129 protein-coding genes, 1 other RNA gene and 2 riboswitches (2 of these 132 only partly in view) are annotated in these 114,243 nt (G+C 43.2%); of the genes, 17 read left to right on the top strand and 113 right to left on the bottom strand.

The window, feature by feature from the left end:
* Nucleotides 1-117: the 3' portion of a cold-shock protein CspD gene (gene cspD, locus DIC78_RS20510; RefSeq protein ID WP_003153604.1), read on the top strand. Its footprint begins 84 nt before the window's first position; 117 of the gene's 201 nt are visible here — the last part of the coding sequence; its start codon lies off the left edge, out of view; the stop codon is at nt 115-117.
* Between the two features lie 43 nt (nt 118-160).
* Here the strand turns inward: cspD and degR are convergent, their stop codons facing one another.
* The gene (degR, locus tag DIC78_RS20505) at nt 161-343 is read right to left on the bottom strand and encodes a transcriptional regulator DegR (RefSeq protein ID WP_010334663.1); all 183 of its coding nucleotides are present in this window, start codon (nt 341-343) and stop codon (nt 161-163) included.
* A 156-nt stretch (nt 344-499) separates the two neighbouring features.
* On the opposite strand from degR, the gene DIC78_RS20500 reads away from it, so the two are divergent.
* Nucleotides 500-769 (top strand): DUF2564 family protein, encoded by a 270-nt coding sequence (locus DIC78_RS20500; RefSeq protein WP_024121801.1) that lies wholly within the window; start codon nt 500-502, stop codon nt 767-769.
* Nucleotides 770-796: 27 nt separating this feature from the next.
* On the opposite strand, the gene DIC78_RS20495 is transcribed toward DIC78_RS20500, so the two are convergent.
* A complete protein-coding gene (locus DIC78_RS20495; protein WP_024121802.1) occupies nt 797-979 on the bottom strand; it encodes a zinc-finger domain-containing protein in 183 nt (60 codons plus the stop codon).
* Nucleotides 972-1,652, bottom strand: a complete 681-nt coding sequence (locus DIC78_RS20490) for a ribonuclease H family protein (protein ID WP_106020330.1) — start codon at nt 1,650-1,652, stop codon at nt 972-974. Before DIC78_RS20490 ends, DIC78_RS20495 begins: the two co-directional genes overlap by 8 nt.
* Before the next feature lie 82 nt (nt 1,653-1,734).
* Between DIC78_RS20490 and DIC78_RS20485 the strand changes: the two genes are divergently transcribed.
* The 3 genes from DIC78_RS20485 to sspL are packed head-to-tail and all read left to right on the top strand — an operon-like array spanning nt 1,735 to nt 2,992.
* Nucleotides 1,735-2,424: a queuosine precursor transporter gene (locus DIC78_RS20485; RefSeq protein WP_024121804.1), complete on the top strand. Its 690-nt coding sequence runs from the start codon at nt 1,735-1,737 to the stop codon at nt 2,422-2,424.
* Nucleotides 2,424-2,822: a reverse transcriptase-like protein gene (locus DIC78_RS20480; RefSeq protein ID WP_024121805.1), complete on the top strand. Its 399-nt coding sequence runs from the start codon at nt 2,424-2,426 to the stop codon at nt 2,820-2,822. The genes DIC78_RS20485 and DIC78_RS20480 overlap by 1 nt, the downstream gene beginning before the upstream one ends.
* Before the next feature lie 41 nt (nt 2,823-2,863).
* Nucleotides 2,864-2,992 (top strand): small, acid-soluble spore protein L, encoded by a 129-nt coding sequence (gene sspL / locus DIC78_RS20475; protein WP_010334670.1) that lies wholly within the window; start codon nt 2,864-2,866, stop codon nt 2,990-2,992.
* Between the two features lie 8 nt (nt 2,993-3,000).
* Here the strand turns inward: sspL and DIC78_RS20470 are convergent, their stop codons facing one another.
* The 14 genes from DIC78_RS20470 to DIC78_RS20405 form a co-directional block, all read right to left on the bottom strand.
* Entirely contained in the window at nt 3,001-3,888 is an 888-nt protein-coding gene (locus tag DIC78_RS20470; RefSeq protein ID WP_095713142.1) for a 5'-3' exonuclease, read from the bottom strand.
* Between the two features lie 97 nt (nt 3,889-3,985).
* A complete protein-coding gene (locus DIC78_RS20465) occupies nt 3,986-4,132 on the bottom strand; it encodes a hypothetical protein (protein WP_003230761.1) in 147 nt (48 codons plus the stop codon).
* A 74-nt stretch (nt 4,133-4,206) separates the two neighbouring features.
* On the bottom strand, nt 4,207-4,464 hold the full coding sequence (locus DIC78_RS20460) for a YpbS family protein (RefSeq protein ID WP_024121807.1): 258 nt from the start codon (nt 4,462-4,464) through the stop codon (nt 4,207-4,209).
* A 64-nt stretch (nt 4,465-4,528) separates the two neighbouring features.
* Entirely contained in the window at nt 4,529-8,110 is a 3,582-nt protein-coding gene (dynA, locus tag DIC78_RS20455; RefSeq protein ID WP_127696836.1) for a dynamin GTPase, read from the bottom strand.
* Between the two features lie 178 nt (nt 8,111-8,288).
* A complete protein-coding gene (gene fbpC / locus DIC78_RS20450) occupies nt 8,289-8,378 on the bottom strand; it encodes a Fur-regulated basic protein FbpC (RefSeq protein WP_100069434.1) in 90 nt (29 codons plus the stop codon).
* Nucleotides 8,379-8,448: 70 nt separating this feature from the next.
* Nucleotides 8,449-8,955, bottom strand: coding sequence for an isoprenylcysteine carboxyl methyltransferase family protein (locus tag DIC78_RS20445; RefSeq protein ID WP_127696835.1), 507 nt, complete (start codon nt 8,953-8,955; stop codon nt 8,449-8,451).
* 3 nt (nt 8,956-8,958) lie between these two features.
* Nucleotides 8,959-10,056 carry a type III polyketide synthase gene (locus DIC78_RS20440; RefSeq protein WP_127696834.1) on the bottom strand — a complete coding sequence of 366 codons (1,098 nt, stop codon included), beginning with the start codon at nt 10,054-10,056 and terminating at the stop codon, nt 8,959-8,961.
* Nucleotides 10,057-10,128: 72 nt separating this feature from the next.
* Nucleotides 10,129-11,445 (bottom strand): xanthine permease PbuX, encoded by a 1,317-nt coding sequence (gene pbuX / locus DIC78_RS20435; RefSeq protein WP_106020004.1) that lies wholly within the window; start codon nt 11,443-11,445, stop codon nt 10,129-10,131.
* On the bottom strand, nt 11,442-12,026 hold the full coding sequence (gene xpt, locus DIC78_RS20430; protein WP_059336603.1) for a xanthine phosphoribosyltransferase: 585 nt from the start codon (nt 12,024-12,026) through the stop codon (nt 11,442-11,444). The genes pbuX and xpt overlap by 4 nt, the downstream gene beginning before the upstream one ends.
* Before the next feature lie 91 nt (nt 12,027-12,117).
* A riboswitch (purine riboswitch) is annotated at nt 12,118-12,217 on the bottom strand.
* A 144-nt stretch (nt 12,218-12,361) separates the two neighbouring features.
* A complete protein-coding gene (locus tag DIC78_RS20425; protein ID WP_101860390.1) occupies nt 12,362-13,867 on the bottom strand; it encodes a carboxypeptidase M32 in 1,506 nt (501 codons plus the stop codon).
* A gap of 112 nt (nt 13,868-13,979) precedes the next feature.
* Nucleotides 13,980-14,975 carry a 2-keto-3-deoxygluconate transporter gene (kdgT, locus tag DIC78_RS20420; RefSeq protein WP_024121814.1) on the bottom strand — a complete coding sequence of 332 codons (996 nt, stop codon included), beginning with the start codon at nt 14,973-14,975 and terminating at the stop codon, nt 13,980-13,982.
* A 49-nt stretch (nt 14,976-15,024) separates the two neighbouring features.
* Entirely contained in the window at nt 15,025-15,615 is a 591-nt protein-coding gene (gene eda / locus DIC78_RS20415; protein ID WP_127696833.1) for a bifunctional 4-hydroxy-2-oxoglutarate aldolase/2-dehydro-3-deoxy-phosphogluconate aldolase, read from the bottom strand.
* Nucleotide 15,616: 1 nt separating this feature from the next.
* Nucleotides 15,617-16,591, bottom strand: a complete 975-nt coding sequence (gene kdgK, locus DIC78_RS20410) for a 2-dehydro-3-deoxygluconokinase (protein WP_127696832.1) — start codon at nt 16,589-16,591, stop codon at nt 15,617-15,619.
* A 34-nt stretch (nt 16,592-16,625) separates the two neighbouring features.
* Nucleotides 16,626-17,645 (bottom strand): LacI family DNA-binding transcriptional regulator, encoded by a 1,020-nt coding sequence (locus DIC78_RS20405; RefSeq protein ID WP_127696831.1) that lies wholly within the window; start codon nt 17,643-17,645, stop codon nt 16,626-16,628.
* A 221-nt stretch (nt 17,646-17,866) separates the two neighbouring features.
* Between DIC78_RS20405 and kduI the strand changes: the two genes are divergently transcribed.
* Entirely contained in the window at nt 17,867-18,694 is an 828-nt protein-coding gene (kduI, locus tag DIC78_RS20400) for a 5-dehydro-4-deoxy-D-glucuronate isomerase (protein ID WP_024121818.1), read from the top strand.
* 1 nt (nt 18,695) lies between these two features.
* Complete coding sequence (gene kduD, locus DIC78_RS20395) at nt 18,696-19,460, top strand: 2-dehydro-3-deoxy-D-gluconate 5-dehydrogenase KduD (protein ID WP_095713151.1); 765 nt, start codon at nt 18,696-18,698, stop codon at nt 19,458-19,460.
* Nucleotides 19,461-19,505: 45 nt separating this feature from the next.
* Here kduD and DIC78_RS20390 read toward each other — a convergent pair whose 3' ends face one another.
* Both DIC78_RS20390 and DIC78_RS20385 read right to left on the bottom strand, forming a co-directional pair.
* Nucleotides 19,506-21,431, bottom strand: a complete 1,926-nt coding sequence (locus DIC78_RS20390; protein WP_127696830.1) for an ATP-dependent DNA helicase — start codon at nt 21,429-21,431, stop codon at nt 19,506-19,508.
* A 102-nt stretch (nt 21,432-21,533) separates the two neighbouring features.
* Nucleotides 21,534-21,728: a hypothetical protein gene (locus DIC78_RS20385; protein WP_103671822.1), complete on the bottom strand. Its 195-nt coding sequence runs from the start codon at nt 21,726-21,728 to the stop codon at nt 21,534-21,536.
* A 161-nt stretch (nt 21,729-21,889) separates the two neighbouring features.
* Between DIC78_RS20385 and DIC78_RS20380 the strand changes: the two genes are divergently transcribed.
* Entirely contained in the window at nt 21,890-22,042 is a 153-nt protein-coding gene (locus tag DIC78_RS20380) for a YpzG family protein (RefSeq protein WP_003153548.1), read from the top strand.
* A gap of 52 nt (nt 22,043-22,094) precedes the next feature.
* Here the strand turns inward: DIC78_RS20380 and DIC78_RS20375 are convergent, their stop codons facing one another.
* From DIC78_RS20375 to DIC78_RS20335, 9 genes are all read right to left on the bottom strand, one after another.
* On the bottom strand, nt 22,095-23,252 hold the full coding sequence (locus tag DIC78_RS20375; protein ID WP_127696829.1) for a THUMP domain-containing class I SAM-dependent RNA methyltransferase: 1,158 nt from the start codon (nt 23,250-23,252) through the stop codon (nt 22,095-22,097).
* A gap of 98 nt (nt 23,253-23,350) precedes the next feature.
* Nucleotides 23,351-23,732: RNase P RNA component class B (rnpB, locus tag DIC78_RS20370), an RNA gene on the bottom strand.
* A 66-nt stretch (nt 23,733-23,798) separates the two neighbouring features.
* Complete coding sequence (gpsB, locus tag DIC78_RS20365; protein WP_010334692.1) at nt 23,799-24,095, bottom strand: cell division regulator GpsB; 297 nt, start codon at nt 24,093-24,095, stop codon at nt 23,799-23,801.
* A 78-nt stretch (nt 24,096-24,173) separates the two neighbouring features.
* The gene (locus DIC78_RS20360) at nt 24,174-24,719 is read right to left on the bottom strand and encodes an SLOG family protein (protein ID WP_024121823.1); all 546 of its coding nucleotides are present in this window, start codon (nt 24,717-24,719) and stop codon (nt 24,174-24,176) included.
* A gap of 89 nt (nt 24,720-24,808) precedes the next feature.
* Nucleotides 24,809-25,036, bottom strand: coding sequence for a spore coat protein CotD (gene cotD, locus DIC78_RS20355; protein ID WP_081638329.1), 228 nt, complete (start codon nt 25,034-25,036; stop codon nt 24,809-24,811).
* Between the two features lie 84 nt (nt 25,037-25,120).
* Entirely contained in the window at nt 25,121-25,249 is a 129-nt protein-coding gene (locus DIC78_RS20350; RefSeq protein WP_003230707.1) for a hypothetical protein, read from the bottom strand.
* A gap of 100 nt (nt 25,250-25,349) precedes the next feature.
* Entirely contained in the window at nt 25,350-26,591 is a 1,242-nt protein-coding gene (locus DIC78_RS20345) for a ribonuclease H-like domain-containing protein (protein ID WP_106020008.1), read from the bottom strand.
* Nucleotides 26,592-26,607: 16 nt separating this feature from the next.
* Nucleotides 26,608-28,857, bottom strand: coding sequence for an ATP-dependent helicase MrfA (gene mrfA, locus DIC78_RS20340; protein ID WP_127696828.1), 2,250 nt, complete (start codon nt 28,855-28,857; stop codon nt 26,608-26,610).
* 104 nt (nt 28,858-28,961) lie between these two features.
* Nucleotides 28,962-29,468, bottom strand: coding sequence for a PTS sugar transporter subunit IIA (locus tag DIC78_RS20335; protein ID WP_106020332.1), 507 nt, complete (start codon nt 29,466-29,468; stop codon nt 28,962-28,964).
* A gap of 136 nt (nt 29,469-29,604) precedes the next feature.
* Here DIC78_RS20335 and DIC78_RS20330 point away from each other — a divergent pair, with 136 nt between their 5' ends.
* The gene (locus DIC78_RS20330; protein ID WP_106020010.1) at nt 29,605-30,024 is read left to right on the top strand and encodes an Hsp20/alpha crystallin family protein; all 420 of its coding nucleotides are present in this window, start codon (nt 29,605-29,607) and stop codon (nt 30,022-30,024) included.
* A gap of 21 nt (nt 30,025-30,045) precedes the next feature.
* Here the strand turns inward: DIC78_RS20330 and DIC78_RS20325 are convergent, their stop codons facing one another.
* Nucleotides 30,046-30,420 (bottom strand): YppG family protein, encoded by a 375-nt coding sequence (locus DIC78_RS20325; protein WP_024121828.1) that lies wholly within the window; start codon nt 30,418-30,420, stop codon nt 30,046-30,048.
* Nucleotides 30,421-30,607: 187 nt separating this feature from the next.
* Between DIC78_RS20325 and DIC78_RS20320 the strand changes: the two genes are divergently transcribed.
* The gene (locus DIC78_RS20320; RefSeq protein WP_106020011.1) at nt 30,608-30,796 is read left to right on the top strand and encodes a YppF family protein; all 189 of its coding nucleotides are present in this window, start codon (nt 30,608-30,610) and stop codon (nt 30,794-30,796) included.
* Nucleotides 30,797-30,830: 34 nt separating this feature from the next.
* Here DIC78_RS20320 and DIC78_RS20315 read toward each other — a convergent pair whose 3' ends face one another.
* Both DIC78_RS20315 and DIC78_RS20310 read right to left on the bottom strand, forming a co-directional pair.
* Nucleotides 30,831-31,202, bottom strand: coding sequence for a YppE family protein (locus tag DIC78_RS20315; protein WP_024121830.1), 372 nt, complete (start codon nt 31,200-31,202; stop codon nt 30,831-30,833).
* Between the two features lie 45 nt (nt 31,203-31,247).
* Nucleotides 31,248-31,493, bottom strand: a complete 246-nt coding sequence (locus DIC78_RS20310) for a DUF5446 family protein (RefSeq protein WP_095713163.1) — start codon at nt 31,491-31,493, stop codon at nt 31,248-31,250.
* 197 nt (nt 31,494-31,690) lie between these two features.
* Between DIC78_RS20310 and sspM the strand changes: the two genes are divergently transcribed.
* On the top strand, nt 31,691-31,795 hold the full coding sequence (gene sspM, locus DIC78_RS20305) for an acid-soluble spore protein SspM (RefSeq protein WP_010334703.1): 105 nt from the start codon (nt 31,691-31,693) through the stop codon (nt 31,793-31,795).
* A 25-nt stretch (nt 31,796-31,820) separates the two neighbouring features.
* Here sspM and DIC78_RS20300 read toward each other — a convergent pair whose 3' ends face one another.
* Nucleotides 31,821-32,783, bottom strand: coding sequence for a DUF2515 domain-containing protein (locus DIC78_RS20300; RefSeq protein ID WP_106020012.1), 963 nt, complete (start codon nt 32,781-32,783; stop codon nt 31,821-31,823).
* 40 nt (nt 32,784-32,823) lie between these two features.
* On the opposite strand from DIC78_RS20300, the gene recU reads away from it, so the two are divergent.
* Together recU and DIC78_RS20290 are read left to right on the top strand one after the other, a co-directional pair.
* The gene (gene recU / locus DIC78_RS20295; RefSeq protein ID WP_024121833.1) at nt 32,824-33,444 is read left to right on the top strand and encodes a Holliday junction resolvase RecU; all 621 of its coding nucleotides are present in this window, start codon (nt 32,824-32,826) and stop codon (nt 33,442-33,444) included.
* Between the two features lie 21 nt (nt 33,445-33,465).
* Nucleotides 33,466-36,213, top strand: coding sequence for a PBP1A family penicillin-binding protein (locus tag DIC78_RS20290; RefSeq protein WP_106020013.1), 2,748 nt, complete (start codon nt 33,466-33,468; stop codon nt 36,211-36,213).
* A 72-nt stretch (nt 36,214-36,285) separates the two neighbouring features.
* Here DIC78_RS20290 and DIC78_RS20285 read toward each other — a convergent pair whose 3' ends face one another.
* The 18 genes from DIC78_RS20285 to DIC78_RS20200 all read right to left on the bottom strand — a co-directional run bounded on the left by DIC78_RS20285 (nt 36,286) and on the right by DIC78_RS20200 (nt 52,512).
* A complete protein-coding gene (locus DIC78_RS20285; protein WP_103671772.1) occupies nt 36,286-36,780 on the bottom strand; it encodes a YpoC family protein in 495 nt (164 codons plus the stop codon).
* A complete protein-coding gene (nth, locus tag DIC78_RS20280) occupies nt 36,777-37,436 on the bottom strand; it encodes an endonuclease III (protein ID WP_010334708.1) in 660 nt (219 codons plus the stop codon). Before nth ends, DIC78_RS20285 begins: the two co-directional genes overlap by 4 nt.
* Nucleotides 37,437-37,454: 18 nt before the next feature.
* Nucleotides 37,455-38,153, bottom strand: coding sequence for a DNA replication protein DnaD (gene dnaD / locus DIC78_RS20275; RefSeq protein WP_044155229.1), 699 nt, complete (start codon nt 38,151-38,153; stop codon nt 37,455-37,457).
* Nucleotides 38,154-38,246: 93 nt separating this feature from the next.
* The gene (gene asnS, locus DIC78_RS20270) at nt 38,247-39,539 is read right to left on the bottom strand and encodes an asparagine--tRNA ligase (RefSeq protein ID WP_106020014.1); all 1,293 of its coding nucleotides are present in this window, start codon (nt 39,537-39,539) and stop codon (nt 38,247-38,249) included.
* Between the two features lie 140 nt (nt 39,540-39,679).
* Nucleotides 39,680-40,861 carry an aspartate transaminase AspB gene (aspB, locus tag DIC78_RS20265; protein WP_106020015.1) on the bottom strand — a complete coding sequence of 394 codons (1,182 nt, stop codon included), beginning with the start codon at nt 40,859-40,861 and terminating at the stop codon, nt 39,680-39,682.
* 22 nt (nt 40,862-40,883) lie between these two features.
* Nucleotides 40,884-41,369: a cell wall elongation/penicillin-binding protein regulator TseB gene (tseB, locus tag DIC78_RS20260; protein WP_024121839.1), complete on the bottom strand. Its 486-nt coding sequence runs from the start codon at nt 41,367-41,369 to the stop codon at nt 40,884-40,886.
* 8 nt (nt 41,370-41,377) lie between these two features.
* Nucleotides 41,378-41,548 (bottom strand): YpmA family protein, encoded by a 171-nt coding sequence (locus DIC78_RS20255; protein WP_003225588.1) that lies wholly within the window; start codon nt 41,546-41,548, stop codon nt 41,378-41,380.
* Nucleotides 41,549-41,690: 142 nt separating this feature from the next.
* Nucleotides 41,691-44,486 (bottom strand): ATP-dependent DNA helicase DinG, encoded by a 2,796-nt coding sequence (gene dinG / locus DIC78_RS20250; protein WP_106022137.1) that lies wholly within the window; start codon nt 44,484-44,486, stop codon nt 41,691-41,693.
* 125 nt (nt 44,487-44,611) lie between these two features.
* On the bottom strand, nt 44,612-44,995 hold the full coding sequence (gene panD, locus DIC78_RS20245) for an aspartate 1-decarboxylase (RefSeq protein ID WP_101864651.1): 384 nt from the start codon (nt 44,993-44,995) through the stop codon (nt 44,612-44,614).
* 2 nt (nt 44,996-44,997) lie between these two features.
* Nucleotides 44,998-45,858: a pantoate--beta-alanine ligase gene (gene panC, locus DIC78_RS20240; protein WP_106020017.1), complete on the bottom strand. Its 861-nt coding sequence runs from the start codon at nt 45,856-45,858 to the stop codon at nt 44,998-45,000.
* Between the two features lies 1 nt (nt 45,859).
* On the bottom strand, nt 45,860-46,693 hold the full coding sequence (panB, locus tag DIC78_RS20235; protein WP_106020018.1) for a 3-methyl-2-oxobutanoate hydroxymethyltransferase: 834 nt from the start codon (nt 46,691-46,693) through the stop codon (nt 45,860-45,862).
* Between the two features lie 240 nt (nt 46,694-46,933).
* Nucleotides 46,934-47,917, bottom strand: coding sequence for a biotin--[acetyl-CoA-carboxylase] ligase (locus tag DIC78_RS20230; protein WP_106020019.1), 984 nt, complete (start codon nt 47,915-47,917; stop codon nt 46,934-46,936).
* On the bottom strand, nt 47,902-49,095 hold the full coding sequence (locus DIC78_RS20225; RefSeq protein ID WP_106020020.1) for a CCA tRNA nucleotidyltransferase: 1,194 nt from the start codon (nt 49,093-49,095) through the stop codon (nt 47,902-47,904). The genes DIC78_RS20230 and DIC78_RS20225 overlap by 16 nt, the downstream gene beginning before the upstream one ends.
* Before the next feature lie 4 nt (nt 49,096-49,099).
* Nucleotides 49,100-50,233 (bottom strand): N-acetyl-alpha-D-glucosaminyl L-malate synthase BshA, encoded by a 1,134-nt coding sequence (bshA, locus tag DIC78_RS20220; RefSeq protein WP_024121846.1) that lies wholly within the window; start codon nt 50,231-50,233, stop codon nt 49,100-49,102.
* Nucleotides 50,230-50,940 carry a bacillithiol biosynthesis deacetylase BshB1 gene (gene bshB1 / locus DIC78_RS20215; protein WP_127696827.1) on the bottom strand — a complete coding sequence of 237 codons (711 nt, stop codon included), beginning with the start codon at nt 50,938-50,940 and terminating at the stop codon, nt 50,230-50,232. Before bshB1 ends, bshA begins: the two co-directional genes overlap by 4 nt.
* Entirely contained in the window at nt 50,933-51,346 is a 414-nt protein-coding gene (gene mgsA / locus DIC78_RS20210; RefSeq protein ID WP_044155160.1) for a methylglyoxal synthase, read from the bottom strand. The genes bshB1 and mgsA overlap by 8 nt, the downstream gene beginning before the upstream one ends.
* A 15-nt stretch (nt 51,347-51,361) precedes the next feature.
* Complete coding sequence (gene dapB, locus DIC78_RS20205) at nt 51,362-52,165, bottom strand: 4-hydroxy-tetrahydrodipicolinate reductase (RefSeq protein WP_095713173.1); 804 nt, start codon at nt 52,163-52,165, stop codon at nt 51,362-51,364.
* A gap of 11 nt (nt 52,166-52,176) precedes the next feature.
* Nucleotides 52,177-52,512 (bottom strand): nucleotide pyrophosphohydrolase, encoded by a 336-nt coding sequence (locus tag DIC78_RS20200; protein ID WP_106020022.1) that lies wholly within the window; start codon nt 52,510-52,512, stop codon nt 52,177-52,179.
* A 139-nt stretch (nt 52,513-52,651) separates the two neighbouring features.
* Here DIC78_RS20200 and DIC78_RS20195 point away from each other — a divergent pair, with 139 nt between their 5' ends.
* Nucleotides 52,652-53,524 carry a YitT family protein gene (locus DIC78_RS20195; protein WP_044155146.1) on the top strand — a complete coding sequence of 291 codons (873 nt, stop codon included), beginning with the start codon at nt 52,652-52,654 and terminating at the stop codon, nt 53,522-53,524.
* Nucleotides 53,525-53,567: 43 nt separating this feature from the next.
* On the opposite strand, the gene ypjB is transcribed toward DIC78_RS20195, so the two are convergent.
* From ypjB to DIC78_RS20015, 36 genes are all read right to left on the bottom strand, one after another.
* On the bottom strand, nt 53,568-54,362 hold the full coding sequence (gene ypjB / locus DIC78_RS20190; RefSeq protein WP_101860373.1) for a sporulation protein YpjB: 795 nt from the start codon (nt 54,360-54,362) through the stop codon (nt 53,568-53,570).
* A 68-nt stretch (nt 54,363-54,430) separates the two neighbouring features.
* The gene (gene lhaT, locus DIC78_RS20185; RefSeq protein ID WP_167492252.1) at nt 54,431-55,024 is read right to left on the bottom strand and encodes a lipoprotein heptaprenylglyceryl N-acetyltransferase LhaT; all 594 of its coding nucleotides are present in this window, start codon (nt 55,022-55,024) and stop codon (nt 54,431-54,433) included.
* A gap of 110 nt (nt 55,025-55,134) precedes the next feature.
* The gene (locus DIC78_RS20180; RefSeq protein WP_010334724.1) at nt 55,135-55,902 is read right to left on the bottom strand and encodes a menaquinol-cytochrome c reductase cytochrome b/c subunit; all 768 of its coding nucleotides are present in this window, start codon (nt 55,900-55,902) and stop codon (nt 55,135-55,137) included.
* A 32-nt stretch (nt 55,903-55,934) separates the two neighbouring features.
* Nucleotides 55,935-56,609, bottom strand: a complete 675-nt coding sequence (gene qcrB / locus DIC78_RS20175) for a menaquinol-cytochrome c reductase cytochrome b subunit (protein WP_127696826.1) — start codon at nt 56,607-56,609, stop codon at nt 55,935-55,937.
* A 1-nt stretch (nt 56,610) separates the two neighbouring features.
* Nucleotides 56,611-57,114 carry a Rieske (2Fe-2S) protein gene (locus DIC78_RS20170; protein WP_010334725.1) on the bottom strand — a complete coding sequence of 168 codons (504 nt, stop codon included), beginning with the start codon at nt 57,112-57,114 and terminating at the stop codon, nt 56,611-56,613.
* A gap of 142 nt (nt 57,115-57,256) precedes the next feature.
* Nucleotides 57,257-57,703: a YpiF family protein gene (locus tag DIC78_RS20165; protein ID WP_101860372.1), complete on the bottom strand. Its 447-nt coding sequence runs from the start codon at nt 57,701-57,703 to the stop codon at nt 57,257-57,259.
* Nucleotides 57,704-57,761: 58 nt separating this feature from the next.
* Complete coding sequence (locus DIC78_RS20160; RefSeq protein WP_003225551.1) at nt 57,762-58,301, bottom strand: ReoY family proteolytic degradation factor; 540 nt, start codon at nt 58,299-58,301, stop codon at nt 57,762-57,764.
* A gap of 69 nt (nt 58,302-58,370) precedes the next feature.
* Nucleotides 58,371-59,642, bottom strand: coding sequence for a tetratricopeptide repeat protein (locus DIC78_RS20155; RefSeq protein WP_059336621.1), 1,272 nt, complete (start codon nt 59,640-59,642; stop codon nt 58,371-58,373).
* A 348-nt stretch (nt 59,643-59,990) separates the two neighbouring features.
* Nucleotides 59,991-61,277 (bottom strand): 3-phosphoshikimate 1-carboxyvinyltransferase, encoded by a 1,287-nt coding sequence (aroA, locus tag DIC78_RS20150; protein ID WP_095713177.1) that lies wholly within the window; start codon nt 61,275-61,277, stop codon nt 59,991-59,993.
* A gap of 10 nt (nt 61,278-61,287) precedes the next feature.
* Nucleotides 61,288-62,403: a prephenate dehydrogenase gene (locus DIC78_RS20145; RefSeq protein WP_101864442.1), complete on the bottom strand. Its 1,116-nt coding sequence runs from the start codon at nt 62,401-62,403 to the stop codon at nt 61,288-61,290.
* 48 nt (nt 62,404-62,451) lie between these two features.
* Nucleotides 62,452-63,534 carry a histidinol-phosphate transaminase gene (hisC, locus tag DIC78_RS20140; protein WP_024121856.1) on the bottom strand — a complete coding sequence of 361 codons (1,083 nt, stop codon included), beginning with the start codon at nt 63,532-63,534 and terminating at the stop codon, nt 62,452-62,454.
* A gap of 11 nt (nt 63,535-63,545) precedes the next feature.
* Entirely contained in the window at nt 63,546-64,349 is an 804-nt protein-coding gene (gene trpA, locus DIC78_RS20135; protein WP_127696825.1) for a tryptophan synthase subunit alpha, read from the bottom strand.
* Nucleotides 64,342-65,544 carry a tryptophan synthase subunit beta gene (gene trpB / locus DIC78_RS20130; protein WP_127696824.1) on the bottom strand — a complete coding sequence of 401 codons (1,203 nt, stop codon included), beginning with the start codon at nt 65,542-65,544 and terminating at the stop codon, nt 64,342-64,344. Before trpB ends, trpA begins: the two co-directional genes overlap by 8 nt.
* Complete coding sequence (locus DIC78_RS20125; RefSeq protein ID WP_127696823.1) at nt 65,525-66,178, bottom strand: phosphoribosylanthranilate isomerase; 654 nt, start codon at nt 66,176-66,178, stop codon at nt 65,525-65,527. Before DIC78_RS20125 ends, trpB begins: the two co-directional genes overlap by 20 nt.
* A 4-nt stretch (nt 66,179-66,182) precedes the next feature.
* A complete protein-coding gene (trpC, locus tag DIC78_RS20120) occupies nt 66,183-66,935 on the bottom strand; it encodes an indole-3-glycerol phosphate synthase TrpC (protein ID WP_095713181.1) in 753 nt (250 codons plus the stop codon).
* On the bottom strand, nt 66,928-67,944 hold the full coding sequence (gene trpD, locus DIC78_RS20115) for an anthranilate phosphoribosyltransferase (RefSeq protein WP_127696822.1): 1,017 nt from the start codon (nt 67,942-67,944) through the stop codon (nt 66,928-66,930). Before trpD ends, trpC begins: the two co-directional genes overlap by 8 nt.
* Nucleotides 67,916-69,463, bottom strand: a complete 1,548-nt coding sequence (trpE, locus tag DIC78_RS20110; RefSeq protein ID WP_127696821.1) for an anthranilate synthase component I — start codon at nt 69,461-69,463, stop codon at nt 67,916-67,918. The genes trpD and trpE overlap by 29 nt, the downstream gene beginning before the upstream one ends.
* A gap of 217 nt (nt 69,464-69,680) precedes the next feature.
* Nucleotides 69,681-70,064, bottom strand: a complete 384-nt coding sequence (gene aroH, locus DIC78_RS20105) for a chorismate mutase (protein ID WP_127696820.1) — start codon at nt 70,062-70,064, stop codon at nt 69,681-69,683.
* Complete coding sequence (aroB, locus tag DIC78_RS20100) at nt 70,061-71,149, bottom strand: 3-dehydroquinate synthase (protein WP_024121864.1); 1,089 nt, start codon at nt 71,147-71,149, stop codon at nt 70,061-70,063. The genes aroH and aroB overlap by 4 nt, the downstream gene beginning before the upstream one ends.
* Nucleotides 71,149-72,321 (bottom strand): chorismate synthase, encoded by a 1,173-nt coding sequence (gene aroC, locus DIC78_RS20095; RefSeq protein WP_024121865.1) that lies wholly within the window; start codon nt 72,319-72,321, stop codon nt 71,149-71,151. Before aroC ends, aroB begins: the two co-directional genes overlap by 1 nt.
* Nucleotides 72,322-72,395: 74 nt before the next feature.
* Entirely contained in the window at nt 72,396-73,166 is a 771-nt protein-coding gene (gene cheR, locus DIC78_RS20090; RefSeq protein WP_024121866.1) for a protein-glutamate O-methyltransferase CheR, read from the bottom strand.
* 232 nt (nt 73,167-73,398) lie between these two features.
* Entirely contained in the window at nt 73,399-73,848 is a 450-nt protein-coding gene (gene ndk / locus DIC78_RS20085; RefSeq protein WP_081638330.1) for a nucleoside-diphosphate kinase, read from the bottom strand.
* A 115-nt stretch (nt 73,849-73,963) separates the two neighbouring features.
* A complete protein-coding gene (gene hepT / locus DIC78_RS20080; RefSeq protein WP_024121868.1) occupies nt 73,964-74,926 on the bottom strand; it encodes a heptaprenyl diphosphate synthase component II in 963 nt (320 codons plus the stop codon).
* Nucleotides 74,927-74,951: 25 nt separating this feature from the next.
* Nucleotides 74,952-75,653: a demethylmenaquinone methyltransferase gene (gene menG, locus DIC78_RS20075; protein ID WP_024121869.1), complete on the bottom strand. Its 702-nt coding sequence runs from the start codon at nt 75,651-75,653 to the stop codon at nt 74,952-74,954.
* Nucleotides 75,654-75,658: 5 nt separating this feature from the next.
* Nucleotides 75,659-76,414, bottom strand: coding sequence for a heptaprenyl diphosphate synthase component 1 (gene hepS, locus DIC78_RS20070; protein WP_024121870.1), 756 nt, complete (start codon nt 76,412-76,414; stop codon nt 75,659-75,661).
* Between the two features lie 165 nt (nt 76,415-76,579).
* Nucleotides 76,580-76,807, bottom strand: a complete 228-nt coding sequence (gene mtrB, locus DIC78_RS20065) for a trp RNA-binding attenuation protein MtrB (protein ID WP_024121871.1) — start codon at nt 76,805-76,807, stop codon at nt 76,580-76,582.
* Nucleotides 76,808-76,828: 21 nt separating this feature from the next.
* Nucleotides 76,829-77,401 (bottom strand): GTP cyclohydrolase I FolE, encoded by a 573-nt coding sequence (gene folE / locus DIC78_RS20060; protein ID WP_010334745.1) that lies wholly within the window; start codon nt 77,399-77,401, stop codon nt 76,829-76,831.
* Between the two features lie 175 nt (nt 77,402-77,576).
* Nucleotides 77,577-77,855, bottom strand: a complete 279-nt coding sequence (gene hbs, locus DIC78_RS20055; RefSeq protein ID WP_003153447.1) for a non-specific DNA-binding protein Hbs — start codon at nt 77,853-77,855, stop codon at nt 77,577-77,579.
* A 372-nt stretch (nt 77,856-78,227) separates the two neighbouring features.
* Entirely contained in the window at nt 78,228-79,706 is a 1,479-nt protein-coding gene (spoIVA, locus tag DIC78_RS20050; protein ID WP_010334746.1) for a stage IV sporulation protein A, read from the bottom strand.
* A 182-nt stretch (nt 79,707-79,888) separates the two neighbouring features.
* A complete protein-coding gene (locus tag DIC78_RS20045; RefSeq protein WP_024121872.1) occupies nt 79,889-80,623 on the bottom strand; it encodes a YphF family lipoprotein in 735 nt (244 codons plus the stop codon).
* Between the two features lie 21 nt (nt 80,624-80,644).
* Nucleotides 80,645-80,848, bottom strand: a complete 204-nt coding sequence (locus tag DIC78_RS20040) for a DUF2768 domain-containing protein (protein WP_024121873.1) — start codon at nt 80,846-80,848, stop codon at nt 80,645-80,647.
* Nucleotides 80,849-81,184: 336 nt separating this feature from the next.
* The gene (locus tag DIC78_RS20035; RefSeq protein ID WP_106020031.1) at nt 81,185-82,222 is read right to left on the bottom strand and encodes an NAD(P)H-dependent glycerol-3-phosphate dehydrogenase; all 1,038 of its coding nucleotides are present in this window, start codon (nt 82,220-82,222) and stop codon (nt 81,185-81,187) included.
* 17 nt (nt 82,223-82,239) lie between these two features.
* On the bottom strand, nt 82,240-83,550 hold the full coding sequence (gene der, locus DIC78_RS20030; RefSeq protein ID WP_010334750.1) for a ribosome biogenesis GTPase Der: 1,311 nt from the start codon (nt 83,548-83,550) through the stop codon (nt 82,240-82,242).
* Between the two features lie 153 nt (nt 83,551-83,703).
* A complete protein-coding gene (locus DIC78_RS20025) occupies nt 83,704-83,898 on the bottom strand; it encodes a capping complex subunit for YIEGIA (protein WP_024121875.1) in 195 nt (64 codons plus the stop codon).
* Nucleotides 83,895-84,788, bottom strand: a complete 894-nt coding sequence (locus DIC78_RS20020) for a YIEGIA family protein (RefSeq protein ID WP_044155014.1) — start codon at nt 84,786-84,788, stop codon at nt 83,895-83,897. Before DIC78_RS20020 ends, DIC78_RS20025 begins: the two co-directional genes overlap by 4 nt.
* On the bottom strand, nt 84,785-85,387 hold the full coding sequence (locus DIC78_RS20015; protein WP_127696819.1) for a YphA family membrane protein: 603 nt from the start codon (nt 85,385-85,387) through the stop codon (nt 84,785-84,787). The genes DIC78_RS20020 and DIC78_RS20015 overlap by 4 nt, the downstream gene beginning before the upstream one ends.
* Nucleotides 85,388-85,464: 77 nt before the next feature.
* Between DIC78_RS20015 and DIC78_RS20010 the strand changes: the two genes are divergently transcribed.
* Entirely contained in the window at nt 85,465-85,596 is a 132-nt protein-coding gene (locus DIC78_RS20010; protein WP_010334754.1) for a YpzI family protein, read from the top strand.
* Nucleotides 85,597-85,645: 49 nt separating this feature from the next.
* Here DIC78_RS20010 and fni read toward each other — a convergent pair whose 3' ends face one another.
* The 17 genes from fni to DIC78_RS19925 all read right to left on the bottom strand — a co-directional run bounded on the left by fni (nt 85,646) and on the right by DIC78_RS19925 (nt 101,525).
* Nucleotides 85,646-86,695 (bottom strand): type 2 isopentenyl-diphosphate Delta-isomerase, encoded by a 1,050-nt coding sequence (gene fni, locus DIC78_RS20005; protein ID WP_127696818.1) that lies wholly within the window; start codon nt 86,693-86,695, stop codon nt 85,646-85,648.
* Nucleotides 86,696-86,707: 12 nt separating this feature from the next.
* Nucleotides 86,708-87,856 (bottom strand): 30S ribosomal protein S1, encoded by a 1,149-nt coding sequence (gene rpsA / locus DIC78_RS20000; RefSeq protein WP_024121879.1) that lies wholly within the window; start codon nt 87,854-87,856, stop codon nt 86,708-86,710.
* 236 nt (nt 87,857-88,092) lie between these two features.
* Nucleotides 88,093-88,767, bottom strand: a complete 675-nt coding sequence (gene cmk, locus DIC78_RS19995) for a (d)CMP kinase (protein ID WP_044155003.1) — start codon at nt 88,765-88,767, stop codon at nt 88,093-88,095.
* A gap of 78 nt (nt 88,768-88,845) precedes the next feature.
* Entirely contained in the window at nt 88,846-89,022 is a 177-nt protein-coding gene (locus DIC78_RS19990) for a YpfB family protein (RefSeq protein WP_063623048.1), read from the bottom strand.
* A 44-nt stretch (nt 89,023-89,066) separates the two neighbouring features.
* Nucleotides 89,067-89,723: a cyclic di-GMP receptor DgrA gene (locus DIC78_RS19985; RefSeq protein WP_127696817.1), complete on the bottom strand. Its 657-nt coding sequence runs from the start codon at nt 89,721-89,723 to the stop codon at nt 89,067-89,069.
* Nucleotides 89,724-89,816: 93 nt separating this feature from the next.
* Nucleotides 89,817-91,169, bottom strand: a complete 1,353-nt coding sequence (gene ypeB, locus DIC78_RS19980) for a germination protein YpeB (RefSeq protein WP_127696816.1) — start codon at nt 91,167-91,169, stop codon at nt 89,817-89,819.
* Nucleotides 91,170-91,205: 36 nt separating this feature from the next.
* Nucleotides 91,206-92,120 (bottom strand): spore cortex-lytic enzyme, encoded by a 915-nt coding sequence (gene sleB, locus DIC78_RS19975; protein WP_024121884.1) that lies wholly within the window; start codon nt 92,118-92,120, stop codon nt 91,206-91,208.
* Between the two features lie 143 nt (nt 92,121-92,263).
* Nucleotides 92,264-92,920, bottom strand: a complete 657-nt coding sequence (prsW, locus tag DIC78_RS19970; RefSeq protein WP_024121885.1) for a glutamic-type intramembrane protease PrsW — start codon at nt 92,918-92,920, stop codon at nt 92,264-92,266.
* 120 nt (nt 92,921-93,040) lie between these two features.
* Complete coding sequence (locus DIC78_RS19965) at nt 93,041-94,015, bottom strand: YpdA family putative bacillithiol disulfide reductase (protein ID WP_024121886.1); 975 nt, start codon at nt 94,013-94,015, stop codon at nt 93,041-93,043.
* A gap of 108 nt (nt 94,016-94,123) precedes the next feature.
* The gene (gene gudB / locus DIC78_RS19960; RefSeq protein WP_044154979.1) at nt 94,124-95,398 is read right to left on the bottom strand and encodes an NAD-specific glutamate dehydrogenase; all 1,275 of its coding nucleotides are present in this window, start codon (nt 95,396-95,398) and stop codon (nt 94,124-94,126) included.
* A 156-nt stretch (nt 95,399-95,554) separates the two neighbouring features.
* Complete coding sequence (locus DIC78_RS19955; protein ID WP_010334765.1) at nt 95,555-96,139, bottom strand: genetic competence negative regulator; 585 nt, start codon at nt 96,137-96,139, stop codon at nt 95,555-95,557.
* Nucleotides 96,140-96,290: 151 nt separating this feature from the next.
* A complete protein-coding gene (locus tag DIC78_RS19950) occupies nt 96,291-97,070 on the bottom strand; it encodes a metallophosphoesterase (protein WP_106020035.1) in 780 nt (259 codons plus the stop codon).
* Nucleotides 97,071-97,155: 85 nt separating this feature from the next.
* Nucleotides 97,156-97,599, bottom strand: a complete 444-nt coding sequence (locus tag DIC78_RS19945; protein ID WP_127696815.1) for a YpbF family protein — start codon at nt 97,597-97,599, stop codon at nt 97,156-97,158.
* Nucleotides 97,600-97,663: 64 nt separating this feature from the next.
* Complete coding sequence (locus DIC78_RS19940; protein ID WP_127696814.1) at nt 97,664-98,404, bottom strand: LysM peptidoglycan-binding domain-containing protein; 741 nt, start codon at nt 98,402-98,404, stop codon at nt 97,664-97,666.
* Nucleotides 98,388-98,969: a CPBP family intramembrane glutamic endopeptidase gene (locus DIC78_RS19935; RefSeq protein ID WP_283912421.1), complete on the bottom strand. Its 582-nt coding sequence runs from the start codon at nt 98,967-98,969 to the stop codon at nt 98,388-98,390. Before DIC78_RS19935 ends, DIC78_RS19940 begins: the two co-directional genes overlap by 17 nt.
* 14 nt (nt 98,970-98,983) lie before the next feature.
* Nucleotides 98,984-100,474, bottom strand: a complete 1,491-nt coding sequence (locus DIC78_RS19930) for a RecQ family ATP-dependent DNA helicase (protein WP_106020037.1) — start codon at nt 100,472-100,474, stop codon at nt 98,984-98,986.
* Nucleotides 100,467-101,525 (bottom strand): YpbB family protein, encoded by a 1,059-nt coding sequence (locus DIC78_RS19925; protein WP_127696947.1) that lies wholly within the window; start codon nt 101,523-101,525, stop codon nt 100,467-100,469. The genes DIC78_RS19930 and DIC78_RS19925 overlap by 8 nt, the downstream gene beginning before the upstream one ends.
* 265 nt (nt 101,526-101,790) lie before the next feature.
* Between DIC78_RS19925 and DIC78_RS19920 the strand changes: the two genes are divergently transcribed.
* Entirely contained in the window at nt 101,791-102,039 is a 249-nt protein-coding gene (locus DIC78_RS19920) for a ferredoxin (protein WP_003225461.1), read from the top strand.
* Between the two features lie 39 nt (nt 102,040-102,078).
* Here DIC78_RS19920 and fmnP read toward each other — a convergent pair whose 3' ends face one another.
* Nucleotides 102,079-102,651: a riboflavin transporter FmnP gene (fmnP, locus tag DIC78_RS19915; RefSeq protein ID WP_024121894.1), complete on the bottom strand. Its 573-nt coding sequence runs from the start codon at nt 102,649-102,651 to the stop codon at nt 102,079-102,081.
* A 156-nt stretch (nt 102,652-102,807) separates the two neighbouring features.
* Nucleotides 102,808-102,942, bottom strand: a riboswitch (FMN riboswitch).
* A 206-nt stretch (nt 102,943-103,148) separates the two neighbouring features.
* On the opposite strand from fmnP, the gene serA reads away from it, so the two are divergent.
* On the top strand, nt 103,149-104,726 hold the full coding sequence (serA, locus tag DIC78_RS19910) for a phosphoglycerate dehydrogenase (protein WP_101860353.1): 1,578 nt from the start codon (nt 103,149-103,151) through the stop codon (nt 104,724-104,726).
* Nucleotides 104,727-104,784: 58 nt separating this feature from the next.
* Here serA and aroD read toward each other — a convergent pair whose 3' ends face one another.
* The 9 genes from aroD to rluB form a co-directional block, all read right to left on the bottom strand.
* Nucleotides 104,785-105,546, bottom strand: a complete 762-nt coding sequence (aroD, locus tag DIC78_RS19905) for a type I 3-dehydroquinate dehydratase (protein WP_127696813.1) — start codon at nt 105,544-105,546, stop codon at nt 104,785-104,787.
* 112 nt (nt 105,547-105,658) lie between these two features.
* The gene (locus DIC78_RS19900) at nt 105,659-106,768 is read right to left on the bottom strand and encodes a sigma-X negative effector (RefSeq protein WP_127696812.1); all 1,110 of its coding nucleotides are present in this window, start codon (nt 106,766-106,768) and stop codon (nt 105,659-105,661) included.
* Entirely contained in the window at nt 106,704-107,288 is a 585-nt protein-coding gene (sigX, locus tag DIC78_RS19895) for an RNA polymerase sigma factor SigX (RefSeq protein ID WP_024121898.1), read from the bottom strand. Before sigX ends, DIC78_RS19900 begins: the two co-directional genes overlap by 65 nt.
* Nucleotides 107,289-107,491: 203 nt before the next feature.
* Nucleotides 107,492-109,258, bottom strand: coding sequence for a sensor histidine kinase ResE (resE, locus tag DIC78_RS19890; protein ID WP_024121899.1), 1,767 nt, complete (start codon nt 109,256-109,258; stop codon nt 107,492-107,494).
* Nucleotides 109,255-109,977, bottom strand: a complete 723-nt coding sequence (gene resD, locus DIC78_RS19885) for a DNA-binding response regulator ResD (protein WP_095713202.1) — start codon at nt 109,975-109,977, stop codon at nt 109,255-109,257. The genes resE and resD overlap by 4 nt, the downstream gene beginning before the upstream one ends.
* 82 nt (nt 109,978-110,059) lie before the next feature.
* On the bottom strand, nt 110,060-111,235 hold the full coding sequence (gene ccsB, locus DIC78_RS19880) for a c-type cytochrome biogenesis protein CcsB (protein ID WP_024121900.1): 1,176 nt from the start codon (nt 111,233-111,235) through the stop codon (nt 110,060-110,062).
* A gap of 19 nt (nt 111,236-111,254) precedes the next feature.
* Nucleotides 111,255-112,883 carry a cytochrome c biogenesis protein ResB gene (gene resB, locus DIC78_RS19875; protein WP_127696811.1) on the bottom strand — a complete coding sequence of 543 codons (1,629 nt, stop codon included), beginning with the start codon at nt 112,881-112,883 and terminating at the stop codon, nt 111,255-111,257.
* Nucleotides 112,880-113,419: a thiol-disulfide oxidoreductase ResA gene (resA, locus tag DIC78_RS19870; RefSeq protein WP_044154915.1), complete on the bottom strand. Its 540-nt coding sequence runs from the start codon at nt 113,417-113,419 to the stop codon at nt 112,880-112,882. Before resA ends, resB begins: the two co-directional genes overlap by 4 nt.
* Nucleotides 113,420-113,512: 93 nt before the next feature.
* On the bottom strand, nt 113,513-114,243 hold the 3' portion of the coding sequence (rluB, locus tag DIC78_RS19865) for a 23S rRNA pseudouridine(2605) synthase RluB (RefSeq protein ID WP_024121903.1). 4 nt of this gene lie beyond the right edge of the window; only the last 731 of its 735 coding nucleotides appear in the window; its start codon lies off the right edge, out of view; the stop codon is at nt 113,513-113,515.

Below are 114,243 nucleotides of genomic sequence, written 5' to 3'. Positions count from 1 at the left end.
CACTTCACAGCTATCGAAGGAGAAGGATACAAATCATTAGAAGAAGGACAAGAAGTTTCTTTTGAAATTGTCGAAGGTAATCGTGGACCTCAAGCTTCTAATGTTGTAAAACTCTAAACTCAATATAAGTTGACAAATAGAGGAGAGGCAAATGCCTCTCCTATTTGATTTTCATCTGAATTTCGATCGCTAAAATGTTTTGTTTGCACCTCTGCTCAATCTCTTCAATATGCTTTTCCATTGACGGCTTTCCTTTTTTCGCAATATCCGCAAGTTCTTCTAAATCATTGTATATTTCTATAAATGTTTTGTGAAGGATCGATTTTAAGTCTTTATCATCCATAGCTGTGCTCCCCTTCTCTACCAAGATACCTTAAATAGTAAAACAGACCTACTCATTCAGGTTCAATGGTTATATCGGCTTATTTTTTATTTTATTTTCTATTTTGGCACATAAATTTAAAAAAACTCAGCAAAATAGTTGCGGAGGTGTTTTTTTGTGAACTCAGAATTTCATGAAGAGGATCAAACTGGATTTACCGATAAACGGCAGCTGGAGCTAGCGGTGGAAACAGCGCAGAAAACGACCGGCGCCGCCACAAGAGGCCGAAGCTCAACATTACTCAATTCCGCATACCAAGCCATCGAGGACGCCAGGGAGCTTTCACTGTCTCAAGAACTGGCAGCTCTTGATGATCCTGAATTTGTACAGCAGCAACAGCAGCTGTTAGATGCCTGCCAGCATCAGCTGGATGAATTTAAAAAATAAAACCGCAGAAGCTGCGGTTTTATTTTTTTAGTGCTTGGTTAAGACATCTCCATATGATTTAAGCTTTTCCCCCACGGTACATTTATTGATACAAAATGAATGTGCGTATGTTTTGCCAAACTCCTTGCGAAACTGCTTCTTAATAAAACAGTCTTTGCAATATTCATCTTGCAGTTCTGTCAGTTCCTTATATATAGCTTTCTTATCCAATATTGTCATCTCCGTTACAGTCTAATTTCATGTGGCTTTCTACGAATTGATGAGATAGGATTTTTTTTGCGAGGCCATCAGCTTCCTGATTTTCTTTTCGCTGTATCGTTTCGTATGTCGGACTCAGCTTTAGTGACTCAAGAAGCGCTTCTATTTTATCCAGCCATTCATTATGGGAGGGATCATAGCAAGGCCAGCTGCCGTCAAGCTGGTTCAGCACAACAAGAGAGTCCCCTCTGATCGTGATTGAATTTCTGCTAGCTCCGAGCTCTCTTACTTCTCTTATCGCTTCATAAAGAGCGGCATATTCAGCTTCGTTATTGGTTTTCAGACGGAAGCTTTTATTTTTTCTTAAGCGGTGGCGCGCCCCTCCCAATGAATAATAAATGACGATTCCGAGCCCGGCCAGCTGGCTTTCCTTATCGAAACTGCCGTCAAAATAAACGGTAATGTCATCAGGTTCATGCGCAAGCTCCTCAGTCAGCTTTTCTAATTCCTTCAGCGTCCAGACGCCGCCCTTCTCATCTTCGAATTCAAGTTCCTTCATATAAGGAAAACGGCCGAGTTCCCTCGCGAGCATACGTGCTTCCTGAACAGTCAGCCAGTTTTCGCCCAAAAACGAGACAGGCCCTGTCCCTTTTGCTTCTATTTTCATGTGCGGTCTGAGATTCAATATAATCACCTTACCATTCATTAGTTGCCGGGCTTGTGCTATAATCAAACCATTCTTAACCCGGAAAGGAAGCTTCTTCATTTTGTTTAATAACTCTTTTTGGATCTTTTTTGCGATCATTCATTTTATCATTGTTCTTTTATTTTATAAAGGATTTGGCAAAATGGGTTTATTTGTGTGGATCGGCTTTGCAACAGTCTGTGCCAACCTTCAAGTCGTCAAAACGGTTGAACTGTTTGGCTTAACAGCAACGCTCGGGAATGTGATGTACGGCACAATCTTTTTTGCTACAGATGTGCTGAATGAAAAATATGGGCCAGCTGAAGCGAGAAAAGCTGTATGGCTCGGGTTTTCGACTCTCCTGACACTGACTTTTGTTATGCAGGGCGTTCTGCTTTTCGAACCCGCTTCGAGCGATATTTCACAAACAGCGCTGGAAACAATTTTCGGTTTTCTCCCGAGAGTTGCTTTGGGAAGTCTGCTTGCCTTTATCTTCAGCCAAACACTGGATGTTTATGTATATTCGGCAATTAGAAGGATATTTCCTTCCGATCGGCTTCTATGGCTGAGAAACGGCGGCAGTACAGCAGTCAGCCAGCTGTTCGATACATTCATTTTTACCGGAGTCGCTTTTTTCGGTACATATCCGGCGGATGTTTGGCTACATATTTTTATTTCTACATATTTGATTAAGTTTGCGGTATCTCTGATTTCTCTGCCCTATGCTTATGCGGCGAAAAAAATGATTCCGAGTGACGAAAGGAGTACATGATGCCTACAGAAATTTATGTTGACGGAGCGAGCGCCGGTAATCCAGGGCCTTCCGGCATCGGCATTTTTATCAAACATGAAGGAAAAGCAGAATCTTTCTCGATTCCAATTGGAATGCATACCAATCAGGAAGCGGAATTTCTGGCGTTAATTGAAGGCATGAAACTGTGTGCAGCGCGCGGGTATCAATCGGTCTCCTTTCGAACTGACTCGGATATCGTAGAACGCGCAGCCGATCTTGAAATCGTGAAAAATAAAGCGTTTCAGTCATTTGTCGAAGAAATCATCCGATTAAAAATGGCCTTCCCTCTTTTTTTCATCAAATGGATTCCGGGAAAGCAAAACCAAAAAGCCGACCAGCTGGCAAAAGAAGCGATTCGGATGAATGATAAGAATTAAATCAAGCTGAATGGTTCATCCTATTGATGAGGTGAACAAACATGAAAAAGAAAGATAAGGGCCGGCTGACCGGCGGTGTTTCCCCGCAAGGCGATTTAGAAGGAAATACACATAATGACCCTAAAACAGAGCTTGAGGAAAGAGCTAAAAAAAGCAATACAAAACGCTAGAGAAGATCTTAAACGATCTCTCTAGCGTTCAGTTTTTCAAGCATACGCTCTATTCCTTTGATCTGATGGCGGCGAAGCATGACAGCCGCCTGCTCCATATTCAATGTAAAAACGGCTTCTGTCAGCGTACAGGCTAACGGCACAGAGCAGTTAATCTCAGCAAGCTTCCTCGAAATTTCCAAGTCGCTTAAACCTTGCTGAATTTTCCCCTGCTGTCCCTTTGGAAGAAGAGACAGATTCTCCAGCAAGCGGTCAATTGTTTCGTATTCACGAATCAGTTTATACGCGGTTTTTTCTCCAATGCCTTTTACTCCGGGATAATTATCACTGGAATCGCCCATCAGCGCTTTGATGTCAATTAAAGCCTTGGGCAGGACACCTGTTTCTTCGTAAAATACTTCTTTTGTATACATTTTATAATTGCCGATTCCTTTTTGAAGCAGCGCAACGCTTACTTCGTCCGTTAACAGCTGAAGTAAATCCCTGTCGCCTGTTACGATCGTAATATCCGTTTCTTCAGAAAACAAAGCTGCAAGTGTTCCAATACAATCATCCGCTTCGTACCCGGCAAGGCCAATATTCATGATGCCAAGTTCAGCGGCCGCTTCCTTTGCCAGATCAAATTGCGGTATCAGCTCAACCGGCGGCTGGCTTCGGTTCGCCTTATAATCCTGAAACAGATCATTCCGGTACGTTTTGCTGCCCATGTCCCAGCAGCATACAACATGTGTAGGCTGAAATGTTTCCACGGCTGTGATTAAATGTTTCAAAAAACCGTTAACGCCGTTTGTCGGAACCCCGCTGTCATTTATCATAAAGTTGCGATGCACGGCTGTGGCGAAAAATGCCCTGAATAATAGAGCCATGCCGTCAACAAGCAATAATTTATTTTTCATATGATAACTCCTTTTTCTATCAGTCGATCTATTTTACCATAAGTGCCGCGAAAATAAAAAACAGCATCTCTGTATAGAGATACTGTTTGCGGTTAAATTAATCGTTGTGTCTTTTATTGCTGGCAATCAGCTTTTCAGCTTCGCGTCCTGCGTAAGAGTCGAAATGGGTTTGAAACCCGTTTTTCTTTTTGGCATTGTTATTGGCCTGTGCATTTCTGTTACCCAGCTTTGTTCTGCCCAACATAAATCCCCCCTTACGTCGGATACATATAGTATGCGCGTAACGGAGGATCTACACTCGAGGCAGGATCATCCAGCTTATGTGCGGCTGACGTATTCGTTGACCATTTCTTTTGATACCAGACGTCTAGTCGGTACGATGCCTTTCTTGGCCAGCTGATTCATCTTTTCTGTAATTTCATTAATGGCATCTGTTGAAAATGGCTCATCGTTTTTGCATTTAGCAACAGCTTCTTCAATCGCCATTTCACGAAGGTGTTCAAGCTGCATAAATGTTTTAATATGCTCGTGCTGTTTTGCAGAATGTGCAGAAATTGCTTTATGTACCTCTGACATCAATCGTTCATCTCGCTTTTTCTATTTAGTCTATCATGACTTGAAATGCAAGCCAACTGAATTTTTACATTTTGATTGTATCGCCTTTTCTCTGCCAAGAAATACATGCTTGATATGCATCTTCTATCTCTTTCACATGTTCCCCCTCTGCGTATCCTTTTACATACGTATCTCTTTGGCCCTCTATTTGCGCCAATGCTTTTTCCGCCATTCCATACTGCTGGTGTCTGACATATTCAGCATAATGAGATATAAGGCTTTCTTCTTCATTTTTAATCCAGGCCTCCGTTATTTTCATAAGCTTCGTCCGCACTGCTTCAATGAAGCCTGCTTTTCCTTTCTGTTCAAAAAACTGCTTCGGAGATTTGATTTGTTTTTGCTCCTGTTCAAAGGCACGTTCATCGATTTCAGGTTCAACTTCTTTGAGCTGTATGCTGTTAGAGAGCTGATCATCCGCATAAATGGAGAAATATCCGTCTTCTTCCAATGTTTTTTGACAGCTTTCCAGCCACTCTTCAGTGATATGCCGTTCGATGAAACCGCTCATTCGAATGTCGAGCGTTTTGATCTCCTGAATATATTCAAATTGATAATCATGTAATGCGCTTTTTATCGCCGCACTGATATTCTTTTTCCAATCTCCATTTTGAAGACCCGGATGAAATGCAGATTTTAACAAATCATTCGCAAAAAAGGACAAACGCTGTGTAATGTGATAAAGCTGCTCCCTTGTATCCTTTTTTACTTTCTCAATAATGGTTTCTGAATTGCGGCGTTCCTTGATATCAGCAACTGCCCGCTCAAACGATAACAGAAGGCGCTTTTTTTGCGCTTCCTTTTCTTCTTTGGACTGATGCTGAGATTGATGAAGCTGTAAGACCGTCTCACATAGTTTGTCTGCTTCTGAGCTAAGCTGGGCCGCAGCCGCTTTCTTTACATCGACCTCAATAAACTGGTCTAAATGTGCTCTTGCTTTTGAGAACTGATTATGATACGTTTCCGGTTTTCCTAAAAGCTCTTCTTTACTTGACACGTAAAAGAGCTGCGGATCATGAATTCCTTCTTTTAAAAGCTCTGATCTGACATAATCCGTGACCGTTTCGAGCTCTGCTTTATCTTTCGCAAGATCAGCGGCATTAATGACAAAAAACATTTTATCCATGCTAAGCGATTCTTTCACGAGTCCCAGCTTCCGTAAAAATGAGCGGTCTCCTTTCGAGAAAGAATGCTGATAATAAGTCATGTAAAAAAACGCATCGGCATCCTTGATATATTGAAACGCAAGTTCTGTATGCCGTTTATTCAGACTGCTGGCTCCAGGTGTATCAACGATCGTAATCCCTTTTTCAGTCAGCGGGCTTTTATAATAAACGGTCACTTCCTTTACAGCACAAGCCGTTGTCTCCTCAGCTACATACGGTTTTAATTCGGAGAGCGGAATCGTTAATATCTTTTGGGCCTGAATATATTGCTGATATTTTTCATATGCAAGCAGGAAATGACTGATCATGTTGATTTGTTCTTCTTGCAGACGCTCTTTTTTGATTGCCTTTTTCCATTTTTCCGCAAATGACCGTCCTTGTGGTTCCTCTTGCATTCCTGTGAGCTGCATGATTTCAGCTGTTATGTCACCCTCCGTCTTAAACATGACATCCGCTGTTTTGTGAGATTTGCCGTTTACCGGTTTCGTTATTTTGTTAATCGTTGCTGTTGTCGGTGTCGGTGATGACGGCAGCACTCTTTCACCAACCAGCGCATTGGCAAATGAGGATTTTCCTGAACTGAATCCGCCAAATAGAGCAAGTGTAAATTTTCGGTCTTCCAGCCTTTTAATCCTTTCACGAAAAGCTGAGGTTTGTTTTGACAGCATACGATATCCGCCCAATAGATCAGACAGTGTGTAAAAGCGTTTTATCTGCTCTTGAAGCGGCAGCTCTTTCCCGCTTTTCACTTCTGTTTTTAGCGTCTGCTGCTTTGTATGCTGTGCTTGGCTTTGTTTCTGTTCTGGAGCCTCGACCTTTTTTTTCTTCGTTCTAAACCAGTCCGGATCTATGTTTATTGGGCTTGCAGACTTCTCTTCCCAGATCGCCCACATCCGGTCGGCTTTCTCACGGGCATGTTGTTCATGACTGGCCTGTTCTTGAAGATAAGCCAGCTTTTCCGATTCCTGCGCGAGCCGGCCATTGATCAATTCCTGTTCTATAGAAGTACTCTCTTTTACCGTGGAGGTAAGTGTTTTGATGATGTCTGACGCTTCAGCTTTCGCCTCTTTACGGATCAGCTCCGCCAAATCTTTTGTATATTGCAAGACATATTCAGAAGAAAATGCTGCACCTTGCTTGACTGCACGTTCAATGATATCAATATGAAGCGGCGTGCGATAAGCCTGGATCAGCTTTTCACTTTCAGCTGATTGAATACCAAATCCCTTGGCGAGTTTATGCAAAATATCTATGATATGCCAATCCGATTCAGCTTCCGTTCTTTTTTTCACATCAGAGAAAAACTCTTTTCTCCTTTTTTCTCTTTCCTGTGCAGTCTTTGCTTTAGAAAAGAAAAAACCGGTCTTAAAAGAGGGCTCACGTGATTCTAAGTAAGCTGCTGCCAGTTCACGCATTTCAAAAGGCGTCAAATTAGCGTTTCTTAAAATTCGATTGACTTCCTCCTGCATCGTGCTTTCTGCCTCAATCGGTTTATTTGCTGCTTCGGTTGATTGAAGCTGCAGGGAATCCACCAGCCGCACTTGTTTTTCAAGCTGTTCTCCAAAACTTGGACTGTCCGTATCCTCTTTCATGAGCATCTCTGTGTGCTCTCTCAGTAAATTCTGTACTTTTTGTTCAGTAATGGAATGCAAATTTCTTTTTGAATGCTGTTCAATTCTTTTTAACTCTTTTCGCAGGATACCGATTTGATTGAATGGGTGATTCGGTTCCGTCACCGACGTAAAAAAGAGTGCATCCTTCGGAATTCCTTCTTGACAAAGCATCTCCTCCACTTGCGCTTTGTAATCTTCAAAGCGTGTCTCAGTCTCATCATGTCTGTCAATTTGATTAACGATAAAATAGACATTCGGAATGCTGTCTTTGATTGACCTAAGAAACAGTACATTTTCCTCAGAGTGGACATGGTTATAGTGTACGACGTAAAACAGCGCATCTGCCTGGTGAAGAATAGATGCCGCCGATAAAAAATGAGCCTCATCTGTTGAGTCAATCCCGGGGGTATCAATATACGCAACTCCTGGTTCAATTTCAGTATACCGGTCAAAAATTTCTACGGTTTCAATCTGCTCCCCATCCTTGCAATATTGCTGCACCTTGTCTTTATGATAGGCACCCTCCAGCTCCGCACACGCTCCGTCTGTTGTATGAAGACGAACACGCTTTTCTCCGTTTCTGATCACAACAAGGTTAGCGCTGGTCGGAATTGGACTTGTCGGCAGAATATTCTCCATTAACAGGCAGTTCAGCAATGACGATTTCCCCGCTGAATAATGCCCTGTAAACGCGATATAAATTTCTTCATCTGCGGCTTTCTTAACAACTGAAGCCAGTTTAGCCGCCCTTTTTTCATCCTGGTTCTCAATCAATTGTTCATAAAGTGCCCCAGTTTTGTACAAAAGTTCTTGTCTGCTGCGTTCTGTCATAAGTCTGAACCCCTTTGTGCCGTTTCAATTATGAATCTTTTTTGAAAGATCTGAATAAATCCCACTTCCATTTTACACAAGAATGACCCAAATTTCTTTATGAGAATAGAAAAAAGCTGCCGAAGACGGCAGCTTTTATAAAAGAAAATCTGCAACTTTTTTACAAGTTCCAGATTCTTTAAACAGATTTATTAGAGATTCCTTTCAATACAAAACCAATTAATACACTATATGTACAAACTGCCCCAAGCAAAAACAGCATTGTCATTTGCTTCACCATCCTGATTGAGAATCTTTTTCAAGTTCATTCTAACATGGATGAGAATGATATTCAATCTCTATTTTGCTGTATATTCTCGTAATGCTTGCTCCTCTGCACGTATTCTGACAGACAGCATAACGGCATTTAAAAGTGAAAACAGACACATGGTAAAGTACGCTTGATACAAGAGCGGAATCAGGATGATTTCTAATACGACAACTGTATAGTTTGGGTGCTTCAGCCATTTGTAAGGCCCTTTTTTGACAAGTTCAGCACCCGGAACAACAAGAATTTTTGTATTCCAGTATGCTCCCAAGGAACAAAGCGCCCAATATCGAATCGTCTGTACTGCCAATATAGCCGCTGCTATGCCTGACCACCAGTTTGAAGGCTGTTTGTGCAGCAGCAGTACTTCGGCAATTAACGATAGAAAAAAAAGAATGTGCATGATGATAATATACGGATAGTGGCCCTCCCCGCATTCTATCGCCCCTTGTTTTTTCACCTTTTGTTCGTTTCGTCTCGCCACAGCCATTTCCGCTGCTCTTTGAGCAGTGAGCACAGTGATTAGCATCCAAAACATGAGTTATGCCCCCTTTTCCCAGCTGAACAGCAGCAATTCTGATGAAAATCCCGGCCCCAATGCACCGATCAGCCCCCGTTCTGCTTCGTTTTTGCTTCCGTTCTGCAGATGGTGGTCGATTACATACAGAATGGTGGCTGATGACATATTTCCGTATTTTTTAAGGATAGTTTGCGAAGACGCAAGCTGCTCAGGTGACAGTTCAAGACATTTAATGTATGCATCAATGACTTTTTTTCCGCCTGGATGAGCCAGAAAGACCGTAATATCGCTGAATGAAAGCTGATGTCCATTCAAAAAAGCCTGGACATTTGTCTTCAACCATTTTTCAACCAAAGTCGGAATATCCCTTGAAAAAATGACTTTGAAACCATGATCGGTAAAGTCCCAGCCCATAACATCTTCAGATTGTTTCATCAATACAGATTGCGAATCCGATATATTCGGCAAAAGCTGGAGCCTTGTCAGCCGGCGGTCCGCCTTCTCCCCGCATAATAATGCCGCTGCAACGCCATCCCCAAAAAGTGATGTGCCGATCAAATTGCTTTTCGTTTTATCTTCAGGCTGAAATGTCAGACTGCACAGCTCAGCAGCAATGACAAGAACAAAAGCCTCCGGATACGCTTTGCAGTACTCAGCAGCGCGCGCAAGCCCGCTCGCCCCTCCTGCACAGCCGAGTCCCCAAAGCGGAATTCGCTTCGTATAAGGAGAAAACGGGAGTTCATTCATCAGCCGCGCCTCAATGCTTGGTGTGGAAAGGCCCGTGCTGGAGACGAAAAAAACAGCATCCACTTTTTCATAAGGAATGGGTTCTTGAAGATAGGCTTCATTTGCGAGACACTTTTGAACAGCACTGACGCTATGCCTGAGTGTTTCCTCTATGTAAATTTGATTTTTTTCTTCGAAGCTGTGCCCTTCTTTATACCATTCAATCGGTCTCACAAATTGTCTCGATTCAATTTGCCCGTTTTTAAAGGAGGTTAACAGCCGTTCTATATCTTTAAAGGATTGCTGAAACATATATCTTGCAAACTCCGCCGCCTTTTCTTGATTCACATCATTCTCAGGAAGACTTGTCCCGATCGACAAAACAAACGCCATTTGATCACCTCTTAGCATACATTGTGCCGCAACTTTCTTTTTTATATGCAAAAAACCCCGCCGAAGCGGAGTTTACACTGCTGTTTTTTGCTGATTGACATCAGCTTTCTGTTCTGTTTTTTCAGTTTTCGAAAACATATTATATATCACATTCAAGACAACAGCTGTAAAGCTGCCGGCAACAATGCCGTTTGTTGTAAGAAGCGTTAAGGCACTTGGAAGCTGTTTAAATATGTCCGGCACAACTGTCACACCGAGCCCAAGCCCCACTGAGCAGGCAACGATCAGCAGATTTTCCTGCTTTGCAAAATCAATTCGGCTGAGCATTTTGATGCCATAAGCAATGACCATTCCAAACATGGCCACCATCGCTCCGCCTAACACGGCAGATGGAATGATTGTCGTAAAAGCAGCAATTTTGGGAAACAGGCCAAAAGCCATTAGAAGCACGCCTGTCGCCACAATCACTGTATTTTTCTTGATTCCTGTCAGCTGGACAAGACCGACGTTTTGAGAAAATGCAGTGTAAGGAAATGCGTTAAATATACCGCCCAGCAAAACAGCAAGTCCTTCTGCACGATATCCTCTGGATAAGTCCTTTTCTGACAGACGGCGGTTGGTCAAATCGCCTAAAGCAAAGTAAACGCCCGTTGACTCCACAAGGCTGACGATGGCAACGATGGACATTGTAATGATAGGGGCCGCATGAAAAGACGGTGTGCCGAAATAAAACGGCTGAATCATTTGCACAAAGGCAGCGTCTGAAACATTATCAAACTGAACTTTCCCCATAAAATACGCAATAAATGTCCCGATCAAAATACCGATCAAAATGGAGATGGACTTGATAAATCCTGTTGTAAAGCGGTATAGAAGCACGATGATGCTCAAAACGATAAAAGCGAGAGCGAGATTAGAAAGATCACCGAAGTCTGGACTGCCTTCCCCGCCGGCTATATTATTCATGGCCACCGGCATAAGCGTAATGCCAATGATGGTAACGACAGAACCTGTAACGACAGGCGGAAAAAACGAGACGAGTTTTCCAAAGAAAAAAGAAATGAGAATCACAAGAATACCTGAAGCGATAATACTTCCATAAACGGCAGAAACCCCATATTCGGAGCCTATCGTAATCATTGGTGACACAGCTGTAAATGTGCAGCCAAGCACAACTGGAAGCCCGATGCCGAAAAACCGATTGCTCCAAACTTGGAGAAGTGTAGCAACACCGCACATAAAAATATCAATCGACACCAAGTAGGTCAGCTGCTCCGCCGTCAGCCCCATCGCCTTCCCCACAATCAGGGGAACGACAATGGCGCCGGCGTACATGGCGAGTACATGCTGGATCCCTAGTGACAGCGTTTTGCCGAATCCGTTTTTCATGAACGAACCTCCTGTACAAAGGATACTTTTCCTTTTTCTAAAGATTCAATTCTTGCCAAAGATTCCACCCGATAGCCAAGCTTCACAAGTTCTTCTCTTCCCGGCTGAAACGATTTTTCAATGACAATGCCAAGTCCCGCGACAGAAGCTCCAGCTTGCTGTACGATCGATACCAGCCCAAGTGCGGCTTGTCCATTTGCCAAAAAGTCATCAATAATCAAAACGCGGTCCTGATCTGACAGATGATTTCCTGATACTGCGATTTGGCTTTCTGTTTGCTTCGTAAAGGAATAAACAGACGATGTCAGCAAATTGTCAGTGAGCGTTAAAGACTTATGTTTTCTCGCGAAGACGACTGGCACACCCATTTGTAAACCAGCCATTACGGCCGGAGCAATTCCGGATGATTCGATTGTAACAATTTTTGTTACTCCGTCTTTTTCAAATCTGGCGGCAAACTCGTCACCGATTTTCTTCATGAGCAGCGGATCAATTTGATGATTTAAAAAAGCATCCACTTTCAATACCTGATCTGATAAAACGACGCCCTCTTCCTCTATTTTTCGTTTCAGTGCTTCCATCCTGTCATACCTCCGTTTAGATAATAAAAAAAGCATTACCCGCTCAAAACAAAGAGCAAGCAATGCTAAAATAACAAAAAACCGTACACGTCCGGTCTCATTGCTCACTCATAGTCGGACATTTACGGTGCCCGGTAGAAACTTGCGTGCCATATCCACGCGATTATATGAGTGTTCCTATCATATTGTTACAAATTATATCAAGATTCTAACCTCTTGCATAGACAAAAATAAAAATTTCCGAACTTTAATTCTTTTTTTGAAAAAATCATTCGTTTTTTATGAATATTTCGATAATAAATTGAGCCTGACGTTTGAGACGCCAGGCTTTTTCATTAAGATAAATACAGATTTGAGTATTTATTTTGCAAATAATCAATCAGGTAGCGTACATTCAGCTCTTCACCTGTTGCTTCTTTAATAATGTCTAATGGCTTCTTCCGTTTTCCGTGAATATGCACTTTTTCCGTCAGCCATTGTTTAATCGGATGAAACTCCCCTCTTTCCAAGAGGGTATCAAATTCAGGCAGATCATCGAGCATTTTATGCTTCAGCTGTGCTGCATACATATAACCAAGTGCATACGATGGGAAGTAGCCAAAATCTCCACCCGCCCAGTGAACATCCTGCAAGATTCCCTCTGCATCCTCAGAAGGAGTAATACCTAAATAATCCTGATATTTTTGATTCCAAAGTGAAGGCAGTTCTTCCACTGATACTTCATTGCTGAAAATCGCTTTTTCAATTTCATAACGGATAATAATATGCAAAGGATACGTCAATTCATCCGCTTCAACTCTAATTAATGAAGGTTTTGATTCGTTGACAGCCCTAACAAAATCATCAAGCGATATGTTGCCGAACTGTTCAGGAGACGCTTCTTGTATTTTCTGATAGTATGGTGTCCAGAAATGCTTGTTCCGTCCAATAAAATTCTCGTAAAACAATGATTGAGATTCATGAATTCCCATTGAAGCACCGTCTGATAAATTCGTCCCGCTCAGCGCTTCGTCAATATTTTGCTCGTAGATCGCGTGACCGCATTCATGAATTGTGCCGAAAATAGCTGTCCGGAAATCTTTTTCATCATATCTCGTTGTCACCCGAACATCCCCGCGGTTCATTGTTGTCGCAAATGGATGAACGGTTTCATCAAGCCTTCCGCCGTCAAAATCGTAGCCGAGCTCTTGCAGGAAATAAAGGCTGAGTTCTTTTTGTTTTTCCTTAGGGAACACTTCACTGATAAAGCTTGTATCCGGTTTATTCTCTGAGGCTGACACTTGTTTGATAAGAGGAATGATCGCTTCTTTCAGCTCAGAAAACAGCTGATCAAGCACCTTGACCGTCACACCTGGTTCAAACAAATCAAGCAATGCATTATAAGGATGCTCTTCATAACCCCAATATTCAATAAATCGTTTATTGTATTCGACCAGCTCCTCCAAATAAGGGGCAAACAAGCTGAAATCAGATTTTCCTTTCGCTTCCTCCCATGCTGTTTCAGCCTTTGAACAAAGAATAACATATTCCCTGTATTCTGCTTCAGGAATTTTTTTGTTTTCTTCATACTCTTTTTTCGCCAGCTCTACAGCCTTTTTCGTATCTTCAGCCAGATCATCAAACCGTTCATAAAGCGCATCAATAAGTTCCTTCATCCGATCTGATGTCTGGATATTGAATATATCTGTCGAAAGCTGACCGATGCTTTCAGCACGGTCCTCTGAGCCGTTTTTCGGCGCGCCTGTTCTGGAGTCCCAATGCATTAATGCAACCGCTTCACTATAATGTGAGATTCTTTTTAAAAGATCAAAAAATTCCTTTTCATATGTATGTATCTCCATATCCATTCCCTCCCTATTCTAGCCGTTCCATTACAGGCTACTGGAAGGGTGTTTGAAAGTCAAATTGTTTGTATAAAAGGCTGCCGGTCTAGTTATCGGCAGCCTTCATCACTCAGTTTATCGTCATTTGATTGTTTGGCGGCGGCGGTGTTTTTCGTTTTTTCGCATTGATTTTTTTATCCGCCCACACTGTTGCCAAAGGTGTTAACAAAGAGGTGACAATAACGCTTGTCGCAATGATTGCAGTTGCCGATTCAGCAACGGGTGCAAACGCAGAATTCGCTTCCGCTAAGGCGTATGGCACGGCGACGGCCGCTCCCGCTGTTGATGAAGCTGCCACCCCCGCGACACCATCTCCCCGGGCAATGAAACGATCAAGCAAATACAAGGAGCCGCCGGATAAGATGACAACAGAGACACCGACCAAAATGCCTAATAACCCTGACTGAATCAGCATTCCAAAATTTAAAGTGTTCCCAAGTGAAAATGCAAAAAACGGAATGATTGCCGGCACTACCTTGCTGAATAAGTCTCTCAGATCATGATCAAGATTTCCAAGTATGCAGCCGAGCAAAAACGGGATGACTGTTGCCGCCAGCGTTTCCCACGGAAAAGCAGCCAGTCCGGTAACACCGAATGTAACCATGGTCATAAAAGGTCCAGATTCTGTACTGATAAACGCGAATGCGCCGGCATCTTCTTTTCTGCCCATATGATTCATGAGCGCCAAATAGAGGCCGCCGTTCGTTTCATTCATCACTGCAACAATGGCTAGAACAGAAAGACCTGCAAAGAATCCGGATTGTATGCCTTCATCGGGTATAAATTGAGCCGCAATCACACCGAGCAGTGCCGCAAACCCGATCTTTCCCAATAATAAGGTAATCCCTTTTCTCGCAATATAGCCTGAAGAACGGAAATCAATCGTCGCTCCAACGCAAAAGATAAAAACGCCTAGTATGGGAAGGGTTCCTGTAATAAGCGCACCCGTAAACCCTCCAAAAAACTCTGCTGTTCCAGGCGCAAACGTATTAAGCGCTGCTCCCAGAAACAGCGGAATAATCATCATTCCGCCAGGTACCCGTTCAATTGTCGCTTTGATTTTCATATATATTCTCCCATCCTCCGGTTATGGAAAAACAATACCCCTTATGTGGCTACACTTGGAAAACAGCCTGTAAATCCTCTTTTGAACAGCTTTCCAGCTGGCTTCCGACTCCGACGGCACCTGCCCCTGCCTTGAGCCATTCCGGAACCTCAGACGGATGGATCCCGCCAGTCGGTATAAAAGTAACCTGCGGAAAAGGGCCCGCTAAATTTTTCATAAAAGGGATGCCGAATACACCGCTTGGAAACAGCTTTAATGTAGTAAATCCGCATGTCAACGCTTTCAAAATTTCGCTCGGTGTCAGTACGCCAGGGATATAATGCCTCTTCATAAACGATAGGTGTTCAGCAAGATCTGTTGAAAAACCCGGACTGACAATAAATTGTGCTCCTGCTTCCGCAGCTTCTCCCGCCTGCTGCGCAGTGATGACCGTGCCCGCTCCGATTAAGACACCTTCCCGATTTCTGTAGGACTCAATAATAGCAGAAGCTCCAGGTGTCGTATAAGTGACTTCAATTGCCCGAATCCCTTTATCTATCAAACTCTCAATCTGCTGACAGGCCTGCTGTTTATCCTTTGAACGAATGACTGCAATCAGCTTGGCTTCTTTCAGACGGTTTTCTACTACATTGGACTCCATATTAACAATCCCCTTTCTTGTGGTGAACTGTTCTTTGAGCAGATAGAAATGCGGCTAATTTTTCCCTTGTCGGCAGACCGTCCATGTCCCCCGGTGCCTGAACTTGCAATGCGCCGATCGCATTACCCCTTTGCACTGCTTCCTTGTACGGCAAGCCATCAAGAATTCCGCTGATGACGCCGACAGCAAATCCGTCTCCGGCGCCGACTGTGTCAACAACCTGATCAACCCGGAAGCCTTCTGTATATCCTTCACTTTCCTTTGATTTAAAGTAAGCGCCTTCTTTTCCAAGTTTAATAGCGACAAAGCTGACACCTTTTTTCAGATAAAAATCTGCAATGCCTTCAGGCGTTTTTTTACCAGTCAATAGCTCTCCCTCTGCGATTCCAGGGAAGAACCAATCCGCAAGTCCCGCCAAATCATTAATCGTATGTGCCATTGTAGCTTGATCAGGCCAAAGTGCGGGTCTTAGGTTAGGATCTAATGAGATGGTTTTTCCAGCCTGTTTCATGTCTTTCATCACATAATAGGCGAATTCTTTCATATCGGCGGACAAAGCCGGGGGAATACCTGTAACATGCAGATGGTCTGCGCTTTGAAAATAGTCTCTTGGGTATTCAGCAGCTGTTAAAGTGCTTGCAGCCGAGTTCTTCCTGTAATAGGTTACCTCAGGATCGCCTTCTTTCACTTTGGACTTTAGCAGCAGCCCGGTTGGATTGCCATCCTGAGACCGGATCACGCGAGACACATCCACTCCCTCTTTTTTCAGCTCCTGAAGAATAAATGTTCCGAGCTGATCATTGCCGACTTTGCTCATCCAGCCCATTTGAAAGCCAAGTCTGGCCAGGCCGCAAGCCACATTGCTTTCTGCCCCGGCCAGTCCTTTTGAGAATGTGGAAGCTTCATGAAGGCCTCCGTACTCATTTGCGTAAAACATGGCCATCGATTCGCCGAAAGTAATCGCATCAAGCTTCATTTCCCAACCTCCCCTTAGTTGAGGGCACCTTGGATTAAAGTGACTTTCTCATGATGACTTTTGCCTCTAATTCGATGGTTTGAGGCGCTCCCTCGTCACCTTCAATCCTTTTTAATACGCGTTCCATCGCCGTCTTGCCCATATCATGTGACGGCTGGGCGATTGTTGTAATGCCCGGGCCGATGAGTTTATACCATTCCGTATCATCGAATCCGGCAATCCCCGTATCTTCGGGAATGCGCAGCCCTATTTCTTCCATACAGCTAATAATTTTCAGCATAATCAACCCATTTAAAGCAAGAATCGCTTTTTTTTGCTCAGGCATCTCATTCATAAAAGAGCACAGCGCCTTCTCAAGCTGCTCTTTGTCTTTGACGTCAATTTCATACATTCGCCTGAGTCCATTCACATTTCGCACCGCAGCAATCTCCTGATAAACAGCCGCTCTTTCCGCCCGGGGGCTGATGGATGCAATCGGTTCAGTAAACAGCGCGACATCTGTGTACCCTTTTTTGTAAATCTGCTGAAGGATCTCTTCAGTTATCCTTCTGTTGTCAGTCGTTACGGTATCCAGTTTCAGATCCGGCAATTTGCGGTCAATTAATACTGTCGGCACCTGCTGTTCGGCAAAGGAATATAAAATATCCTTGTTTTCCCCGGTTGCATTCAAAATCAGTCCTTCTACAGAGTGTGCTTCGAGCTTTAGCAGCATTTCCCGTTCTTTTTCAGGACTGTTATCAGTGTTGCACACCATTATGCTGTAGCCATATTGATCACAAACCTCTTCAACTCCCCTAAATGCTGCGACTGAAAAGGGATTTGTAATGTCGGCAACAACAAATCCGATTAATTTGCTTTTTTTTATTTTCAAACCTTGTGCCATTTTACTCGGCCGATAATTCAACTCAGTGATTGCCTTTTTTATGTTTTTTACCTTTTCAGGAGAAATCGCGTCAATTTTCCCGTTAATATAACGAGAAACAGTTGATTTTGATACTCCTGCAAATTCAGCTACGTCTTTGATGGTGATATGGCCTGTTGTTTTCTTTTTCATTCAAGTGCTCCTGTATCGTCTTATAATTTGAAACCGATTTCAAAACCGTTACAACACAAGAATACCATATTTTTTAAAATTGAAAAGTATTTTTTTAATAATGTGCTTATTCACAAAATTTCGGTTGACTCTTTTCTCTATTTATCCTAAAATTTTCTTTGAAACCGTTACCAAAATATTTTCATTCATGATGCTGAAATCCTAACCAAGGGGGAAATCCAATGGAAAATCGTTACTCTGTACACCCTGAACAAGTAAAACGCTTTACAACCGAGGAGCTTCGCAGTCATTTTTTAATGGATACGTTATTTACGGAAAATAAGCTGACCATGTATTACTCCCATGAAGACCGTGTTGTGATCGGCGGTGCAGCACCCGGACAGAGCGAACTGAAGCTTGATGCCGGAGACTTTCTTAAAACGGACTTTTTTCTGGAACGGCGTGAAATCGGTATTATTAACGTCGGCCAGCCTGGTGCGGTTAAAGTTGGCGATGATGAATATGTGCTTCAAACAAAGGATTTTCTATATATCGGGATGGGCAATCGGGATGTAGCATTTAAAAGCCTAAACGGAGAAACAGCAAAGTTTTACTTCGTCTCCTCGGGCGCGCATCAAAGCTATCCGACGCAAAAAGCCGCTCTTTCTGAACTGACACCGGACCGGCTCGGTGACGCAGCAGCATCAAATGTAAGAAGCTTGTACAAAGTCATTCATCAAGATGGCATTCAAAGCTGTCAGCTGATGATGGGGATCACGATGCTAGACGAAAACAATAACTGGAACACCATGCCGGCACACGTTCATGATCGCCGGATGGAGGCTTATCTCTACCTTGATCTTGAGAAGGATTCGAAGGTTTTTCACTTCATGGGTCAGCCGGATGAAACACGCCACCTTGTCGTCGGAAACGAGCAGGCTGTCCTTTCTCCTGCCTGGTCCATTCATTCTGGCGCAGGAACATCTAACTACAGTTTTGTGTGGGCGATGGCTGGTGAAAACTACACATTTACGGACATGGATCTTGTGCCGATGGATGGGCTGAAATAAGATGAGTTATCTGCAAGAGGCATTTTCATTAGAAGGAAAAACGGCACTGGTGACAGGGCCGGGTACGGGGATCGGCCAAGGAATCGCCAAAGCGCTGGCAGGCGCCGGTGCTGATATTATCGGCACATCACATAAAAGCAGCCTCTCTGAAACACAGCAGCTTGTGGAACAAGAAGGCCGCACATTCACTACCTTTACATTGGATATGAGTAAGCCTGATGCAATAAAGGATACAGCGGCTGAACTGTTTGAAACACAGCAAATCGATATCCTTGTCAATAACGCCGGGATTATTCACCGGGAAAAAGCGGACACTTTCGCTGAAGAGAACTGGCATAACGTGCTGAATGTGAACCTAAACAGCTTATTTATCCTGACCCAGCTAGCGGGCAGACACATGCTGAAAAGAGGTCATGGGAAGGTTATCAATATTGCCTCTCTCCTCTCTTTTCAAGGCGGCATTCTTGTTCCAGCCTATACAGCAAGCAAACATGCCGTTGCTGGTTTAACAAAATCGTTTGCAAATGAGTGGGCCGCATCCGGCGTACAAGTTAACGCGATAGCGCCTGGCTATATATCAACTGCCAATACACAGCCTATCCGGGATGATGAAAAGCGAAATGAAGACATTTTAAAAAGGATTCCTGCCGGCCGCTGGGGCAAAGCTGATGATATCGGCGGGACGGCTGTTTTTCTGGCATCTCGCGCTTCTGATTATGTCAATGGACATATTTTAGCAGTAGACGGCGGCTGGCTTGCCCGCTGACAAAATGAAAAAGCTGATGATCATGGATCATCAGCTTTTTCGTGATTACATCATATGCGGTTCAACAGGTAAGACCTTTTTCACTTCATCAATGATGCGTTCATTTTCTCCGCCCGCATAAATATGAATCGAGCCGCTGTCTTGATTTGAGCGAATCAGACGGCCAATCCCCTGCCGCACTCGCAACAGCATATACGGAAGGTCAACCTCTTCAAACGGGTCTTTTCTCGCACTGTTGCGTTTTGCCGTAAATACAGGGTCATGAGGCGGAAACGGCAATGACCAGATCGTGACATTCTTCAATGCGTCACCAGGAATATCAAGCCCTTCCCATAGGTGAACTGAACATAAAACCGTTTCCTCTTCCCCTTGGAATTTTTCTACTAAGCTGCTGATTTCCTCGTCGCCTTCAAAGTAAATTGGATACGGCAGCTCCCAAGCAGCTGCGAGCTCCTTAAACTCGTTTAATTCCTCAAAAGACGGGAAGAGCACCAGCGTTCTGCCTTTATAGTGCTTAATTGTCTCTATTGTTTGAGCTGTTTTTTGTTCTGCGCTCATTTCTGTTTTCCCATAAAGGGTAACGGTCATTTGTTCGTCATAATCATAAGGAGAATCAACCGTTAACGATAAGTAATCGTGAATCCCCAGACTGTCCGCAATATAGTCAAACGAACCGCCTTCTGACAGCGTTGCAGAAGAAAAGATATACGGAATTTTCTTTGAAAACACTTTCTCGCCAAGCACTTCTGCTACTGTTCTCGGCATCACGACAAAAGTGGATTCCGCTTCCTTTTGCTCCAGCCAGCTGATCGCATCCTTTTGATATAAAGATAGTGAATACGCCATTTGCTCAACATATTCCTCTACGACTGACAGCTCGTATTGATCAATGGTGTACATTTCTGACTCAAATACGAGTGCTTCACCAATTTTTTCAAGCAAACGGCACAGCTCGTCCGCCGCCTTTTTGACACGCTGATCATTCTTTATTTCCAAACGGTGCGACCCGGCAACTTCTCTTGATTCTTCAGAAAGAACATAGAAAAATTCGTCGTTTGCAGCAAGTGCGTCTTCTATCAATTCAGCAAATTCTTCTCTAATGTCATTTTGAAGCAAACGTTCTAAAAATAATTCAAGAGTTGATTGCTTGACTCTGTAGGTTAATGCTTTTTGCGCAGCAAACTCTAACAGATGCCCTTCATCAAATACAACCGCACTATGATCAGGCAAGAGCGGCAGCTGTCCCTCCCGTTTGCGCGATTCTTCCGTCCATACATGTTCCATATAGAAATCATGAGAACAAATGATCAAGTCTGTTGACTTGCGATAATAATCTCTTGATAGCGTCAAGCCGCATCTATGTCTCATATCACATGTCAGGCAATCTTGAAACGAGTCGTAGCTTACTTGCGACCATTCTTCATTCGAAAGGTTAGCGTACTGCTTTCGGTCACCATATGGATAAAACCGCTGCATGGCCTGTGACTCATGGACAAATGACGGTAAAGCTTCATAAAGATCAAGCCACTTTTCATCATCAGATCGCTGCATTGTTTTTTCAAGCTTTTTCAAGCATAGATACTGCTCATGTGATTTCGATAGCCTTGTGTCAATCTTAAGATCCAAATGTTCAGCCAGTTTCGAAATGTCTCCCTCTTTTTTCACAAGCTGTTCGATTAACGTTTCATCAGCACAAGCGATAATGGCGGGTTTTCCGACATATCTTGCATAGCTGATCGCAAAAAGAAGGTAAACAAGTGTTTTCCCCGTTCCTACTCCGGCTTCGGCAAACATGACTTTTTTCTCTTTAAACGCCCGTTCCAGCTGAAAAGCCATGAACACTTGCTCATCTCGAAGATCAAACCCTTTTTCGGGAAGAATATCGTAAAACACGTCACCAATCCAATTGTTCAATTCTTCATAAAAATTCTTTGTTTTTGTTAAAGAAAAAGGCAAACGTGATGTTGTCACCCAGTTCCAACCCCCAACTATTCGGCATTCAGACCATCAATACTATCATTTCCCGCCGCTGAATACAATAAAAAAACTTGGCAGTGCCAAGCTTTTTGTGACTTACTTTCGGTTGATCACATGCGAGGATAAAAAAGGATGGTCTGTTGATTGAATATGTTCCACCGCTTTTTCTAAATTATTTTGCGCATGTGAAATCACAGACGGAGACGCATCATCAGCTCTGAGCTCCTTCAGCTCGTTTGCGGTTGCGTCAAGCGCCCTTTGAATGAGATTAAAATGTTCGCTGTTCAGCATGAGATCACCTCTAATTGAAATAATCATCATTGTATGCGAACTTTTCATTTTATATACATGCTTTCCGCATGTTATCACTGAAATGTGCACAAACTACATCCGATACTCCGTCATGGACTATCCGTCTTATCAACAATATTCTATCAGGGAGTGATGTTGACATGAGTTATAAAGACCGATTAGATCAGCATTCTGAACTGTTTCATCACAATTGGACGCGGCCTAAACGTTCTAAGTCTCAAGTAAACGGTCACACCGAAATGTCCCAAACCAACATTATATTAAGAAGTAACGCGAAAGCGCACCGTTGGTAACGATAGAATATGGCTGAAAGATGAAAGAAGACGCATCCAGAGCGTCTTCTTTTTATGCGTGTTCCGTTTTATTACGCTGAGGTCTTACTTTAGACCAGTACTGATAGTAATCCGTTTTAATAAATCCATTAAAGAGCTTTCGTTTTTTCGTTGCTTTTCTTCCATATGCTTCCTCAAAATTTTCATTTGAAGTCAGCATATACACAGACCACGTATCAAGCGGTTCGAACGCCTGTCCCATTTCTTTGTACATCTGCTCAACGGCTTTTTTCTCGCCGAGACGTTCTCCGTACGGCGGGTTTCCGACAATCACGCCAAACTCATGTTTTGTAGTGAAGTCCTTTACCTGCATTTGTTTAAATTCGATTAATTCGCTCAGTCCCGCTTCCTCTGCATTTTCTTTTGCGATTTGCACCATGCGGTGATCTACGTCACTGGCGAAAATCGTAAGCGGCTGATCATAGTTTGCCTTTTCTTCGACCTCAAGCCGCGCTTTGTCCCACAGATCTTTACCGATCCACTCCCAATCCTCTGAGACAAAATCGCGGTTAAATCCCGGGGCGATATTTTGGCCGATTAATGCGGCTTCAATCGCGATCGTTCCGGAACCGCAAAAAGGATCGACAAATGGACGATCTGGAGTCCAATTTGTTAATTGCACTAAAGCGGCAGCAAGCGTTTCTTTAATGGGCGCGCCTCCCTGATCCACGCGGTATCCCCGTTTGTGGAGGCCTGTCCCTGACGTATCAAGTGTAATAACCGCCTGATCTTTCAATAAAGAAATTTCCACCTTATATTCGGCGCCTGTTTCTTCGATCCAGTCACTGGCTTTGCCGGACTGCAGCTTCAGCTTTTCAACAATCGCTTTTTTGACGATCCGCTGACAGTCGGGAACGCTTGCAAGTGTTGATTTAACGGATTTACCGATGACAGGGAATTTCCCGTTCTCCGGTATAAATGAACGCCAGTTAACCGCTTTCGTTTTTTCAAACAGCTCATCAAATGTTTTTGCTTTAAATGTAGCAACTTGAACTTTTACACGGTCCGCCGTTCTCAGCCAAAGATTCGCACGGCAAATCGCAAGCGCATCCCCTTCGAAGATAACTTTTCCGTTATCAACCTTGCATTCATACCCTAAGTCACGAACTTCTTTTGCAACTACAGCTTCAATGCCCATCGGCGCTGTTGCAATTAGTGTATACTTCTTCATCGTATCACCCTGTCTTTTAAAACTTTTCTCTCATCAAGATAAAAGCTCTCCTTATACGGGAGAGCTTGATTTCATCATTTAATTTAAGTGGTCTAACGTTCTGTAAGCCATGTTTTGTTCCATCGTACTGCAATCGGCTCATCACCTCGTACTCAGGCGGCAATCATCTATCTACAGAAAGCATTCTGTCCTTCTCTCCGTTGAATTCCGTCAAGAAGGTTCCCCTACCAAAATTTGGGTTTCTCGCTCGAGGGGTTTACCGCGTTCCACTCTCACCATTTCTAGTGAGACTTCGTCACTGTGGCACTTTCAAGGATACTCAGCCATATCCAAAGGACGTAGGCTTTTTTCCTGCCGTCAGCCTATCAAGGCTGCCCTAGCTTATGACTTCGCTAGGCACGAACACTACGGGCATCTCAGCACCGTGCGAGCATGGACTTTCCTCTACAGATTCAAGATCTGCAGCGATTACCCGAACGTTAAGAACATGAATTATTATATAACAACTGATTGTCATTTACAAGCGCCATTTTTTACAAGCGCAGATCAATCATAAAGCTTGCTGCCAAAAACATGCTTTTCTAAGTTAGACAGCCGTTTTAAGATATCAAAGTTCGTTGTGTTTGATTGCACTGGCTGTTTTTTGCTGGCTTCTTCAAGCTGTTTTTTCAGCTGCAAATTTTCCTGCTGCAGTTCTTCAATTTCTTGATGGAAGGTTTCATAATCCTTAATGATCATATCTAAAAATTTGTCAACGTCTTCTTGTTTGTAACCTCTAACGCCTGTTTTAAATTCTTTTTCCAAAATGTCTTTCGCAGAAAGCTTTACTTTATCAGCAAGCATCTTTTTCACCTCGTATCGTGAATCATCATCTTATATTTTTTCAGAAATCTGTACGATTGTCAAATTTCTCTTTCTTTGTTATGAGAAGCTGTCTTCCTCTACTGTCACTCTCAGATCATCCATTGTGATAAAGTAGATCGGATAGCCATCCTGTTCGCGTCTTTTTTCCGCTGTCTCAAGCATATACTTTGGGGAACCTGCCATTTCAGAGTCATATAAAAGCATAAGCGCGTCAGACTTATCAATGAAGAACTGATTTTTTTGTTTGAACTGAAGCGGGCTTTCATACGGACGATGAGTCAGGCTTTCCTCATAGTCCGCCTGGGCCAGAACAGCTTCATACAGTTCCTTATTCGGCTCTTTCCAGTTCTTTTCCTGCTCGTAAAATGGTGTGATGACAGCAACCTTTAAGTCAGGGTATTCTTCTTGCAAATCATATGCAACTTCGGCCGACCAGAGTTCCGTTCCAAGCTGCCCTGAAATTAAAATCCATTCTAATCCTTCATCCAAAAAAGCAATCAGCCGGTTCTTAATGGCTTTTTTTATGTAATACAGCGCCTTGTCATCCTGTTTAAATATCCCGAGTTCAAACGGTTTATATCCTGTTATTGCTAATACTTTCATCTTTTCACCTGCTTTAAAAAATGGGGCTCCCATTGGGCCCCATTTGATGTGCTGCGTTGGTTTACACCATCAAGCTGCACGTTTCCATACTAGTAATCGCAACAAGGTCTTCCTGCTTGAAAATGCTGATGCGTAGCCGGATCAACATTTGAGAAAGTGTGTGGAAAGTAGTGAACGTGCTGGAAATGCTGGTGATTTACGTTTGTTGTGTGCTGTGGGTGAATGTGCGGCACGATTGTTTTTGAAAACGTATGGTGTTCACAGCAATGAGTAGGATGGACAATCGGCGCCATCATGTGCGGTCTGCAGTGATGCATGATTTAAATCCCCTTTCCATAAACTTTATTACAATACTAAGCTATGAAAAATAGAGGGTACATGTTCTGATGCAAAGACCTATTTTAAAAGTGTGCAATTAAGCTGTCTTTAAAGTTTGAAAATACGAAAGCAATCAAAAACACAACGACGAAGAACAAATAAAAAACACCCTTATACATACCAACTCTCCCTTTAAAAATAACTAACGTCATTTTACAGGATTCGCCGGTATTCTACAACAAAATCGATGTGAATCCAGCAAAAAAATTTCATGGCGAAAGAAGTCGTCTTTTGCGCTTTCCCGGGGAATATTTAAGAGGAATATTTCCTCTTCAGACGGGCAATTCTCACGTGCAGATTTTCCGTTTCTTTTTCTGATAAGGATGCCTCATCGGCAAGTAATTGTTCAGCTGTATGTAAAGCTTTCCCGAATTCCTTTTTCTTATGCTCAAAATATTTCGCAAGCTCTATCGCTGAAGTGTACCTGCATTTCTGGTGCTGAGAATGAGATAGTTTCTCCCAAAGCGGGACTGCATCTTCTAGGCGGTTTTGTTTTTTGTACAGCATTGATAAATCTAAAAGGGCTCTGTCTTTATTTTCAAATGACTTTTCTTTAAGTCTTTCAAGCTGATTGACTGCTTGGCCTGTTTCCTTATGGGCCATAAACCATTTCGCCATTGCGTAAGCTTCATTATGCTCTTTTGGCATATCAGAAGCGGAAAGAATTTTCTTTGACATATGAATGTACAGTGAAATTAACGACAGCACATCCATCTCGTTATGGTGCAGCACACCCTTTAAAAGATCCGGTTCCTGTGCCTTAATAAAATGAAAGTACAGCATCGGTGCCAAATAGCCCGGGGTGTCTTCTTTTCTGCGTACGCCGAGCTCTTCTTTTTCAACTGAGCCAAGCGACACGCGTTCCATTTTGTGCTTCCACAAACGCCTTGCTCCATGCAAGAGGTCAAAATGCCCGAATTCCGGGAGCTTCGGAACTCTGTCACGAATCAGTGTATGCCTTGTTTTTACCTGCGGCCAATCAAAAGCTTTTCCGTTGTAGGTAACAAGTGATGTAATATCAACCTCGCTTAAAAAGCTCTGATACAAGGCGACTTCATTCCCCGGTTTGGGCAGAAGATGCTGTTTGATTACCACTCGATCTTTATATACCCTTGCATGGCCGAGCAAAAAAATCGTATTGCCGGCTCCACCGCCAAGACCTGTTGTTTCTGTATCAAAGAAAAAGAGGCTGTTGTTTTCATATCCTTTTGCAGATAGTGTATGCGACAGGCTGCTTTTATTCCATAACGCGATGACTTCATCAAGCTCGGAAAAACAGTAATGTCCGTGCCGATGGGAGAGCGGATATTCTACTTCCCTGATCAGACAGTATTCATCCTCAAAGAAGAAAGGCTTCACGCCATAAGCCTCCCACTCTTTAAGAAACGGTATATCAGAGCGAATGTCTGAGGTCCCATTCTCTTCTATCTTGTGTTCTGCTTCCTCCAGCACCATATGCTTTTTCATACGCTGGAGTTTTCCTTTTAACGACATGCCTAACCTCCTTTCCTTATGACATTTGGTCCAACAGCTGTAAAATTCGTTCCTTGGCTTTTATTCCTTCTATTTCAGTACCTATACAAGACGGACAGCCATCATGACAAGGGCATTGTTTTATCAGCCGCTTAGCCGCTTCATTAATGTCAGCAAACCGTGTAAAGACTTCCTCTGCCAAGCCGATTCCGCCCGGATAATGGTCGTACAAAAATACCGTTGGCAAACCGGTATGGGCAGCTTTGATTTGCGAAACGACATGGACATCATTTCGGTCACACATAATATACACAGGGACAATATGCTGCAAAACATTCGATATGCCGAGAAGCAGCTGTTCGAGTGTCTTTTCTCCAATGTCTTCATCAATTGTTTTGATTTCAAGCCAAGCCGCACTCGTGTGGAGTTCTTCTTCCGGTAAATGGATAGGGCCTGATCCGATATTTTCAAAAGTAGTCATCTTAATCTTTTTAAAAATAGTTGGCAATGCATTTACCGTAACATCGCCGTAATGTAGGGATGTACGGCTCCTCTCTTTTGTTTTGTCAATTTCCAGCACCTTCAGCTGGACTGCCAGATTGGCATCCGTGTAATATTCCACATCAACTCTTCTGACATAAGCCTTTTTATGATCCCAATCAAGCTTTTCCACTTGGAATTGCACGCCTTCATGCAAATAAATCGCTTCATCATGAAGAAGCGTCATCGCACTAAACCGATCCATTTCACCGATGATTCTCACATTCGCAATATCCGTTTGATCGACAATGACCACATTTTCTTGTGAAGCCGAACGCAGACTGATATTGGAAGCAGGAAACGATTCGTTTGCCCAATGATAACGTTCCCCATTGCGGTGCAGGACACCTTCTTCCTGAAGGTACTCGAGAATATCACTGACGTCCAGCGGCCCAAACTCTTCATCGGCTTTAAAAGGAAGTTCATAAGAAGCGCATTTTAAGTGATCAACTAAAATAATTAGATTCTCCGGGTTGATTCTTGCCGATTCCGGCGAACGGTCAAAAAAGTATTCAGGATGGCGCACAATATATTGGTCAATCGGTGTTGAATTGGCGACCATGATAATCAAAGACTCACCGTGCCTTCTGCCGGCTCGTCCCGCCTGCTGCCATGCACTTGCCACACTTCCAGGATAACCCGTCATCACACACACTTGCAGCTGTCCGATATCAACACCAAGCTCTAAGGCATTCGTACTGACAACTCCTAAAATCTCGCCTTCTCTTAACCCTCTTTCGATTTCTCTCCGCTCTTTCGGAAGATAGCCTCCCCGATAGCCTCTGATTGACTTTGTCCCGATCTCTTTTTTCACAAGCTCTTGAATATGGCTTAAAATAATTTCCACCCGGACTCTGCTTCTGGCAAAAACAATGGTCTGCACTTTGTTCTTCAGGAACTCTTTCGCCAGCTCGTTTACTTCTACTGTTGCGCTTTTTCTGATGTTAAGCGGCTGATTAACAATTGGAGGATTATAAAATACAAAGTGCTTCCGTCCGCTTGGTGCACCGTTGTCATCGACCAGCCTCATTGAGTTTCCGGTCAGCTGCTCTCCCAATTCCTTTGGATTCGCGATCGTTGCCGAGGTACAAATAAAGATCGGGTCACTTCCATAAAACCGGCAGATCCGTTTCAGCCGGCGGATTACATTTGCCACATGGCTTCCGAATACACCGCGATACGTGTGCAGTTCGTCTATCACAATATATTTAAGATTTTCAAACAGACTCACCCATTTTGTATGATGCGGAAGAATTGCCGAGTGGAGCATATCAGGGTTTGTAATCACAATGTGCCCTGCTTTTCTGACTTTTTGTCTGATCGCTGGAGATGTATCTCCGTCATATGTAAAACTTTTAATATCAATGCCCATCTCATCAATGATTTCATTGAGTTCACTTTTTTGATCCTGGGCCAGCGCTTTAGTAGGAAATAAATATAACGCCCGGTTTGTATCGTCCTCAGCGATAGATTGCAGGACAGGCAGGTTGTAGCATAATGTTTTTCCGGATGCCGTAGGCGTTACAGTTACAATGCTTTCACCTTTTTGCACATATTGAAAAGCGGCATATTGGTGGGTATATAAGGCATCAATTCCTCTTTTGGAAAGGGCTGTTTTGAGTCTCTCATCTATACGTTCAGGCATCGGCCTTGTCCTTGCTTCACGAGGCTCAATTTCATGCCAGTTCACAACGTTTTCATTTCCTTTCAATTCAGAAATGAGTTCAGTCAGTGATTTCTTTTTCATTCTTTACACCTCTTTATCAAGTACAGTTTACCGAATATTTGTTTGCATGGCTAGGTGCAAATTTTATACAATCGGACAACAAAAAAGCAAGGCATCCGCCCTGCTTATTTCGCTCTTATTGTGAACAGCTTTGTTTCGCCTTTGTGTGCAGCCTTTTCGCCTGCAGGCTCTATTGTTTCCACAGCTTCCCCATTCATAATGACGATTGGGATGACTGTGCTGCTCGCTTTTTCTTTTATTAACTCCAAATCACACGTGATGAGCGGGTCGCCGACCTTTACTTTGTCACCTTCTTTAATATGAGCGGTAAATCCTTCTCCATTCATATTTACGGTTTCTAATCCGACGTGAATTAACAGCTCGATTCCCGAACGTGTCCGGATGCCCACGGCGTGTTTTGTATGAAACAGCTGAATCACTTCACCTTCAGCAGGTGAAACAATTTCACCATTAGAGGGTTCAACTGCAATTCCTTCGCCCATCATTTTTTGTGAAAAAACAGGATCCGGCACATCTGTCAGATCCATTACCGTCCCGTCTGCCGGAGAATAGATGACCTCTTCCGTAATTTTTTCCTCTGATTTTCCCATTCCGAATAATTTTTTCAGCAATGTGTTATCTCCCTTCCAATTCATCAACCGTTATCCCTTCATTCACCACCTATTTAACCACACTTTCAATTTCGCTTCAATTTATAACAACATCCGGCACAAACGCATAGTCTGATAAAAAAAGGGGGTGGCTCATTTGGAATGTAAAGATGACAAAAAGAATGAATTGTCTAAGAAAGAAGAGATCATCAATCAAGCAATGGACCATCTGTTTCAGTCTTCTGCATTAGGAAATCTTTTACATGGTTTTCAAAACTTGATCGACTCTAGTTTCAAAGATGTACAGACAACGATAGACGTCAGAGAAAGTGATGACGGGCTGTATGTCGATATCACAATTCCAGCAACGTTTCGAGATGGCGAGATTCTCATCGACATTAAGTCCCGGTACCTCCATGTAACGCTTCAGGAAAAACAGAAGGAGCAAAACGCCTCCACATTAACAAGCATGACTAGAACCGTACAGCTGCCTTATGAGGTACACAAGGAAGAAATGGTAACGTCATGGAGTGAGCAGACAATGACGCTTTTCTTCCCAACAAATAAGCATGAATGATTTGATTCATTCATGCTTCTGTTATTTGAAAAAGCTGGTAAATCCCTTTATTAATGAGCCGACTTGATTCATGGCACTCATGACTTGGCCTGTCGTATCCATCATTTTATTAAAGTCAAACTGCCCGTTCGCTTTTTTGAATTGTGACATAATACTTTGAACCTGTGAAGGCTGCTGCTGATTCGGTCTCGGAATAGGATAAGGATTAGGAAATACCGGCGGCTGCATAGGCATAGACTGAGGCGGAATATACGGCTGATAAAACTCCTGTTGTCCGTAATGCTGCGGAACGTACTGTTCAGAATGAACAGGCGCATTCTGCTGATAATATCCCTGCACTTGCTGAGGGTAATAATAACCCAATTGCCGAGGATCGTTTTGAGGTCTCCTTTTCATTGCGATTTCCCCCCTAGACTCAACAGTTTCTCTCCTATATATATATGAATCATTTCTTTTGTTTGTGTCTGATGCCATCAAGCGTGTTTGTCAAATTGTGTCGAAAGTTTAAATTTTTTAAAAACAGAAAAAAGTCGAATCATTATGATACCATATTTTCAATACAGATGAGAGGGGATGCACCATAATGAACGTATCATACTTAACCAAACGTTTTGCAGAAATGAAGAAATATGAAACAGACTGTGTGAATAAACTGATGGACTTTGCCAAGTTCCTCTATATTCAAGGACACCTCAACGCAACTGAATTTCGTAACAGTATGAAGGTTCTGGAAGCAAATGGAGCAGAAAGCCCGGCATATGAGCTGAATTAATGTCCGGCCCCCTATAATAAAAATGAAGACAGCCTTATTGGCTGTCTTCACTTGCAATTTCATCCCTCACTGTCTGCAATGTGTAAATGACTGATTCAGTGATGTCTTTGAATCGCTTTTTATGAATGTGATGAACATATGACTGAAGAATCAATTCCAGGAAATTATCTTTTGCGGTCTCTATTTGCTCAGCATGCACATATTTCGGGCGGCGAGCCTTTATAAATTCAAGCGTCCCTTCCGCCCAGTGAGCTGCCAGGGCATCATTCTCCTCCACAGCAGGCTTTATCGTCTCAAAAAAATCGTACGAATGGTTATTTTCTTTCCCTTCCTGATATCGTGCAGCACCTGTTTCAGCGGCTTCAATCATCTGCTCGGTAACTTTCAGCAATGTTTGTGGTTGCAACATCCTTCACCTCATAGCTTATCGTACCAAATTTTGCTCATAAATTCAGCCGATACGGTATACCTTGTCCACAGCATACCTCTCTTGAGGGGATCGGTACAGTTCGTTTATACATATATGAAGATCCATGATTTCTTCTTCCAGAACACTCAAACGTTCGTCCTCCGTTTCACGCATTTCAGCCTCGAATACATCTATAGAACGGCTAAGGCTCTGTTCAGCACAGTTTATTTCAGTTTCTATATCAGAAAGCATTCGGAGAATATCTGTCTTGCTTACGTAACCGGACATTTGTGTTCCTCCCTTTACTCTTCTCTCCCGGTTAAATTCTTTGCTCGCACGGCGCAATCCTTCCGCATGACAAAACTAGAAGCAAATCGCCAAACAAACAGGTATTCCACGAAAAGCTGAAGTTTTCGACAAAAAGACACGCAAAAATTGTATGATCCTCACGCTTAATGCACACGATACTTGTGAGGAGGTGCCGTATGAAATCTAGACCGAAAAAAGCCGGCCAGCAAAAAAAGACGGAATCAAAAGCAGTTGATTCTTTAGATAAAAAACTAGGCGGCCCGAACCGCCCTTCTACGTAAGAAGCAAGGAAATTCCTTGCTTCTTTTATTTCTTCAGCCAATGCTCCACCGCAAAGAGCGCATGCAGCTGACGTTTTTTATTTACATACCAGTCGGTCAATTCTATCTGCCGCGACAATGCCTCCCGTGCAAAGAGGCCTTTCTTTATCTTTCCATGAAACCAATCTGTTTTCTTTCCGTCTAATGAGTGAGTTAATTCAGGGTAGCATGTCCTTAGCATAGGAGATGTCCTTTTTGTGATTCCGATCATTTTTTCCATATCAAAACGGGAGCCTGTATGCGGCACTGTGTGCAAAAAGTCATAAAAAGAGGAAAACAGTTCCGGACTGAACAGCAATTGTGACAGCTGTTTTCCGAGCCTTATCCTTTCTTCGGTTTTAGAAAAACGCTTGGCCGAAATACCGTAAAGAATGCCGTCTGAAGAAGGAAAAATAACGGTGTTGAAATGAAACCAGTCACTTAAATAAAAAGGAATCGTGCCAAAAACGTTCTTTTTGAACGAAGGATTTTGTATAATAGGTGTTTGGATAGTGTTTTGTTCATTTATAATGAGAGCATACATGAGCCGCTCCGTGTTTCGTTCATGCCAAAAACGGGTCCACTCTTCTGTCATAAATTGTGATACGCCAAACAATTGCAGATAGTTGAACAGGGGCTTCCCGATTTTTACAGACCAGTGGTACAAAAGAAGCTGCGGATAGGCATCTGAAAAGATGAGCCAATTCGCTCTCTCGTAGGCCAAAAAGAACCACCTTTGCTGTGACTCACGCAGACCAAGCTGAAACAGACTGCCCTTTAAATCAGTCATTGACCAGCCGGCATTGCGTGAAACGAAGGAAGCTAAGAGTGACCATTTAATTTCTGGATGACGGTCATAGAATGCTTTGTAAGCATTCGTTCTTGAAATATTATCGGCGTTTTCGACTGCCGTCTGCCGTTCAATCCGGCGAAGAAGCTTTCTGATGGCCTGTTGTTCTTGCACGTTCATTCACTTCCGTCACTAATAGTTTAATAAGGAGGATGAGAAAGTGATTCGGTATCCTAACGGAAAAACGTTTCAGCCGAAACATCCGGTTTCATCCCAAAACAGTCATAAAAGAGCGCCATCTTACAGTAATCGCGGAATGACCCTCGAAGATGACTTAAACGAAACGAATAAGTATTATCTGACAAACCAAATTGCCGTGATACACAAAAAGCCGACACCTGTTCAAATTGTAAATGTCCATTATCCAAAAAGAAGCGCTGCAGTCATAAAAGAAGCCTATTTTAAACAATCATCGACAACAGATTATAACGGAATTTATAAAGGGCGGTACATTGACTTTGAGGCGAAAGAGACAAAAAACAAAACCTCTTTCCCCCTGCAGAATTTCCATGACCATCAAATTGAGCATATGAAGCAGGTAAAGGCTCAAGACGGTATTTGTTTTGTTATTATATCCGCTTTCGGTCAGGTTTATTTTTTAGAAGCCGATAAGCTGTTTTATTTCTGGGAAAGAAAAGAAAAAAACGGCAGAAAATCCATTCGAAAAGATGAGTTAGAGGAAGCAGCTTATCCGATTTCTCTTGGATACGCGCCAAGAATTGATTATATTAGTATTATTGAGCAGCTTTATTTTTCGCCATCATCTAGTGCGAAAGGTTGATTAACGAAAGGTTGAGATGTTATGTCAGATCAATTTACGAGTCGTGAAGCTCGACGTAAAGCGAACAGCAAGTCGAGCCCTTCACCGAAAAAAGGCAAGAAACGAAAAAAAGGCGGTTTGTTTAAAAAGACGCTATTCACTTTACTCATTCTGTTTATCCTAGGGGTAGTCGGCGGTGCCGTTACATTTGCCGTCATGGTTTCTGATGCGCCATCACTGAATGAAAACAAATTGAAGACGCCTTATTCTTCAACTATTTATGATAAAAACGGAAAAGAAGTCGCAGAAGTCGGTGCCGAAAAGCGTACCTACGTCTCGATAGATGAAATACCTGATGTCGTAAAAGAAGCCTTTATCGCGACAGAGGACGCACGTTTTTACGAACACCACGGGATTGACCCTGTCCGTATCGGAGGCGCCTTAGTCGCCAACTTTAAAGACGGCTTCGGAGCTGAAGGCGGAAGTACCATCACCCAGCAGGTCGTAAAGAACTCCCTTCTGTCACATCAGAAAACGCTGAAACGGAAGGTGCAAGAAGTCTGGCTTTCTATACAGCTGGAACGTAATTATTCTAAAGATGAAATTTTAGAAATGTATTTAAACCGAATTTATTTTTCTCCTAGAGCTTACGGAATCGGAAAAGCGGCGGAAGAATTTTTCGGCGTCACTGATTTAAGCAAATTGACAGTGGAACAGGCTGCGACACTTGCGGGTATGCCGCAAAGCCCGACAGCGTACAATCCGGTTAAAAATCCTGATAAAGCGGAAAAAAGACGGAACATTGTACTCAGCCTGATGAAAAAGCAAGGATTTATTTCTGATTCTCAATATACTAAAGCCAAAAAAGTGGCGATGAAAGATGAAGGCGTTGTTTCACAGAAGGAATATGAAAAAACAAATTCAAACAAATACAGCGCGTTTGTCGATGAAGTCATGAAAGAAATAGATGAAAAATCTGATGTCGATCCATCTGCTGACGGATTAAAGATCTATACAACACTGGATACAAAAGCACAAGACACTTTAGATGAATTAATGGATGGGGAGACTGTCGGATTTACTGAAGGAATGCAAGGCGGCGTTTCGCTTCTTGACACAAAAACTGGTGAAGTCCGGGCAATCGGTTCCGGAAGAAACTCAACAGTTGGGGGCTTCAACTATGCCACTCAAGCAAAAACTCAGCCTGGTTCTACCATAAAACCAATCCTAGACTACGGTCCAGTTATTGAAAATAAAAAATGGTCCACTTACGAGCAAATTGATGACTCAGCTTATACGTATTCAGATGGAACACCTATCCGTGACTTTGACCGTCGATATAAAGGGCCTATGTCCATGCGGGAAGCACTGGCACAGTCCCGTAATATCCCAGCTTTAAAAGCATTCCAAGCAGTCGGAAAAGACGCCGCAGTGGATTTTGCTAATGGATTGGGACTCGGTTTAAATAAGGAAAAAGTGTATGAATCCTACTCTATTGGAGGATTCGGAGATGACAACCCGGGTGTCTCTTCTCTGACAATGGCAGGAGCATACAGCGCATTTGGAAATAACGGAACGTATAATGAACCGCATTTTGTGAAGTCTATTGAATTTAACGATGGAACAAAGCTTGACTTAACACCGAAATCTAAGTCAGCAATGAGCGATTATACAGCCTTTATGATTACAGATATGCTGAAAACAGCTGTTAAGACAGGTACTGGACAGCTTGCACAAGTACCTGGAGTCGAGGTAGCCGGTAAAACAGGAACAACAAACTTTAATGAAGATACAATACAAAAGTACAATATCGCACCGGGCGGTGTGCCTGATTCCTGGTTTGTCGGGTATACACCTCAGTACACTGCTGCTGTATGGACAGGTGTAGATTCACAAAACAAGTTAGGGAAAAAATCTTTAAATAAAACGGAACAGCAAGTCGCAAAACGTCTATTTGCACAGCTCATCGCCCAAGTCGATGACGGAAGCGGATCATTTGAGAAACCTGATAGCGTAGTGGAAGCGACTGTGGAAAAAGGCTCTAATCCGGCAAAACTGGCAGGGCCGAATACGCCAAGCGATAAAAAGGTCACAGAGTACTTTGTAAAAGGTACATCCCCTTCTACTGTTTCTAAAACATATGAGAAAGAAGAGAAAGAAGAAACAGCAAAACTGTCTGGTTTAAGTGTGAAATATGATAAAGATAATCAATCATTGACATTAAGCTGGAAGTACGACGGAGATGCGACCTTTGCTGTTAAGCAATCTGTTGATGGCGGCAGCTACTCTGAAGTTCAAAACAGCTCTGCAAAAGAAGCAGTCATTTCGGGCGTGCAGCCAGGCTCTGTATACAAATTCGAAGTGACAGCCGTCAGTGATGATGGCAAAAGTTCAGCGTCAACATCCTATGAAGTGCCAAAAGCCGAAGAGGATGAAGATAAAGAAGACCAGCAGCAAACGGATGATGAAAATAAAGATGATGAGAAGACTCAGGATGACACACAAACTGATGATTCTCAAACAGATGACAGTCAGACAGATCAAGATCAGACAGATGATTCAACAAACGATCAAGATAAAAAACAAGACAACACGAACACCAATCCGTCCGACAACAGCAACCAAGACCAATCTAACGATAACAGCAACAATAACAACGGCCGCAAAGAAGAGGACGCGTCAGATGGTGACTCAACGGATGATTCATCAGGATCTAATACAGATAAAAACAAAACAAATACATCTGACAATACACAAACGAATTCATCATCAACTGAAAAAACGAATTAAAGACAAAGCCATCACCCTTTAAAAGGTGGTGGCTTTTTTCTGCACAAAAAAACCTCCTTTTTAGGGGAGGTTTTATCGTTTCATCGCGTGATGCTTATAGAAATGCTTCTTCATTTCTGTAAAAAGTTCATCTAGCTGGATAAAGCAATGATACTGGGTCGGCTTCAGCAAAATGAACTCCACTCGTTCAGCCCAATTAATCGGCTTAGCCGGAAATGATTTCTTTGTCAGTTCTGACCAATTCAGCGATATCACCCGCTCACCCGCTGTCCAATGAAATGAAGCCAGTAAACATACAATCCCTTTAAGCATGTCGTTTTGGTCGCATCTGGACTTTCTTGTTTGAAATACAGGGAGAAGTGATTCTTTTGTTTCTTCCCACACTTGAAATAGATACGGAACGTACTTGCCGCTGTTTTCCCATGGCAATATGTCCTGCGTGGCCTCGCAGAAGTCAAAATACAAAGGATTAATCCTTAATGGTTCCTTGATATCAGAGAAGCCAATGTGTCCTAGACTGCGCAAATATTGCTCATAAGAAGCTAACAATTCATTCGCTGCCGTCATCGTTTCACCAGCCCTTTTTTATCTCTCTTCTGCCCTTCTCTGCACAGAGAAAGCAATGGACATTCCGCACAGCGCGGCGATTGTGCCTTACAGTGGTATCTTCCGAAGAATATGAGACGATGATGGGTAACGGACCAATCTTCTTTAGGAACCTTGCGCATCAGTGTCTTTTCGACTTCCAGCACCGAATCCTTCCACCGGCAGATTCCCAGACGCTTGCTGACCCTCTCGACGTGTGTATCCACTGCAATGGCCGGTACGCCAAAGGCAACAGATACGACAACATTGGCGGTCTTCCGGCCAACTCCTGGGAGTTTCACAAGCTCATCACGGTCCTTCGGTACTTCTCCGCCATAATCTTCAATAATCATTTTACTCAGTTTTTGAATATTTTTTGCTTTATTACGGTACAGACCGATTGATTTGATATCCTGCTGAAGCTCTTCCAGAGAAACAGATAAATAGTCTTCCGGCCGTTTATATTTTTGAAATAATGTTTTGGTCACCCTGTTTACAAGTGCGTCTGTACATTGCGCAGATAATGCGACTGCCACCACTAATTCAAAAGGATTGGAATGAACAAGTTCACACTCCGCGTGGGGAAACATGTCGCCTATCTTCTCTAAACAGAATTCAATTTGTTTTAGATTTAACACGATTGTCACCTTTTCACTTTATTGTTCAAGCCAATTGTAAAAAGGAACCTGCCTCTTATACTCTTTTTGCGGTTCATTCTGTTTTGTTTGAACACGCCGGAATTTTTGGCTGTGGATTTTGGCCTGCTCCACTGTTTTCAGCCCGTTTTTCTTCCATTCAAACAAAATCCGGTCAATGTAGCGGAAGCTGAGTTTTCCTGATAATACAGCCTCTTTTAAAGCGTGTTTAATCAGCTGTGCATCATGCTGATCCTGATCCTGCCAAATGGCCAGTGTTTCACACTCCAAAGGAGATAACGGTCTTGCAAACTCTTCTTCAAAAATCGTATAAAGGCTTTTTTGTTCCCCTTCTGCTTTTCTTTCTTGTGTTTGATTCTGCGCAAGCTCTATATACTCATAGAGCTTGCCCCATAAAGGCTGGAGTGAATATTTCTCAAACTTGATGCCGTTTTGGTCTTCGCCTTCCTCAATAAACAGAAAACCCTTTTGGATAAACATACGCAATCTGTTTGTGCATTCTTCAACAGAAATCGTCATGCCTTCCTGCAGTTCATGCGGTGTAGGAAAATAAGATCCCTTTTCTAAATGCATTTTGATTTTCAACAGCAGAATCAGTTCTGTTTCGTTAAGTCCAAGCTGTTTATAGTGGGTCAGCAGAAGATTGGGGATCGTTGACATCCCCATCTCCTGCATATCAATAAATTGCTGTTTTTTCATCGTTACACCTCTTACTGTAAAGGATAGTGTTTTCCCCTTTACTGTAAAAAGTCTCCCTTGCAGGAGACTCTTTTTTTGTTTCATTTAAATGTATTACGGATACAGACGGTTCAACAGTCTTGGGAACGGAATTGTTTCACGTACGTGAGGCGCTCCGCTGATCCAAGCTACTGTACGCTCTAATCCAAGGCCGAATCCGGAATGTGGAACTGATCCATATTTTCTAAGTTCAGCATACCATTTATATGCGTCAGAATCCAGTCCATGTTCTTTAAGGCGCGCTTCCAAAAGTTCCATATCGTGAATCCGTTCAGAACCGCCGATGATTTCTCCGTAGCCTTCAGGCGCGATCAGATCTGCGCAAAGCACTACATCTTCGCGGTCAGATGCCGGCTGCATATAGAACGGTTTTAAGGACGTCGGATAGCGAGTGATGAAAACCGGCTTGTCATAGTGCTCGGCAATCGCTGTTTCATGAGGCGCTCCAAAATCGTCTCCCCACTCGATATCGTCAAAGCCTTTTTCTTTCAGAAAACCAACCGCTTCGTCATACGTAATTCTTGGGAACGGCGCTTTGATTTGCTCAAGTTTTGACGTGTCTCTTCCTAGTGTGTTTAATTCAATTTTGCAGTTCTTAAGAACTGATTGCACGATGAAAGAAACGTAATTTTCCTGTACCTGAAGGTTTTCCTCAAATTCTACAAACGCCATTTCCGGTTCGATCATCCAGAATTCGATTAAGTGACGTTTTGTTTTAGACTTTTCTGCTCTGAACGTCGGTCCGAAGGAGAATACTTTTCCTAATGCCATTGCCGCAGCTTCCATGTACAGCTGTCCGCTTTGAGAAAGGTAAGCATCTTCATCGAAGTATTTTGTCGCAAAGAGCTCAGTTGTTCCTTCAGGCGCACTTCCAGTCAAAATCGGCGGATCTACTTTTACGAAGCCTTCGTTATTAAAGAATTCGTAAGTCGCGCGAATGATTTCATTGCGGATTTTCATGATCGCATGCTGGCGCTTTGAACGAAGCCATAAGTGTCTGTGATCCATCAAAAATTCCGTACCGTGTTCCTTTGGCGTAATTGGATAATCAGTCGCTTCGTGAATGACTTCAATATCTGTCACAGCTAATTCATAACCAAGCGGAGAACGCTCGTCCTCTTTGACAATTCCTTTTATATAGAGTGACGTTTCCTGCGTCACAGATTTAGCCGTTTGGAAAATGCTTTCTTCAACCTCCGCTTTTACAACGACACCTTGAATAAAACCTGTACCGTCTCTCAGCTGTAAAAACGCGATTTTCCCGCTTGAACGCTTATTAGCGATCCAAGCTCCGATCGTTACTTCCTCACCTACGTGCTTGTACACTTGGTTGATTGTTGTTTTCAAAATATTTCCCTCCAAAACAAGAAGACATTCGGAAGCTTTTGCCCCGCGAACTCTTTTATCATCACTTTATTATACCCGGTCTTAACTGACCGGGTCAATGCAGATAAAAAGCGGCTTTTTGTCAGCCGCTTTCTGATCCGTTAGCTATGTTTTTCTACAAAACGTTTGATTCGTTCCACCGCTTTTTCTAGAAGGTCTAATGATGTCGCGTAGGACAACCGGACATTATCAGGAGAGCCGAATCCGGAACCTGGAACAATCGCGACTTTTTCTTCTTCAAGAAGCGCCTTGACAAATTCATCTACTTCTTTGAAACCGCAAGTTTGAGCTGCTTTTTTTGCATTCGGAAATAAGTAAAAAGCACCTTCCGGCTTCACGCAGCTGAAGCCCGGGATTTCAACGAGCTGATCATAAATCGTGTTTAATCTATGCTCAAATGCTTTTCTCATCTCCTCCATTGGCTCAGAAGGTCCGTTGTATGCGGCAATCGCTCCGTATTGTGCAATAGATGTCGGATTTGACGTGCTGTGGCTTGCAAGGTTTGTCATCGCTTTGATGATCTCTTCTGCTCCAGCCGCATAACCGATTCTCCAGCCTGTCATGCTGTGTGATTTTGATACGCCGTTGATGACGATCGTTTGCTCTTTCAAACGGTCAGACAGCTGTGCGATGGAAACGTGTTTTTTTCCGCCGTATGTAAGTTTTTCATAAATTTCGTCAGATACTATCAGGATGTCATGATCAAGGCATACTTCGCCAAGCGCGGCCAGCTCTTCTTCCGTATACATAACGCCAGTCGGATTGCTTGGTGAATTAATAACGATTGCTTTTGTTTTTTCTGTAATCGCTTTTTTCAGCTGCTCAGGAGAAATTTTAAAGTGATTTTCCTCAAGCCCTTCTACATAAACAGGCTGACCGCCAGCGAGTTTCACCTGTTCCGGATAGCTTACCCAGTACGGCGTTGGGATAATCACTTCATCTCCTTCATCCAAAATCACTTGGAAAAGGGTATACAGTGCATGTTTGGCACCAGTACAGACAATCAATTGAGACGGTTTGTATTCAATATTCTGGTCACGTTTAAATTTCTCTGCAATGCTGTTCTTTAATTCAGCCAAACCGCCTGAAGGCGTATATTTCGTATGTCCTTCGTTCATTGAGCGTACAGCTGCATCAATAATGTGCTGCGGTGTATTGAAGTCGGGTTCGCCCGCTCCAAGGCCGATGACATCATGGCCTGCCGCTTTCAGTTCTTTCGCTTTCGCTGTAATGGCTAGTGTGGTAGACGGTGTTAATGCGGATACTCTTTTTGCCAGTTTCAACTTGAACTCCCCCTAATTCGTCTTAAGGCGTGATATTTTTGAGAATCTTTCCAGTTGTAAAGTCCACATAACTTAAACTGTATTGTCCTTCTTTGTCTAAGTACGTTACTTCCCAAAGCAGGACGTTCCCTTCTCTTGCCAGGTGAACCTCTTTTTGCTTTGAAACCAACCCTTCATCTTGTATGATTTTCGCCGCTTTGTCCTCGGTGATTCCCTCTTTTGCTTCTTTTGAGAGAATTTTTGCTTTTTTATCTTCAGGAACCCATACATATAATTTGATGCCTTTTTTGTCAGTTCCCTTTACGATATAATATTTTTCTTTTCCGACAAATGTTTCGACTTGATCAACGCTGGTGAGGTCGGTTTCTTTTTTCGCTTCAGCAGCTGCTGCTTCGTGCCCCTTTTCCTTTTGTGCCATGGCTGATTTATAAATGTTTGCCGAGACAAGAAGTACTGCTAAAAAAATAATACCAAATATGGCGGTAAATATTAATGCTTTTTTTCTCATCTTCTCACCTACGTACGATAAATGGTAAAAACGGCTTGGTTTTTGTTTTCTTCATCAAGCGCAAGACCGAACATCAGATTATCTCTTTTCAGTGTCCGATTCAGCGTGTCTACAATTTTATAAAGGTCATCCGAATGCTCTACATTAATTGTTGAAAGAATTTCGATTTTGCTTTCCATTTTTTCATCCTCCAAATTGAACAAATATTGTTAGTCATACTCCTTTTCAGGACGCGCCATACTAGTACCACAGAGCGGAAAAACCGCTTTTACAAATAAAACACGTCCTACTCCCACACCGGAAAGCCGCTTTATGCGGCTTTTATTCACTTTTTCCGGCAACATAAGCTTCAATCTCACTGTCAGTAACTTCAGATATTGCGGACGTCGGCAGAGCGTCAAGAAACAGGCGCCCGTAACCAGCGGTTTTGACCCGTCTGTCTAATATGACAATCGTTCCTTTGTCTCCGGCTGTCCGGAGTAAGCGCCCAATTCCTTGTCTGAACGTCAGCACCGCTTCCGGCAGTGAGACCGTTTGAAACGGATTGCGCCCTTTTTTCCTCGCCAACTCACATTTTGCAGCGTGCAGCGGATGATCCGGAGCCCGGAAAGGAAGTCTCACGATGATCACTGTCGTCAGCTCATCACCAGGGAAATCAACGCCTTCCCAAAAATGATTCGTTCCAAGCAAAATGGCCTGATTGGCTGTTTTGAACGTTTTCATCAGTTTTCCGGGACTGCCGCCGGTTATGCCCTGAGCCAAAAGCTGAATGCCTGAAACACTCATGGCGAGCTTGAGTTCCTGATGCACTTTTTTCAGCATGTCATGAGACGTAAACAGCACAAGGATTTTCGGCTGTTTTTCTTTTGCCATCAGTTCGATATAACGTGCGGTATCCTGTATAAATTCAGTCTGCCCCGTATCTTGGATCGATTTTATTTCTTTTGGAATCATTACCTGCATCCGCTCATCATAAGAAAAAGGCGACGCGATCCTCATTGTGCGGGGGAAAAAGTCGCTTAACCCCAAACGCTCAATGATAAATTGAAACGAATTTTCTATCGTTAGGGTTGCAGATGTAAGAACGACACTGTTTTTCCGGGCAAAAAACTGATCAGCAAGAAGCTCGCCCGGTTCCAGCGGCTGCGCATATATAGCTACTGCATTCTTCGCACCTTTAGCATCTATCTCAATCCAAACCGCTTCATTGTCATCTGAGCCAAAGAACAGCTGATTTAGAGTCTGGCAGTACTCCCCCAAATCATTCATGCTTCTATTATATTCATCGGCCAAAAAAGCATTTTTGCTTTTCATAACCGTCAGATGTTCTTCCATCAGAGCCGTCTGGGTCTCAAAAAGCTGCTGCAAATGCGCCAGCATAGAACAAAGCCTTTCCGCTCCATCTGTTAAAATAGGCCATCCTTTATCGTGACTTTTTTTGTTCACGTTAAAGACAAGACGGTTTAAGTCTTCTTTAGGTTTTCTTCGTTTGACAAAAGAATGCACAGAGCTGAAAAAAGCATCACTTTCCGCCTGAATATGCTGAATCCACTCCTCCACTTCAAAAAATGAATCCACCGGCAGGCTGTGGCGCTGAAAAAGCTGTCTCATTTTTTTCAGAAGTCCCTGCTCTTTCAGCGTTCCGATTCTGCTCAATTTTGTATGCAGTTCTATGTAAGTTGCTCTTTTTCCTAAATGTTCGCTTGCGGCACGTTCAAAATGGTGTGCTTCATCAATGACAAAAGTCCCGCTATCCGGGAGTCTTTTTCTCCGGCTTGCCTCATCGGTTAGCAGAAGAGAATGATTCGTAATCACCAGATCAGACCGCATCGCACTTTGTTTGGCCCGTTCATAAAAACCAATCACTTGATCCCTCTGTTTTCGTTTATAAGAATGATCATCATATGCCAATCTGTCCCACAGCAGTTTTCCGCCTGACGGCAAATTCAGTTCTGCTACATCTCCCGTGTTTGTCTCTGTCAGCCAAACAAGAAGCTGGGCTTTTGTCAAAACGGCATCATAGTTATCGTCTTCCTCATGAAGCACCTGCTCAAACTTATAAAGGCACAGATAATGCGTTTGCCCTTTTAAAATAGCCGCAGTCACCGAAAAAGGGAACATATCTTTGATGATCGGCAAATCCTTCGTCAAAATCTGCTGCTGAAGAAGGGTTGAATACGTGCTGATGACGACCGGCTTTTTTGACTTTTTAGCAAAAAGCGCAGCCGGAATCAGGTAGCTGATCGTTTTTCCGATTCCCGGAGCAGCTTCAATCAGCGCGTGTTCACGATTGGCAAAGGCCTCAGCCACTTCTTTCATCATCAGCATTTGGCCTTCTCTTTTTTCGTACTGGGGCATGAACTCAGAGAGCGCTTTTTCATTTCCTGCTGCCCAATTTTCTATCTCAAATAGAAATTCTTCATCTTCTTTGAGACGTTCAATCACAGGTTCAGGTTCTCTGACAGAAAAAGATGAAAAACGCGTAAAGCCTGGCATATCTGTATGTCTGTTTTCATAAATGAACATATCTAACAAATGCGTCAGATCACTGATAAAATGCTGTGACAGCCTTCTTAACTGCTTTAATGTCGGGTAAGGAAGCTGCCTTAGCTTTTCAAGAATTTCCAAAAAAATAAGTCCTGTGACTTCAGCGTCGCTGTCAGCTCGATGCGGCTGATCATGCCGCAGCTGAAGCTCTTCGCTTAATTCAGTCAGCTTATATCCCTCAAATCCCGGAAATGCGATACGGGAGAGCTCAACAGTATCCAGCACTTCACAATCTGGGAGCTGGAAACCCGCTTTATGTAACTCATGCTTCACAAACCCGAGGTCAAAATGGATATTGTGGGCGACAAAGTAAGCGCCGTCAAGCAAATGAAACACTTCTTCAGCCACTGCTTTAAACGGCGGCTGATTTTCTACCATTTGATTCGTGATTCCCGTAAGCTGTTCAATAAAAACCGGAATGGATTTATTTGGATTAATATATTTTGAAAACCGCTCAGTAATTTGTCCATTTTCAATTACAACCGCTGCAATTTGAATGATTTTATCGCCCTTTTTTGGCGAATTCCCTGTTGTTTCTACATCTATAACAACGAACCGTTGCTTTTTCATTAAAATGGACACCTCAATTCTTGCATACGACAAAAGTGTAACACGTTTTGTACGGAAATGGAGCGGCAAAACCGTTTTACGCTGAAAATCTTAAACGAAAACCCCCGATAAAGGGGGCGGTATATCTACAAAATGGTACTGGCAGGTTCTTGTCCAAGCATTTGTTCAATTTTGTTTTGGTCATTCAAAACGGCAACTTTCGGCTGATGGCTTGCCGCTTCTTGATCAGACATCATTTTGTAAGAAATAATAATAACCTTATCGCCTTCCTGTACAAGGCGTGCGGCAGCTCCGTTTAAACAGATGACTCCGCTTCCGCGCTGACCAGGAATAATGTACGTTTCCAGGCGTGCTCCATTGTTATTATTCACAATTTGCACTTTTTCATTAGGAAGCATTCCTACCGCATCAATCAGATCTTCATCAATTGTAATGCTGCCCACATAGTTAAGATTTGCTTCTGTAACTGTTGCCCTATGAAGCTTTCCGCTCATCATCGTGCGATACATCATTATATTCTCTCCATTTCTCGAATATCAATAATGATATTGTCTATTAAACGCGCTTTTGAAAATGCAACTGCTACAGCCAGAATAATCTTTCCTTCGAGCTTGTTCACAGGCTCAAGTTCCGGATAAGAATATAGCTCAACATAATCAATTCTGCCGCTTGTCGTTTCAATGATGTCTTTTGCAGCATTGATGACCGTTTCAGGATTTCTCTCACCTGCTCTGATCAGCTCGGCACTCGTCTGAAGGGCTTGGTAAAGCTTAGGCGCTTCTCTTCTTTCCTCAGCCGTTAAATACACATTCCGGGAGCTTTTGGCTAACCCGTCTTCCTCTCTGACCGTATCTACAGCAACCAGTTCAATATCCATGAAGAAATCACTGATTAAACCATCAACAACTGCCACCTGCTGCGCATCCTTTAAACCAAAATAAGCGCGTGTCGGTTTAACAAGATTGAACAGCTTCGTCAGCACGATGGCAACTCCGTCAAAGTGTCCTTCTCTTGAACGCCCGCATAAAACATCTGTACGTCTCTCAACATGTATCGTTATATTTTTTTCACCGGGATACATGTCACGGGCATCAGGAGTGAAAAGAATATCAACGCCGGCATTTTCCGCAAGAGCGGCATCACGTTCAAGATCGCGCGGATACGCTTCAAAATCCTCCCCGGGACCGAATTGCGTCGGATTCACAAAAATACTCATAACGACGGCGTCATTTTCTTGTCTGGCTTTGTCTGCCAAGGTTAAATGCCCTTCATGAAGAAATCCCATCGTCGGAACAAATCCGATTGTTTTGCCTTCTGACTGATATTGTGTAATGATTTCTTTCAGCTGTGAGATATCTGTAATCTGCTTCATCTTATTTTCCTCCGTACAAGCCTTCCAGGACTGCCTGATTCATCTGAAAGGAATGCTTTTGTTCAGGGAAAGCACGATGTCTTACATCATGGACATATCCACTGATTGCTGTTTCTATAGTGCCGTCAATTTGCGTATATTGTTTCACAAATTTAGGTGTTCTAACAACACCATGGCCAATAACATCGTGATAAACAAGAACCTGTCCGTCCGCTTTTAAACCAGCTCCGATTCCAATGACAGGAATGGATAATGTTTCTGCGATTTTTGCCGTGAGTTCTGCAGGCACACATTCAAGCACGAGCATCATGGCTCCCGCTTCCTCACATTTTATACTGTCTTCTATTAATTTCTTGGCGCTTTGTTCATCTTTGCCCTGTACTTTATATCCGCCTAATACACCGACTGATTGCGGTGTCAGCCCTAAATGACTGACAACAGGAATGCCGCCGAGCGTTAAAGCGCGGATGGATTCAAACACCCCTTCACCGCCTTCCAGCTTCAACGCGTCGGCTCCGCTTTCCTGAACGATAGCTGCGGCATTTTTCAGCGTATCCTCTTTAGACAAGTGGTAGGACATAAACGGCATGTCGGTTACGATAAATGTATTTGGCGCACCTCTTTTGACCGCTTTCGTGTGATGGATCATATCCGCAACTGTCACGCCGACAGTTGAATCAAGGCCTAGCACGACCATTCCTAGTGAATCACCGACTAAAATCATATCGACTCCCGCTTGTTCAGCAAGCTTGGCTGCCGGATAATCGTAAGCCGTCAGCATGACAATCGGTTCTTCATTTTCTTTCATTTTTAAGAAATCAAGTTTTGTTTTCACTTTTTCTCCTCCTCATTTTTAGAGGAGATGAGCTGCCGTTTCTTATTCAAGCCAAAAAACCTTCCGCTACACGAGAAGGATTCTTCACTTTCTAAAGTTCGGCGAGTTTCATCCCTCTGTCCCAGTCCTTTTTGGATCAAGGCAGACTGCTGCAATGTCTATCTATTTTTTATGAATAGGTGCAGTTCGCAGGCGATACTGCCCAATGGAAGTATATCAAAATCAACAGGCTTGTACCAACTACAATGAACCCATTTCGATATCTGCCGAATAGATTTTTTTTATGCCTTCCTTTGTTTCTAAAAGAAGAACACCCTCTTCGTCTATTCCTAAAGCTTTCCCATAAAACGTTCCGTTTAGCGTTCTTGCTCTTAATTCACTGCCGATTCCAAGCGCATAGCTTTCCCACAGAAGTTTAATCGGCGTGAAACCATGCGCTAAATAATCGCGGTACCGTTTTTCAAAAGAAAGCAAAATATGCTGCATGACGCTGGCCCGATCTATTTTTTCACCGGCTGCCTGACAAAGGCTCGTTGCGGTTTCCTTTAGCTCCTCGGGAAAATCATCGGCCTCTTGATTAACGTTTATGCCTGTTCCGATAATGACTGAACGGACGCGGTCTTCTTCCGCCTGCATTTCAGTTAAGATGCCGACTGCTTTTTTTCCGTGAATTAATATGTCATTAGGCCATTTAATATCCGTTTGGAGACCTGTTGCCTCCTCTATTCCTTGCACAACAGCTACCGCAGCAAGAAGCGTAAGCTGAGGTGTTTTTTGAAGCGGAATGTCTGGACGCAAAATCAGGCTCATCCAGATGCCTGTTCCTTCTTGAGAATGCCACACCCTTGACATACGCCCTCTGCCGGCTGTTTGTTTATCCGCGACAACAAGAGTGCCCTCCGGCGCGTTATCATTAGCAAGCTCATGAGCCTTTTTTTGAGTGGATGAAAGGACGTCATGATAAAAAAGATGCTGGCCCATCACTTCTGTTTTCAGCCCAAACCGAATTTCACTTTCACTGAGTTTTCCAGGCTTTTTGATAAGCCGATACCCTTTTCTTCTGACAGCTTCCACTTCATAGCCTTCTTTGCGAAGCTCCTCAATATGCTTCCATACAGCTGTTCTCGAGCAGCCGAGAGCATCACTGATTTTTTGGCCGGAAATAAATTCGCTTCCGGCCTGAGAAAATAATTCAATAAGATCGTTTCTTAAGGTTGATCGCATGTCTTCAGCCACTCCTCTATGTGTTCCTTCTGATTGGAGAGCTTTCCCGTTACAACAGCCTGCTCTATCCGCTGTAATTCTTCAGACACCCATTTTCCAGCGGGCTGGTTTCGCAGTGCAAGTAAGTCCCGCCCTGTGATGGCAAGATCCTTCAGACTTTTGATGGGCAGGCTTTGATAAGCTTCTCTAACTTCCTTCAGTCTCTCGCCGTTCAGCTGCTTGGTTTGCCGGAGCATTGATATTTTGACCGCGGATAAAAGCGCTTTTTCACCAGCCTTGTACATGGACATAGCGTCATGGCTCTGGCCAAACGTATCGGCAATGTGAGCGGCTTCCTTCATCACTTTTCCAGGGAGCTTCCAGGCTTTCAGGAAAAGCATCGCTTCTTTCAAGTCTATCTGAAGATCAATTAAAAGCGCTGCCCAAAGCTCCTCACGAGAAGCGAGAAGAGAAAACGGAAACTCGCTCGCCGTCAGCAGGTTCTCTCGTTTGTGATAAAAACCGGGCAGTTCTTCATAAAGCCCCGTATGTACAAGCATTTGAATGGCCTCTTGGGACGCTTTTCCCAGTAAAAGCTTCTCGAACTCTATTGTTTTCCGTTCGACTGATACATGAGACAGAAGTGTTTTCTCTTTTATGATCGCTTCTTCTGTTTCTTTCGAAAGCGTAAATCCGAGCTGGCTCATAAATCGCACCGCTCTCAGCATGCGAAGCGCATCCTCCTGAAAGCGGTCCTCCGGTTTTCCAACCGTTCGAATCAGCTGCTGATCAATGTCTTTCTTGCCGCCAAAATAATCAAGAACTTGACCGTCAGCTGTCATGGCCATCGCATTAATCGTCAAATCCCTTCGTTTCAAATCCTCTTCTAATGAGGTGATAAAGTGCACTTCTGACGGTCTTCTGTAATCTTCATAATCTGATTCAGTCCGGAATGTAGTGACTTCATAGGTATCATCTTCCCAGAGCACGATAATGGTCCCGTGCTCTTTGCCGACATCAACTGTCCGCTTAAAAAGCCGTTCTACTTGGTCCGGTGCCGCATCTGTCGCAATATCGACATCTCCAATTGTTCGTTTCAGATAGCTGTCACGAACTGCGCCTCCGACAAAGTAAGCTTGGTGGCCTGCTTCAATTAATGTGCGGAGCACGGGAAGTGCTTTAATAAAAACTTGTTCCATGTCATCACTCCGGTTCTGCTAAATCGGCATATATCTGTTCATACTGGCTGACAATCTTTTGTGACGAAAATTCATTATTGAGCATTTCCATGGCCGCTTCGGTAAACCGCTTGCTCAGCTGTTCGTCTTCTAAAATGCGAACCGCTTTGGCTGAAGCGGCTTCGACATCGCCGACATCCACCAAAAACCCGCTCACATTGTTTTTTATCACTTCAGGGATACCGCCAATATTCGTTCCGATGCAAGGCACTCCGCATGCCATCGCTTCAAGCAGGACAAGGCCGAAACTTTCTTTTTCAGACAGCAGCAGTTTCAAATCACTGATTGAGTAAAGCTCCTCGACACGGTCTTGATTTCCAAGCATCAGCACTTGTTTTTCCAGTCCATATTTTCTGACAAGCTCACAGGCCACTGATTTCTCAGGACCGTCTCCGACTAAGAGCAGTTTTGCTTTTGTTTTGCCGGCTATATTGCGAAACACCTGGATGACATCCTGCACACGTTTGACCTTTCTGAAGTTGGACACATGGATCACGACTTTTTCATCCGGCAGTATGCCGTGTTTCTCTTTAATGGCCGCTGTGTTTTTCTTAAGATATACACGTTCATCTATGAAATTATAAATCGTTTCTATTTTTTTCTCCGGCTTAATTAAATCGTACGTTTCAGCAGCAAGAGCTGATGAGACCGCTGTCACCCTGTCTGAAGCCTCTATCGCAAAACGGATAAGATCTTTTAAGGATGGATCGTAGCCTAATACTGTAATATCCGTTCCATGCAAAGTTGTTACGATGCCGATATTCCGTTTCAGCATCTGCTTTGCGAGATAAGCGCAAACCGCATGCGGCAGAGCGTAGTGAGCGTGGATGATGTCTAAATTCTCCCGTTCTGCAACCTCAGCGATTTTGCTTGCCAATGTTAAATCATACGGCGGATATTTAAAAACGGCATATTGGTTAACTTCAACTTCATGAAAGTGAATATTAGGATGGTATGTATTTAATCTAAACGGGATGCTCGATGTTATAAAATGGATTTCATGACCCTTTTCAGCAAGCTGTTTCCCGAGTTCTGTCGCAATGATACCTGAGCCGCCGACGCTCGGATAGCATGTAATGCCTATCTTTAACTTTTTCATTGTTCGCCCCCAAGCACATCATGATCCAGCATCAGCATCCGATTGGAAAAGAAGCCCTCGGCGTACCCTACACCCGCTTCTTTGCCGTACAGCTTTTCTCTTGCTTCAATGATCTCGATATAACCGTTCGTCAATGGTGTTGAAACAGAATTCTGTGACGGTACAAACTGGCTTTTGTAGGCATTGAGGCTTTTCTTTTTATCCTCTATTGTATCCGAGATATCAATAACAAAATCAGGCTGATGAAAACCATTTATCATATAATAGTAGACCTTACTTACTTTATGCGCAGGCAGGCTGTTTTCATCTTTATATTTATGAATTCCTGCTGAAAAGATCGCTTCTTCTACCAGTGCGGCAGCATTGCCGTGATCCGGATGACGATCCTTTTTATATGGCATAAACACCGCTTTCGGCCGGCAGGTTCTAATGACTGTGACAATCGCCCGAATCGCCTCACCACTCATCATCAGCCCGCGGTCAGGGAGCGTCAGCTGAATTCTTTTGTCCACACCTAATATACGGGCTGCTTCGGCCGCTTCTTCTTTTCGCAAACTGACTGTTCCGTTTGAAGACAACTCCGCTTCAGTCAAGTCGCATATCACGGTTTTTTTTCCCTGTTTGACAAGCTTTGCTATTGTGCCGCCCATACCGATCTCGACATCATCACTATGGGCGCCAAAAGCAAGAACGTCAGCATTATACATGAGGTTCTTCTCCCCGAAGAAGATTGCGGAATTCAAAAACGCCTTCATCAAGTGTGCGAACAAGTATTTCTGCAGTTCCCATATTGGTGGCAAGCGGAATCGAATAAACATCACATAAACGGATTAATGCCGAGACATCCGGTTCATGCGGCTGTGCGGTCAGCGGGTCGCGCAAAAAGATAACTAGGTCAAGTGCGTTAGCGGCAATTAACGCGCCGATTTGCTGGTCTCCGCCTAAAGGGCCGGATTGAAAACGCTGAATTTGAAGGCCGGTTGCCTCTTGAATTTTCAATCCCGTTGTTCCCGTTGCATATAGATCATGATGACTCAAAATCTCTTGATAAGCGGTTGTAAATTGGATCATATCCTGTTTTTTCTTGTCATGCGCGATCAAAGCAATTTTCATCATTTATCCCCCTGTCTAATCAATGATATTTTCCAATCCGTAGACAAGCTGATCAATCTTCATGACTTGTTCTACAGACAGTTTTACACCGGACATGAAGGAAGCACGGTTATAAGAATCGTGACGGATCTGCAGCGTTTGGCCGTCCATGCCGAACATCACTTCCTGATGGGCGATCAACCCTGGAAGACGAACACTATGCAGACGGATTCCGTTTAGCTCCGCACCTCTTGCTCCTGGAAGGATTTCTTTTTCATCTGGATGTCCTTGCTGTTTTTCTTTTCGAACCTCGGAAATCATTTCAGCTGTTTTGAGAGCCGTTCCGCTTGGCGCGTCAAGCTTCTGATCATGGTGAAGCTCAATAATCTCAACATCATCGAAGTAATTGGCAGCCATTTTTGAGAATTTCATCATGAGTACCGCACCCAATGCAAAATTTGGAGCGATGATAGCCCCGATCCCTTTTTCTTCTGTCAGAGATGTAAGTTCTTTCAAATCAGCTTCAGAAAAACCGGTCGTACCCACTACAGGGCGGACACCGTGTTCTAATGCAACTTTTGTATGTACTTTCCCGATTTCGGGTGTAGTTAAATCAATCAATACATCTGGTTTTGTTTCTGTAAAGCAGGCATGGATATCTGTGTAAATAAGAGCATCAGACTCAACAGACATCACATCAGATAATTTGTGCTGATCGTATGTATGGTCAACTGCTCCGACTAGGTCAAAATGAGGTGTTTTTTCCGCCAATTTAACAGCTTCTTGCCCCATTCTTCCCCGCGGTCCTGCAATGACTACTTTAATTGTTTCGTTTGACATCTTGATCTCCTCTACTTTCCTTCTTCTTTTCTTGTCCAGCGTTCTTTATCTCTTGTATTAAATTTATGCATGACTCGGTCGTGGGCTTCCTCTAATGAAATATCAAGTGAATTGGCTAAACAAACCAATACAAACAGCACATCGCCCATTTCCTCTTCCATGCTTTTATCATCTTCAGTCGCTTTTTTTGGTTTTTCTCCATAACGATGATTGACTTCCCTTGCAAGCTCGCCCAGTTCTTCGGTTAATCTTGCCATCATGGCAAGCGGGCTGAAATACCCTTCTTTAAATTGGCCGATGTAGCGGTCCACCTCAGCCTGTATATCTTTCATTGTTTTATCACTCACTGCACGAAACCTCCTATCATCCTCTTACATGTTAGCTAATTCGGATACGTTTGACAAATGTTTAAGCACGTTTGCTGTTTTCTTTTGCATCCACTATAATATAAACGCTATCTAATGGAAGGAAAAGGGGTTTTGTGTGATGCTTGGAGAAATTAGATTAAAAAACATATTTTTTATTTTAATCGGTGCAGCAATTTTTTCATTTGGCCTGGTTCATTTCAATATGCAAAACAATCTGGCAGAGGGTGGATTCACGGGAATTACGCTATTGCTTTATGCCCTTTTCCATATTAGTCCTTCTATTTCAAACCTGGTTTTGAATATCCCGATCTTTTTTATCGGCTGGCGTTTGCTGGGCAAGACAATGTTTGTATACACCCTAGTCGGTACTGTAGCACTGTCTTTATTCCTCAGCATTTTTCAGCGATATGAAATACATATGCCCCTTCAGCATGATCTTGCGCTTGCCGCTTTATTTGCCGGCGTATTCATTGGAGCCGGCTTAGGCATTATTTTTAAGTTCGGCGGTACGACGGGCGGGGTTGATATCATTGCCCGTTTGGTCAATAAGTATTTTGGGATACCGATGGGCCGAACGATGTTTGCTTTCGATGCTTGCGTGATCATTTTATCATTGCTTACCTATCTCTCTTACAAAGAAGCCATGTACACATTGGTTGCCGTATTTGTGGCGGCAAGACTGATTGATTTTATCCAGGAAGGTGGATACGCAGCTAAAGGTGCAACAATCATCTCTGCGAAAAACGACCAGATTCAGAAGAAAATTCTTGAGGAAATGGAACGGGGCGTTACCATTTTGAAAGGACAGGGATCCTACACGAAAGAGGATCTAGACGTGCTGTATTGTGTAGTGCCTAAAAACGAACTGGTCATGCTGAAAAGTGTGATCAACTCCATTGACCCTCATGCCTTTGTCGCGGTCAGCGATGTCCACGATGTGCTTGGAGAAGGATTTACACTCGATGAAAATAAAAATCCGCTCCCGCGCTAATGTTTTTTTGATAACAAAAGGCGGCTGCCGCCGCCCCTCTTACTCATTTTGGATAATCCCGCTTTTTTAGTTTCTTTTTCTCCGCTCTGTATTTTCTGTAACCGACATAAGTAAGTGCAGTAATGATGATACCGCCTGTAGTGATCATCACCCATAACAAAGACGGATCTGCATCATCCTCTTCCACCCTGTCAAATACACTCTTCAGATCGTTCTGGAGTAGGGAAAGCCGTTCAAGCTTCGTACTCTCGGTCATTTGCTGAAACCCCTCTTGCTCAATCACTTCAATATGTTTTCCGACTGTATCAAGCTGATCTTCTGATATATCGATTGTAAGACTTGGATAAATCAAATCATACAAGCTGATAAATTCGTTCCACTTTTCATGAAAGCTCGTACTTTCATTTTTTTGGACATCCTGCTTGAGTGCGGCAAAGACCTCCATAATCGGCTTCTCCAGTGACCCCCAAAGGGGATCAGACTGATTGTCAACAGCATCCATCAGCATTCTGAACTGCGCGGCTGCTCTGAGCTTTTGTGTGTCTGATGCATCAGCCTGTTTTAAACTCCGTACCATATCGTTATAGCCCAAAGTAATTTGGCGAATTTGGGCTCCAGTTAACATGCTGTCTTGCTTCTGTTTTTCAGCGGATTTTAATGTTTTTTCAAAATAAGATAAGACTTGCAGCGCCTCTTCATATTTCGACTGACGGGTCATTTGAAAAACCGTATCGGATAAATCATTCAATTCCTTGAGGCTTCCCCGCTCTTCAGCCTTGGCATTCCCATTATAAAAAATAAGAGCAATCAACAAACAGATCGTCAGCTTTCGTTTCATGCAGGTCCCTCCCACTCTCTCTCCTTACAGAATATGAAGGAAAGGACAAGGATAGACCAAGATTGTCTTTACGTCAGTTGAAGCTTTGTTTGCTTTTTCGAAATGACGAGATAGAAGGCAAGTCCGATTGAAAAGATGCTCAGCCAAAACGTTCCGTATCCTATGTCAGTCATATATTCAGAAAGCATGGAGTATTGCGGCATCATTCCAAACAGATAATCAATGACATCATTATGTAGCGTCCAGGCCGCAGCGATAACAAGATGCCATAGCGAAAATCGAAAATACGGGCTGTACAGCACCCCCTGGACAGCCATTGCAAAATGCGAGGCAATCAGCATATAGCCTTCCCATGGCAAATCACCCGTTACAGCCAATACGAGAAGATTCATTCCGACCGCCCACAAGCCATATTTCACGAGCGTCACTAACGCAAGCGCTTCAAAAAGCGGAGCATTACGCTTCATGAGAAAGGCCAGCAGCACAAACAAGAAGAAAAACGTTGCTGTCGGGCTGTCCGGGACAAAGATGAGGAAACGGGCCGGCGTCTCCAAAAGCTGAGGCAAGTACCAATAGTATCCGTAAACCGTTCCCAGAAAATTGATCGCTAAGACAAGAATAAGCATCGTTCGCTGTCCTAATACATATTGAAACCATTTCACATCAAATCAACTCTCAGTCTGTAAAAATAATGTGTCCATATAAAAAAGCTGACGCCTGGTCAGCTTTTGATAATAAAAGTATATCCTTCCGTTTCGCAATTCACAATACGTTATTTTGCCGTTGTTTCGGAAATGAATTTCGCAAGTTCTTCAAGCTGCTTATCATTTCCTTTGAACACGCCTGCCGGCATTTGGCCTTTTCCTTCAACAGCGATCTTTTTGATTTCTTCCGGCTTCAGTCCGGTGTCTACCAATGAAGGCCCGGCCGCTCCGCCTTGAAGATTATCCCCGTGACATGAAATACAGCCCTGCTCCTGAAAAATTTTATATCCTTCGGCACTGGTATCGATATCCGCTTCTTTTGTGATTTTCCCCTGCTCCTCCGCTTTTGCCCAGTCGTGAGTAGCTACGGACTGCCAGGTCAAAAATACAGCCGCGGAAATAGCCAAGAGCATCATCCCGACAGCCACGGGACGCTTCCAAGGCCTTCTTTCCGTTCCCCTATCGAGAAATGGTGCCAAAAGCAGAGCGCCAAAGGCGATCCCCGGCATAATCATAGCGCCGACCACCGTAAAGCTCCCAGCGGCGTATTCATATTTCAAAAGCTGATATAAGAAAAGAAAATACCAGTCCGGCAGCGGAATATAACCTGTATCCGTCGGGTCCGCCATCCGCTCCAAAGGCGGCTGGTGTACAATCGTCAAAACAAGAAAACCGATCAGAAAGACAGCTCCGACCATCCATTCCTTCAATAGGAAATTTGGCCAGAAGGCTTCTGTTTTACCGGGATACTCTGAGTAATCCTTCGGTATATTCGGCTTTTTCTCAGCCGGTATCCTTGAGTCTCCTACAAATTTCATCCCTTTGCCCCGGTGCATGTCATCCCCTCCCTTTTATTAGCAGATCAAGTTTAAAGCGGTCCTGAAATCCCCTGCTTGCGGATCATAATAAAGTGTGCGGCCATCAATCCAAACAAGGCGGCAGGAAGAAAGAATACATGGATCGCAAAAAACCTAGTCAGCGTTTGGGCGCCTACAATATCCGGATGCCCTGCCAGGAGTGTTTTGACTTGCGTCCCGATCAAAGGAGTGGCTTCAGCGATCTGCAGCCCGACTTTTGTGGCAAACAGAGCCTTCATATCCCAAGGTAGCAAGTAGCCTGTAAACCCAAGCCCAAGCATGACAAAAAAGATTAACACACCGACTATCCAGTTCAGTTCCCGCGGCTTTTTATACGCCCCTTGGAAAAAGACCCTCAGCGTATGTAAAAACATCATCACAATGACCAAGCTGGCGCCCCAATGGTGCATTCCCCTGACAATCTGGCCGAATGCAACTTCATTTTGCAAATAATATACCGATTCCCAGGCATTTTTAATATCAGGCACATAGTACATCGTTAAAAATATCCCAGACAACACTTGGATAACGGTTACAAAAAACGTCAGTCCCCCAAAGCAGTACACAAACGCAGAGAAATGATGGGCGGGATTCACATGTTCCGGCACTTCGTGATCGGCAATATCCCTCCACATCGGTGTAATATCAAGCCGTTCATCTACCCAGTCATAAATTTTGTTCAGCATGTCACCCTTCCCCCTTAGGCTTTGCTTTTCCAAGATACAGGAAGCCGTCTTTAACTTCTTGCTCGTAATGATCAAGAGGCGCAAGCGGCGGCGTGCCCGGGACATTGGTGCCGTCTTTTTCATAGAGTCCGTAGTGGCAAGGACAGAAAAATTTATTCGGATTTTTAGGATCGCTGTTCCAGTTCACCGTACACCCCAAATGCTTACAAATTGGTGAAAGTGCTACAATCTCATCCCCATTTTTGAAAACCCAAGCTGATCTCGATTCTTCCGACTCATACCAGGCATCGACTTGATTAATTTTGAAATCAAAGCGCTGCGGCTCTTTTGTCAGCTCATCTACGCTGACAACCTGAACCATGTCCTGCTTTCCTGTCGATTTTAATACCGGGTCGAGTGCAAAGCGAACCATAGGCATGAGCATACTAGCCGCCATAAACCCCCCTACGCCTGTAAGCGTATAATTTAAAAATTGACGTCTCGATATATCATGTCTTCCGCCCATCTCTTCTCCCCCCCTCAAGGTCAACCCTGCAAACTGACTAAAATAGAAAATATTTCATAACTCTAGACACCCTCATAATATATGAATCTCTCAGCAAGGTCAATATAGCCAAAATATTGTTTATAAGGAAATGTAAGTGTTTTTACGAGGCGTTCCATAACTGTAACAAAACGTTCAAAATTTCAGCTGTGCGTTCATCTAATATTTTTCTTTTTATGGAGTCATTTAAGTGCTCTAACGGAACAGAAGGCGCAACAATCATCTTCCCCAATGACTCTTCGCAACTCCAATGATCATCAGCTGTCAGCAGTACAACATGCTGAAAATCTGATTTGACCTCCTCCTGTAAATCTTTCAGCCCTTGAACGGTATTTTCATTTCTATCAACATATGTATAAGCAGGCAATAAATATACCCGTCCTTTTAACTGCCTTTCCAATTCATCAGCTAGAAGCTGCGTAAATTCGCCTCTTTCAGCTGCTATTTTTAATTGGCTCCCCATTTTTATGTTAATTAATGGTATGACAGCGGTATCAATGTAATCTTTAGATTGTAAATAGTCCTTGGCATCAGGCATTTTCCACCTCATCATCGTTCTCCCCTTTTTACGACAACAAGCCTTGCATTACACTGCAAGGCTGGTCATGTTATGTGAGCTGATTCAATTGGCGCGATAATTGTTCAAATGCTTCTTTATCGTGACGATCAAGCGCATCGTCAATGTCTTTTAATAATTTTTCTCTTTGGAATGTAGAAATGGCGTGCTCCAGGATTTGTTCAGCCAGCCCCTGATCTTTTTTGTTTTCAAACAGATCTTTCGGAATGTGAGGGTTGGACTCCAGCACCGCCGCATACTCAGGAGAACTGTAGGCTGAACGGAAATTAAGCTGGATAAACAAATCCTGCTGTTTATTTAATCTAATATCATGAAAAGATTTTTCCGCGTCGGTTGTCATAACATTCTCTTTATAAAACCGAAACGGAACTTCTTCAACACAATGTGTTGACATTATAATGCCTCTAGGGCAAAATTCTGCCTGCTCTACAAAATGAACCTTTTCCATTAAAGAATCGTGGCTCATTAAATAGTTCAAGATCCATACGCACTCTCTGCGCTTTAGCTGATAATGGTTTAAAAACCAACGGATAAAATCCTTTTTCTCATTGACAGAAACAGGGGTCTGCATGTAATTCCCTCCTCTATCGTTCGTATAATCTATACTTATATGTTCCACATAAGCGGTTAAATTTCCTGCTTATCTCGAAAATTCATCCTCGATCCGCAAGATTATTTCTTCCAGCTCTTCATTGGCTCCGTCTATTTCGAGTACCTTTTTCAATAGCGGCAGCGCTTCTTGTTGGAGGCCTTCTTCTAATAAAAAGGTTGCGTATTCGTATAAGAAATCTCTGTCCTCACGATAGTGAAGAAAAGCAGCTTCAAAGGATTGTTTTGCTTCTTCGTACTGCTCTAATTCGGTGTAAGCGCTGGCCAGATACCAATTGTATTTCGGATCTTCTTCCCCGTAGCCCCGCACCTCTTGAATCAGATCAATAATTTGCTCATAATCCTCTTCCTTATGATACACAGCAAGTAAAGTATGGAGTGCTTCGACGAAGCCAGGATCAAGAGCAAGCGCTTCCTGAAGCAGTTTTTTCCCTTCTTCTGACTTCCCGATTTTTAACGCCATCTTCGCGGCATAGAGGAAAAGCTCTTTGTTATATTCATCATACCTGATACCCTCTTTTGCCGTTTTTAATGCCTCTTCATACATCCCTTCAGCCTCATAGCTCTTTGAAAGCGGCATATAAAGTGATGAATAGGATGGATCAAGCTCCTTTAAATCGGACAGCTGTTTAATAGCCGTTTTGATCAGTCCCGCCTGCGAGGCTGTAAATCCATAGCCGAAAATTGTATTAGGGTCAGGATTCTCATCTACAGCTTTTTCATACCACGGAATGGCCTCCTCAAAATCTCCTGATGCACTTAGCGATTCCGCCAGTCTTTGGTGGACATTAACGCCTCCGATCTCACTCTGCTCCCCAGCCGTTCTTTTAAAATATTGAACAGCTTTTGCATAGGCTCCTTGAGTAAAGTATAGCTCGCCTAACGCAAAATCAATGATTGGTTCATTTTCAAGAATAGACTTTGCCTGTAAAAGCTTTTGCTCACTTACTTCGAACAGCCCCTGCATCTGATAAAGATCAGCCATGAGCAGCAGGCTTTCCGGATATGATGGGTCTGATTCCGGGATCGTTTCCAGCACAGCCAATGCTTTTTCTTCTTCGTCAATATCTATTAAAAGTTCAGCATAAAAATTCGTCAGTTCTGTTTCATTCGGATATAAATCATGCAAATCACTGATCAGTGAGATCGCTTTCTCTACATTTCCCCACTCGTAATAAAGCTGTGCTGCGATGGCTTTATCTTCATCATGAAGCTGTTTTTCGGCCTTCGAGAGGGTGTTGAGTCCCTTTTCTGTTTCTCCTGCTTCAACTAATTTTATGGCTTCTTGAATTAATGTATTCAAATCGGACCGGTCCTTTCTTTTCCTAACAACATCAATCATACATAAAAGTCTTATTTGTTCGGGTTAATCCTATCATAATTCAGAGGAAAGCCCTCGGCAAATAAGATGCTTACACTGTACGTCAAGGAATTTCTGAGTCTTATTAGTTTATCAAAAGATCCTGCGATAGCAAATAAAAAAAGGAAGATAGCCCTCTATTACAGTAAAGCAGCCCTTGACCTGCCGACTTGTAAGTAAAGCACCCCTCCCTCTTTTTTAGTTTTTATATTCCTCTATAAGACAGGCTATGTTTTTTTCCTTCGGTTTATGACTGATAAACGCTCACACAACAAATCCTGAAGCATAACTTCAGGATTTGTTTGAAAGCTTATTTAAATGATCAAAAAAGTTTGGATATGACACATGAATGGCGTCTGTCTGTCCGATCTCAACCGGCTCTTCTGTTAAACAGGAAGCTATGCCTAGCATCATCCCGATCCGATGATCTCCATGACTGGATACTTTCGCGCCGCCTTTGAGAGTTTGTTTGCCGTATACCTTCATTCCGTCTTCAGTCGGTTCAATCTCAGCACCGAGCTTTCGAAGCTCTGAAACAACTGTGTCGATACGATTCGTTTCTTTCACTTTAAGCTCTGCGGCATCCTTAATAACTGTAGTTCCCTCCGCCTGAGTCGCAAGAAGGGCAATAATAGGAATCTCATCAATCAAGCGCGGAATAATATCTCCGCCAATTTCAACCGCTTTAAGAGATGACGTTTCAATGATCAAATCTCCATAAGGCTCTTCGCTTTCATCAACAGATGGTATGATTTCAAGCTTTGCCCCCATGTTTTGAAGCACATCGATGACACCAGTCCGAGTCGGATTTAACCCCACGTTTTTCAGTACAATTCTGCTGTTTGGAATCATTGCGCCAGCTGCAAGGAAAAACGCGGCTGAAGAAATATCTCCGGGAACAAAAATATCTGCAGCCGTAAGCTGCTGGCCGCCTTTTATGGAAACGCTTGTCTTGTCCTCTGCCAGTTTCACTCCGAAAGCCGACAGCATCCGTTCAGTATGATCTCTGGATTTATGAGGCTCGGTGACAGTGGTAGTTCCCTCAGCCTGCAACCCGGCAAGCAGAACAGCCGATTTAATTTGCGCGCTGGCCACAGGTGATACATAGTCAATGCCTTTTAATGTACCGCCGCTTACTGACAGCGGTGTAAATTCTCCGCCGGCTCTGCCGTCAATTTTAGCGCCCATTTGTTTCAGAGGCTCTGTTACACGCTTCATTGGGCGTTTCGCAATGCTTTCATCCCCAGCTACCGCGCTGTAAAAAGGGCGGCCCGCAAGGATTCCGAGCATCAGACGAATCGTTGTGCCTGAATTACCGACGTCTAACAGACTTTCTGGTTCTCGCAGGGAATCCATCCCTTTCCCGTGAATGACTACATCACTGCCGTTTCGCTCAATTTGAACGCCCATCTTACTAAAGCAATCGATGGTGCTCAGACAGTCTGCTCCCGGAAGGAAATTTTTAACAGTTGTTGTGCCTTTCGCAAGCGCGCCAAACATAACAGAGCGGTGAGAAATAGATTTATCACCGGGAATATGTATTTCGCCGTTTAACGCCTGCACCTTTTCTCTTTTCATTGTTTCCACCTCAATCAGCATAAAAAGTTTCGTATTCCGCGCGGGCTTCTATGCACTGTTCGGCCCGTTTGCGGTCATCATCGGATTGAAAACTGATCCTTAAAATCCCGTTAATATCTTCTCTCGTTTCAATAATGCGGATATTCGTTATACTGATGCGTTCCGCAGCAAGTATAGCCGTTATCTCGGAAATCACACCAGGATGATCCGGCACGTCTACGTATAAATCATAAAATGCCGGTATTGCGCCCTTCTGGCGGAGAGGCAGTCCGTCACGGTAGTCCTTTGCCGTTTTAAAATAATTGAATAGTTTTTCCGCATCTCCATGCTCTACATATGTCCGGATCGTTTCAATCTCACGAGTCCACTCATCAAAACGATCTAAAATCTTATCTTTATTATGTAACAGAATATCACGCCACATTGCAGGACTGCTTGATGCAATCCGGGTAATATCCCGAAAACCGCCGGCAGCAAACCGCTTCACAAGCGGATAAAGCTCTTCCGAGTGATGGGTCTGATGCACAAGACTGGCTGCAACAATATGCGGAAAATGACTGATCACGCTTGTTACGCCATCATGCTCTTCAGGCGACATTTCTACAAATTGGGCATTCGTCCCTTGCAGCAAATGTTTTAACTGATTGACCGCTTGTCTGTCCGTTTTACGGCCCGGGGTTAAAATATAAAAAGCATTTTCAAACAGAAATTCCTTTGCAGCGGCAACTCCTGATTTATGCGAGCCCGCCATCGGATGCCCTCCGACAAATTGGTAGCCGGCAGGCAGCACTTGATCGGCGTAATGAACCACTTTTTGCTTTGTGCTTCCTACGTCAGTAATCAAAAGCGGATGCTTAATTTCTGAATGGGCCAGCTCTTCAAGCATAAGCAGCGTTTGCGCAACAGGTGTTGCAATAATAACGGTTGCAGCTTTTTTCGCGCCGTCAATAAACGAATCAGCACTCTCGTCTATCACACCTAATTTTAAGGCAGCCACTACCTGCTCATCTGAGATATCGACCCCAATAATACGTTTTTCCGGATGTTTTTTTTTGATGGCTAACGCAATAGAACCGCCTATCAATCCGAGACCGGCGAGCAATATTGTATCTTTGATTTGATTCATTCGTCATCACCTGGTTCATAGACTAAAGAGGTGATTCTTGACCACCTCTTATAAAATTTCAGCTAAAGTTGCGAGAATTTCCTCGTTTTGCTCTTTCGTGCCGATCGTAATCCGGAGTGAAGTCGGGAACCCTAATGCATTTCCTGATCGGACAATATAACCTTTTTGCAGCAATGCCTGAAACAATTCATCAGACGGGCGGTTAAAATCTATTAAAACAAAGTTTGTCTGTGAAGGGTAGCATTTTAATCCGTGTGTTTCCGCAAAATCATAATACTGCTGAAGGCCTGCTTGATTTTTCTCGATGCAAGAAGCGATAAATTCTTGATCGTCAAGCGCTGCAATCGCTGCAGCCTGGCCAAGACGGCTGGTGTTAAACGGCTCTCTTGCCGGCTCTATTTGGCGGATCAATTTTTCGTCAGCAATACCGTATCCGACTCTAAGCGCCGCCAGACCGTATGCCTTTGAAAACGTACGCAATATCATCAAGTTGGAATACGTATTCAAAAGCGGTATGCTTTCCGGGTAATCCTCAGCTGTTACATATTCATAATATGCTTCATCAAGAACAACGAGGACACGAGAAGGAACACGTTCCAGAAATGAAATCAATTCTCCTTCAGCTGTATAAGTGCCAGTCGGGTTGTTCGGGCTGCAAATCCAAACGACTTGAGTCTGTTCGTCAATCGCTTCAAGCATCGCGTCTAAATCATGAGAGCCGTCAGAACGAAGGGCAATTTCACGAACTTCAGCGCCTTCAATCACCGCATTATGCTTATATTGCGGAAAAGTCGGTGCTGCTGCAATCGTGTTTGTTTTGTCGTTTAAAAAAGCCCGGCATATAATTTGGATGATTTCATCTGAACCATTGCCGAAAATAAGTGATGTTTCGCTCACATTGAGGTGCTCACTGAGCCTTGTCCGCAAAGCTGCGCTATATCCATCGGGATAAAGCGCAAGCTGTTGAATTTCATGATGAAGTGCCTCTTTTGCAGCTTCCGAACAGCCGTACGGATTTTCGTTTGATGCAAGCTTCACGACTTTATCCAAGCCATATTCTGCTTTTACTGCTTCAATCGGTTTACCCGGCTGATAAGGCTTCAGTTGTTTTAAATGTTCTTTGATACGCAAATCCAGTCACCTCATTTTAAACTGTACAAACCGCCAAACGTCTTCGCGTAATCTTCAAACTCCTGCACTGCACGATCTCTCGTCTCAGTGCTGATGAGCCGATCCTTTAACTCTTCTATCTTTTTGACGAGCGCACTTCCCACTACGACACCGTCACAGATTTCATTCATCTTGACCACCTGCTCGCGGCTGGAAATACCAAACCCAACAGCAACCGGCACAGCGCTGAGATTCTTCACTGTCCGGATAAATGGATAAGCTGATGAATTGAACTCATTTCGGACACCGGTCACACCTAACGAAGATACACAGTAGACGAAGCCCTCGGCTTGTTCAATAATCGTTTTCAAACGGCTTTCGCTTGTCGGTGCAACTAAAGAAATATACGTTACCTCATGGGTTTTGCATTCCGCTTGAAGGCTGGCGCTCTCTTCTAAAGGCAGGTCCGGAACAAGCAGGCCGTCTATATGATTTTCCCGCAGTAAAGCGAAAAAGTATTCTTTGTTCAATTGTAACACAGGATTATAATACGTAAAGAGGATAATGGGAATATTGACGCCATTTTTTTTCATTTCTCCGCCTAATTCAATCGCTTTTACAATATTCATCCCGTTCTCAAGCGCCCGTTTTGAAGCCCGCTGAATCACCGGACCGTCTGCCAGCGGATCTGAATATGCTACACCGATCTCAAGTGCCGTGGCACCCGCTTTTTGAAGAGACTTAGCCAGTTCGACTGAAACTTCCGGCAACGGATCACCCGCTGTAATAAACGGGATAAACAACTTTCCCGACTGCTGCAGATCTACTTTAAACATGCGCTTTCACCTCATCTTCCAATACGTTCATTAATGTGTTGACATCCTTATCTCCTCTTCCTGATAAACAGACGAGGATAGTTTGATCCCGCCCCATCTCTTTTGCGATTTTAAATGCCTTCGCTAATGCATGAGCAGATTCGATCGCTGGTAAAATCCCTTCTTTTTCTGACAATAGTTTTAACGCATCTACTGCTTCTTCATCAGTTATGCTATCGTATGTGACACGGCCGCTTTTATGCAAATAAGCGTGCTCCGGACCAATTCCCGGATAGTCAAGTCCTGCTGAAATTGAATAAGGCTCAATAATTTGACCGTACTCGTCTTGAATGAGGTAAGTGAGCGAACCGTGAATCACACCGACAGTTCCTTTCGTAATGGTAGCGGCATGAAGCGGAGTGTCAATTCCTTTTCCTGCCGCTTCAGCACCGATCAGTTCAACATCTTCGTCTAAAAATGCCTGAAACATGCCTATCGCATTACTTCCGCCGCCTACGCAGGCAACGACTTTATCAGGCAGTGTTCCCTCAATGTCTTTCAGCTGATCCTTCGCTTCCTCTCCGATCATTTTTTGAAATTCCCGGACAATTTGCGGGTAAGGGTGCGGTCCGACAACCGATCCGATCATGTAAAAATGATCCTCACAATGCTGAACCCAATAGCGGATAGCCTCATTTGTCGCATCCTTCAGTGTCCCGTTTCCGCTTGTGACCGGCACAACCTCTGCTCCAAGAAGCTTCATTCGGAATACGTTCAGAGACTGGCGGGCGACATCCTCTTCACCCATAAATACAATGCAGGAAAAACCAAACTTTGCAGCAACTGTGGCGGCGGCTACTCCATGCTGTCCGGCACCTGTTTCTGCAATGATTTTCGTTTTGCCCATTTTTTTTGCAAGCAATGCCTGGCCTAAAGCATTGTTGATTTTATGGGAACCTGTATGGTTTAAATCTTCTCTTTTCAAATAAATTTTAGCGCCGCCTAAATGCTCTGTGACTCGATCGGCATATGTTAATGCGGTCGGCCTGCCGGAATATTCAGCTAACAGCTTATGATATTCTCCCCTAAAAACAGGATCATCCTTTATTTCCTTAAATGCTGTTTCAATTTCTTCTAACGGCTGCATAAGAGTTTCCGGAACAAATTTCCCGCCAAAATCGCCGTATCTGCCTATTTTATTCGGATATGGATACATATCGGTTCATCCTTTCTTCTAAGAGCCTAATCAGTTTGACATCTTTTTGCCCGTTCTTTTCTATTCCGCTGGCAAGATCGACTCCGCCCGGTCTCCATTTCAATAAGTCTGCGATTGTGTCGGGATTCACACCGCCTGCGATGAAACACCGTTTCCCCGTTTGTTCAGCTTTCTGCTGATATTCAGGCACACACTCCCAAGCAAAAGCCACTCCAGTCCCGCCTCTTGCCCCTTTTACAGATGAGTCAATCACAAAACCGTCTACAGAATCGTTAAAGCGGTCCAAATTCTGAATTGCTGTGCTGTTATGATGGAGCGCCTTCCATATTTCACAATTTGTCAGCAGACGGAGGACTTCAGCATCCTTTGGAGTCTCATCACCATGAAGCTGAATGACGTCAAGCTGCAAATCGTCTGCTATACGGGCAATCGTTCCCAGCGATTCATTCACAAAAACGCCTGCAATCTGTTTCTCGGTACGAACTTGGCTCAGCCACTTTCTCACATCTGCCGGAGATACTTTTCGTTTACTGTCAGCAAAAATAAAACCCAGATAATCTGCCTGTGAATCCGCTGCAAGCCGCAGGTCCTGCAGTGACCGTATACCGCAATACTTTAATGCCGGTTTTTTCACAACCTCACTCCCCATACAAAGCATGGATTGCTTTTTGCTGTGAATGCTGTCTCATCAATGACTCTCCGATTAGAACAGCTTGTGCTCCATGTTCTTTGACAAATGTTAAATGTTCTAAAGAACCAATGCCGCTTTCACTGACAAGCAAGCATTCTTTCGGAACTAGGGATGCAATCTGTTTCGTCTGTTCAAGCGAAGTTTCAAACGTTTTTAAGTTTCGATTATTAATACCGAGAATATCAGGGGTGAATACCTTCACTATTTGTTCAAGCGTCGTTTGATCATGAACCTCCACTAACACGTCCATTTCCTTTTCCCCTGCTTCGAGATACAACTCGTGAAGCTGTACAGGATCAAGCACCTCTCCGATTAACAATATGGCATCTGCTCCAATTCTCTTTGATTCCTCCACTTGAATAGAATCGATAATAAAATCTTTTCTCAGCACCGGAATCGAAACAGCACGCTTTACGTCTGATAAATAACTGTTTTTCCCTTGGAAAAACGGAAAGTCAGTTAAAACAGAAAGCGCGTCTGCCTGCGCAGCTTCATAGTCTTTTGCAATCCGCTCCGGAACAAAATCTTCTTTAATGAGTCCTTTTGACGGCGACGCTTTTTTGACTTCGGCAATCAATCCGATAAAACGGTTCGGGTTAGCCAGCGCCTCTTTAAAAGACCGTTTTTCAAAAGGCTGCTCTTCTGGCAGGATGAGAGTTTTGACTTCTTCTTTTTTTTGATTGATTATGTTTTCAAGCATAGATCTCTCCCTCTTTCTGTTTCAGTCTATCAAGCTGCGCTGCGGCACCTCCGCTTGCAATCGTTTCTAACGCAAGCTCCGTTCCTTCTTTCAGTGTTTCGGCAATACCCGCCGTGTATATCGCAGCGCCGGCATTAAAGGCTGTAATATATAAAGCTGATCGGCTGCTTTTATTTTCAAAAATATTCTGAATCAGATGAGCGCTTTCTGTCGGTGACTGCACCTGTATATCTTCAAGTCTGCCATTTTTGAAGCCGAAGTCTTCGGGTGAAACAGTATATTCCCGGCGCTCTCCATCCTTTATTTCAATCACATCGGTCGGTGATGTAACCGAAAGCTCATCTAAACCGTCACGGCTTGCTGCGAATAGTACATGCTTCGGCTGGAACATTTCCAGTGCGCTTGCCATCAATCCCGCTTTTTCAGCAGAATAGACACCGATCACCTGACGCTTCGCCTGCAAAGGATTGCTGAGCGGTCCGAGCAGATTAAAAATCGTTCTGAATCCGAGCTCTTTTCTTGTACCCGCCACATGTTTCATGGACGAATGATAAAGCGGCGCAAAGAGAAATCCCATGTTATTTGTTTCAATGCTGATTCTGACTTCTTCAGGTGTGGTTTGGATTGGTATCCCAAGCTCTTCTAGAACATCGGCGCTTCCGCTTTTAGAAGATACGGAGCGATTGCCGTGCTTAGCAATTTTAGCTCCTGCTGCTGAAGCAACGATTGCCGATGCCGTTGAAATATTAAAGGTAGAGATGCCGTCACCGCCTGTACCGCATGTGTCAACCACATCATGAAGTCCGTCTACCGTAAGGGCATGTGTCCGCATGGCCTTCACAAAGCCCGCCAGCTCTTCTGCAGTTTCGCCCCGATGAGCCAGGATAGACAATATACCGCCCATTTCAGAAGGAGTCATTTCTGCTGTCATCATCATATTCATAAGCGCTTCCGCTTCAACAGCAGTAAGTGTCTTACCGTCAACGCACGTTTGCAGAAATTGGTTCATCGGCTTCATCCCCCTTGCTACGAAACATGTCTTCAGCAATATGAATGGTTTTCAGCAGTGCGCCCGCTTTGTTACAGCTTTCTTCATATTCGGCTTCCGGCACAGAATCAGCAACAATACCTGCTCCAGCCTGTATGGATGCGACACCGTTTTTTACGCTCATGGTGCGGATCGTAATACAGGAGTCGATATTCCCGTCAAATCCGATGTAGGCGATGCAGCCGCCGTATGTCTCTCTCGGTGTCGGCTCCAATTCATTTAAAAGCTGCATGGCGCGGATTTTTGGGGCCCCGGTTAAAGTTCCCGCAGGAAAAGCCGACATTAGCGCATCAACAGGGTGAACTCCCTCTTTCAACCTCCCTGTGACGAGTGAAATGATGTGCATAACATGTGAAAATGAGACGATCTTTGTGAACTCCGGCACAGCAACCGATCCATACTCTGCCACTCTGCCGATATCGTTTCGAGCTAGATCAACGAGCATATAATGCTCCGCTTTTTCTTTTTCATCTTTCATCAGCTCAATTTTGAGTTTTTCATCTTCCTCTTTGTCTGCGCCTCTTTTTCTTGTTCCGGCAATCGGATGGATTTCCAAATGCCCGTCTTGAACGTGGATTAACCGTTCCGGAGAGCTGCCGACAATCTCTCTGTCCGGGAGTTTTATATAATACATATACGGCGAAGGATTGACGATTCGCAGCACTCTGTACAATTCGAAGGAATCTGCTGTTATCGGAATCTCAAATTTTTGTGACAGGACACCTTGAAAGATGTCGCCTGCTTTTATATATTCTTTGATCTTTTCTACATCTGCCATAAACGCTGATTTTTCGTAATTTGAAGATACTGAATCGAAACCTGGTGTCTTATATGACTCAGATGAAAGAAACAGTTCTTTTATGTTTTTTTGATCCATCATCTTATCAATGAGGCCTTGTAGCTCTCGGTGATTTTTATTGAACACAGCAATTTTTTCAGCTTCAGTTTCTTGTCCATTCAATCTAGCATACTGAATAAAGTGGACGTTTTTTGTTTCATGATCATAAGCAATTAATGTGCTGCAAACAAACAGCATACACTTTTCAAATTCCGTTTCCTTCCTGTGGCGAGGAACAGAAGGTTCAATCATCGGGATCATGTCATAGCTTAAATACCCGACAGCTCCGCCTACAAAGGGAATGGCAAGCTCTGGCGTTTTGATTTTGTATGCTGCATTCATCCAATCCAGAACCTCTTTTAATTCTTTTCCAGTGTAAAGGGATCGTCCATTCTCATCTTGAGCAGTAAAATCATTTTGCTGTTCTTTGATCGTGAGAAATGGCTGAAGGCCGATGAACGAATATCTGGACCAATTTGATGTGTCATCCTTGCTTTCAAGAAGGTAAGTGATCTTCCTGTCCAGCTGCTCGATCATTTGGATAGGTGTCAGTGTGTCAACTGTGAATGTCTCCACAATCGGTATGGTGCGGTAGGACATACTGTCCTCTAAAAATGCAGAAATGTTTGATTGGAAATTCATTGCTCTCACTCCTTTTGGCAAGGAGAATGAGAAGAAGGCATGAGAGGGAAAATCAAGATATAACAAAATAAACCCAAAAGAAAGGCTTCTTTTGGGTAGAATAAACATACATGTCTCAGCTCAACTACACTCATTCTCTGCTACCCTATTCTCTAACTCAACTCATTCACTAAGCTTTATACACACTTTTGTGTATTTCTAAGCTGTTCTAATCGTATTACAATTCATTATTTTTTGTCAATGATAAATCGGGTCTTAATACAACCGCTTTTTCTAAATAGACATGTCTGATTTGATTCTGAGGAACTTCAGTCTGAACAGTCATCATGACCCTTATACATTTTTTCAGACCGCCTGTAACATCCATTTCCTGCATACATGTCACCGGCACATAATGCCAGCCAGAAAGCTCGCGGACAGCTTTTGCCGGGAAAACAGAGTGCAGGTCAGGCGTCGCCGATAGAAGCATTTGAACAACATCTTCCGGCTTTGTTTTGTTTTCTTCTATCATTTTTTCTAACAGCTGTTTGGTTTTTTGCAAAATCTCTTCTTCAGTATCTTTTTCTACTGTAGTTGCTCCGCGAATTCCACGAATCATCATGATGTCTCCTCCATTCGCCATTTGTTCAGCCAGCTCTCAAGTTCATCTCTTGAAAACGTATGGTCGGCGACTTTTCCTAATTCTTTGAGAACGATGAATTGAATCATACCACCGCGGGTTTTTTTATCATTCATCATACGGTCTAAAAGCACGGAAGTTGCCGTTTCTTTTTTAATGCGGCTTGGATAGCCTAGGTTCTTAAGCCAGCTGACTAATCGATTTCTGTCCATTTCACAGCCGGCTTCCTGTTCACTTATATATAAAGCAAACTGCATCCCGAGTGCTACCGCATCACCGTGGGTGATCTGTCCGTAGCCATACTCCGCCTCAACTGCGTGGCCTAGCGTATGCCCAAAGTTAAGATAGGCTCTGATTCCTTCTTCCTTTTCATCCTGATGAACGACAGACGCTTTAATCGAAATACCTTTAAAAATCATGTCATTCAGCTGCTCACTGGTGATATCGTTCAATGAGTGAATGTCCAGCAGATCTTTCAGGAATTCTCTGTCATAAATAAAAGCATGCTTAATCACTTCTGCCATCCCGGACCGAAGCTCTTTTTCCGGTAGGGAACGGAGAAAGTCCGTATCGTAAAGCACGGCTTTGGGCTGATAAAATGCGCCGATCAGATTTTTTCCAAGCGGATGATTCACCGCTACTTTTCCTCCGACCGCGCTGTCATGCGCCAAAAGCGTTGTAGGCATTTGAATGAAATCAATGCCGCGCATAAAAGTGGCAGCCACAAATCCAGCAAGATCTCCTACAACACCGCCTCCAAAAGCGATGATGCATGAGGAGCGATCCATATGAAATCGAATCGCTTCACTCTGCAGCTTCGTGTACATATCCATTGATTTCGCCTGCTCTCCGCTCGGCACCGTCACTTTTTTCACAGGCCATTTTTCTTCCAGCAGGTGAAGCATTTCATCACCGTACAGGCGATTCACTTCTTCATCGGTAACAAGCATAATGCGTGTTAATGGCCTGTTTAGCGAGGTTAATAGTTCACAAGCCTTTTTTCTGATTCCTTGTCCGATAAATACAGGATACGAAGAGGAAGCGGTTTGAACATGCAGTGTTCTCATTAAAATTCCCTCGACAGTTTTCTCATATTCTCCACGTTTTCTCTAATGCGGTCAATTTGGTCTAAGCCGAATTGTTCAACAACAGCGTTAGCAATTTCCCATGCAACAGCAGCTTCCGCCACTACACTTGCTGCTGGCACTGCGCAGCTGTCTGAACGTTCAATGCTGGCAGAAAATGGTTCTTTCGTTTCGATATCCACACTTTTCAGCGGTTTATATAATGTCGGAATCGGCTTCATGACTCCGCGGACAACGATTGGCATTCCTGTCGTCATGCCGCCTTCCAATCCGCCAAGTCTGTTCGTAGCACGCGTATATCCTTTTTCTTCGTCCCAAATGATCTCGTCATGAACCTCGCTTCCGTTTCTTCCGGCCGCTTCAAAACCGATGCCGAATTCAACACCTTTAAATGCATTAATAGACAGTACTGCCGCAGCAAGCTTGCTGTCCAGTTTACGGTCATAATGAACGTAGCTGCCCACGCCCACCGGCATTCCTTCAACAATCACTTCCACAATTCCGCCGATGGAATCTCCGTTTGCCTTCGCTTCGTCAATGGCATCCATCATTTTTTTGCCTGCTTCTTCATCGTAGCATCTGACCGGAGACTCTTCAGTCACACGCTTCAAGTCATCAATTGAAGTATAATCCGTTTTTTCAGCCTTAACTGCCCCAATCTGTAATACGTGGCCCGCTACCTTAATACCAAGCTCAGAAAGGATCTTTTTAGCGACAGCGCCTGCCGCCACTCTTACGGTCGTTTCACGTGCTGAAGAGCGCTCAAGCACATTTCTCATATCGCGGTGGTTATATTTAATCGCACCGTTTAAATCTGCGTGTCCCGGTCTTGGTCTGGAAATTTGGCGTTTCATTTCCTTTTCTTCTTCTTCAGTAATCGGAGCCGCACCCATAATTTTAGTCCAGTGTTTCCAATCGTTATTTTCTACAACAAGAGCGATTGGTGAACCGAGAGTGCGGGCATGGCGCACCCCGCTCATAATTTTCGCCTGGTCCTTTTCGATCTGCATGCGGCGCCCGCGGCCATGGCCTTTCTGGCGTCTGCCAAGCTCAAAGTTGATATCTTCCTCAGTTATGTAAAGCCCCGCAGGCACACCTTCAATAATGGTTGTCAATTGGGGGCCGTGTGATTCACCGGCTGTTAAATATCTCATGACTTCTTCTCCCTTCATCGCATTAACGCTTTTAAGTAAAACTACTATAACATATTTTTCGGCAAAAAGTCAGTCTATCTTTTTTGATAAAAGAATGTATCCGCGGGAGAAAGGCCGAATTTCTCCGGATTGAAGATCTGCTCTGTGCTGCCGACAAAGAGAACCCCATTCTTTTTTAAGCTATGCGCCATTTTTAAGTACAGCTCTTCCTTTGCGTTTTCTGTAAAATAAATAAAAACATTGCGGCACACAATCAAATCAAAGTCTTGCTCGTAGCGATCCGCAAGCAGATTATGTTTTTGAAACCTAATGTTCTTCTTTATGTCATGTTTCACTTCATAGCTCTTATCAGCGTTTTGAGTAAAATAACGATCCTTCACAGAAGACGGCACTTCTTGCAAAGACCGCTCCTGATACACGCCTTTTTTCGCTTTTTCCAATGCTTTATCATCTATATCAGTCGCTAAAATCTGATAGCCTGGGAGCCCTTTCTGCTGATCTAAAATCATTGCGAGCGTATAAGGCTCCTCCCCTGTAGAGCATGCCGCGCTCCATATTTTTAAAGGCTTTGAATGTTTGATTAAAGGCAAAATAGCTGTTTCAAGTACTTCCCATCTTTTATAATTTCGATAAAATTCTGAAACATTAATCGTCATTCTGTCCAATGTTTCATTTAAAAGCGCCTGATCCTTTTCTAATGCCGCTGCAAAATCCTTAAAGCTTTGAAAACCTTTTTTCTCATAAAGGGATGTCAGCCTTCTCTTCATTTGCGCTTCTTTGTATAAAGTTAAATCAACTCCGGTTAATTGCTTCCATTTGGTTGTAAATACGCTGTATGTATCCATCTCTTCTCTCCCAGTCTCGCTGTCTTTTGTCCTAGTATAGCTTGTTTTATCAGGAAATTGTATTGTTTCAAATAAAAAAATCAGCTTTTCAGCTGATTTCAGATGATTGGTAATGACAGTGGTGGATCCCCTGCCGTTTAGCCATATATTCAAGTCAATGTAAACCTTTACAAAAAAGCCGGAACCGGCGGAGTGCAGATGCCGGCTCTTCTCTCGGCTTTTTCAGCAATGATTAATAGATCCAGCCTGTCATGAGTTGTTGATATGATACTAACTCTTCATCCTTAAAGAAAATATTAATCTCACGCTCAGCGCTTTCCAGAGAATCAGAGCCGTGGATAATATTTTTTCCGACAAACATGCCGAAATCCCCGCGAATGGTGCCTGGCAATGCTTCTTTAGGGTTTGTTTTTCCAATCAGCTGCCTGGTCACTTCAACGACATTTTCGCCTTCCCACACCATCGCAAAAACTGGTCCGGAAGTAATAAACTCAACAAGTTCTCCAAAGAAAGGCTTCCCTTGATGTTCGGCATAGTGTTTCTCAGCCATTTGTTCAGTTACTCTCATCAGCTTTGCGCCAGCTAATTGCAAGCCCTTACGTTCGAATCTAGATAAAATTTCCCCGATCAGCTGCCGTTGGACACCGTCCGGTTTCACCATGATAAAAGTCTTTTCCATCACATTCTCCACCCCATCATATGTATGTATAGGCTTTCACATTGCACACCGAAATCGTAACATCTTTCAGATAATTAATCAATCCGGGGCGGAGAAATTTCTTAATATCTACAAAAAATTAAAATTTTCTTTTGCCGATATATTTTGCGATGGCTGCAAGAGAAGAACGCGCACGCCCTCTCGGAAGCGTGTTAAGTTTTTGGAAAGCTTTTTGCAGATACATCTCGCTCACTGCCATCGATGCTTCAATTGCATCTGTCTTTTTGATTTCTTCAATAATGGGCGCAAGCTGTTCTTGTGTCGTCTCGCTGTTAATTAATTTAAGCTGATTCTTTAAAGCTGGATTTTTTAATGCATATAGGACAGGCAATGTAACATTTCCTTGAAGCAAATCGCCTCCAACCGGTTTACCCAGTTCTTCTTCAGTTGAAGTAAAATCAAGAATATCATCAATGATTTGATAAGACATGCCGACATAATATCCAAACCAGTAGAGCGCCTTATGAATCTTTTCTTCAGCTCCGGAAGCAATAGCCCCCAGCTGGCAGCTGACAGCGATAAGAAGCGCCGTTTTTCTCTTTATGCGCCGCAGGTACGTTCTGAGATTCTGTTCCATGTTGTATTTGTCTTTGATTTGTTCAATCTCTCCAAGACACACTTCAACAATGGTCTGTGACAAGATCCGATGAGCTTTCGGTTCATTAATTCTCGTCATCATTTCAAGAGATCCGGCAAGCATATAATCGCCTGTATACATCGCAATTCGGTTATCCCATTTGGCTTTGATCGTCGGCTTTCCCCGGCGAAGCTCCGCATCGTCAATGACATCATCATGAACCAACGATGCCATATGAATCATTTCCAGAGTGACAGCGACATATTTAATCTTATTGATATCGTAATCGCCAAACATGCCGGAAAGCAGAACGAAGACAGGCCGAATCCGTTTGCCTCCTGCCTGCAAAAGATGAAGACCCGCCTCGCTCAAAAGCGGATAATCGGAGCGTACGGTTTGTTCAAGCTCCCTTTCAATTACATCAATATCGTCATTTAAAAAAGAGTAGGCCATTTTAAATTTCATATCATTCACCCAAACATCTGTGTTTTCATTTCCATCCGATATGCGTGGCAGCAACTCCGCCAGTAAACGAATGATATTTGACATTTTTCAGACCCGCCTCTTCAAACAGGCCTGCCAGTTCCTTCATACCAGGGAATTCTCTGGCTGACTCTTGGAGCCACGAGTATTCTTTATAGCTTTTCGCAAACAGCTTCCCGAAAAACGGCATAATATACTTAAAGTACATAAAATAAGCCTGTCTAAATCCAAACATTTCAGGCTGTGAGGTTTCCAGGCATACTACTTGTCCGCCAGGCTTCACCACACGTCTCATTTCTTTCAGTACGGTCAAATAATCCGGCACATTACGCAGTCCGAAGCCAATTGTTACAAAATCAAATGTATTATCATCAAAAGGGAGCTCCATTGCATTTCCGTGCAGCAGTTCGATTTGACTGAAACCGCCGTCTTTTACTTTCTGTTTGCCGACGCTCAGCATGTTTTCGCTGAAATCCAAACCCTTTATTTCACCGGTTTTACCGGCTGCTTTTGCAAGAGCAATCGTCCAGTCAGCTGTTCCGCAGCAAACATCAAGAGCTTTGGCGCCTTCTTTTACACCCATGATGCGCATCGTTTTATCACGCCATTTTTTGTGCTGCTGAAAACTGATGACAGAGTTCATTTGGTCGTAGTTTTTATATATTTTTTCAAATACTCCGTGTACGCGCTGTTCTTTTGAGTCCTGCATAATGGTTACCCTTCTTCCACTTTCTGATGATAAGTTTGGTCTTGGCTGATTGTCTTCAGGCGGTTTAATAAAATTTGCTGAATAGGTGAGCTTAGAGGCAGAAGTGACTCAATGCTGTTCTTTGCTTTCTTAAAACACTCTTCCAGCATCTCTTCTTTTGTTTTCCCCAGCTGTATAACACTGCCGATCACATCTAAAAATGTATCATTTCCGGTCATAAGCCGCTTATATACAAAAAAATCACTCGATAGCTTCTTCCAGCGCGGGAGATTGAAATGTTCAGACACCCGATGGAATAGAGCTGATTCAACGATGCCGACACTTTCGAAAAAATGGTGTTCGTCCTTTACAGATCGGTCATACAGACGAATTTTATGTTCATTGATTTCTTTAATTGCTGTAGCGAGCGTTCTAATCATGTAGATATCCTTCATTTCAGATAGTAATGAATAGTACAGTCCGCTGAAATAATCGCCTGCAAGAACAGTCAATTGGCGGTTCTTGTTTTCGTCTCGTTTTATGACTCTGGCTGTCGTTACTTCATCATGGGTATCAAGGGCGCTTTGTACAAGCATCGCTGTTACAATATAATTTTCTCTGTCATTGTTTTTTATGTCGGCTTCCTCAAATAATGCATGAAAAAGAAGAAGCTTATCCTCATCGATCTTAGGCGCAGAAATATGCTTCGCTAAATAAGGATGAGACAGCTTTTGTTTTATTTTCGTGTTCAGATTGGCTAAAGTTCCGTAGATGTCTTGCAAAAATATCACCCTTGTCCCCAAATTCACATTTATTTCTAAATCATATGTATGAGTTTTATTTTGTCATAAGATTACGCAGGTATCATTATAGCATAAAAAAAACAAATTGGCTGTATCCTCCCGCTGTTTGCGAGCATTTGCTTTAAAACAGCGGGGACAGCCAGCTTATTTTTTTTCGCTTTTCATTTCTCCGTATGCGGTTTGAATGAGCGCCTCTCCTCTGACTTTAATGGCAGAAGTATGCTCTGTAAACTGAGCAATGATCACTTCTCCCTTGTCGAGTTTTTCGGAATGGTGAAACTTTGTGTCCGTTCCCCTTGTCAGGCCGATCACATTCACTCCATCCTCAATTGCCTTAATGACGACAAAATCGCTTGAATGCTTTTCGTTCATTTATAGCACCCTCTATCTTTATTAGTCCTGGCGTTTAATATGTTCCAATACTTCTGAACGTGCAGCAGCATCATCTTTGAAAATGCCTCTGACAGCTGAAGTGACTGTTTTGGCGCCCGGCTTTCTTACGCCCCGCATTGTCATGCACATATGCTCTGCTTCAACAACAACCATTACGCCATGCGGATCAAGCGTTTCTACAATGCTTTCTGCAATTGTAGAAGTGATGCGCTCCTGAAGCTGCGGACGCTTAGCAACTGCCTCAACAGCACGCGCCAATTTGCTGAGCCCTGTGACTTTTCCGCCCCGCGGTATATATGCAACATGTGCTTTTCCGTAAAAAGGAACAAGGTGATGCTCACACATAGAATGAAACGCGATATCTTTTACTAGAACAAGCTCCTCATGGTCTTCACCGAAGATAGTCTGGAAATGTTCTTTTGGATCTTCATTCAAGCCGGAGAATACTTCGGCATACATCTTTGCGACTCGTTTCGGAGTATCAAGAAGCCCTTCTCTGTTTGGGTCCTCTCCGATCGCTTCTAAAATTTGACGAACAGCTTGTTCGATTTGTTCTTTATTAACTTCTTTCATATTCTGTGTCCTCCACCAATGAATACATTTAATTTCGATTCTAGCACACATGCCCCGCTAAAAGCAAAGTGAATGCACACGCTCCTAAAAAAATGAAAAGCCCCTTAAGAAGGGGCTTTTCTGTGAAGAAATAAAGTGTATGTAATCTAGATGCATACACGATCTATATTCACAATTATTTTCCGGCAACTGCGTCTTTAAGCGCTTTACCTGGTTTGAAAGCAGGTACTTTGCTTGCTGGAATTTCGATTTCTTCACCTGTTTGAGGGTTGCGTCCTTTACGTGCAGAACGTTCACGCACCTCGAAGTTACCAAAACCGATCAGTTGGATTTTATCACCGTTTTTAAGTGCATCTAAGATCGTATCAAAAACAGAGTCAACTGCTTTTGTCGCGTCTTTTTTAGACAATTCGCTTGCTTCCGCAACCGCATTAATAAGTTCTGTTTTGTTCATGCCTTTCACCTCCTCCCAAAAGGAATAAGCTCAGTTCGTTTATTATCATTTCTTCACAGTTCAGTCTGATTCTAAACCTGCCTGAGAAAAAAATCAGACAAGCAAGAGAAAGACAATTAAACGGCTTTTAAGAAAAACTGCACTCCAAGGAATGTTTGTCCATCAGAGTGAAGAATTTCTGTATGTAGAGTAACACATATAAAAAGCCATATCAAGCATTTTAAAGCGTCAATCCCTTGCTCGTCAAGGATTTAACGTGATTTATCGAACAAATATTCCTTTTTTTCCTTTTTTCATCCTATTCCTTGATCCTTTTCCAATATTAAGAGCAAAGAAAAAAGACCTCCTATTCTATAAAGAGGTCTCCCCGCATTACAGGATAATGGCGATTAAGCCGCCTGATCCTTCGTTTATGATTCTTTCTAATGTTTCTTTTAATTTATATCGTGCGTTTTCAGGCATCAGTGACAGCTTAGCCTGAATCCCTTCTCTCACGATAGAGCTGAGCGATCTTCCAAAAATGTCAGAGTTCCAAATTGAAAGCGGATCATCCTCAAAGTCCTGCATTAAGTAACGCACCAGTTCCTCGCTTTGTTTTTCAGTTCCGATAATCGGCGCAAATTCGCTTTCGACATCCACTTTGATCATATGGATTGACGGTGCGACAGCTTTCAATCTTACGCCGAATCTGGAGCCTTGCCGTATAATTTCCGGCTCATCCAGACTCATGTCAGTTAAAGCAGGCGCTGCAATGCCGTATCCCGTCTGTTTGACCATTTTTAAAGCGTCGGACACCTGGTCATATTCCGTTTTCGCATGGGCAAAATCCTGCATCAGCTCAAGCAGGTGGTCTCTGCCCCTGATTTCAACGCCTACCACTTCTTTTAGGATTTGATCATATAAATGGTCGGGCGCATACAAATCAATTTCTGCAACCCCTTGGCCGAGCTCAATCCCGGCTAATCCGGCACTTTCAATAAACTCAAACTCGCTGAATTGACCGACAACCCTGTCGACATCACGGAGCCGTTTAATATCCTTAACAGTTTCCTTCACTGATTCCTGATAGCTCTCGCGCAGCCAATGGTTTTCTTTCAACACCATGACCCAGCTTGGAAGATTTACATTTACTTCAAGCACAGGAAACTCATAAAGAGCCTCTCTGAGAACATTCAGTACATCGTTTTCCCGCATACTTTCTACGCTCATTGCCAAAACAGGGATATCGTATTTCTCGCTTAAATCCTGGCGCATCGCCTCTGTCTCCGGGTGATACGGTTTTACTGAGTTAATGACCATAATAAAGGGTTTTCCAACTTCTTTCAGCTCTTCAATGACTCTTTCTTCTGCCTCTATATAGTCACTTCTGGCGATATCACCAATCGTGCCGTCTGTCGTAATAACCACTCCGATGGTCGAATGTTCTTGAATCACCTTCCGCGTTCCGATTTCAGCAGCCTCGTGAAATGGGATCGGTTCTTCGTACCAAGGTGTATTAATCATCCGCGGGCCGTTTTCATCCTCGTATCCTTTTGCACCCGGCACTGTGTAGCCTACACAATCTACTAATCTTATATTGACATCGAGTCCGTCTGATACATGAACAGACATCGCCTGATTCGGAACAAATTTAGGCTCTGTAGTCATAATCGTTTTTCCGGCTGCGCTTTGAGGCAGTTCATCCTGCGCACGTGCCCGGTCTGCTTCATTACTGATATTCGGGAGCACCACAAGCTCCATAAATTTCTTAATAAACGTAGATTTCCCTGTACGGACAGCACCAACGACTCCTAAGTATATATCGCCTCCTGTTCGTTCAGCGATATCCTTGAAAATATCGACCTTTTCCAAGTGATCCCCTCCCGGACTTCCTATCCTTATCAATTTTATTAACCTTTTTCAATCAAACACAGGACACTATATGTGTATGACGTTGTCCTATTTCAATATGACATCTTTAGAAAATTTTCCATCCTTAATCTATTAAAGTATAAAAAAACCTTTCTCCCTATTTGTATGCAAGGGAGAAAGGTTCATTCCTTTTTTATATCATTTTCTAAAAAAACAGGTTCTTGTTTGTCATTAACGGTATATTTCACTGAAAATGCGGGGACGAAAGGCGTCTCTTCCCATATTATGTCCTGTATTTCCGTGCCGGGTTTAAAAGTTTTTTTGCTTTTTTTGAGACAGGAAACGAGCTCTGTCCGATAGTCGGCATAAATTTCTCCGTCTCCGTCAATCATAAGCGGCAGGGAGTTTCCTGAGATTGGGCTTGTGACAGAAAGAGAGTCAGCCTCCCCTAGTTTTTTCCCATCAAGCGTAAACAAGTCACGCGCTAATACATCCTGATATGGCGGATATTTATGTTCTTGGCGGTACATTTGAACGCGTAATTTGATATCACGTATTTTTTCCGCCATCTTTACATCAATCAGTTTAACAGTCGGATTATTCTCTACATCGACAAGCACGTATTGATAGTCTCCGCCGCTTTCATATGCCGTGCTTGGAGGTTCAGCCATATATCTCGGCGCTAAACGGTTAAAATCTATCGGATATTTTTGATAAAGCGGTGTTGACATATCTTTTGTTTGAATCGGAAGCAGTCCTCCGTTTGCCTTTTGAAATTCATCAACGGCGGATTGAACCAGCTTTAATTGGTCCTGATATGGAGTGGCTTGTACACTGCTTTTCCGCTCATGTGGATATAAACATCCAGATAAGAAAATCACTGCTACAAAAATCATAGCGCACTTCAGTTTACCCATACAGCACTTCCTTTTACAGCTTTATTCATTAACAGGGCCGCTGAATACCACCACAAATACAATAATTCCTGAAATCAATACACACATGTAAGCAAACGATGAAACTGCAATCTTCAGAAAACGGTTTCGGCATTTAAAACGGCTTAAATAGATGCATGCTACGGCCAGAAACATCAGCCCCATGGAACCAAGGGCAAACCACATTTTGATCAATGCCAGACTCAAATGACCCGCGCCCCCTCCGACATTTGTTTTGTAAGCGTTATATTTTATTTTAATATACAGCGCTTGAAAAGATCAACCAGATTTTCCATCCTTTGATAGAATAAAAAAACTGAAGCAAAGAGGGGGACTTTGCTTCAGTCAAATTGACTATATTCACCTACGTTTAAGAAACACTCTCTTGGACTTCGATGCTATAGTATGCGACTTTGCATACAGATGCATCCTCTCTTGCCTAAATCGGCAAAATGTTTCAGGAGATCCCAAGGCATGGGTATTCTTCTGTGTTTCGGGCTTTCGTGCAATTAGAATATGCGGAATTCTATTCCGTTGACACTTTTATTTAACTTGGTTATCAAATGTATTCACCAAGTCCTCCATCTCGTGGGTTTTCCCTCTCGCCATTAAGGATTCAACAGCGGTTTCTACCTTTTGTCCATTAAACAGAACTTGATGAAGGGCTTCTGTAATCGGCATTTGCACCTGATATTTTTCTGAAAGCTGGTAAGCCGCTTTTGTCGTGCGCACTCCCTCAACGACCATTCCCATTTCTTCGAGAACGTCCTCAAGCTTGTACCCTTTTCCGAGTAAATTGCCGGCACGCCAGTTTCTGGAGTGAACACTTGTGCACGTAACAATCAGGTCTCCGACACCTGTCAATCCGGAAAACGTTAGCGGATTCCCGCCCATTTTTGTGCCGAGTCTCGCAATTTCAGCAAGACCCCGCGTAATCAAAGCAGCTTTGGCATTATCGCCGTATCCTAAGCCGTCTGTGATTCCAGCAGCAAGGGCGATAATATTTTTCAGAGCGCCTCCGATTTCTACACCGATAATGTCAGGATTTGTGTACACCCGAAAATTGTGGTTTATAAACAGATCCTGCACCTCTTCTGCAGCCTGCATGCTCTTTGAAGAGGAAGTGACGGTTGTCGGATGCCGGAGTCCTACTTCTTCAGCATGGCTCGGCCCGGAGAGCACGACAATGTCCTTTCTGACATCACTCGGGAGCTCAAATTCCATAATTTCAGAAATACGCAGGAGCGAATCCGGCTCTATCCCCTTACTCACATGAACAAAAACTGCTTTTTTCGTCATAAAAGGCACTGCCTGTCTCAACACTTCCCGAATCGCTTTGGTCGGAACAGCAACTATGATGAAATCTGCGTCTGACACAGCCTCCCCGATTTCCGTTGTTGCTTGAATCGATTCAGGGAGCTTGACATCAGGCAAATAATCCTTATTTTCGTGCAGATCATTTATTTGTTGGATCAGCTCCGCACGATGCCCCCACATTCTCACATCATGGTCGTTATCGGCTAATACTAAAGCCAGTGCCGTTCCCCAGCTTCCGGCTCCAAGCATTGTGACTCTTTTCATATTTGCTTCACACCTTTTTATTTTCTAGCTCTTGCAAATATTTTGATTGGTGTCCCCTCAAAACCGAACGCGTCTCTGATTCGGTTTTCTAAAAATCGTTCGTATGAAAAATGCATCAGTTCCGGATCGTTTACAAACACAACAAAACTCGGCGGCTTCACCGCAACTTGAGTCGCATAATAAATTTTCAAGCGTGACCCGTTATGAGTTGGTGTCGGATTCATTGCTACAGCATCCATAATGATGTCATTTAAGACATTCGTCTGGACACGAAGTGAGTGATTTTCACTTGCTTTAATGATTGCAGGCATGAGCGTATGAATCCGTTTTGTCGTTAATGCTGACATGAACAGAATCGGTGCATAGTCAAGAAATTGAAAATGGTCGCGGATATTTTGTTCAAATTCTTTCATCGTGCTTTCATCTTTGTCTACAGCATCCCATTTATTCACTACGATCACGACAGCCTTGCCTGCTTCATGTGCATAACCCGCGATTCGCTTGTCCTGTTCGATAATGCCTTCCTCACCGTCAAGCACCACCGCAACAACTTCAGAGCGGTCAATGGCTTTCAGCGCCCGCAGCACGCTGTACTTTTCAGTCGTTTCATACACTTTACCTTTTTTTCTCATGCCGGCAGTGTCTACAATGACAAAATCCTGCTGGTTATAAGTAAATGTTGTATCAACGGCATCTCTTGTTGTTCCTGCCACGTTACTCACAATGACACGATCTTCGCCAAGAATCGCGTTTACCAGAGAAGACTTCCCTACATTCGGACGTCCGATCAGGCAAAATTGAACGACTTCATCATCGTATTTTGTCTCAGGGATATTTTTAAAATGCTCCGCTGCGGCATCCAATAAATCACCGAGTCCCAGCCCGTGTGTTCCTGAAACCGGATACGGTTCACCAAAGCCCAGCGAATAAAAATCATAAATATTCGCTCTCATTTCTGTGTTATCCAGTTTATTTACCGCTAAAACAACAGGCTTTTTCGTGCGGTACAAAATTTTCGCTACTTCTTCATCAGCAGCAGTCACACCTTCACGGCCATTCACCATAAAAATAATGACATCCGCTTCATCCATGGCGATTTCGGCCTGCTCGCGTATCTGTGTTAGAAACGGCTCATCACCGATATCAATACCGCCCGTATCAATCAAATTAAAATCATAATTCAGCCATTCAGCCGAGCTGTATATCCGATCCCTTGTCACACCAGGGGTATCTTCTACTATTGAAATTCTTTCACCCGCAATCCGGTTAAAGATTGTGGATTTTCCTACATTCGGTCTCCCGACAATGGCTACGACAGGTTTACCCATAGTACCCTTCCTTTCGATCCAGCCGCTTTCATTTTTACATAAATTCTCAACCGGTTATTTAAATCATCTCATTCACTTTTATGAAAAGAAACCCTTCAGAGGAAGGGCTTAACTCATTTATTATATCAGTTTTTACTGGGATCACAACTATTCTTAAAAATGTTTCACGATCAAATAAACATCTTCCCCAATTCTATGGGCAATTCCGTCAAGGATTGCCTCAAGGTTTTTAGCGAAAAGCTCCATCTCTTTTTGGTCATTACAAAAAAAGATGGGTGTCCCTCCTGAAGCACGGTTCCGGTTTGTCGTGATAACAGACAAAATCACTTTCGTCAGCGATTCACTCATCCTATCACCTTATCCTGTTTTTTGATAAATTCCGTAGGCATTCTGATTGCGTTTTCCAAGGTCGGAACATTACTGATAATCTGAACAGCTGTTTCCGGGTGATGAATTTGCGGCAGGACAAAAACGCCCACTCTTCCGTCATTAAGATCCCTTTTCGCAATTGGCGTCAGGGACGGCTCTCCTGAGTCCCGATACACCCCCAGCACATTGGAGACATCAAATAAAATGGCCTGGCGCTGACCCAGGTTGGCAATGGTTGCAGCTGAATTAAAATTTTTAGGGGTTAAAATAAACCCCATGCCATGCTTTAAAATCAGCTCCTGTTTCTCCGGAAGTCCGATGTTCATCATATAAATATTATCTACAAACAGACCCGGCCCTTCGAAGTGAGGCTCTATGTACTCAATATCGACAATATCTTTCAATACACTGCCGGACATAAATTTCATTGCTAACAAAAAACAAACAACAGCGGTGATGACAGCAGCCCAGATTGAGAAAAACACGTACGCCGATGTTGTCAAAAGAGCAGTAAAAATTACGATATAATTTCTGCTTTCAAACGCAATGGCGATTCCTTCAATATAAGTGCTTCCTCTTGAGACAAGTTCGTACGAATCCATTTGTGTCAGCGTATTCCGCTCCATATTTCTGACATCTCTGAATTGAGTGGCTGCAAGTGTCAAAAACGTGATGGCCGTAAACTCCTCCTGTAATAGCGCAGGCATAATAATGGCCCCTAACCCTGCCGCAATAAGCCCAAGTGCAATATGAATGACTTTTCCGTGAATATAGGTCGGATACTGACGGTAATCTGTTTTCAGCATATACAGCCTTGTGGCGACTCCTGCTACGACCCCCGCAATAATCGGATAGATGTAATCACTCATGACATTTTAGTAGCTCCTTTGTTTGATCTTTTGCCTCTCTGGCCAATTTGACTGGCGAGCTGTTCATACTTTGATATGCCAAACAGCAATATCGTTCCCGCAGAGCACGCGTTAAGCCATTGAAAACCTCCGACAGCCGTATGCCCTGCCAATTGTTGAATGACAAAAGAATACACCAGTTCACCTTGGCACATTCCTAGAACATATAAGGCAAGCTGCATCTGAAAATCCCTTTCAACAGAAGCAGTCAAAAGCACACATAATACAACAGCGGTCCACTCAGGTTTTATGATGAACCAAACCGGATCATATAATGCAAAAAGATAAACAAACGCATACCCGGAAACAAGCGTCAGGTGCACCATGATATAGCGAAATCGTTTATACATCCCTAAATATCCGGCATAGACCCACCCGCAAACGAGAAACATTACGTACGCCGCATTCAGAGAAAAATATAAAGTAAAGTGATGTATGCTTAAGATGATATTAGTCAAAATAAATACTGAGACGGCAAAGCGCCTTTTCGTCTTTCCAAGAATAAAGGTTGTCAGCACCCACAAAAACCACATTGACCAATAATAATAAAATTGTTCCATTTCGCTTCCTCCATACTCCCAGTATGGAGTCTAAACACTTTTTTTAAACAAACCGCTTCACGTAAAGGAGAATGATCATGGGAAAAGACAGACAGGAGAAAAAACTCAAGGCTTCGGGCAGAGTGGAATCAGACCGGGACCAATCGATTCACTATGACGGAGCCACCAGCCTTGAACAAAACGGCAAATTTAAAAAGCGTAAATCATAATACAAAAAGCCCAAAACTCACACCGTTTTGGGCTTTTCTTATACAGCTGTCAACGCACATTGTAATTGGAAGTATGAATGCCTCTCTCAGTCAGCCAGTGATGAGTCTCACCTTTTATGACAAGAGGAGCCCTTTGCAAATCAGAAATCGTACTGGTGCCAAGCACAGTCATAATCATTTTTAATTCCTCTAGGATCAGCTGAATCTCTTCAAGCAGCCCTTCTTCGCCTTTTTCAGTCAGCGCTTTTAAGAAGTGCCCTGCCATTCCGGTACAGGAAGCCCCAAGAGCTATCGCCTTCGCGACATCAAGCGCATTTTGAAGGCCGCCGGACGCAATCGTTGTTTTACCGGGAAACTCAGAGCGGATTTCCGCCAGGCTCGCTGCTGTTGAAATCCCCCATGAGTTGAAAAAAGTGATCTTCCGCTGTCTTCGGAGATTTTCTATTTTCGAGAAATTTGTCCCTCCGTAACCGCCGATATCAACAGCTGCCGCACCAGCTTCATACAGCTTTCTTGCTGATTCTTTGCTCATTCCGAAGCCTACTTCTTTTATTATGACAGGCACTTTGATTTCGCTGCAGATCTGTTCAATACGGGAAAGAGCGCCGCTAAAGCTTCTGTCGCCTTCGGGCATGACAATTTCCTGAATCACATTCAGGTGAATCTGCAACGCATCCGCCTTAATCATTTCGACAGCTTCCTTCGCCTGACGAGCTGTCGCCTCACTGCCCAAGTTGGCAAAAATCAGCCCATTCGGATTTTCCTTTCGGACGATTTCATACGAATAGCGTTCAGACGGGTCTTTTAACGCCGACATTTGTGAGCCGACAGCGAGAGGAATATCAGCTATACGAGCTGCTCTAGCAAGCGCCTTATTAATTTCATATGTAAGTTGTCCGCCGCCGCCAGTCATTGCATTGATAAAAATCGGCGAACTGCTTGAAAGTTCGCCGATTTTTGTGGAAATATCTACTTGTTCTAATGCAAGATCGGGCAGACTGACATGAACAAACGTAATATCATCAAGACCCGTCTCCCGCTTTTGGCCGGTAGACAGGGCATGATTGATGTGTTCTCTTTTCCGTTCTGCTCGAGTCACGTTTATCACCAATTATTTTAGTTTATTAAGCTTATCTCCGATCAGATCTCCAAGCTGGAAGCCAGTGCTTGTTTCTTCCTTCGCCTGATATTGGCGGTAATCCTCTTGATCGGCTTTAGGAGCTTCTTCAAGCTCACGCATGCTTAATGAAATGCGCTCTTCATTTTCATTCACATCAAGAACCTTCACTTTTACAGTCTGTCCTTCTTCAAGGACTTCATGCGGCGTGCCGATGTGTTTATTAGAAATTTGAGAAATATGAACGAGACCTTCTACGCCAGGAAGAATTTCAACAAACGCACCGAAGCTCACGAGGCGCTGAACCTTTCCTTCAAGCACATCACCCGGCTTGACCTTCTCCCCAATTTGGCTCCAAGGCCCAGGCAGAGTTTCTTTAATAGATAAAGAAATACGCTCATTATCCCGGTCAACCGATAATACTTTCACTTTCACTTCCTGTCCCTCTTCCACAACATCAGACGGCTTTTCAACGTGGGAGTGGGAAAGCTGTGAAATGTGCACAAGCCCGTCGATACCGCCGATATCAACAAACGCGCCAAAGTCAGTCAGGCGCTGCACTTTACCATCGAGCACACTTCCAACTTCTAGAGACTGAAGAAGGTCTTGTTTTTTATTCGCCTGCTCACTTTCAACAACCGCACGGTGTGAAAGGATGACGCGGTTTTTATCACGGTCAAGCTCTACTACGAGCAGAGACAGTGTTTTTCCTTTATAGTCGGTAAAATCTTCTACAAAATGCGCTTCTACAAGTGATGCCGGAATAAAGCCTCGAACGCCGATATCAACGACTAGACCGCCTTTTACGACATCTTTCACTTCAGCTTCAAACACTTCTTTTGTTTCAAATTTTTTCTCAAGGTCTTCCCAAGCGCGGTCTGCATCAACAGCACGTTTAGATAAAATCAAAGCATCGTCTTCCACTTTTGTTACTTTCAGGTCAAGCTCGTCGTCTACTTTTACGACATCCGATGCTTTCTCTACATGAAGACTTGATAATTCACTGATTGGAATAATACCGGACTGTTTGACATTGATAATTTCAACATCCACATGCTTGTCCTCTACCTTTGTCACAATCCCTTTTACTACATCTCCAACCTCTGGTACTTGAACATCAATTTGATTCATTTCCTCTGTCATTTGAATAACCTCCTTGGTCCAAACCTACACAGCTTAATTAAAAACGGTTTGAAAGCTGAACACGTATCATGCATGTCCGCTTTTAGCCGAATATGTATTAAAGAATCATCCAAAAAAGATTTTGAATGATCAATAAAAAGTTTTATTAGTATTAACTTCTAATAAAAGGACAGGTTTGTCAAGCAATAACATTCTTTCTTTGTTGAAAAATTCAAAAAAAGTGGCCTCCGCCGGTATCAGCGGGACTTTTGCTCCACTACATCAAGGATTTTTTCAGCAACTTCCTGAATGGAGAGAGAAGTCGTGTCGATTTCAAGCGCGTCATCTGCTTTTCGAAGCGGAGAAACTTCGCGCTCTGAATCGAGTTTATCTCTTCTTGCAATTTCCTCAATTAATGTTTCGTAGTTGGCATCGTAGCCTTTTTTTACATTTTCTTCATAACGGCGTTTCGCTCTCTCTTCAACAGATGCCAAAAGAAAGATCTTCACTTCGGCATTTGGAAGCACATGAGTTCCGATATCACGTCCGTCCATGACAACGCCGCCTTTTTCTCCGAGCTGCTGCTGGCGTTTCACCATTTCTTCCCTGACGCTTCTGTGCTTGGCAGCAATTGAGACTTGATTGCTGACCTCGTCTTTTCTGATGTCCTCAGTCACATCTGTGCCGTTGACAAGCACCTTTTGTCCTTCTTTTGTTGTAATCAGCTCAATATCGGTTTGCTTTAACAGCTCAGCCAATTTTGCTTCATCTGTCAAATCAACTTTTTCTTGTAAAGCCACATATGTAATGGCCCGATACATCGCTCCTGTATCAATATATATGTACGATTTTTTCTCAGCCACAATTTTGGCAACGGTGCTTTTCCCCGCAGCAGCCGGGCCGTCGATCGCAATCGATAATTTCTTTTCCATAATTCCTCTCCTTGCTCTTTTCTCCTCTATGGATTGTATCATGAACTTTATGAAAAAGGGTGAAAAATTCATGAATAATTAATGTTTGAAGGTTTCTACCCAATCATTAACTTCCATTTTGTCCACCCCTTCATATTGAATCACTTTTGAGACATAAGGTTCAATATGCTGATAGTGAAAAAGAAACTGGATACCAAGTAAAATCACTGCCTGAATGAACAATAATTTGAGCAGCAGCCGTTCAAAGGTCTTCATCAGCCCACCTCCATTACAAATAGTATGGAAGTGTTAGCCGATGTTTATTCCAATCGTCCCTTTCTTCTCTTGTTTAACTGGCGGCGAATGCAATACTGAAGAAGGAGCTGCTGATTACCGGATGAAATCTCCGAATACTCCAAGGTCATTTTACGTTTGCCTGATTTTGAATCATTAAACACACGCCTGACAACCGCGTCAGCCTCTATTTGATGCGTTTTCTCCTCATCCTGAAGGCTGATGAACAGGCGCAGCGTATCCCCGTGCTGAAAAGAATAGCCATCTGTCACAATCAAAGCAATACCGCCGGCGCTGATATTGTACGAGAGTGTATGAAACCCGTCTTTTTCATCTGCCGGCTCGACCAGCACATCCAATACCGCGTCAGTTCTTACATATTGCCGGCGCTGAATTCGCTTCATTTTTTCACGGGGAGGCACTTCAAGGCAGATCATTTGAAGCTTGTCCGTCACTTTTCCCTTAATTCGGCTTGAGAAGCGGTAAGGCACTTCGTCTTTACCGACAAACTCTACCGTTACTTCAGTATCATGATGTAAAATCACGGTTCTTCCTGTGTTTACATCAACCGGATATGCGATCAGGAGCTCTCCGTTTTCTATACTCACGGCTTTGCTCTTTGCTATTTTTAAATCATTTTCTTCTATGTATTCTAAGTGTACAGTTTCCCCAATCTCTATCATTGACTTCACTCTTTCGCATTCAATATACTCACTTTTTTATTAAATCATGTAATGAAAAAAAGGAAAAGACTTTTAGTCCTTTCCTCCTAGTTTTTATAGGTCTTTATATATAGGTTCAGCATTTTTTAGTTTTTCAACTTTCTCTTCCGTTCCGTCATTAGCATTTATATACATTCTGAATGTATCATTTTCAATCGTACCAAGCATTTCATAGCATGATACTTCCTGTCCTAATTCATTTGTGATCACAGCAAGCCTTGTTTCTCTCACTTCTACACTTTTGTTTAATTTTGCTTTCGCATCTTGTTCAGAGATAGCCGGCTTTGGTATGTCTCTTTTTCTGTGGGATGTTAAGAAATCTCGTGCTGAAAAGCCGACAACCTCGCCGTCATCCAAGGCAACTTTCATACGGATGGCTTCTGGATACATCCGGACATTATTTTCTATTGGAACATATGAGAATACACCGATTTTATCGTATTGCGCACTTTCATCGATTTCCAGATCTTTTGTTTCATATCCGTTTTTCTTTAGAAAAGCAAGGGCTCGATTCGATCCGTCATTCAAGCTGATTTTCTGATCTTTCACTTCTCTGTTTTGGATTAAATAAACCGGGTGTCCGCCTTTTTTTGTAATATCCATATATATCGCTGCTTTATGATCAGGATCTTTCATACTGATACTGTAGACGTCACGGTTTGTTTTTTTTCCGCTCTTTATCACTTTGATTGCATAATTGTCATCAGGTGCAAAGCGTTGGGCAATTTGTTTGGCTTCCTGTGCAGAAATTTCTTTTCCCTTCAGATGGGCAAAACCCTTCTCTTCTTTTTTGGTGCTGGTGAAACTTGGCCCAAGATCTGTTCCTGATGCAAAGGATCCAACATTTTTTTCAACCGTTTTAAAGCTGTTGATGATCGTGTTATCACTCTGTTTTTCATCAGAGGCCAGCGCCATCTCTACATCCATCCAGCGCAAGTTCTTGCTCATGACAAGGTGCTGAACGTGGCGCAGTTCATTTTGTATATCTTCTGATTGCTGATAAAGCTTATTTAACGAAGTATACTCTTTTTCGTCGAGCGGTTTTTGGTCCAAATCTCTGATTGACGTTTTATAGCTGAAATCGCCGATCTTGGATAACAGCTCTTCCGTTTTGTTAAACGGCATTAATGTAAGCGGCAGCTGACTGACACTGTTATGGGCTTCTGATGTAATTCTCCAAACATCTATCAATGCGGGGGACAGTGATTTTTTGCTGTTCATGGCAAGCGTTGCACCAATTTTATCATGCAGCTGGTCTACCTGATAGGTGAGCTCATGAAACGCCCGCTGATAGTTATTTTCAGCATGAAGAAGGACAGCGTCTTTTTCCTGGTGCTCTTTGTATCCCCAGTAACTAGTACCGACAATTGCAATACCTAGCACTGCGATTAAAATAGCTCTGATCATTTATCACACCTCATTTTTATGCTTTCTTATGTCCTGCTACTCACAGAAAATGTGTTTACCGATTCTCTTAATCTGCGGGCGCCCCCAAATCCACGCGCTGGTAGCTGTATCCGGATTAAAGTAATACAGCGCTTCCTCGGAAGGGTCCCAGCCATTAATGGCGTCTAATACTGCTTCTCTTGCTGTTTCGTTCGGCTGCATATAAATTTGTCCGTCAGCCACCGCTGTAAAGGCAAGCGGTTCAAAAATAACACCTGCTATTGAATTTGGAAATAACGGACTGTTTAAACGATTCAAGATAACTGCTGCAATAGCAACCTGTCCCTCGTACGGCTCGCCACGCGCTTCCCCGTAAACCGCTTGAGAAAGCAGCCGAATATCATTATTGGAAAAACCGCCCGGCATGTTAGCTGCAACCGCATCCTGTTTTCTGGTTTTTGCAGGCGTGTTGTTGTTTTGCTGTTTATTCGCTTGCGGCTGCTGTGTTATTTTTTCAGCAGGCTGTTTCTGCCGCGTCTCTGCTTGCTGCCTTGCTTTTTGAGTCGCTGTTTTTGACGGTTTCGTTTGGTATTTCAGCGGTATTTTTCCGTAATGCGTGAATTTATTTCCTTTTTGAAGCTGCTCCATGACATATTCACGGTAATATTTAGACTTAGATATCAAGGTCTGTTTGGTTTGGGCTCCGACCAGACCGTCTACCTCTTTTAAGCCGAATTGATCCTGAAAGTTCCGTACTGCCCAGTATGTCCCCCATCCATAAACCCCGTCAATTTTCCCATTATAATATCCGTTATATTGAAGACGCGCCTGCAGCTCGATCACATCGTCCCCTGTTGCCCCTCTTTGAATGACTTGATTAGAAAAGGCTGAAATTGTTTCAGTATTGATAAACGTCGTAATTATAAAGGAAAATAAGATGAGACATGCCATAATCGATCCTTTGGACTTCATCTTTTCAAGCCTCCTACAGCAAATTTTTGAGTGTAATCGTATTTTCTGTAACGAGGTTATTTTTATACACTCTTTCCTTCTTATCCCTCACAGCTTAAAAATTTCAGCAAATCAAAAAGCCGCACTATCGCTGTGCGGCTCTTCTATATCTGCATCATATTGACGGAACGGGCTTTTTTTGCTTTCCGCAAACCAAACCACCATAAAAATAACATAAATGGAAACATGTAATAGATCCAATTACTGAGGGCTGTCAGGATAAAGTCATACGACCCATGTAAAAGTGAAGGTACGGCCAACGAAAGGAAAAGCCATTTTACACGTGCTTTTTCAGCGGAAAAACGCGCTTTCCCTAGGTAAAACCCCATAATCACTCCAATTAAGGCATGGCATGAAACGGGCAGCAGCGCTCTGACAAACGCATGCTCCACGCCATGACCGATTAAATAAAGAATATTTTCGAGTGTCGCAAAACCGAGCGATACACTTGCGCCGTATACAATTCCGTCATAATGTTCATCAAAGTGGGCGTGCGGGTAAACACTGATCATTAAAATAAACCATTTTAATGATTCCTCCAAAAAGCCAGAAGACAAAAAAGAAACAAAAAAGCTTCCGCCTCCCACATTCTCTTTTTCAAGCACATACTGGATAAACATGGTGGGAAATACAAGAACAACCCCAAGAAAAAATGACCGAAGCACCATATGTACAGGTTCATTATCATACTGATCTTTTAAATAAAAATAACTTAACAGCGCGATGCCGGGAGCAATTCCTGCAGAGATGATTGCAAACATCAGGCAACCTCTTTCCTTTATATTCCTATGTCTATCCTACCATGTTGTGTATGAATTTACATCTGTCTGCCCTTAAAAAAACAAAAAGAGCATACGAATCCTTCATATGCTCTCCTCTTTTCACTTATCTTCTCTTTTTGCGATTTCATTTGCGATGTGGCCGCCGTGAAATCTTCCGTTTTCAATAAATATTTCATTTGCATTGTTTCCGGCAGCGATGACCCCTGCAATAAAAACGCCTTCCACATTGGTTTCCATCGTTTCTTCATTAAAAAACGGACGTCCTGATTCCTCATCGATTTTCACACCGATTTTTTTCAGAAATTGATGATCAGGGTGATAACCCGTCATGGCAAATACAAAGTCGTTTTTAATGGTAATCAGTTCCTGCTGGCCGGAGCGGAAAACGACTTTATCTTCAGTGATTTTTTCTACACAAGCGCCAAATTCCATTCGGATTGTACCGTTTCTTACTAAAGATTCGAATTCTGGCAGAATCCATGGCTTAATGCTAGAAGAATATTCATTGCCCCTGTATAAAACGGTGACACGCGCTCCTGATTTTACGAGTTCAAGCGCAGCATCTACACTTGAATTTTTCCCGCCGATAACGACGACGTCTTTATCGAAATACGGATGTCCTTCCTTAAAATAATGGAATACTTTCGGCAAATCCTCACCGGGTACGTTCATATAGTTTGGATGATCATAATAGCCTGTGGCAATAATGCAGTATGGTGTTGAATACGTCTCTTTTGACGTTTCGATAACAAATGAATTGTTTTCTGCTTTTGTCACTTTTTGCACCATTTCAAATGCATTCACACGGATCTTTTTCCGCTTCACGACTTCCCTGTAGTACGACAAAGCCTGAATTCTGACAGGCTTTCTGTTTTCGGTAATAAATGCCACGTCACCGATTTCAAGCTTTTCACTTGAGCTGAAAAAGGTTTGATGCGTCGGATAATTGTAAATACTGTTAACGACATTGCCTTTTTCAATGACGAGGGCATCAATGCCAATTTGTTTTAGGTGAATGGCCGCAGATAACCCGCAAGGACCTCCGCCAATAATTATTGCTTTTTCTTCAATCATTTCCGTCAACTCCTGCGATTGGCATTCGATTCACATTTTTCTATTTCCAAATAAAAAAATCTCCTATTTTATCATAGGAGATTTTTATTTTTTATGCAAATCATCAACTTATATCCAGCCTCTAAAGCGCGAAGCCTCCGCCATTTTACGCACGCCTACCATATAAGCGGCAAGTCTCATGTCGATTCTTCGGTTGTTGGCCATTTCATAAATATTGTTGAATGATTTTACCATCATTTTTTCTAATTTCTCTTCTACTTCTTCCTCGCCCCAGTAGAAGCCTTGGTTATTCTGAACCCATTCAAAATAAGAAACCGTTACGCCTCCCGCGCTTGCCAGTACATCCGGAACAAGCAGAATGTCACGGTCTGAAAGAATTTTTGTTCCTTCAAGCGTAGTTGGGCCGTTTGCTGCTTCAACAACGATTTTCGCCTGAATGTTATGGGCATTTTCTTCTGTAATTTGGTTTTCAATCGCGGCAGGAACTAAAATATCACAATCCAGTTCCAGCAGCTCTTGGTTCGTAATGGTATCGTTGAAAAGCTTTGTCACTGTGCCAAAACTGTCGCGGCGGTCGAGTAAATAATCAATATCAAGGCCTTCAGGGTCATACAGTCCGCCGTATGCATCGGATATGCCGACAACCTTTGCCCCTGCATCATGCATAAATTTTGCCAAATAGCTTCCGGCGTTTCCGAAGCCTTGAACGACAACTCGCGCACCTTTAATATCGATGCCTTTTTTCTTCGCCGCTTCTTTTATGCAGATGGTTACACCTTTTGCTGTCGCTGATTCTCTCCCGTGAGATCCGCCAAGCACAAGCGGTTTGCCTGTAATGAACCCAGGCGAATTAAATTCATCAATTCTTGAATACTCATCCATCATCCAAGCCATGATTTGTGAGTTTGTAAATACATCCGGTGCCGGCACGTCTTTCGTCGGACCGACAATTTGGCTGATAGCTCTGACATAACCCCTGCTTAGACGCTCCAGCTCTCTAAACGACATATCCCTTGGATCACAAACAATTCCGCCTTTACCACCGCCATATGGAAGATCAATGATACCGCATTTTAAACTCATCCAAATGGAAAGTGCCTTCACCTCTTTTTCAGTTACGTTCGGGTGAAAACGTATCCCGCCTTTTGTCGGACCGACAGAGTCATTGTGCTGGGCACGATAACCCGTAAAAATCTTGACTGAACCGTCGTCCATACGAACTGGTATTTTTACCGTTAATAATCTCATCGGCTCTTTTAACAGTTCGTATACTTCTTCAGGATATCCCAATTTTTCCAGAGCCTTATGTATTACGGTTTGGGTTGATTTTAATACATCAAGTTTGTCCTCTTCTGTATGACCGGTGTTTCGATCGGCTGCCATTTGAGTTAACCTCCTAGAATCTTCTGTTTCTCACATGCTCCCTTTCAGAGAATAGTATACACCTTCATATGATCTATGCATAGGATAAACGTTATGTTTTTCCATGTTTTTTAACAAAAAAAACCGCTGTAAAAAACAGCAGTTTTTCTTCCATTCTTATGAAAAATGAGTTTGGATTGTCTCTACAGCATTTCCGTCCATAATGAGCTTACCATACTCTTGTAAGCGATAAATCGTTAATGTTGTCGGATTGCCGTATTCAGCCAGGACCGCCACAACACCCTCGGCAGTCTGTGATCCCAAGTCTTCAAGGCTCAGAAAGTACTGTCCTTCATAGTGGTAGACAGTTCCTCCTGTGATACCGATCCGCTGTAAGCTTTCAGAAAGCTGAATGATATCTTCAAAGGAATGGAATTGATATATGATGTCCGCGCTCTCGTCAAGCTTGACTTGCATTTCGATGTAATCATCATCATACTCATCTTCTTCTGAATCCGCTTCTTGGTTCTTTGTTACGATCACAACCATCCCTTGTGCTTGGAGAGAATACACTTCCACTGCAATCGGTCCATTCGCTTCAAAGCCGAGCTCTGTATTTGCTTCATTCATCATATCTTTAAATAACTGGTGGACTTTAAATGAGTCCTTCCAGAGGTCTTCTTTTGTTAATCCACGATCAGTTAAATCATCGAGGGTCAAGAAGATTTTGATCTTATTATAATTCAGACGCTCAAGCCGCATAACGTTCCCTCCTGCCTCTACTTGCACACAAATCATATAACACATTATATGAGATGATGAGTCATAGGTTCTTAATTGTTATCAGTTTACACTGAGTTCACTAGTAAGACAAGCACAATGCAGTTTTTTATTGACACACTCTTTAGGGAAGTCATTCAGGTGCTGCAAGTGTCACGATGTGTGCCTCAGGCTCCGCCCCTAAACGAAGGGGCACTTTTGTTGTGCCGTACCCATTGCTGATGAGGTACGCAGCATTTTTAACAAAACCGGTTGTACCAAGCTCATAAGGGCCAAATTTCCCAAATCGAATCTGCCCGCCATGGGTATGCCCGCTGAATATCACATCAATACCGTCAGTTTCATTGATTTGTTGATGGATCTCAGGGTTATGGCAAACCAGAACGTTCACCTGGTTCCCGTCAATTTCTTTAATCGCTTCTTCATAATCATCCATCTCCATCCTGATGTCATCCACTCCGGCTATGGTGATGGTATGTCCGTTATACGCAAAAGGAACCGATTCATTTCGCAGCGTAATAATACGGTGCGTTTTAAATATAGCATACAGTTCCCGCTGACTGATTTCATAATCATTGTTTCCCCAGACAAACATGACAGGGACTCCCAAACCCGCAAGCCTTCTGACGTTTTCCTCAATTCTCGAGCAGGACACCCCGCCCTCAGCTAAATCACCCCCGATTATAACCAGATCCGGCTGATGGCCCTGCGCTTCCTCTAAAAGACCGTGATCAACAATACGTTTATGAATGTCAGATATAAAAAAGATCGTAAGAGGCGGCTTCCCCTTCATTTTTGATAACGTAAATGTATGGATTTTTAGGTGATTGCCTTTTGCCACTGAATACATTTTTGCCGTCATTGCCGCTGCTGCAATAGCCAATGCACCGGCAATTTTCATTGATCGCTTCATTAAAAACTCTCCATTCTTTTAGAACTTATCAATAAGACGGACAATAAAAAAAAGACGTTTCTATCGTTTGAGAAAACGCCCCATTTTATTTACTTTCAAAATATAGATTAATATCGTATTGGTGCTTCATCAATTGAAAAACAGATTCTCTCGCCTTCCATTTATCAGGCTGCGGCCAAAGATCAGTGCTTTTCTGAATAATTTCACATCTCAGTTTATGGAAATCACCCTCGGCTTTTTCTTCTTTTTTCTTAAAATAATATGAAGTGCAGTATGCAAAAGCAGTTGCCATCATCCAAAATAAATAAAAGGTATGGCTGAGCGTTTCTTGAAGAATGAGCTGAGGCGCCGGACTTTTGATCATCATTAGAAGACATAATAAGCCCAGGCAAATGAGTGAGGTCCACCGCCACCTGCGGCATTGCGCAGCATAGTTTTCGTATTTTTGTTTTCGTTTCACCAACGCCTGTAGCATCTGTTTGGTCGGCGCGTCCGTAAATCGGTCCAGCTGGTTCCATAAGGATTCCATACGCTTCACACCTTGTCCCTTTTCATTGCTACAATATATGAGCCTGCGATCAAAAAGATGCCCGCTAATAAGTCAAAGGGATGTCCAAAATTTGCCCGGTATAAACGTCATTTCCGTTCAAATGGTTATAGGCACGGATCTTTTCTTCTCCTGATCTGCTTTTATAATATTTCATGGAAATTCGGTACAGCGTTTCTTTCTTTTGAACGGTGTGCTGAACGATACGTTTTGCCTCCGTATCTTGAACTGGTTCAGACTGCTGCTGTACCTGTTCCTGCTCTTTTTGGACTGTTTTTTCCGGGGAAGGGGAAGCAGCCGCGCTTTTTGCTTCCTGTTTGTTTGCTGTGTTCTCTTTTTCCGCTACAGCAGGCTGCTTCTTATCAGTTGTTGCTTCTGTTTGTTTCTCTGTCTTTTTGCCTTCAGATTTTTTTTTTGACTCTTCGCGCAGGACTGTCTCTGCCGTTTCTTTTTTGGCCTCTGGTTTTTGGACCACCTCGTATTTACTCTGGCTGCTGTTTATAAAAACATCTTCATAATCATCGGGATTTCCCGGATGGCTTTTCATTAGATAAAATAAGGTGACAAAGACGATAACCGGCACAAATACAAACAGTACTGCGAGAGTGGTAAATAACGGCGTTCTTGTTTTGCCTTGCTTTTTTTTCTTCTCTCTTTGATTTTTTACAGATTGTCTTGTCGGAAGGCTTTCTTCATCATCTTCGAAAAGGTCGTCCGCCAATGAGGTTTTATGGTCTTCATAAAGATTCTGGGCTTTTCTTCTCTCTACTCTAGACATGTTCGTCATGTGTATCCCTCCTAACATGTTCAAAACGAATCTGACAGGCAAACACGGCATCAATAATAAAATGCGCCGTTACCGGAACAAATAGATTGCCGGTCCATTCATAAATCAGTCCAAGCAAAAAGCTGATTGCCGTCACCATGATAAATAGCAGCCATTTTGTCAAATACCGAAAATGAAGAACAGCAAATACAAGACTGGCCGCCCATAAACCAATATGGGTCTGCAGCACTCCCCTGAATAACATTTCTTCAGCAAAAGAAATCAGAAGCGTTAAAAATATAATATGAGGGATTGGCCTTTTACTGAATAACTTTTTATTGATTCCGCCGTCATCATATAAATGAGGCGGACACCATTTCATGATTGCCATGTCGGCTAAAATGACAATAACCGCCAAAGAAACACCATACCAAATGATTCTTGTATCTCTAATATGCCAGAGGCTGAAAAAATCACTTATATCCTGAAAAAAGAACAAAACGGCAGCAGCGGACACCATGATGATCAGAAGCTGTGTCATGTATAGCTGCTTCAGTATATCACGGTCAGACAGATGCTGGATCAAATCCTTTTGCTGTTTCAGTTCGGCTCACCTACAGTCTCTAGACTGAATATACGGTGCAATTCCGATCTCCAGCCGTCTAATGGCGCTTTTTGGACGCGCTCCTCTTTTTGTTCATACAGCGAAAGATCAAAACCGCAATGTGAACAGCATGGCATGCTTCCTTTATCGGGCTCGTATGTTTCATCAAAATAGGCTAACAGCGATTGTCTTAAACAGCCATCGCGATGAAGTAAAGCTGCCACGTGACGCATTTTTTCAAGTTTCAGCTCCATGCGATACGTGATTTCCCGCTTGATCAGATCAATTGATGTTTTCCCCTGCATAAAGAGATGGATGATCATGCGCGACTGCGTCTCTGTGATACCATATTGCATGAATAATTCGCGCAGTTTTCTTTCGTCCTGTTCTTCCGTTTCTTCCAGCACGCGAATAACATTGGCGATTTCTCCATCCGCAAGGCTCTCCATTTGGATAATCTGCTCCTGCAATTCGAAATCTCCAGGCGCTCTGAGCAAAATGCTGACACTCGGTTTTCCGTCACGCCCTGCTCTGCCGATTTCCTGCATAAAAGCTTCAGCCGTCTGCGGGAGATAAAAATGGATGACATATTTGATATCAGATTTATCAACACCCATGCCGAACGCATTTGTACAGCAAATGACATCAAGCTGATTATTGATAAATTGCTGCTGAATTAACATTCTGTCACCAGAATCCATGCCGCCATGGTAATAATCAACCCTGCTGCTTGTTTTATATTTAATTTCCTCCGCTAATTCCTCTGCCCATTTCCTTGTCGGACAATAGACAATTCCCGGTCCTTGCAGGTTTTCAACCAGCTGAATGACCCTATCTATTTTTTCGGCAGTATCCGCGGTATTTTCAACTTTGAGCGCAATATTCGGCCGGTTAACTGAGTTAAGATGCTGTTCGGCATGCTGCAGATCAAGCAAATTCATGACATCATGCAGCGTATCCTTCGTCGCCGTAGCCGTCAGAGCAAGCACCGGCGGATGCCCTAGTTTTTTTCTCAGCTGTCCAAGCTTTGAATAATCAGGTCTAAAATCATGTCCCCATTCCGATATACAATGCGCTTCATCAATAACAAAAAGACTGATCGGAACGCTCTTTAATTTTTCCAGGACATATGACGACTGCAATGCTTCGGGCGACAGATACAAAAATTTGTAGCGGTGGATATGCTCCAAAACGAAATGTCTTTCCTGCCTGCCGAGCATGCTATTCAATGCGGCAGCTCGTTTTTCTCCCCGCGCTTTCAGCTGCTGCACCTGGTCCTCCATTAAAGAAAGCAAAGGAGAAACGATTAATATCATACCGTCAAGCATATAACCGGGCAACTGGTAGCAAAGAGACTTTCCTCCCCCTGTCGGAAGCATTGCAATGGTATCCTTTCCGCTGAGTACACTTCTGATGATGTCCTCCTGCCCTTTTTTAAAGGAATGAAAACCAAAAAACTGATATAACGCTTGCTGTAATTTAGTCATACTGTTTCACCTGCTTTGCCAATGCCAGCCTGATTTGAAAGTAGCTGAACCGCTGCTCTAGGCCTTCTCGAATTTGTTTGATCTTGTTTGTCCGCATGCGTTTGGCGAACTCAGCAATTTGGAGCTGATCTTCAGCCGAAATATATCCATCAATCACAAAAGCCGGCTCATGAAGAGAAATTTCGACGATATGGTCTTCAATTGTGGCGGTTTTCAGCTTTCTGATTTCAGCAATTCGCTGAATCGGAATCCCTTGTCTGACCAACTGCCATGTTTTTCTCGTAGAATCAGTCAGTGCATTCTCCAAATGCACATCAGAAAGAAGATCCTTTAATATAGAATCTTCACATTGCGGCAAGGAATGAATAAAATAATGTACCGCAGCCCAAAACAAGACATAAACGTACCACTCGTCTTCTTTCAGATTGTCAGCAAGCTGCCTGCTCGTATAACCGATCCTATTATATGAAGTTAATGAGTAGACAAAGATAAGAGCTGCTTTCTCGTCAAGCTTTTGCAAATAATTCTCCAGCATATCCTGCAAGCCTCTTGCCAGTTTTTCATGATCCTTTTGCTTGTGCATGTATCGCTTGACCCAGTGAAGCGTCTTATAATCTTTTGTGACGGGAATATACTGTCTGCTGCTGTGCTGCTTATTTGATAATACCTGTACGAGAAGGGAAAGTCTTTTCCAGAGCACGCTTGCGGCCTGCTGAAAATAAGCACCGTGGCAATGGGCTGGCCAAGGCCGTTCACTCAGCGCCTGCCTCAACATGCTTTCGCCTCTAATAGTCACTCTGTATGTATCTGTTTCTGACATCGGTTCCAGAAATGACTGCTGTTCAAGCTTGCGGAGTGAGGCTGAAATGTCGCTTCTTGAACATTGCGGAGCCATTCCAAAATATCTTGCAGTCTGAAATAAGCCGGCATCTTGAATGGTTTGTGACGATCTTTTTCCTTTGAATAAGTGAAAAACGGCACTTCCTGTCCGTTCCCCGTTTATTTTAGAAAGGCAATCGAGAACCATGATATCAAAGTAATTTAATGACAACCTATCCACCCACATTCTTCCTGACAAATATCGCTGGTTTGTTCTTTTTATTTTAACAGATTTTAAACAGAAATCGACGTTTAAAGTCATCATTAGGGGGGATGTTATGTAGATAACCCCTTATGTGATAAGCATTCTCAATCATTTTTCTGTTGAAATGTGGCATCAACATCATTACAATAAGTAAGAGGAATAGGTGTTAAATTGATTAAATATAAAGATTGATCCATTTGTTCCACCAAGAACAATCTGGGAGGTTTTATTCATGGCAAAGTACACAATCGTAGACAAAGATACATGCATTGCATGCGGCGCTTGCGGAGCGGCTGCACCAGACATTTACGATTACGATGATGAAGGCATCGCGTTCGTAACGCTTGACGAAAACAAAGGCGTTGTCGAAGTTCCTGAAGTACTGGAAGAAGATATGATTGACGCATTTGAAGGATGCCCTACTGATTCCATCAAAGTGGCGGATGAGCCGTTTGAGGGCGACCCGCTTAAATTTGAATAGAAGTAATCGAAAAAGCTCCCCTATGGGAGCTTTTTTTATTTAATGAATATGCGCGCTTCTTTGCTGTTCAATCCACGGTTTAAGCTTGATAAAGATAAGTGTGAACACGATCGTAATGACAATGCCTTTTATGACGTTAAATGGCAGGATACCAGCGACTACCGCTGTTTTCAGCGCACTGTCGGATAATGCCGGGGAGTGTAAAAACCATGTGTAGGCCGGAAGAATCAGAACATAATTCAGAATGCTCATCAGCACCGTCATAGCTGCAGTTCCAAGCAGAAGACTTACTGCCAGGCCTTTTGCTGAGTTCAGCTTTTTAAATAAGAAAGCAGTCGGCAAAATAAAGAGTGTTCCGGCAATGAAATTTGCAATTTGTCCTACAGGCACTCCAGCCATGCTCCCCTGAATGATATATTGAAGAACGTTTTTTATCGCTTCAACGGCAATACCCGCTAAAGGTCCGTATATAAGAATCGCAATAATGGCAGGGACATCACTGAAATCAATTTTTAAATAATCAGGAAGCCCCGGAAACGGAAAATTTAACAGCATCAAAACAAATGCGATGCTGCTCAGCATGCTGATCACGACTAATTTTTTTACTTTCAATTTGCTCTCTCCTTTTCGATCACATCTTACTCGAAAAGCGGAAAGGTTCTTTTTCAAGCCAATAAAAAAACCGCTCTATGATATAAAAGCGGGGTTTCAAAAATTTGGCTTGGTAAAGAAACGTTTGAAAACCTTTCTTTCAAAACGCTGCTGAACCTCCATCTTCTCCCATCCAGACTATACTGTCGGCTTCGGAATCGCACCGAATCCTGCTGTCAAAAACAGCTCGCGGGCTTAGAGCCATTGCTCATCACCGCCGGTAGGGAATTTCACCCTGCCCCGAAGATTGATCATATGAATTTGGTTCCATTATAAACGATAAACGGTTGGTTGTATAGATAATTGCTTCAAATTAAATATAACGCCAAAAGACTCTAAAACTGGTCAATTCCTCGCTTTCCTTTTATCCTTTACTGCGTCAATACACATTGACACTCTATTGAGAATATGTTAAATTATCAGATATTTAGTTTGTCAATTTAGGAGGAAATCTTACGATGTTTCGAGTATTGGTCTCAGACAAAATGAGCAACGACGGCTTACAACCACTTATTGAATCAGACTTTATTGAAATCGTCCAAAAAAACGTAGCAGATGCAGAGGATGAATTACATACCTTTGATGCTCTATTGGTGCGAAGCGCGACAAAAGTAACAGAAGACCTTTTTCAAAAAATGACTTCTTTAAAAATCGTCGGAAGAGCCGGTGTCGGTGTTGATAATATCGACATTGACGAAGCGACGAAACATGGGGTAATTGTTATTAATGCGCCAAACGGAAACACAATTTCCACAGCTGAGCACACATTCGCGATGATCTCATCTTTAATGAGACACATCCCTCAGGCCAATATCTCTGTAAAATCCAGAGAATGGAACCGCACAGCATATGTCGGTTCGGAACTTTACGGCAAAACACTTGGAATTGTAGGGTTAGGCAGAATCGGAAGCGAAATTGCACAGCGTGCGAGAGCCTTCGGTATGACCGTGCACGTTTTTGATCCTTTCTTAACAGAAGAAAGAGCGAAAAAAATCGGTGTTAACAGCCGTACGTTCGAAGAAGTCTTGGAAAGCGCAGATATCATCACTGTGCATACACCGTTAACAAAAGAAACAAAAGGCTTATTAAACAAAGAAACGATTGCAAAAACGAAAAAAGGTGTTCGCTTAATTAACTGTGCACGAGGCGGCATTATCGATGAGGCAGCTCTTCTTGAAGCTTTAGAAAGCGGCCATGTTGCCGGTGCGGCTCTTGACGTTTTTGAAGTTGAACCGCCAGTTGATAATAAACTCGTTGACCACCCGTTAGTGATTGCCACTCCTCACCTAGGGGCATCGACAAAAGAAGCGCAGCTGAATGTTGCAGCGCAAGTATCAGAAGAAGTTCTGCAGTTCGCAAAAGGTCTTCCTGTTATGTCAGCCATTAACCTGCCTGCCATGACAAAAGATGAATTCGCTAAGATTAAGCCGTACCACCAAATCGCAGGAAAAATCGGCAGCCTCGTATCACAATGCATGAAAGAGCCGGTACAGGATGTCGCGATTCAATATGAAGGCACAATTGCTAAACTTGAAACATCGTTTATTACAAAAAGCCTTCTGTCAGGCTTCTTAAAACCACGCGTTGACTCAACAGTTAACGAAGTAAATGCGGGCGGTGTCGCAAAAGAACGCGGCATTAGCTTTAGTGAAAAGATTTCCACTTCTGAATCTGGATACGATAATTGCATTAGCGTAAAAGTGACAGGAGACCGCAGCACCTTTACCGTTACAGCTACCTATATCCCTCATTTCGGAGAACGCATTGTCGAAATCAACGGGTTTAATATCGACTTTTATCCAACAGGCCACCTGGTTTACATCCAGCATCAGGATACGACGGGGGTCATCGGCCGAGTGGGACGTATTATCGGAGATAATGATATTAACATTGCAACCATGCAGGTTGGCCGTAAAGAAAAAGGCGGAGAAGCCATCATGATGCTTTCTTTTGACAGACATTTAGAAGATAAAATTGTGAAAGAACTAACAGATGTTCCTGATATCGTGTCTGTGAAACTTATTGATCTTCCATAATGAAAAAAACTCAAGCTCTGCAGCTTGAGTTTTTTTCTGCTTTTTAACGGTTTCCTGTTTATGTATGTTTGTGCAGTACTTCTAACACGTTTCTCAGTTCGGATACAGGTATTTGCCCAGGTGCTGAAGCCTCTTCTCCTGCGCCGAATGTGCAATCTGATCCAAATACCTCACCGCTCAGCCTGCTGACTAATCCCGTTCCCGCCATTGACATTGTGATCATCGGTCGGTCCGCATATTTTGTCTTCATCGTATACGTCGCATCAAGCAAGGTTAAAAGATCTCCTGCATCCTTCGGCATTACGGCTATTTTCGGAATATGCGCTCCTAACTCCTGCATTTTACGAAGCCGAGAAATGATCTCGTCCTTTGCAGGTGTTTTCTGAAAGTCATGATTAGACATAATCACGTAGACACCATTTTCTCCCGCTAAAGATACTAACGCATCAACGTTTGCCTCTCCTGAAAATAATTCAATATCGATAAAGTCTATATCTTTTGTGCGGATAGCCGTTTCCAGCAAAGCGATGTAGGAACTTACATCCATTTCTTTGCTCCCGCCTTCTTTATGCGATCTGAATGTAAATAGAAACAGCTTGTCTCTCAAAGACTCTCGCAGCTTTGAGATCATCTTTATGACTGCTTCGCTGTCGTCCGCTTTTTCAAATACATCGACTCGCCACTCGACAATATCCGGATCCAGTAATTTCACAGCTTCTGCTTCTTTTAAAATTTGCTTTTCTGTTTTACCCATCAGCGGAACGATGATTTTCGGCATCCCTTCACCGATGGAAACTCCTTTGATTGTTAACACGTTCACTCGTCTCAAATCCTTTCAATCTTTACCTTGTTTTATTATACACGGACAAGTTTTTTTTGAAAATTTCTATTATATGAAAAGCAACGAAAAAAGAGCCTGAAAAAAGGCTCTTTTAATGTAAGGAAATCGGATTTGGAGCAGCTGGAACCGGAATAGCTTCTGATACATCGTATCTGCCGATTTTTTTTGTTCCCGTTTCCGCAAAGGTCACTTCTGTAAAGCCAAACTCCTTTGCTGTTAAAAGAAGTCCCTCCAGCATTAAGATGCCGGCAATAGAATCCTCAACCCCCGAGTGTTTTGAGAAATGGATATATAAGTGATTCTGTTTCTCCGTTACAGATTTGACGGCACCCGCTTGAATAAGAGGTGCAGTATTTGTTTGATTGCTCGATTCCATTTCCTTAATAGCTTCTTTTACAGTATTAAATGCTCTTTCTGTTGGAACGAGAAAGTCTTGTCCTTGTTCATTTTGGTACAAGGAGTAGGCTCTATTCGACTGTTTAGGAATAGGAATTTCAGTAAAAGTACCATTTGAGCCAATACTGACGCCGTTCTTTTTCTGCTCCGATGAAAAAATTTTGATTTTTTCATAAGGACTCCATTTTAAAGATTCTTTCAGCAATTTTTTTAGTATTGCGTCGTCTTTTACAGAAAAAGCCTCAATGGGCTGATCGACTTGTATATTTAATTCCTTATGATTTTGGTTTTCCTTTACTTCCACTTCATCCATGAAGGAGGGAATCGTGATGGCGTGATCAAGGATATCCAATTGATCACTTTCAAACAGCACCTCCTGTATGGTTTGGTTTGATTTCGTTTTTTTAATGCTGACGGGTATAATTGTGGATGTTTCGGCATCGGCAATTGCTACAGTCGTATAGTTGTTCTGCTCCTTTTCAGGAACAACTAACGATGACTGATCCAGGGATAATGCAGCTTTTTTGCTGTCTGCTGTCTCAGTTTTCGTTATAGCGTTTTCTTGGGACGCTTCTTTTTGTTGAGGCTGTGCCTGATCAAAGAAATGAGGAGAAATAATGAAGGCGATATAAACCGCAACCGCAGTGGCACATGCGGGGCCAATCCACCTAACAGCGGACTTTTTTTTGCTTTTTGCCATCGAAAGCCGCTTATATATGTCTTGCGGAGAACGATGGTCTTTAACTGCCGGCAGTTGACTTAACAACTCCTTTATCTGTTCTTCGTTCCAATCTGACTTCATCATCCATTAGCTCCTCCCTCAAAAGCTCCATATGTTTCCGAAGTACTTTGAGCCCTCTGTGTTGGGTCGTTTTCACTTTGCTTTCCGAGAAGCGCAGAGCATTGGCTGTTTCCTGTATTGAATATCCCTGAATAAACCGTAAGATAATCACAGCTCTTTGATCGATCGTACATTGATCGAGCGCAGCATAAATTTCCCGGACATTTTCATGTTGAACCGCGAGTTCGTCCGGAAGCAATTGCTGATCTCTGACATCCTGTGTATCCCAATCAAATGTCCCGAGTACACGCTGTCTGATCGTCTGCTGCTTACGGAACCAGTCTATCGCCACATGGCGTGCAATCGACAAAAGCCATGTTTTTTCACTGCTTCTTCCTTCAAACGTATGATATGAATTTAATACACGAATATAAACCTCCTGAAGAAGGTCTTCAGCCTGGCTTTTATCCTTTACCATATAAAATAAAAATTGATATAAATCTTGATGGTAAGTTTTATATAACGCTTGAAAGGTTTCTTCCATAGGAAACCCCTCCGTTCCTTTAGTCGTAATAATAGCTTAAAAGTTACATTACAACTATATTACGAGAAACTGGAATTTGGAAGGGAATTTATATTAACATATCCTTAAATTTTATTAAGAAAAACCTTTTAAAAAACACCCGCTCGGATCAGCGGGTGTTTCTTATGGAACAAGATTCTTCGGCAAATTCAGACTCGACTTGATCATTTTGTCGGAATATAAAACGTAAACGTCGTTCCTTTGTCCATCCGGCTGTGCACCGTAATGGTACCGTTGTGAGCTTCCACAATATTTTTAACAATAGCGAGTCCCAGTCCGGTTCCTGCTCTGCCCCTTGTCCTTGCTTTATCCGCTTTATAGAACCGCTCAAAAATAAATGGCAGATCCTCTTCCGGTATGCCGGAGCCGGAATCTTTGACGTCTATTTTTATTCCATCCTTAACCGTATGAACGGAGATGGAGACATTGCCGCCTGATTGAGTATGACGCAGCGCGTTATCAATTAAATTGGTAAACACCTGCTCCATCTTATCTTCATCAAACATAAATTCCTCTTCAGTGAGAGAAATGTCCTGATGCAAAGAAATATTTTTTTCTTTGGCAACGCCGGAAAATTTGCGCATGATCTTTTCTATAAATTCATTAAGATTGATTTGTTCATAATGCAATCCAGTATGCCCTGATTCCATTCGCGCTAAATCAAGCAAATCGTTGACAAGGCGGCCCATTCGCAGCGACTCGTCATAAATAATTTGAGCAATCTCTTTTCGGTCTTCTTCGGAGCTCGCAATGTCATCGACAATGGCTTCACTATACCCTTGAAGCATGGAGATCGGCGTTCTTAATTCATGGCTGACATTTGCGATAAAGTCTTCGCGCAATTTATCAAGGCGGCGTTCTTCGGTCATATCTCGAAGAACGGCAACCGCGCCTCTGACATGCGATTCCGCATACAGCGGCGACATCAGCAGCACCCATGATCTGCCCTGCAGCGTCATTTCAATCATTTGTTCTTTTTCTGTGCTGACAGCATTTTGGAACAGTTCTTTTGCTTCTGGCGGAAGATTGTCGCCTTCTTTAATATTCATATTCTGCTCATAATACCAAGCCTGCAGAAAACGTTCGGCCGGCGGGTTTGTCACGAGAATCGTGCCGTCGATATTGATGGTAATCACTCCGTCAGCCATACTGCTTAATATGTTTGAAAGCTGTTCTTTTTCTTGGTTGAGCGCATTGATATGAAAGTTAAGCTGCCGCCCCATTTGATTAAAGGCGGTTGCCAGCTCACCGATTTCATCCTGGGTTAAAATCGGGATTTTCGTGTCAAACTTGCCCTTCGCCAAATCCTGTGCGCCCTCTCTCATTTTTCGAAGCGGATACGTGACCCTGCTTGATAAAAAGAAAGCAAAAAATGTGGTCAGCACAATCGCAATGCCTGCGGCAAGGAATATATAACGGGTCGTGTGTTTTGTTGTGTCTTTGACGGCAAGCAGAGATTGAGATAAAAAGACCATGCCTTTTTTTCCGTCTTTTTCATACGGAACACCCACAATCAGGCGTTCATTATCCGTGTCTCTGCCACTCAGGCCCGTGCGTTTACTGACTTTTTTATGGTTGTCCAGAGCCTGATGTAAATCCTTGTCCCGCTGTATTTGCTCAAGCGTGATAGATGAGAGCCGATTTTTATCGTTCGGCGAATACCAGTATTTTTTCTCATCCTGTATGATCGCAATGCTTGTTAAGTTATCAGCGAGCTCCCAGGTGATCGACCTTGCCAGCGCCTGATCCTCGTGTTTTTCTAAGATGACTGCGACTTTATTTGCAAGCTGGGTTAAATCATTTTCGGCTTCTTCCACATGATAATTTTCGATAAACTCGAGTAAAAGCACCGTTAAAATAAATAATACGATCAGGACAAGAGAAAGGATCGTAGCCCACAGCTTGCCTACTACGCTTTTCCAAAATTTCATTCAGCGCCTACCTCGAATTTATAACCGACGCCCCATACGGTGACGATTTTTTTGGCAGCTCCCGGTGATACTTTATTGAGCTTTTCCCGGAGACGTTTGACGTGTGTGTCTACTGTACGCAGATCGCCAAAAAATTCATACTGCCACACTTCCTTGAGAAGCTTTTCCCGATCATACACTTTGTCAGGTGTTTTCGCTAAGAAGTAAAGGAGCTCATACTCTTTCGGTGTTAAGCTCACTTCAGTTCCGTCAGCAGTTACCCGATGGGCATCATGATCGATTGACAGATGAGAAAACACCAATACGTTTTTCGTCGGCGTATTCGCATTGAAATAAGAGTTTTGAGATGCCCTTCTCAGAAGCGCTTTTACCCGCAGCACAACTTCTCTCGGACTAAACGGTTTGACAATGTAATCATCTGTTCCCGATTCAAACCCCTGCACCCGATTTGCTTCTTCTCCTTTTGCGGTCAGCATGATAATTGGTGTAGCTTTTTTTTCGCGAATTTGGCGGCAGACCTCAATTCCGTCTGTGCCAGGCATCATTAGGTCAAGCAAAATTAAGTCATAATTGGTTTCGAGGCCTTTGGCAATGGCTTCATCACCATTTTCCGCTTCTTCAATCACATAATTTTCACGTTCAAGATACATTTTTAAAAGGCGGCGAATTCTGGCTTCGTCATCAACTACTAATATTTTGGTTTCATTGGATTGGTCCATCGTTTTCCCCCTGCTTTCCTTCTGTTACTTTCATTTTATCAAATCGTGAGAAAGTTTGATAACTGTATCGCTTTGTTCTGGACTATGCATAAGAATGAAGTCCGGCAAGCACAAGATTTACGAATATTAAATTGAACATAATGATGGCAAAACCGATTACGGCCAGCCATGCTGATTTCTCACCGTGCCACCCTCTTGACAGCCTTAAATGCAAATAAGCGGCGTAAAACAAAAACGTGATCAGCGCCCATACTTCCTTCGGGTCCCAGCCCCAAAATCTCGTCCAAGCGAGCTGAGCCCAAATCATTGCAAAGATCAGCGCGCCGAGTGTAAAAATCGGAAAACCGATGGAAACGGCTCTGTAGCCAACCTCATCCACCAGATCAAGATTCACGTTTTTCACCAGAGGATGTAAACAGGCACTGATTCTTTTTCTGACGATCAGGCGAAGCGCTCCGTACAATAGGAGTCCAGCTCCAAACGACCAAATCACTGTGTTTACCTTTCTGCCTGAGAAAAGGGCCGGAAGCTCTGCAATGGGCTGCATTTTCCCCTTGGTGATAAGCTCACCCTCATGCGGACCTACAAGTGCGGGCATTTCATAGACCATCACGCTTTTTTCCTTATTCTTATCCACCCAGTTAAACTCAGCTTCATAGCCGGCAAAACGAAACACAGATGTTATCACAATAAAGGCAACTGCCGTCACCATAATAAACATGATAGCTTCAAGCCAAAAGGTTTTTTTACTTGGTTTTGTCTGGTCAACATGCTTCAAAAGAAAAATGACACCTGCGACAAAACTGATGGCGAGTATAGCTTGCCCCAGCGCGGCCGTGGTTACGTGGATATACAGCCAATTGCTCTGCAATGACGGAATTAAAGGCGAAATGTCCGTCGGAAACATGCTGGCGTATGCGATCAGCAATAAAGCGATCGATAATGTAAACAGACCTAATGAAGGCAATTGATAGATAAAATAAAGGATAATAAACGCAAGCACAAGCATCATGCCAAAGGCCGTTGTAAATTCAAACATGTTGCTGACAGGCGCATGGCCGCTGGCAGCCCACCTTGTAATAAAATAGCCCAGGTGGCAGAGAAAACCGATAATCGAAAGGGTAATCCCGATCGTCGCCCACCGGTTTGCCCTGTCTTTTTTATTTTTCCTTCCGCGTATGGCCCCGCCGAAAATCGGGACCGCAATTAAATACACAAGAAAGGCCGCATAAAGAAAATTTCCGCTCAGCTCCGCCATGACACCACTCCCTTTTCGCCTATTTCTGTGTTTTCATTAATTCTTTTTGGTCTGCTGGTTCAGTCAGCCCCGTATCGGCTAAAACAAATTTTAAATCCTGCTTTAGTCCGTACCAGTTTTTATTGGTATGGCCGGCAACCATGACTGCACCTTCCTGTGTATGCAGCCAGATTCTGCGGTGCTGCCAGTACATTCCTTGAATGACGCCAATCATAAAAATGGCTCCGCCGATGGCAAGCACCCAAAGCGTCAGATCTTTTCTGACTGTCAGACCGGTTATGTTTTTCGTTTCGACATGGTCAAATTTCAACTTGTACTTATTGCTGCCCGACCCTTCAATTGTTTCTTGAATGGCAACAAAGCTTTTTTCGCCTTTTGGCTTATCTGGCGTTATGATATTAAAAACAAACGCCGGATTGTTAGGGATTTTTGTTTTTGTGCTCGGCTCTCCGTCCTGATTAAAATAGAAGTCAGGAAGGTAGCTGGCGACCTCAACTTTGTAACCGTTGCCAAGATCATAAACCGAATCTGGATCCAATAGGTTGATCTGTAAGCTCCCAAAGGATTTTTTTGATTTTTTGTCAATCAGCTGAAACACCATCTGATCGAGCTGATTCTCTTTATAATCCACCTGATAAACAGAAAACGAATCAAAGCGCAGCGGCTGATTGACACGAATATCTTCTTCTTTTACTTTTTTCAGCTTCGGCTTCTCTCCGTAGACAATTTTGCCTTCCCGTTTATAGAGAACCGCGTCTGTTTGAAAGTTTTTCGCGACCTTTCCGCTTCCGACTCTGTCAATGGCATCAGCGAACACCTTTTTTTCTGTCTCGCTGTTATAAGTCTCTACGCTGAATTGATTGTTTTTCAAATAATATCTTCCGTCTGTGCCTGGAATTGCCGCAGTTTCGCCTTCTCTGACCCAGAGCGTTTCATCGACGTACATGCCCGGCACAAATCTCAGCATTGCGCCAATCAGGAAAATGATTAATCCTATGTGATTGACATACGGACCCCAGCGGGAAAAACGCCCTTTTTCCGCCAGAAGGCTGCCCTCTTGTTCTCGTATTCTATAACGCTTTTTCTTTAAGAGAGTCACAATCTTTTCTTTTTCTTCAAGGTTGAGCTCGGTCTCCGTTTCACTGAACAGCCGCTGTCTTTTTAAGAAAACAGGGCTTCTCCTGACCCCCTGATTTTTCAATGCCCTGTACAGGGGAATCACGCGGTCAAGGCTGCAGATGACAAGAGAAATGCCGATAGAGGCAATCAGCAGCAAGTACCACCAAGATCCATATAAATGATGGAACCCGAGTAAATAATAAAGCTGGCCAAACGTGCCGTATTGTTCTTTATAATATGTATCAGCCTGAGCGCCGGGGGGCAAATAGGCTTCTTGAGGAAATATAGTCCCGAATGCTGATGCTGCAAGGGTTATGACGATAAGCCATATTCCGACCTTAACCGAAGAAAAGAAGTTCCATATTTTATCAATGAACGTTTTGTTATAGGTTTGTGAACGTCTCGCACTTCCATCGTATCTCATATCAGCAAGCGGGGGCTGCGTTTCCTGAAGCGCCCTGCCGCACGATTCACATAAAACGGTTCCTACCGGGTTGATATGTCCGCATTCACATTTTACCTGCTTCATCCCGAAGTCGCTCCGGGTTTTATCAGATTCATATAGTCATGGATCATGCTTTCTGTCATAGTGCCGGTCACCACCTTGACAACTTTTCCTTCCGGATTGATTAAAAAGGTTGTCGGAAGCGGAGATACGCCATAGGCATCAAGCACCTGACGATCTGTATCCAGGACAACCGGAAAATTCACTCCGTAGGATTTCATAAAATTATGTACTGCTATCTTTGACTCCCCAACATTTACCGCGACAATTTCAACGCCTTGGTCTTTAAAATATTTGTATTGGTTCGCCATATAAGGAAATTCTTTTTTGCACGGCTCACACCAGGTGCCCCAGAAATTCAAAAAAACACCTTTTCCTTTTAAGTCACTCAGCTCAATACGTTCCCCATTCGTATCTTCAAGGACAAAATTCGGTGCCTCGGACCCTTCGGATATGCTCTCTTTGTCGGCAAATACAGCATTGTATATTGTATAGGCCAGCGCGCAGATTAAAACGAGAAGGATGCCGGTCCGAATGAATAAACGCCTTTTTTTCTTCATTGTCCACTGCCCCCTTCCCCTATTGCAGATCCATTCAATTATATCATTTCACAATCATTTCACATTTCTAACTTTTTGAAGGTTATGTGAAACTTAGAAAGCGTTTTTACCGTGTTCCGCTAGCGCTCTGAGTCTTTTGACTTCATGCGGCGTAAGCTCTCTTGCGTCTCCCGTATTTAAGCCTCTCAGATTTAAAAATGCGTATTCTTCCCGCTTCAGCTTAATTACTTCATGTCCGATTGCTTCAAACATGCGGCGCACTTGCCTGTTCCGTCCTTCATGGATGGTCAGCTGTATAATGCTTGTTTGTTTTTTCTTATCCAATGAAAGCAGCTTCGCTTTGGCAGGCGCTGTTTTGCCTTCCTCCAGCATAATGCCGCGCTCCAGCTTTCTGATCAGCTCTTTAGACGGTATGCCTTTTACCTTTGCTACATATGTTTTGTTTATTTCATATTTAGGGTGCATCAGCTTGTTGGCAAACTCGCCGTCATTGGTTAAAAGCAAAAGACCGCTTGTATCGTAATCCAGACGTCCGACCGGATAGATGCGCTGCGGCACTTCTCTAAAAAAGTCCGTCACGACTTTGCGCCCTTTGTCATCATCCGCTGCGGAGATCACGCCTCTTGGTTTATATAGCAGAAAATAAACAGGCTCTTCACGTTCCACCTTCAAGCCGTTTACTTCAATCTGATCAGAACCGGTGACTTTAACACCAAGCTCTGTTATTACTTTGCCGTTCACCTTTACTTTTCCTTCTTTAATCAGCTCTTCTGCCTTTCTGCGCGATGCAACTCCGGCGTGAGCAATTACTTTTTGCAGTCTTT

The sequence above is a fragment of the Bacillus halotolerans genome, assembly GCF_004006435.1.
In the GTDB taxonomy this organism is placed as follows: Bacteria; Bacillota; Bacilli; order Bacillales; family Bacillaceae; genus Bacillus; species Bacillus halotolerans.
Note: the sequence above shows the minus strand (reverse complement) of the source record. Positions and strands in the feature narration are given on the sequence as shown.

Bases quoted from the DNA above. Each gene is read 5' to 3' on its own strand.
- degR (WP_010334663.1), bottom strand. From the start codon at position 343: ATGGATGATAAAGACTTAAAATCGATCCTTCACAAAACATTTATAGAA.
- DIC78_RS20480 (WP_024121805.1), top strand. From the start codon at position 2,424: ATGCCTACAGAAATTTATGTTGACGGAGCGAGCGCCGGTAATCCAGGG.
- sspL (WP_010334670.1), top strand. From the start codon at position 2,864: ATGAAAAAGAAAGATAAGGGCCGGCTGACCGGCGGTGTTTCCCCGCAA.
- DIC78_RS20470 (WP_095713142.1), bottom strand. From the start codon at position 3,888: ATGAAAAATAAATTATTGCTTGTTGACGGCATGGCTCTATTATTCAGG.
- DIC78_RS20465 (WP_003230761.1), bottom strand. From the start codon at position 4,132: ATGTTGGGCAGAACAAAGCTGGGTAACAGAAATGCACAGGCCAATAAC.
- DIC78_RS20460 (WP_024121807.1), bottom strand. From the start codon at position 4,464: ATGTCAGAGGTACATAAAGCAATTTCTGCACATTCTGCAAAACAGCAC.
- dynA (WP_127696836.1), bottom strand. From the start codon at position 8,110: ATGACAGAACGCAGCAGACAAGAACTTTTGTACAAAACTGGGGCACTT.
- fbpC (WP_100069434.1), bottom strand. From the start codon at position 8,378: ATGACAATGCTGTTTTTGCTTGGGGCAGTTTGTACATATAGTGTATTA.
- DIC78_RS20445 (WP_127696835.1), bottom strand. From the start codon at position 8,955: ATGTTTTGGATGCTAATCACTGTGCTCACTGCTCAAAGAGCAGCGGAA.
- DIC78_RS20440 (WP_127696834.1), bottom strand. From the start codon at position 10,056: ATGGCGTTTGTTTTGTCGATCGGGACAAGTCTTCCTGAGAATGATGTG.
- pbuX (WP_106020004.1), bottom strand. From the start codon at position 11,445: ATGAAAAACGGATTCGGCAAAACGCTGTCACTAGGGATCCAGCATGTA.
- xpt (WP_059336603.1), bottom strand. From the start codon at position 12,026: ATGGAAGCACTGAAACGAAAAATAGAGGAAGAGGGCGTCGTTTTATCA.
- DIC78_RS20425 (WP_101860390.1), bottom strand. From the start codon at position 13,867: ATGGAGATACATACATATGAAAAGGAATTTTTTGATCTTTTAAAAAGA.
- kdgT (WP_024121814.1), bottom strand. From the start codon at position 14,975: ATGAAAATCAAAGCGACAATTGAACGGGTACCTGGCGGAATGATGATT.
- eda (WP_127696833.1), bottom strand. From the start codon at position 15,615: ATGGAGTCCAATGTAGTAGAAAACCGTCTGAAAGAAGCCAAGCTGATT.
- kdgK (WP_127696832.1), bottom strand. From the start codon at position 16,591: ATGAAGCTTGATGCGATTACTTTCGGCGAATCGATGGCCATGTTTTAC.
- DIC78_RS20405 (WP_127696831.1), bottom strand. From the start codon at position 17,645: ATGAAAAAGAAAACAACAGGCCATATCACCATCAAAGACGTAGCTGAA.
- kduI (WP_024121818.1), top strand. From the start codon at position 17,867: ATGGAAAATCGTTACTCTGTACACCCTGAACAAGTAAAACGCTTTACA.
- kduD (WP_095713151.1), top strand. From the start codon at position 18,696: ATGAGTTATCTGCAAGAGGCATTTTCATTAGAAGGAAAAACGGCACTG.
- DIC78_RS20385 (WP_103671822.1), bottom strand. From the start codon at position 21,728: ATGCTGAACAGCGAACATTTTAATCTCATTCAAAGGGCGCTTGACGCA.
- DIC78_RS20380 (WP_003153548.1), top strand. From the start codon at position 21,890: ATGAGTTATAAAGACCGATTAGATCAGCATTCTGAACTGTTTCATCAC.
- DIC78_RS20375 (WP_127696829.1), bottom strand. From the start codon at position 23,252: ATGAAGAAGTATACACTAATTGCAACAGCGCCGATGGGCATTGAAGCT.
- gpsB (WP_010334692.1), bottom strand. From the start codon at position 24,095: ATGCTTGCTGATAAAGTAAAGCTTTCTGCGAAAGACATTTTGGAAAAA.
- DIC78_RS20360 (WP_024121823.1), bottom strand. From the start codon at position 24,719: ATGAAAGTATTAGCAATAACAGGATATAAACCGTTTGAACTCGGGATA.
- cotD (WP_081638329.1), bottom strand. From the start codon at position 25,036: ATGCATCACTGCAGACCGCACATGATGGCGCCGATTGTCCATCCTACT.
- DIC78_RS20350 (WP_003230707.1), bottom strand. From the start codon at position 25,249: ATGACGTTAGTTATTTTTAAAGGGAGAGTTGGTATGTATAAGGGTGTT.
- DIC78_RS20345 (WP_106020008.1), bottom strand. From the start codon at position 26,591: ATGTCGTTAAAAGGAAAACTCCAGCGTATGAAAAAGCATATGGTGCTG.
- mrfA (WP_127696828.1), bottom strand. From the start codon at position 28,857: ATGAAAAAGAAATCACTGACTGAACTCATTTCTGAATTGAAAGGAAAT.
- DIC78_RS20325 (WP_024121828.1), bottom strand. From the start codon at position 30,420: ATGAAAAGGAGACCTCAAAACGATCCTCGGCAATTGGGTTATTATTAC.
- DIC78_RS20320 (WP_106020011.1), top strand. From the start codon at position 30,608: ATGAACGTATCATACTTAACCAAACGTTTTGCAGAAATGAAGAAATAT.
- DIC78_RS20310 (WP_095713163.1), bottom strand. From the start codon at position 31,493: ATGTCCGGTTACGTAAGCAAGACAGATATTCTCCGAATGCTTTCTGAT.
- sspM (WP_010334703.1), top strand. From the start codon at position 31,691: ATGAAATCTAGACCGAAAAAAGCCGGCCAGCAAAAAAAGACGGAATCA.
- DIC78_RS20300 (WP_106020012.1), bottom strand. From the start codon at position 32,783: ATGAACGTGCAAGAACAACAGGCCATCAGAAAGCTTCTTCGCCGGATT.
- DIC78_RS20290 (WP_106020013.1), top strand. From the start codon at position 33,466: ATGTCAGATCAATTTACGAGTCGTGAAGCTCGACGTAAAGCGAACAGC.
- DIC78_RS20285 (WP_103671772.1), bottom strand. From the start codon at position 36,780: ATGACGGCAGCGAATGAATTGTTAGCTTCTTATGAGCAATATTTGCGC.
- dnaD (WP_044155229.1), bottom strand. From the start codon at position 38,153: ATGAAAAAACAGCAATTTATTGATATGCAGGAGATGGGGATGTCAACG.
- tseB (WP_024121839.1), bottom strand. From the start codon at position 41,369: ATGAGAAAAAAAGCATTAATATTTACCGCCATATTTGGTATTATTTTT.
- DIC78_RS20255 (WP_003225588.1), bottom strand. From the start codon at position 41,548: ATGGAAAGCAAAATCGAAATTCTTTCAACAATTAATGTAGAGCATTCG.
- dinG (WP_106022137.1), bottom strand. From the start codon at position 44,486: ATGAAAAAGCAACGGTTCGTTGTTATAGATGTAGAAACAACAGGGAAT.
- panD (WP_101864651.1), bottom strand. From the start codon at position 44,995: ATGTATCGCACGATGATGAGCGGAAAGCTTCATAGGGCAACAGTTACA.
- panC (WP_106020017.1), bottom strand. From the start codon at position 45,858: ATGAAGCAGATTACAGATATCTCACAGCTGAAAGAAATCATTACACAA.
- DIC78_RS20230 (WP_106020019.1), bottom strand. From the start codon at position 47,917: ATGCGATCAACCTTAAGAAACGATCTTATTGAATTATTTTCTCAGGCC.
- DIC78_RS20225 (WP_106020020.1), bottom strand. From the start codon at position 49,095: ATGGAACAAGTTTTTATTAAAGCACTTCCCGTGCTCCGCACATTAATT.
- bshA (WP_024121846.1), bottom strand. From the start codon at position 50,233: ATGAAAAAGTTAAAGATAGGCATTACATGCTATCCGAGCGTCGGCGGC.
- bshB1 (WP_127696827.1), bottom strand. From the start codon at position 50,940: ATGTATAATGCTGACGTTCTTGCTTTTGGCGCCCATAGTGATGATGTC.
- mgsA (WP_044155160.1), bottom strand. From the start codon at position 51,346: ATGAAAATTGCTTTGATCGCGCATGACAAGAAAAAACAGGATATGATC.
- dapB (WP_095713173.1), bottom strand. From the start codon at position 52,165: ATGTCAAACGAAACAATTAAAGTAGTCATTGCAGGACCGCGGGGAAGA.
- DIC78_RS20195 (WP_044155146.1), top strand. From the start codon at position 52,652: ATGCTTGGAGAAATTAGATTAAAAAACATATTTTTTATTTTAATCGGT.
- ypjB (WP_101860373.1), bottom strand. From the start codon at position 54,362: ATGAAACGAAAGCTGACGATCTGTTTGTTGATTGCTCTTATTTTTTAT.
- DIC78_RS20180 (WP_010334724.1), bottom strand. From the start codon at position 55,902: ATGCACCGGGGCAAAGGGATGAAATTTGTAGGAGACTCAAGGATACCG.
- qcrB (WP_127696826.1), bottom strand. From the start codon at position 56,609: ATGCTGAACAAAATTTATGACTGGGTAGATGAACGGCTTGATATTACA.
- DIC78_RS20170 (WP_010334725.1), bottom strand. From the start codon at position 57,114: ATGGGCGGAAGACATGATATATCGAGACGTCAATTTTTAAATTATACG.
- DIC78_RS20165 (WP_101860372.1), bottom strand. From the start codon at position 57,703: ATGAGGTGGAAAATGCCTGATGCCAAGGACTATTTACAATCTAAAGAT.
- DIC78_RS20160 (WP_003225551.1), bottom strand. From the start codon at position 58,301: ATGCAGACCCCTGTTTCTGTCAATGAGAAAAAGGATTTTATCCGTTGG.
- aroA (WP_095713177.1), bottom strand. From the start codon at position 61,277: ATGAAAAGAGAAAAGGTGCAGGCGTTAAACGGCGAAATACATATTCCC.
- DIC78_RS20145 (WP_101864442.1), bottom strand. From the start codon at position 62,403: ATGAATCAAATCAAAGATACAATATTGCTCGCCGGTCTCGGATTGATA.
- trpA (WP_127696825.1), bottom strand. From the start codon at position 64,349: ATGTTTAAAGTAGATCTGCAGCAGTCGGGAAAGTTGTTTATCCCGTTT.
- trpB (WP_127696824.1), bottom strand. From the start codon at position 65,544: ATGTATCCATATCCGAATAAAATAGGCAGATACGGCGATTTTGGCGGG.
- trpC (WP_095713181.1), bottom strand. From the start codon at position 66,935: ATGCTTGAAAACATAATCAATCAAAAAAAAGAAGAAGTCAAAACTCTC.
- trpD (WP_127696822.1), bottom strand. From the start codon at position 67,944: ATGAACCAATTTCTGCAAACGTGCGTTGACGGTAAGACACTTACTGCT.
- trpE (WP_127696821.1), bottom strand. From the start codon at position 69,463: ATGAATTTCCAATCAAACATTTCTGCATTTTTAGAGGACAGTATGTCC.
- aroH (WP_127696820.1), bottom strand. From the start codon at position 70,064: ATGATGATTCGTGGAATTCGCGGAGCAACTACAGTAGAAAAAGATACT.
- aroB (WP_024121864.1), bottom strand. From the start codon at position 71,149: ATGAGAACACTGCATGTTCAAACCGCTTCCTCTTCGTATCCTGTATTT.
- aroC (WP_024121865.1), bottom strand. From the start codon at position 72,321: ATGAGATATTTAACAGCCGGTGAATCACACGGCCCCCAATTGACAACC.
- cheR (WP_024121866.1), bottom strand. From the start codon at position 73,166: ATGGATACATACAGCGTATTTACAACCAAATGGAAGCAATTAACCGGA.
- hepT (WP_024121868.1), bottom strand. From the start codon at position 74,926: ATGAAATTTAAAATGGCCTACTCTTTTTTAAATGACGATATTGATGTA.
- menG (WP_024121869.1), bottom strand. From the start codon at position 75,653: ATGCAGGACTCAAAAGAACAGCGCGTACACGGAGTATTTGAAAAAATA.
- mtrB (WP_024121871.1), bottom strand. From the start codon at position 76,807: ATGAACGAAAAGCATTCAAGCGATTTTGTCGTCATTAAGGCAATTGAG.
- folE (WP_010334745.1), bottom strand. From the start codon at position 77,401: ATGAAAGAAGTTAATAAAGAACAAATCGAACAAGCTGTTCGTCAAATT.
- hbs (WP_003153447.1), bottom strand. From the start codon at position 77,855: ATGAACAAAACAGAACTTATTAATGCGGTTGCGGAAGCAAGCGAATTG.
- DIC78_RS20045 (WP_024121872.1), bottom strand. From the start codon at position 80,623: ATGGGTAAACTGAAGTGCGCTATGATTTTTGTAGCAGTGATTTTCTTA.
- DIC78_RS20035 (WP_106020031.1), bottom strand. From the start codon at position 82,222: ATGAAAAGAGTCACAATGCTTGGAGCCGGAAGCTGGGGAACGGCACTG.
- der (WP_010334750.1), bottom strand. From the start codon at position 83,550: ATGGGTAAACCTGTCGTAGCCATTGTCGGGAGACCGAATGTAGGAAAA.
- DIC78_RS20025 (WP_024121875.1), bottom strand. From the start codon at position 83,898: ATGAGTGAATCGCTGACGAAAGTGATTTTGTCTGTTATCACGACAAAC.
- DIC78_RS20020 (WP_044155014.1), bottom strand. From the start codon at position 84,788: ATGAGTGATTACATCTATCCGATTATTGCGGGGGTCGTAGCAGGAGTC.
- DIC78_RS20015 (WP_127696819.1), bottom strand. From the start codon at position 85,387: ATGGAACAATTTTATTATTATTGGTCAATGTGGTTTTTGTGGGTGCTG.
- DIC78_RS20010 (WP_010334754.1), top strand. From the start codon at position 85,465: ATGGGAAAAGACAGACAGGAGAAAAAACTCAAGGCTTCGGGCAGAGTG.
- rpsA (WP_024121879.1), bottom strand. From the start codon at position 87,856: ATGACAGAGGAAATGAATCAAATTGATGTTCAAGTACCAGAGGTTGGA.
- cmk (WP_044155003.1), bottom strand. From the start codon at position 88,767: ATGGAAAAGAAATTATCGATTGCGATCGACGGCCCGGCTGCTGCGGGG.
- DIC78_RS19990 (WP_063623048.1), bottom strand. From the start codon at position 89,022: ATGAAGACCTTTGAACGGCTGCTGCTCAAATTATTGTTCATTCAGGCA.
- DIC78_RS19985 (WP_127696817.1), bottom strand. From the start codon at position 89,723: ATGATAGAGATTGGGGAAACTGTACACTTAGAATACATAGAAGAAAAT.
- ypeB (WP_127696816.1), bottom strand. From the start codon at position 91,169: ATGATCAGAGCTATTTTAATCGCAGTGCTAGGTATTGCAATTGTCGGT.
- sleB (WP_024121884.1), bottom strand. From the start codon at position 92,120: ATGAAGTCCAAAGGATCGATTATGGCATGTCTCATCTTATTTTCCTTT.
- prsW (WP_024121885.1), bottom strand. From the start codon at position 92,920: ATGTTTGCAATCATCTCTGCAGGAATTGCTCCCGGCATCGCGCTGTTA.
- DIC78_RS19965 (WP_024121886.1), bottom strand. From the start codon at position 94,015: ATGATTGAAGAAAAAGCAATAATTATTGGCGGAGGTCCTTGCGGGTTA.
- gudB (WP_044154979.1), bottom strand. From the start codon at position 95,398: ATGGCAGCCGATCGAAACACCGGTCATACAGAAGAGGACAAACTTGAT.
- DIC78_RS19955 (WP_010334765.1), bottom strand. From the start codon at position 96,139: ATGCGGCTTGAGCGTCTGAATTATAATAAGATCAAAATCTTCTTGACC.
- DIC78_RS19950 (WP_106020035.1), bottom strand. From the start codon at position 97,070: ATGAAGCGATCAATGAAAATTGCCGGTGCATTGGCTATTGCAGCAGCG.
- DIC78_RS19945 (WP_127696815.1), bottom strand. From the start codon at position 97,599: ATGGAATCCTTATGGAACCAGCTGGACCGATTTACGGACGCGCCGACC.
- DIC78_RS19940 (WP_127696814.1), bottom strand. From the start codon at position 98,404: ATGACGAACATGTCTAGAGTAGAGAGAAGAAAAGCCCAGAATCTTTAT.
- DIC78_RS19930 (WP_106020037.1), bottom strand. From the start codon at position 100,474: ATGACTAAATTACAGCAAGCGTTATATCAGTTTTTTGGTTTTCATTCC.
- DIC78_RS19920 (WP_003225461.1), top strand. From the start codon at position 101,791: ATGGCAAAGTACACAATCGTAGACAAAGATACATGCATTGCATGCGGC.
- serA (WP_101860353.1), top strand. From the start codon at position 103,149: ATGTTTCGAGTATTGGTCTCAGACAAAATGAGCAACGACGGCTTACAA.
- DIC78_RS19900 (WP_127696812.1), bottom strand. From the start codon at position 106,768: ATGATGAAGTCAGATTGGAACGAAGAACAGATAAAGGAGTTGTTAAGT.
- sigX (WP_024121898.1), bottom strand. From the start codon at position 107,288: ATGGAAGAAACCTTTCAAGCGTTATATAAAACTTACCATCAAGATTTA.
- resE (WP_024121899.1), bottom strand. From the start codon at position 109,258: ATGAAATTTTGGAAAAGCGTAGTAGGCAAGCTGTGGGCTACGATCCTT.
- resD (WP_095713202.1), bottom strand. From the start codon at position 109,977: ATGGACCAATCCAATGAAACCAAAATATTAGTAGTTGATGACGAAGCC.
- ccsB (WP_024121900.1), bottom strand. From the start codon at position 111,235: ATGGCGGAGCTGAGCGGAAATTTTCTTTATGCGGCCTTTCTTGTGTAT.
- resB (WP_127696811.1), bottom strand. From the start codon at position 112,883: ATGAAGCAGGTAAAATGTGAATGCGGACATATCAACCCGGTAGGAACC.
- resA (WP_044154915.1), bottom strand. From the start codon at position 113,419: ATGAAGAAAAAAAGGCGTTTATTCATTCGGACCGGCATCCTTCTCGTT.